Source organism: Pseudoalteromonas sp. SG44-8, from assembly GCF_014164125.1.
Classification (GTDB): Bacteria; Pseudomonadota; Gammaproteobacteria; order Enterobacterales; family Alteromonadaceae; genus Pseudoalteromonas; species Pseudoalteromonas rhizosphaerae.
Map to the genome: position 1 here is coordinate 1 of NZ_JACJEQ010000009.1, position 115,343 is coordinate 115,343.

General features: G+C 40.9%; 86 protein-coding genes and 1 riboswitch (1 of these 87 running past the window's edge). Of the genes, 41 read left to right on the forward strand and 45 right to left on the reverse strand.

Features of this window, described 5'->3' with window-relative positions; translation table 11 throughout:
• Positions 1–334: 334 nt before the first annotated feature.
• The gene (locus H5163_RS09345) at positions 335–1,606 is read right to left on the reverse strand and encodes a LysM peptidoglycan-binding domain-containing protein (RefSeq protein ID WP_182734983.1); all 1,272 of its coding nucleotides are present in this window, start codon (positions 1,604–1,606) and stop codon (positions 335–337) included.
• Between the two features lie 66 nt (positions 1,607–1,672).
• The gene (locus H5163_RS09350; protein ID WP_182730743.1) at positions 1,673–2,536 is read right to left on the reverse strand and encodes a LytTR family DNA-binding domain-containing protein; all 864 of its coding nucleotides are present in this window, start codon (positions 2,534–2,536) and stop codon (positions 1,673–1,675) included.
• A gap of 182 nt (positions 2,537–2,718) precedes the next feature.
• On the opposite strand from H5163_RS09350, the gene H5163_RS09355 reads away from it, so the two are divergent.
• Positions 2,719–3,999, forward strand: coding sequence for an acyltransferase (locus H5163_RS09355; protein ID WP_182734984.1), 1,281 nt, complete (start codon positions 2,719–2,721; stop codon positions 3,997–3,999).
• Here the strand turns inward: H5163_RS09355 and H5163_RS09360 are convergent.
• Both H5163_RS09360 and H5163_RS09365 read right to left on the reverse strand, forming a co-directional pair.
• Positions 3,996–5,312: a PAS domain-containing sensor histidine kinase gene (locus H5163_RS09360; protein ID WP_182734985.1), complete on the reverse strand. Its 1,317-nt coding sequence runs from the start codon at positions 5,310–5,312 to the stop codon at positions 3,996–3,998. The two genes, H5163_RS09355 and H5163_RS09360, sit on opposite strands and share 4 nt — an antisense overlap.
• Before the next feature lie 2 nt (positions 5,313–5,314).
• Positions 5,315–6,712: a sigma-54 dependent transcriptional regulator gene (locus H5163_RS09365; RefSeq protein WP_182734986.1), complete on the reverse strand. Its 1,398-nt coding sequence runs from the start codon at positions 6,710–6,712 to the stop codon at positions 5,315–5,317.
• Between the two features lie 225 nt (positions 6,713–6,937).
• On the opposite strand from H5163_RS09365, the gene H5163_RS09370 reads away from it, so the two are divergent.
• Genes H5163_RS09370 through H5163_RS09380 form a run of 3 tightly spaced genes read left to right on the forward strand, consistent with a single transcriptional unit; the run spans position 6,938 to position 11,311 of the window.
• Positions 6,938–8,191, forward strand: a complete 1,254-nt coding sequence (locus tag H5163_RS09370; RefSeq protein WP_182734987.1) for an efflux RND transporter periplasmic adaptor subunit — start codon at positions 6,938–6,940, stop codon at positions 8,189–8,191.
• A gap of 11 nt (positions 8,192–8,202) precedes the next feature.
• On the forward strand, positions 8,203–8,907 hold the full coding sequence (locus H5163_RS09375; protein ID WP_182730664.1) for an ABC transporter ATP-binding protein: 705 nt from the start codon (positions 8,203–8,205) through the stop codon (positions 8,905–8,907).
• A 1-nt stretch (position 8,908) separates the two neighbouring features.
• The gene (locus tag H5163_RS09380) at positions 8,909–11,311 is read left to right on the forward strand and encodes an ABC transporter permease (RefSeq protein ID WP_182730665.1); all 2,403 of its coding nucleotides are present in this window, start codon (positions 8,909–8,911) and stop codon (positions 11,309–11,311) included.
• A gap of 172 nt (positions 11,312–11,483) precedes the next feature.
• On the opposite strand, the gene H5163_RS09385 is transcribed toward H5163_RS09380, so the two are convergent.
• The 4 genes from H5163_RS09385 to H5163_RS09400 form a co-directional block, all read right to left on the reverse strand.
• Positions 11,484–12,020 (reverse strand): sugar O-acetyltransferase, encoded by a 537-nt coding sequence (locus H5163_RS09385; RefSeq protein WP_182734988.1) that lies wholly within the window; start codon positions 12,018–12,020, stop codon positions 11,484–11,486.
• A 156-nt stretch (positions 12,021–12,176) separates the two neighbouring features.
• Positions 12,177–14,570, reverse strand: a complete 2,394-nt coding sequence (locus tag H5163_RS09390) for an ABC transporter permease (protein ID WP_182734989.1) — start codon at positions 14,568–14,570, stop codon at positions 12,177–12,179.
• On the reverse strand, positions 14,564–15,298 hold the full coding sequence (locus H5163_RS09395; protein ID WP_182734990.1) for an ABC transporter ATP-binding protein: 735 nt from the start codon (positions 15,296–15,298) through the stop codon (positions 14,564–14,566). The genes H5163_RS09390 and H5163_RS09395 overlap by 7 nt, the downstream gene beginning before the upstream one ends.
• A gap of 11 nt (positions 15,299–15,309) precedes the next feature.
• A complete protein-coding gene (locus H5163_RS09400) occupies positions 15,310–16,536 on the reverse strand; it encodes an efflux RND transporter periplasmic adaptor subunit (RefSeq protein WP_182734991.1) in 1,227 nt (408 codons plus the stop codon).
• Between the two features lie 189 nt (positions 16,537–16,725).
• On the opposite strand from H5163_RS09400, the gene H5163_RS09405 reads away from it, so the two are divergent.
• The 5 genes from H5163_RS09405 to H5163_RS09425 all read left to right on the forward strand — a co-directional run bounded on the left by H5163_RS09405 (position 16,726) and on the right by H5163_RS09425 (position 24,401).
• Entirely contained in the window at positions 16,726–18,780 is a 2,055-nt protein-coding gene (locus tag H5163_RS09405) for a winged helix-turn-helix domain-containing protein (protein ID WP_182734992.1), read from the forward strand.
• Positions 18,781–18,937: 157 nt separating this feature from the next.
• Positions 18,938–19,696, forward strand: a complete 759-nt coding sequence (locus H5163_RS09410) for a DeoR/GlpR family DNA-binding transcription regulator (protein ID WP_182730667.1) — start codon at positions 18,938–18,940, stop codon at positions 19,694–19,696.
• 113 nt (positions 19,697–19,809) lie between these two features.
• Positions 19,810–21,630 carry a glutamine--fructose-6-phosphate transaminase (isomerizing) gene (gene glmS, locus H5163_RS09415; RefSeq protein WP_182734993.1) on the forward strand — a complete coding sequence of 607 codons (1,821 nt, stop codon included), beginning with the start codon at positions 19,810–19,812 and terminating at the stop codon, positions 21,628–21,630.
• A gap of 110 nt (positions 21,631–21,740) precedes the next feature.
• Entirely contained in the window at positions 21,741–22,931 is a 1,191-nt protein-coding gene (locus tag H5163_RS09420; RefSeq protein ID WP_182734994.1) for an alpha/beta hydrolase-fold protein, read from the forward strand.
• 174 nt (positions 22,932–23,105) lie between these two features.
• A complete protein-coding gene (locus H5163_RS09425; protein WP_182734995.1) occupies positions 23,106–24,401 on the forward strand; it encodes a DEAD/DEAH box helicase in 1,296 nt (431 codons plus the stop codon).
• 55 nt (positions 24,402–24,456) lie between these two features.
• Here the strand turns inward: H5163_RS09425 and H5163_RS09430 are convergent, their stop codons facing one another.
• Together H5163_RS09430 and H5163_RS09435 are read right to left on the reverse strand one after the other, a co-directional pair.
• On the reverse strand, positions 24,457–24,702 hold the full coding sequence (locus H5163_RS09430; RefSeq protein WP_149982278.1) for a DUF3297 family protein: 246 nt from the start codon (positions 24,700–24,702) through the stop codon (positions 24,457–24,459).
• Positions 24,703–24,781: 79 nt separating this feature from the next.
• Positions 24,782–25,228, reverse strand: coding sequence for an energy transducer TonB (locus tag H5163_RS09435; protein WP_182734996.1), 447 nt, complete (start codon positions 25,226–25,228; stop codon positions 24,782–24,784).
• Between the two features lie 175 nt (positions 25,229–25,403).
• Here H5163_RS09435 and H5163_RS09440 point away from each other — a divergent pair, with 175 nt between their 5' ends.
• From H5163_RS09440 to H5163_RS09460, 5 genes are all read left to right on the forward strand, one after another.
• Positions 25,404–27,476: a TonB-dependent siderophore receptor gene (locus tag H5163_RS09440; protein WP_182734997.1), complete on the forward strand. Its 2,073-nt coding sequence runs from the start codon at positions 25,404–25,406 to the stop codon at positions 27,474–27,476.
• Positions 27,466–28,611: a DUF1624 domain-containing protein gene (locus H5163_RS09445; RefSeq protein ID WP_145240173.1), complete on the forward strand. Its 1,146-nt coding sequence runs from the start codon at positions 27,466–27,468 to the stop codon at positions 28,609–28,611. Before H5163_RS09440 ends, H5163_RS09445 begins: the two co-directional genes overlap by 11 nt.
• A 357-nt stretch (positions 28,612–28,968) precedes the next feature.
• Positions 28,969–31,242, forward strand: coding sequence for a ferritin-like protein (locus tag H5163_RS09450; protein ID WP_259399799.1), 2,274 nt, complete (start codon positions 28,969–28,971; stop codon positions 31,240–31,242).
• Between the two features lie 13 nt (positions 31,243–31,255).
• Positions 31,256–32,197 carry a DUF692 domain-containing protein gene (locus tag H5163_RS09455; RefSeq protein ID WP_182734999.1) on the forward strand — a complete coding sequence of 314 codons (942 nt, stop codon included), beginning with the start codon at positions 31,256–31,258 and terminating at the stop codon, positions 32,195–32,197.
• Positions 32,194–33,072 (forward strand): DNA-binding domain-containing protein, encoded by an 879-nt coding sequence (locus tag H5163_RS09460; RefSeq protein WP_182717537.1) that lies wholly within the window; start codon positions 32,194–32,196, stop codon positions 33,070–33,072. Before H5163_RS09455 ends, H5163_RS09460 begins: the two co-directional genes overlap by 4 nt.
• Before the next feature lie 45 nt (positions 33,073–33,117).
• On the opposite strand, the gene nudB is transcribed toward H5163_RS09460, so the two are convergent.
• The 14 genes from nudB to H5163_RS09530 all read right to left on the reverse strand — a co-directional run bounded on the left by nudB (position 33,118) and on the right by H5163_RS09530 (position 47,811).
• A complete protein-coding gene (nudB, locus tag H5163_RS09465) occupies positions 33,118–33,561 on the reverse strand; it encodes a dihydroneopterin triphosphate diphosphatase (protein ID WP_182717536.1) in 444 nt (147 codons plus the stop codon).
• A 65-nt stretch (positions 33,562–33,626) separates the two neighbouring features.
• Complete coding sequence (locus H5163_RS09470) at positions 33,627–34,355, reverse strand: sulfite exporter TauE/SafE family protein (protein ID WP_182735000.1); 729 nt, start codon at positions 34,353–34,355, stop codon at positions 33,627–33,629.
• 28 nt (positions 34,356–34,383) lie between these two features.
• Complete coding sequence (locus H5163_RS09475) at positions 34,384–35,073, reverse strand: pirin family protein (RefSeq protein ID WP_182735001.1); 690 nt, start codon at positions 35,071–35,073, stop codon at positions 34,384–34,386.
• 116 nt (positions 35,074–35,189) lie between these two features.
• Complete coding sequence (locus tag H5163_RS09480; RefSeq protein ID WP_149982269.1) at positions 35,190–36,086, reverse strand: LysR family transcriptional regulator; 897 nt, start codon at positions 36,084–36,086, stop codon at positions 35,190–35,192.
• Positions 36,079–37,932 (reverse strand): monovalent cation:proton antiporter-2 (CPA2) family protein, encoded by a 1,854-nt coding sequence (locus H5163_RS09485; RefSeq protein ID WP_145240191.1) that lies wholly within the window; start codon positions 37,930–37,932, stop codon positions 36,079–36,081. Before H5163_RS09485 ends, H5163_RS09480 begins: the two co-directional genes overlap by 8 nt.
• Positions 37,933–37,984: 52 nt before the next feature.
• A complete protein-coding gene (locus H5163_RS09490; RefSeq protein ID WP_145240193.1) occupies positions 37,985–38,836 on the reverse strand; it encodes a pirin family protein in 852 nt (283 codons plus the stop codon).
• A 446-nt stretch (positions 38,837–39,282) separates the two neighbouring features.
• Positions 39,283–40,173: a DUF4097 family beta strand repeat-containing protein gene (locus H5163_RS09495; RefSeq protein WP_145240195.1), complete on the reverse strand. Its 891-nt coding sequence runs from the start codon at positions 40,171–40,173 to the stop codon at positions 39,283–39,285.
• A gap of 227 nt (positions 40,174–40,400) precedes the next feature.
• The gene (locus H5163_RS09500; protein ID WP_182735002.1) at positions 40,401–42,797 is read right to left on the reverse strand and encodes a PKD domain-containing protein; all 2,397 of its coding nucleotides are present in this window, start codon (positions 42,795–42,797) and stop codon (positions 40,401–40,403) included.
• Between the two features lie 317 nt (positions 42,798–43,114).
• Positions 43,115–43,957, reverse strand: coding sequence for a DUF4198 domain-containing protein (locus H5163_RS09505; RefSeq protein WP_182717530.1), 843 nt, complete (start codon positions 43,955–43,957; stop codon positions 43,115–43,117).
• 36 nt (positions 43,958–43,993) lie between these two features.
• Entirely contained in the window at positions 43,994–44,497 is a 504-nt protein-coding gene (locus H5163_RS09510; protein ID WP_182735003.1) for a DUF2271 domain-containing protein, read from the reverse strand.
• Positions 44,497–45,129, reverse strand: coding sequence for a PepSY-associated TM helix domain-containing protein (locus tag H5163_RS09515; RefSeq protein WP_145240203.1), 633 nt, complete (start codon positions 45,127–45,129; stop codon positions 44,497–44,499). The genes H5163_RS09510 and H5163_RS09515 overlap by 1 nt, the downstream gene beginning before the upstream one ends.
• Positions 45,130–45,205: 76 nt before the next feature.
• A complete protein-coding gene (locus H5163_RS09520; protein ID WP_145240205.1) occupies positions 45,206–45,601 on the reverse strand; it encodes a YbaN family protein in 396 nt (131 codons plus the stop codon).
• Between the two features lie 298 nt (positions 45,602–45,899).
• A complete protein-coding gene (locus tag H5163_RS09525) occupies positions 45,900–47,198 on the reverse strand; it encodes a porin (RefSeq protein WP_145240207.1) in 1,299 nt (432 codons plus the stop codon).
• A 118-nt stretch (positions 47,199–47,316) separates the two neighbouring features.
• The gene (locus H5163_RS09530; protein ID WP_145240209.1) at positions 47,317–47,811 is read right to left on the reverse strand and encodes a MarR family winged helix-turn-helix transcriptional regulator; all 495 of its coding nucleotides are present in this window, start codon (positions 47,809–47,811) and stop codon (positions 47,317–47,319) included.
• A gap of 335 nt (positions 47,812–48,146) precedes the next feature.
• Between H5163_RS09530 and H5163_RS09535 the strand changes: the two genes are divergently transcribed.
• The 4 genes from H5163_RS09535 (at position 48,147) to H5163_RS09550 (ending at position 54,153) form a co-directional block, all read left to right on the forward strand.
• Positions 48,147–48,998 carry a D-hexose-6-phosphate mutarotase gene (locus H5163_RS09535; protein ID WP_145240211.1) on the forward strand — a complete coding sequence of 284 codons (852 nt, stop codon included), beginning with the start codon at positions 48,147–48,149 and terminating at the stop codon, positions 48,996–48,998.
• A 68-nt stretch (positions 48,999–49,066) separates the two neighbouring features.
• A complete protein-coding gene (locus tag H5163_RS09540; RefSeq protein WP_182735004.1) occupies positions 49,067–49,639 on the forward strand; it encodes a PH domain-containing protein in 573 nt (190 codons plus the stop codon).
• Positions 49,632–51,167 carry a PH domain-containing protein gene (locus H5163_RS09545; protein WP_182735005.1) on the forward strand — a complete coding sequence of 512 codons (1,536 nt, stop codon included), beginning with the start codon at positions 49,632–49,634 and terminating at the stop codon, positions 51,165–51,167. The genes H5163_RS09540 and H5163_RS09545 overlap by 8 nt, the downstream gene beginning before the upstream one ends.
• 145 nt (positions 51,168–51,312) lie before the next feature.
• Complete coding sequence (locus H5163_RS09550; RefSeq protein ID WP_182735041.1) at positions 51,313–54,153, forward strand: PD40 domain-containing protein; 2,841 nt, start codon at positions 51,313–51,315, stop codon at positions 54,151–54,153.
• Between the two features lie 34 nt (positions 54,154–54,187).
• On the opposite strand, the gene H5163_RS09555 is transcribed toward H5163_RS09550, so the two are convergent.
• Both H5163_RS09555 and H5163_RS09560 read right to left on the reverse strand, forming a co-directional pair.
• A complete protein-coding gene (locus H5163_RS09555; protein ID WP_182735006.1) occupies positions 54,188–55,333 on the reverse strand; it encodes a lipopolysaccharide assembly protein LapB in 1,146 nt (381 codons plus the stop codon).
• A 46-nt stretch (positions 55,334–55,379) separates the two neighbouring features.
• Positions 55,380–56,519 carry a PepSY domain-containing protein gene (locus H5163_RS09560; protein ID WP_182735007.1) on the reverse strand — a complete coding sequence of 380 codons (1,140 nt, stop codon included), beginning with the start codon at positions 56,517–56,519 and terminating at the stop codon, positions 55,380–55,382.
• Positions 56,520–56,819: 300 nt separating this feature from the next.
• Between H5163_RS09560 and H5163_RS09565 the strand changes: the two genes are divergently transcribed.
• Both H5163_RS09565 and H5163_RS09570 read left to right on the forward strand, forming a co-directional pair.
• Positions 56,820–57,434 carry a PQ-loop repeat-containing protein gene (locus H5163_RS09565; protein WP_145240221.1) on the forward strand — a complete coding sequence of 205 codons (615 nt, stop codon included), beginning with the start codon at positions 56,820–56,822 and terminating at the stop codon, positions 57,432–57,434.
• Positions 57,435–57,515: 81 nt separating this feature from the next.
• Positions 57,516–58,304, forward strand: a complete 789-nt coding sequence (locus H5163_RS09570; protein WP_182735008.1) for a PhzF family phenazine biosynthesis protein — start codon at positions 57,516–57,518, stop codon at positions 58,302–58,304.
• 4 nt (positions 58,305–58,308) lie between these two features.
• Here H5163_RS09570 and H5163_RS09575 read toward each other — a convergent pair whose 3' ends face one another.
• The 6 genes from H5163_RS09575 to H5163_RS09600 form a co-directional block, all read right to left on the reverse strand.
• Positions 58,309–59,550, reverse strand: coding sequence for a PAS domain-containing sensor histidine kinase (locus H5163_RS09575; RefSeq protein ID WP_182735009.1), 1,242 nt, complete (start codon positions 59,548–59,550; stop codon positions 58,309–58,311).
• Positions 59,537–60,937: a sigma-54 dependent transcriptional regulator gene (locus H5163_RS09580; RefSeq protein WP_259399800.1), complete on the reverse strand. Its 1,401-nt coding sequence runs from the start codon at positions 60,935–60,937 to the stop codon at positions 59,537–59,539. The genes H5163_RS09575 and H5163_RS09580 overlap by 14 nt, the downstream gene beginning before the upstream one ends.
• On the reverse strand, positions 60,903–63,398 hold the full coding sequence (locus H5163_RS09585; protein WP_182735010.1) for an ABC transporter permease: 2,496 nt from the start codon (positions 63,396–63,398) through the stop codon (positions 60,903–60,905). The genes H5163_RS09580 and H5163_RS09585 overlap by 35 nt, the downstream gene beginning before the upstream one ends.
• On the reverse strand, positions 63,395–64,087 hold the full coding sequence (locus H5163_RS09590; protein ID WP_182735011.1) for an ABC transporter ATP-binding protein: 693 nt from the start codon (positions 64,085–64,087) through the stop codon (positions 63,395–63,397). Before H5163_RS09590 ends, H5163_RS09585 begins: the two co-directional genes overlap by 4 nt.
• A gap of 11 nt (positions 64,088–64,098) precedes the next feature.
• On the reverse strand, positions 64,099–65,355 hold the full coding sequence (locus H5163_RS09595) for an efflux RND transporter periplasmic adaptor subunit (protein WP_182730697.1): 1,257 nt from the start codon (positions 65,353–65,355) through the stop codon (positions 64,099–64,101).
• A gap of 198 nt (positions 65,356–65,553) precedes the next feature.
• On the reverse strand, positions 65,554–68,070 hold the full coding sequence (locus H5163_RS09600; RefSeq protein WP_182735012.1) for a zinc-dependent metalloprotease: 2,517 nt from the start codon (positions 68,068–68,070) through the stop codon (positions 65,554–65,556).
• A gap of 288 nt (positions 68,071–68,358) precedes the next feature.
• On the opposite strand from H5163_RS09600, the gene H5163_RS09605 reads away from it, so the two are divergent.
• From H5163_RS09605 to H5163_RS09625, 5 genes are all read left to right on the forward strand, one after another.
• Positions 68,359–69,537 carry an efflux RND transporter periplasmic adaptor subunit gene (locus tag H5163_RS09605; protein WP_145240236.1) on the forward strand — a complete coding sequence of 393 codons (1,179 nt, stop codon included), beginning with the start codon at positions 68,359–68,361 and terminating at the stop codon, positions 69,535–69,537.
• Positions 69,538–69,552: 15 nt separating this feature from the next.
• Positions 69,553–72,684: an efflux RND transporter permease subunit gene (locus tag H5163_RS09610; protein ID WP_145240238.1), complete on the forward strand. Its 3,132-nt coding sequence runs from the start codon at positions 69,553–69,555 to the stop codon at positions 72,682–72,684.
• Positions 72,685–72,993: 309 nt separating this feature from the next.
• Positions 72,994–73,084: riboswitch (cyclic di-GMP riboswitch) on the forward strand.
• Between the two features lie 118 nt (positions 73,085–73,202).
• Positions 73,203–73,769 carry a chitin-binding protein gene (locus H5163_RS09615; RefSeq protein WP_145240240.1) on the forward strand — a complete coding sequence of 189 codons (567 nt, stop codon included), beginning with the start codon at positions 73,203–73,205 and terminating at the stop codon, positions 73,767–73,769.
• A 102-nt stretch (positions 73,770–73,871) separates the two neighbouring features.
• On the forward strand, positions 73,872–75,947 hold the full coding sequence (locus H5163_RS09620) for a S9 family peptidase (protein ID WP_182735013.1): 2,076 nt from the start codon (positions 73,872–73,874) through the stop codon (positions 75,945–75,947).
• Between the two features lie 48 nt (positions 75,948–75,995).
• Positions 75,996–76,394, forward strand: a complete 399-nt coding sequence (locus H5163_RS09625; RefSeq protein ID WP_182735014.1) for a hypothetical protein — start codon at positions 75,996–75,998, stop codon at positions 76,392–76,394.
• On the opposite strand, the gene H5163_RS09630 is transcribed toward H5163_RS09625, so the two are convergent.
• Positions 76,395–76,868, reverse strand: a complete 474-nt coding sequence (locus H5163_RS09630) for a Dps family protein (RefSeq protein WP_182735015.1) — start codon at positions 76,866–76,868, stop codon at positions 76,395–76,397.
• 349 nt (positions 76,869–77,217) lie between these two features.
• Between H5163_RS09630 and H5163_RS09635 the strand changes: the two genes are divergently transcribed.
• Entirely contained in the window at positions 77,218–77,427 is a 210-nt protein-coding gene (locus H5163_RS09635) for a hypothetical protein (RefSeq protein WP_182730701.1), read from the forward strand.
• Here the strand turns inward: H5163_RS09635 and H5163_RS09640 are convergent.
• Positions 77,424–78,020: an alpha/beta hydrolase gene (locus tag H5163_RS09640; RefSeq protein WP_182735016.1), complete on the reverse strand. Its 597-nt coding sequence runs from the start codon at positions 78,018–78,020 to the stop codon at positions 77,424–77,426. The genes H5163_RS09635 and H5163_RS09640 overlap by 4 nt on opposite strands.
• A 28-nt stretch (positions 78,021–78,048) precedes the next feature.
• A complete protein-coding gene (locus H5163_RS09645) occupies positions 78,049–78,585 on the reverse strand; it encodes a YaeQ family protein (RefSeq protein WP_145240254.1) in 537 nt (178 codons plus the stop codon).
• 90 nt (positions 78,586–78,675) lie between these two features.
• On the opposite strand from H5163_RS09645, the gene ylqF reads away from it, so the two are divergent.
• Entirely contained in the window at positions 78,676–79,620 is a 945-nt protein-coding gene (ylqF, locus tag H5163_RS09650; protein ID WP_182717516.1) for a ribosome biogenesis GTPase YlqF, read from the forward strand.
• A 418-nt stretch (positions 79,621–80,038) separates the two neighbouring features.
• Here the strand turns inward: ylqF and H5163_RS09655 are convergent, their stop codons facing one another.
• From H5163_RS09655 to H5163_RS09680, 6 genes are all read right to left on the reverse strand, one after another.
• Positions 80,039–82,987 carry a DUF3857 domain-containing transglutaminase family protein gene (locus H5163_RS09655; RefSeq protein WP_182735017.1) on the reverse strand — a complete coding sequence of 983 codons (2,949 nt, stop codon included), beginning with the start codon at positions 82,985–82,987 and terminating at the stop codon, positions 80,039–80,041.
• Between the two features lie 88 nt (positions 82,988–83,075).
• A complete protein-coding gene (locus H5163_RS09660) occupies positions 83,076–84,359 on the reverse strand; it encodes a PAS domain-containing sensor histidine kinase (protein ID WP_182735018.1) in 1,284 nt (427 codons plus the stop codon).
• Positions 84,360–85,745 (reverse strand): sigma-54 dependent transcriptional regulator, encoded by a 1,386-nt coding sequence (locus tag H5163_RS09665; protein WP_182735019.1) that lies wholly within the window; start codon positions 85,743–85,745, stop codon positions 84,360–84,362.
• A 66-nt stretch (positions 85,746–85,811) separates the two neighbouring features.
• Positions 85,812–88,265: an ABC transporter permease gene (locus tag H5163_RS09670; RefSeq protein WP_182735020.1), complete on the reverse strand. Its 2,454-nt coding sequence runs from the start codon at positions 88,263–88,265 to the stop codon at positions 85,812–85,814.
• 1 nt (position 88,266) lies between these two features.
• On the reverse strand, positions 88,267–89,022 hold the full coding sequence (locus H5163_RS09675) for an ABC transporter ATP-binding protein (RefSeq protein ID WP_182735021.1): 756 nt from the start codon (positions 89,020–89,022) through the stop codon (positions 88,267–88,269).
• Positions 89,019–90,296 (reverse strand): efflux RND transporter periplasmic adaptor subunit, encoded by a 1,278-nt coding sequence (locus tag H5163_RS09680; RefSeq protein WP_145240305.1) that lies wholly within the window; start codon positions 90,294–90,296, stop codon positions 89,019–89,021. The genes H5163_RS09675 and H5163_RS09680 overlap by 4 nt, the downstream gene beginning before the upstream one ends.
• Before the next feature lie 303 nt (positions 90,297–90,599).
• Between H5163_RS09680 and H5163_RS09685 the strand changes: the two genes are divergently transcribed.
• The 7 genes from H5163_RS09685 to H5163_RS09715 all read left to right on the forward strand — a co-directional run bounded on the left by H5163_RS09685 (position 90,600) and on the right by H5163_RS09715 (position 99,238).
• Positions 90,600–92,246, forward strand: coding sequence for a methyl-accepting chemotaxis protein (locus tag H5163_RS09685; protein ID WP_182717510.1), 1,647 nt, complete (start codon positions 90,600–90,602; stop codon positions 92,244–92,246).
• A 279-nt stretch (positions 92,247–92,525) separates the two neighbouring features.
• A complete protein-coding gene (locus tag H5163_RS09690; protein WP_145240101.1) occupies positions 92,526–93,767 on the forward strand; it encodes an OprO/OprP family phosphate-selective porin in 1,242 nt (413 codons plus the stop codon).
• 12 nt (positions 93,768–93,779) lie between these two features.
• Positions 93,780–94,763, forward strand: coding sequence for a tripartite tricarboxylate transporter substrate binding protein (locus tag H5163_RS09695; protein WP_145240099.1), 984 nt, complete (start codon positions 93,780–93,782; stop codon positions 94,761–94,763).
• An 11-nt stretch (positions 94,764–94,774) separates the two neighbouring features.
• The gene (locus H5163_RS09700) at positions 94,775–95,242 is read left to right on the forward strand and encodes a tripartite tricarboxylate transporter TctB family protein (protein WP_145240097.1); all 468 of its coding nucleotides are present in this window, start codon (positions 94,775–94,777) and stop codon (positions 95,240–95,242) included.
• 3 nt (positions 95,243–95,245) lie between these two features.
• Complete coding sequence (locus tag H5163_RS09705; RefSeq protein WP_145240095.1) at positions 95,246–96,787, forward strand: tripartite tricarboxylate transporter permease; 1,542 nt, start codon at positions 95,246–95,248, stop codon at positions 96,785–96,787.
• Between the two features lie 12 nt (positions 96,788–96,799).
• Positions 96,800–98,422 (forward strand): sensor histidine kinase, encoded by a 1,623-nt coding sequence (locus H5163_RS09710; protein ID WP_182717509.1) that lies wholly within the window; start codon positions 96,800–96,802, stop codon positions 98,420–98,422.
• Positions 98,423–98,515: 93 nt separating this feature from the next.
• Positions 98,516–99,238, forward strand: coding sequence for a response regulator (locus H5163_RS09715; RefSeq protein ID WP_145240091.1), 723 nt, complete (start codon positions 98,516–98,518; stop codon positions 99,236–99,238).
• On the opposite strand, the gene H5163_RS09720 is transcribed toward H5163_RS09715, so the two are convergent.
• The 3 genes from H5163_RS09720 to H5163_RS09730 form a co-directional block, all read right to left on the reverse strand.
• Positions 99,235–100,527 carry a DUF3472 domain-containing protein gene (locus H5163_RS09720; protein ID WP_182735022.1) on the reverse strand — a complete coding sequence of 431 codons (1,293 nt, stop codon included), beginning with the start codon at positions 100,525–100,527 and terminating at the stop codon, positions 99,235–99,237. The two genes, H5163_RS09715 and H5163_RS09720, sit on opposite strands and share 4 nt — an antisense overlap.
• Positions 100,528–100,632: 105 nt before the next feature.
• Positions 100,633–103,470, reverse strand: a complete 2,838-nt coding sequence (locus H5163_RS09725; RefSeq protein ID WP_145240087.1) for a TonB-dependent receptor — start codon at positions 103,468–103,470, stop codon at positions 100,633–100,635.
• Positions 103,471–103,566: 96 nt separating this feature from the next.
• Positions 103,567–104,940: a Gfo/Idh/MocA family protein gene (locus H5163_RS09730; protein ID WP_182730721.1), complete on the reverse strand. Its 1,374-nt coding sequence runs from the start codon at positions 104,938–104,940 to the stop codon at positions 103,567–103,569.
• A gap of 263 nt (positions 104,941–105,203) precedes the next feature.
• Between H5163_RS09730 and agaR the strand changes: the two genes are divergently transcribed.
• The 7 genes from agaR to H5163_RS09765 all read left to right on the forward strand — a co-directional run bounded on the left by agaR (position 105,204) and on the right by H5163_RS09765 (position 113,603).
• Positions 105,204–105,974 carry a transcriptional repressor AgaR gene (agaR, locus tag H5163_RS09735; RefSeq protein WP_145240083.1) on the forward strand — a complete coding sequence of 257 codons (771 nt, stop codon included), beginning with the start codon at positions 105,204–105,206 and terminating at the stop codon, positions 105,972–105,974.
• 42 nt (positions 105,975–106,016) lie between these two features.
• Positions 106,017–107,300 (forward strand): D-tagatose-bisphosphate aldolase, class II, non-catalytic subunit, encoded by a 1,284-nt coding sequence (locus H5163_RS09740; protein ID WP_182735023.1) that lies wholly within the window; start codon positions 106,017–106,019, stop codon positions 107,298–107,300.
• 17 nt (positions 107,301–107,317) lie between these two features.
• Positions 107,318–108,454 carry an SIS domain-containing protein gene (locus H5163_RS09745; protein ID WP_145240078.1) on the forward strand — a complete coding sequence of 379 codons (1,137 nt, stop codon included), beginning with the start codon at positions 107,318–107,320 and terminating at the stop codon, positions 108,452–108,454.
• Positions 108,447–109,376, forward strand: a complete 930-nt coding sequence (locus H5163_RS09750) for an ROK family protein (protein ID WP_145240076.1) — start codon at positions 108,447–108,449, stop codon at positions 109,374–109,376. The genes H5163_RS09745 and H5163_RS09750 overlap by 8 nt, the downstream gene beginning before the upstream one ends.
• On the forward strand, positions 109,373–110,536 hold the full coding sequence (nagA, locus tag H5163_RS09755) for an N-acetylglucosamine-6-phosphate deacetylase (RefSeq protein ID WP_145240074.1): 1,164 nt from the start codon (positions 109,373–109,375) through the stop codon (positions 110,534–110,536). Before H5163_RS09750 ends, nagA begins: the two co-directional genes overlap by 4 nt.
• 165 nt (positions 110,537–110,701) lie before the next feature.
• Entirely contained in the window at positions 110,702–112,786 is a 2,085-nt protein-coding gene (gene fusA, locus H5163_RS09760; RefSeq protein ID WP_145240072.1) for an elongation factor G, read from the forward strand.
• A gap of 388 nt (positions 112,787–113,174) precedes the next feature.
• On the forward strand, positions 113,175–113,603 hold the full coding sequence (locus H5163_RS09765) for a hypothetical protein (RefSeq protein WP_145240070.1): 429 nt from the start codon (positions 113,175–113,177) through the stop codon (positions 113,601–113,603).
• 79 nt (positions 113,604–113,682) lie between these two features.
• On the opposite strand, the gene H5163_RS09770 is transcribed toward H5163_RS09765, so the two are convergent.
• Positions 113,683–115,343: the 3' portion of an ExeM/NucH family extracellular endonuclease gene (locus H5163_RS09770; RefSeq protein ID WP_182735024.1), read on the reverse strand. 1,078 nt of this gene lie beyond the right edge of the window; 1,661 of the gene's 2,739 nt are visible here — the last part of the coding sequence; its start codon lies beyond the right edge, outside the window — the gene reads right to left on this strand; it ends in the stop codon at positions 113,683–113,685.

Sequence of the window (115,343 nt, forward strand, 5' to 3'; positions counted from 1 at the left end):
ATATTTAACCATTCTAGCGAGCTAAATAAAGCGCTAACTGCGTTATAATTTTTTCAAGTAGAACAACTACATGTCAAAATTTACGCCTTGTTATCACTGTATTTATCTGTCGCTATAAATGGTCAATAACTTAACACGATTGGTATTTGTGGTACTGAGTTTGATTATGATGCTGACCCGCACAGTAAATTGGTACCACACTAAATCACAAGCTGATGATTAATCACTGTTTGCAAAGGGCTGCATGATTGCAGCCCTTTAATTATTCAGGCCTAACACAGTTAGCATTGCATATAGCCGCTTAAGATAGGCTTATTATCCAGCGTTCATGTTATTAACTTGCTGATAAAAATACGGTTAGCTTATCGCCTACTTTTAAGCGATCGCTTGAAAGGCTGTTCCATTGTTTTAGCTTAGTGATGCTGACTTTGTAATGGTTGGCTATTTTCCACAAGCTTTCGCCAGATTTAACCTTATGCTCTATTTGCGTATCGGCTAACTGCGGTAGCACTAATTTTTGACCAATACGTATGGTACTATTTTTCAAATTATTAAATGCTTTTAGTTGGCTTACAGTTACTTTGTAGCGCTTAGCGATCACGCTCAAACTATCGCCACGCTTAACTGTATAATGTTGCCATTGGCTGTAGTCGTTAGAATCTTGATCAGCAATCATAGTCTCAAATTGCTTTCGCTCACTAGCAGGAACGACGAGATGCGGTGCATCAATAATCGCCGGAAAGCGAATGACCCCGTAGTTTAAGGGCTCTAACTGTTGCCATTGGGCTTTATTATCTAAAATAACTGAGCCAGAAATGGCTATTTTGGCAATTGCATCTTTATTTGCTATTGCAGGGAACGCCATTTTTTGGCTTTTTAATAATTGTGCCGCAGCAAGTAGTTTAGGTACATACTGACTGGTTTGCTGAGGGAGTTTTAAACTGAAAAAGTCAGTTGGTTTACCTTGCTTTTTATTGTTGCTGATCGCTCTAAGTACACGGCCTTCACCTAAGTTATAGGCTGCTATAGCGTGATACCAATCACCATCAAAGCGTTTGTATAAGTACTCCATAAAATCCAGAGCAGCGCGGGTACTGTCGATCACATCTTGGCGGCCATCGTACCAAGGGCTAATTTTTACCTTAAAGTACTTAGCAATGGCAGGCGTTAATTGCCAAAGCCCAGATGCATGCTTGTGCGAATAGGCACTGGCATCAAAGTCACTTTCAATTAGCGGCATTAACGCTAATTCTATGGGTAAGTTCCGTTTTTCAACCTCTGTGACAATATAATAAAGGTAAGGCTCAGCACGGCGACTAATTTCATCCATATAGTTTGGGTGAGATAAATACCATGCAATGCGTTGTTGCACATCTGGGTGGCTAGAATTGGAAAATGTAAGCTGCGCTCGGATGCGTTGCCACACATCATCGAGTTCCTGAGGACTTAAGGGAGCTATTTGCTCAATATTTTCGTTTTGTTCTTTAACAACAATATTTGGGTTAGCCTTAATATCAGGTTGTGAAGATGGTTTTTCGGGTGTGGTTTCACAACCGGATAAAATAACAATCAATGGCAGAATTCGGATAAATCGATTTAAAGACACGTACTAAACTACTCCGAAAATATAAATGCGGTTAACTTAAATCAGGCTAGCTTAACATAGCGTGAGTTAAGAATGACTTGTAGTTGAATTTAACTGTCCCTTAAATTGCTCTTTATAGCGACGCGATAAGTTAAGTACTTTGCCGGTTGTAAGTTTTACTTCACTGTCTCCGCTCGGTAGTGGCGTGATTGATTCAATCGCATCTAACCGAACGCCATGGGAGCGATGAATACGGCAAAACCCTTGCGGTTCTAACTGAGTTATAAGTTGGCTCATAGTTGCACGTAACGGGTAAATTCTTGCATCAATATGTAGATTTACATAATTACCGCTAGATTCAAGCCAGTCTATTTGTGCTACGCGGACAATAAATTCTTTTCCCAGTTTTTTTACCAGTAGTCTATCGAAATTTAAATTTTCAGGCGTATCTTCGCCTTGTCTGATCGGTGCTGCTTCACCACTTAATTGGCTCACTACATATTGATAGGTTTTAATAACAGCAATTAAAAATAAGAACCCCCACAAGTCTTTGCGGTATTCATAAAGTAATTCAAACCAGACCAAACCAAAGTCATAATACATGCCTTGTACGGTGTAAATGAGCTTGCGAATGGTGACCATAATGCCAATATGCAATAACGAAAAAGCAATGCTTGCCAGCAGATATAGCAGTAATGAGCGGGGGATTTTTTGCCAATTAAAAGGCTGGGTTTTTAATAGCCTAACTAAAGCGGGAAACAACAACAAGGTGCCAATAGCGCTGGAATATTCCCATACAAACGGCTCCCAGATCATAAATGGGAGTTCGCCATCTCGCTGGGCTTCCATAATGTTTGAGCTGGCATTAATAGTATTGTTGATAAAAATATAACTAGATAAAAATAATGCCGCATACCATCTCTGGTAGCGCTGAAAATGCGTTAAGGAGATCATTATTATTGTTACTCTTTAAAAGACCATAATTAGACTAGCAAGATAGTGATAGATCACCAAACTTATCATCCCTGATATCCACCGCTTATCCCTACTGACTGTTTTATCAGCCTTTTCTGATTGCTTAACGCAGAGTGTTGTTCATATTTGTTATTAATTAGTCGTAAGCTAAAACTATCATGAAACTTAAAATAGTAATTAAAAACACAACACGTACGCTATTACAGCCATGGCTAAATGTATTTAATCAGCATGATGAACTGCCAAAGCGCCGTTATGATCTTGATTGGCTAAGGGTGATTGCGTTTGGTTTATTAATTTTTTATCACACCGGCATGTTATACAGCCAAAACTGGGGATTTCATTTTAAAAGCCAGTATTTGTCTAGCAGTGTTGAAAATGTCATGTTGTTACTGTCACCGTGGCGAATGGGACTAATCTGGTTTATTTCAGGAGTAGCGCTGCGCTTTATTATTGCGCGCTTTAGTTTAGATATGTTTTTAATTACGCGCAGTGTAAAAATATTACTGCCTTTATTGTTTGGCATTTGGTTTATAGTGCCGATTCAGCTTTATGCGCAAATGAGCCAAGAGGTTGGTTTAGCTATGAGCTTTTGGCAGTTCTACCAGCAGTTCTTTGATTTAACTAACCCTTTATTTAATCACTACCAAGCAGGTATTTGGCCACATGTTGATGTAAACCATCTTTGGTACTTGCGTTCGTTATGGCAATTTACTTTATTGCTGGTGTTAATGATACCGCTGCTTCATCACGCTACTGTGCAAGCAATAATGACGCGTTTATGTGAGCGATCGTTAGTTATTGTTTTTATTGTATTGCTATTGCCGCTGTGTATTTTAAAACTGAGCTGGCCGAGTGATACATTCCGATACCCCATGGGCGCGTTGTTTTTACTTTACGGTTACTTGCTTGCTTGGCAGCCTGCATTTTACAGCCAACTGCTACGTCACTGGCAGGCGTTATTAGTGGTATTCATTTTAGGTTATTTAGTTGTCGTGCTGGGTTATCACATGATTTGGCAAAACCCAGCTACGAGCCAATGGCAAATTACCAGCATGGATATGCTGTATACCGCGCAACGGTTAGTGGGTGTGATGTTAATGCTGGCATTAGCAAAACGCTTTTTGAATCACGATCACCCTAAATTAGCGTTATTAAACTCAGCCGTATTTCCGTTTTATTTATTACATCAAAGTGTGATTATTGGCTTAGCCTTTTATTTGTCTGAACTGCAATTAGGTGGTTTGGTGGAGCCATTATTTATACTCAGCCTCACTTTCATTATTTGTTGGCTGGTATTTATTGCTGTTCGCCGTGTCGATCTATTAAGCCCATTTATAGGGATTAAAGTCACAGGTAAATATAAAGCATGGCAAGTTAAAGCAGGCTTTGGTTGCGGGCTTATATTGGTAAGCCCACTGATCTTTAAGTTAATTTAACCAAACACACATCTAAAGCATGCGCCTTGTGGTTTTGGTACATAAATTAAATCACCGCCGTGGTTGAGCATAATTTGCCTTGATAGGCTCAAGCCAATACCTGATCCTTGTTGTTTAGTGGTAAAAAATGGTACGAAGATCATATCCACCACATGTTCGCTGATGCCTGGGCCATTATCGCTCACTTCAACATAGAGTTGTTGGCTGGCGTTTTGTGCCAAGCTGAGCTTGATGTTTGGCTGAGCGGGGCTTTGCGCGTTATATTTTTTGTTGCTGCTTAGCACTTCAAATGCGTTCTTTATAAGATTTACTAATACTTGCTCTATTTGACTACTGTCTAGCATCACTAATTGCTGGCTTTTAATTGTAAGTTCTATATTGATTTGCAGCTCACGCGACTGTTGTTGATGCAAGGTGACAATACGCGCTAGCATATCGGCTAAATTTTCAGGCGCTAAATTAGGTTTAGGTAAGCTGCTAACTTGGCGAAAACGAGCAATAAAGTCGCCTAAATGTGCCGTTCTTGATGCTAAGGTGCTTAGTGCAAGCTGTAAGTCTTGTTTATCTTCAATATCAATAAAACACAGTTCTTGTGGCAGTAAATTGCTGCACGTATCAGCTAACGATGAAAGCGGGGTAATAGAGTTGGCAATTTCGTGCGTAAGTACTTTAGTTAAGCGCTTATAAGCTTGTTGTTCTTTGAGTTGTAGTTGGTCATGAATTGATTGTAGGCTTACTACGCGACGCACTTTGCCTTGTATTTCGGCGATACTGAGTTGGATAGAAAGCGTGTCGTGCTGCTCGCCATTTTGCCAATAGGTGGTGCTTCGCATATTGTTCTTGGCGTTCAAAATTAGTTCACCAACAGCGCCTAATTCTCGTAGATGCTGGAAGCTTTTACCCAGTAGTTTGCTGACTGCTGGGTTTGATTCAATCACTTTGCCGTTGTCGTCACATACCATAACCGCTAAATCAACATGAATAAGCAGTGCTTGCAAAAACTGCGCTTGTTGTTCGGCATTAAAGCGTGCTGTTTGCATTTGCGTTTTTACTTGCTCAAATTGTTGGCGCATTGGATGTTGTTGGCCAAGACCTAAGGTGCTGTCGCCATTGGCTAAGGCGCGGATCACCATTTCTGCTTGTTTTTGTTGGCGCTTAAAGAGCGTAAAAATATGCGTTATCAAGGCCGCAGTGACTAATATAGTTAACAGCGAAGTTGCTGAAAGCCCATTACTTTGTAATAGATAACTAACGAGTGCGCTGGCGCTAATAAGTGCCACAATATTAATAGTTAATAATAAATGAGGGCGCATTGTTATAGCCCATACTTTTCAAGACGGCGATACATAGCACCACGCGTTAAACCTAAGGCTTTGGCCGCATGGCTAACATTACCTTGGTAATGTGTTAGCGCTGCACGCACAGTGCGCTGCTCGAGTATCTCAAGATCAAAGGTGTCGTATGCCTCGTTGTCATTGGTGGTTGTATGATTAGTAGTACCAGCACTACCAATCACTGAGCTAACATCAAGATTATCGCCATCACTTAAAATAACAGCCCGCTCAATAGCATGAGCAAGCTCGCGGACATTGCCTGGCCATGCATATTGACAAAGTAAGCTCATATCATGTGTTTTTATGGTTAAGTTGCGCTTGTACTTTTGTGCGAAATGATTGAGGTAATAATCTGCTAGCATTGGGATGTCATCACTGCGTTCACGTAAAGCCGGTAAGCGAATTTCAACGGTGTTTATTCGGTATAACAAATCTTGGCGAAAACGCCCCTCGGCGACAGCTTGATCAAGATTGTCGTTAGTGGCACAAATTAGGCGGATATCAATATCAACTGCTTTACTGCCGCCAACAGGTGTAATTTTGCGGTTTTGTAATGCAGCAAGCAGTTTAGCTTGATGCTCTAGGGGTAAATTACCCAGCTCATCTAAAAATAAACTACCGCCTTGGGCGAGCTCAAATTTACCAATTCGATCGCTTTTGGCATCGGTAAATGCGCCTTTTTTATGGCCGAATAGCTCACTTACAAATAGGTTTTGTGCCACAGCACCCATGTCTAAACTCATAAAGGTTTGATTATGGCGCATACTTGCTTGATGAATGGCATGCGCGGTGAGTTCTTTACCTGTGCCGCTTTCGCCGGTGATCAGTATATTGGCATCAGTTTGTGCGGCTTTTTCAATGGTGGTGAATACCTGCTGCATAGCGGCGCTTTGACCTAAAAACTCAAATGGCTGATTATTGAGTACTTGATTAAGGCCGTCCTTTTGACGGGTAAGCTTACCCACTTGCTGTTTGTCTTTAGCATGTGAAAAAGCCGCCGCCACAGCGCCAAGTAGTTGCTCGTTTTGCCAAGGTTTAGCAATAAAATCAGATGCGCCTGCTTTAATAGCATCCACCGCGAGTTGAATGTCGCCGTAGGCGGTCATTAACAAAACAACGATATTAGCGTCTTGCTCGATGATTTTTTTTAACCAATAAAAACCTTCTTTGCCGCTGATGGAGTCTTGGGTAAAGTTCATGTCGAGTAAGATCACATCAATTGGCTGATCAGCTTTGCGTTGCTCGTTAATGATGCCTGCAATTTCAAATGGGTTGTCAGTGGTTTTAACGCTTTGATAATGCTGCTTTAGTAATAACCGTGCGGCGATTAGAATATCGGGGTTGTCATCAACAATTAAAAGCGAGCCTGTGTGTTTCATGATTTTTATTTTTATAGAGTTTTATTTAGCCTAAAACAAAAAAGGAACAGTGTCCATAAATGGACGTTTATAAAATAAAAAAGTGTTCTATTAACGGACACTACAAACATAATAATAATTTCATTTAATTATAAGGTATTGAATTTTAATGTTAAATAAAGTTGGCACAGCGTTTGTAATAACTATCGGTAATTAGTTTATTAAACCTGTATCAAGGTGGCCAACATGGATAAGAAAATAGAACGCTCATTTACCCAAAAGTATTTAAAGAAATTCACCTTTGCAGCATTGGCATTGGGTGTTGCTGCCGCTGCGTATGGGTTTACACAAACAGGTAATATAGGTCGTAGCCAGAATATTGAACGCAGTAGCTTAACCGTTAGCACGGTGAAACAAGGTGCATTTAAAGATGCCTTAAGTTTACGCGGTCAAGTGGTACCAAAAACCAGTATTTACCTTGATACCATCGCCGGTGGGCAAGTTGAGGAGCGTTTAGTGGAGCAAGGCGAATATGTTGAGAAAGGCCAACCACTAGTGCGTTTGAGCAATACCAACTTACAACTAGATGTAATGAGTCGCGAAGCCCAAGTAACTGAGCAGCTAAATTTTTTACGCAATACGCAAATGACTATGGAAACCAGCCGGTTAAATTTACGCCGTGACTTATTAGAAATAGAGCTAAAAATTACGCACCTCACCCGTCGTTTACAGCAAACTAAACCTTTGGTTAAAAGTGGCGTATTAGCGCAGGAGCAACTTGCAGAGTTAGAAGAAGATTTAAATTATTACCACGCTCGTAAAGAGCTCACGCTTGAGCGCCAAAAGCAAGAAAACTCAATCCGTGAGGTGCAAGTCGCACAGTTATCAGACAGCGCTAAAATGCTTGAAAAAAACCTGCAGTTTGCGCGTCGAAATCTCGACAATTTATTAATCAAAGCGCCTGTTTCAGGCTACCTAAGCGAGCTTGATGTGGAAATTGGTGAATCTAAAAACAGTGGCGCGCGATTAGGCCAAATTGATATTCCAAATGAATATAAATTAGTGGTACGCCTTGATGAGTTTTATTTAAACCAAGTACAGCGTGACATGACCGTGATGATTGAACTTGAAAGCGGCACAGTGAACGCCAAGGTGAGCAAAATTGATAGCCGCGTACAGCAGTCGCAATTTCAAATTGAAGTGGATTTACCAAGTAATACCAAAAGCATTAAGCGCGGGCAAAGCATTGATATTGAGTTAATGCTGGGGGGTGACAAAAACAATGCTCTACTGCTTAAACGTGGCGCCTTTTTTACCAACTCGGGCGGTAACTGGGTTTATGTTATTGAGCAAGGCGGCGATAAAGCAGTGCGTCGTGATATTCGCTTAGGCAAAAAGAATCAAAACTATTTTGAAGTGCTTGAAGGGCTCAATGCTGGGGAGCAAGTGATTACCTCTAGCTACAGTAACTTTGATAAAGCACAGCAACTACAATTTTAAGGAAAATAACAATGATCAAACTAACTAATTTAAGCCGCGTATTTCGTACTCAAGATGTTGAAACAACAGCGCTAAGTAACATTAACTTAACCGTAAACGAAGGTGACTTTTTAGCGATTATGGGGCCATCTGGCTGTGGTAAATCAACTTTGCTGTCTATTTTAGGTATGTTGGATTCACCAAGTGCAGGTAGCTTTGATTTTGCTGGAACAGACATCGCAGGGTACAGCGAAAAGCAATTGTCGGAGCTACGTAAAGCATCAATCGGTTTTGTATTTCAGAGCTTTAACTTAATTGACGAGCTAACTGTATTTGAGAACGTAGAGCTACCATTACAGTATCAAAAAATATCAAAAAGTGAGCGCAAACAACGCGTTGAAGCCATTTTAAAGCGCGTAGGCATTGATCACCGAGGCGAGCATTTACCACAGCAGCTTTCGGGTGGTCAGCAGCAACGGGTAGCCGTGGCGCGTGCATTAGTGATTAATCCTAAACTAATTTTAGCCGACGAGCCAACCGGTAACCTCGATTCTAAAAATGGTGATGAAGTCATGGCTATGTTGCGCGAGCTAAACCGCGAAGGCACCACAGTAATTATGGTGACCCACTCAGAGAAAGAAGGAGCATATGCTGACCGTTTAGTACGCTTACTCGACGGCCAAGTGATGCTTGACAAAGCGAATGTTGTGCAGCAAAGCGCTGCTGAGGTTGCTTAACATGTTTATTAATTATTTAGTGACAGCCCTACGGGCATTTAAACAGCAAAAACAACATTTTTTACTTAACATCATTGGCTTAAGTGTTGGTTTAGCTGCGGCTATTTTAGTGGCCATGTTTGCCTTTAATGAAGCTTCTTATGATGAACAGCAACCTAATGCTGATCGCGTGTATCGTGTATATCAATATTTCCCATCACTTGGAATGGGAGCACCAGTTGTCAATAAAGATGTGATCGCGTCTTTTAAAGACATGGCTGAAATTGAAGACATACTCTCACTTGATTTGGTTCCGCCAGGCTCTGAGTTTGTTCGTGATGGCGTTGGTTACAAATTAGAAAATGTGCTTGCGGCGCGTAGTAACGTGACTGATTTTATCAATATCGATATTGCAGCTGGGGATCTGGCAAAAGTACTTGCAACGCCAAATATGATTGCACTCAGCGAGCAGTATGCAATACGGATTTTTGGTAGCACAGCTATTATTGGTGAAACTTTAATACAGGGAAATAAACGTTGGCAAGTCGGTGCTGTGTTTTCTGATTTACCTGATAATACGCACTTCTTTTTTCAAGCATTAATTAAAGAGCCACCTGCAAATAATAACTTTCAAAATAACAATGGCTATACATATATCCGGGTTACTCCTGACGCTGATGTTGGCAAGCTTGCTAAAGCTATTGAGCATCGCTATAGAGAAGTTGTTTATAAAGATTCTGAGTATGATTCAGCCCAGCTTACATTACACCCCTTAACTGCTTTGCATTTAACCGCAAGCTCTAATTTTGAAATGAAAATGAATGGCTCGCTTTCAACGCTGCGTATTTGTATTGGTTTGAGTATTTTATTAGTACTGCTAGCGGCTTTTAACTTTATCAATATGAGTATTGCGCAATCTGCAAAGCGCGCAAAAGAAGTCGGTGTTCGTAAGGCTCTTGGTGCGAGTAAGACACAAATTGTTTGCCAGTTTTTAGTTGAGTCATTACTTATAACCGTTATTGCAGCACTGATAGCATGCATGTTGGTTGAATTATTAACACCAGCTTTTAACCAATTAGTTGATCGTCAGCTAGCGCTTAATTACAGCTCAGCCTTAGGTGCAGCAATTGCCGTTGTTACCTTATTGGTTGGTTTGCTTGCAGGGATTTATCCTGCGATGTTTATGTCGGCGTTTAGTGCTAAGCGTGTACTTAGTGGTGACATGCAACGCGGCCGCACAGCCATTGCCGTTAGAAAAAGTTTATTAGTTTTACAGTCTGCGTTGTCGGTCGCACTGATCATTGCCGCCTTATTGTTACAACAGCAGCTGGCACATTTGCAGTCACTCCCTGTTGGTTACGCAAAAGAAGGCAAGCTGATGATCAGTGATATTGACGCAGGAGATATATTCTATAACCAAAACAATGTGCTGTTAGATCGCATTAACGCTATTAATGGTGTGAAACAAGCCAGCGTAATAGATATTTCACTAACCGGTGCTTATAACTCGTCTCGTACATTTACGGCTGATAACGGTCAGTTTACTAAACAAACTTTACCCTTTATTGGTGTGGGTAATGATGCTGTGAGTGCTTTGGATTTATCACTGGTAGCTGGGCGTGACTTTAGTGCAAAAATGGGGGCTGATTGGTTTAATAAAGTCAGTGATACTCAAGCTACCGCGTCAGCAATATTGACCGAATCTTTAGCTAAACAAGCGGGCTATGTAACTGCAGAAGATGCAATTGGTAGCATTTGGCGCACAGACACAGGTTACGGCCAAGAACTTACCATAACGATTGTTGGCGTCGTTAAAGATATAAAAGTAGGCAGCGTTAAAGATACGCAGCCCTCAACCATCTTCATTTGCGGTTACACCAGCAGTTGGGTTGGTAGAATTATCGTTAATCTGGATTTAACACAGCTCCCGCATATAAAGTCACAGCTTGCTAGCATCTTGGCCGAAACACTTGATATTTATGACCCAAAAATAGAAATGATGGCTGACAATTATCGTGCGCTTTATCGTAATGATGAACGTGCCACTGAGTTTGTCACTTTATTCTCTGGCTTAGCTGTCTTCTTAGCGTGTGTGGGGACCTTTGGTTTAGCGTCATTCTCGGTATTACGCCGCCAAAAAGAAGTCGCGGTGCGTAAAGTGCTTGGCGCATCACGCATCAGTATTATGAATCTACTGGCGAAAGAGTTTTTGATTTTAGTCGTGGTTAGTGTGGCCATAGCATATCCGCTTACTTATTGGCTGGTAGGAGATTGGTTGGCTAATTTTAATGAGCGTGTTGATCAAGCTATGTGGGTTTACTTAATTGCTGCACTAAGCGTGGCTGCTATTACTTGGCTTACAGTTGCCAGTCTTGCTTTTAAAGCCGCCAGTACAAGACCTTCGTTAACATTAAGGTATGAATGATAACTAGCACAGAACCCTACTTAAGGCCTATCAGAACATCGATAGGCCTTTTGTATATTCTTTTCGTTATAAATGACGACCAACAATTTGAGGGGGGAGGCAGTAGCGGGTTTATCCCGCGACAGGAGGTTAAGCCGAGTTTTTATATGCTCGAAAACTTGAGTCGTGCTGTTTAAATATCTTTAATTTTCACTGCGGGATTACCTGCAACAACAGTATTTGCTGCAATATCTTTGGTGACGACAGACCCTGCGCCTACTACAGCATTATCGCCAATGCTAACACCTGCAAGTACAATAACGCCTGCGCCTATCCATACGTTATTGCCAATGGTTATAGGTGCTGCAAAGTTTTCTTTATTGAGCCGCTCTATGGGATTAACTGCATGAGAGACTGTCAAAAGCTGAACGTTCGGGCCGATTAAACAATCGTCGCCAATGCTTATGGCTCCTTCATTAATTGGCGCATCTAACATAGTGCAGTTAATGTTTATAAAAGTACGATCACCAATTTGCATTTGCGAGCCATAGTCACAGTGGAAGCCAGCCTCAATGATCACTCCTTCACCACACACTGTAAACAAACTCTTAATGCGTTTTAAATTTCCTTTGCTGGGACTTTTTGCAAACAAGCGACAAGTCTCATGGGCGACTTTGCGTTGCTCAATCAGTGGTTTTTCTAGGCTATTGAATCTAGTTAGATGAGTCATCGTTTTAGGGAGTTAATGAGTATGTATTGATAATAAAACAAAATTGACTGCTAACCAAACGGGATTACCCGTTGTGATCCAATGAAACCCGACTTTAAGCAAAATAAATTAAAGTCGGGTGATGTTTATAAATACTCGGCGACTGAGTATCATTTTTTACTCATTTCGTAATGCCTTTATTGGATCTTGTCGTAACGTTTGGTTGATCGGAAAAAAGCTGGCAAGTACTGATATCGCTAATAAACCCAGCCAAATGACCGTTGTTAACCACCAGTCTATAGGCAGGTCAACCCCAGGTAATGACATACAATAGCCTATAATTAAAAATGCCAACGAAAAGGCTAACACTAAGCTCATTATTATGGGTTGCATGAGTTCTAATAAGCTTTCTTTTAGTAACCTATAATTGTCAGCCCCCATAGAAAGTTTTACGCCTAAGCTATATCTGCGCACTTTAACTAAATAGCTAACAATACCGTTTATGCCAATACACACCATCAGCAGCGATGTTGATGCCAACACAATAGCCAGCCATGCTGCATTTAAGTGACGTTGCCTTTTTTCATCAAACATACTTGTTAAAGAGGCTATGTTATTAATGTCTAATCGTTGATCTACTTCTAATACTGCTTGTTGAATATGGGCAATTGCATTATTTTCATCAGCAACAGTAATCAAATATGTAAATTGTTGCCAACCAGGGTAATCTTTAGGTGTAAAAACTTCAAAGTCTTCACTTTCAGGGCTGCCCGGTACATAGGTGTTGCTGACAATACCTATGATTGAGTAATATCTTTTATTATCAAAACTCACTTTACTGTTTAGTACTTCATTACTGTTTTTATTAAGTAAATCTGCAAGGCGTTGATTGATAATGATCGGTGGGTTTTCTAGTTGTTCATCCCCTTTGGCAAAGCCTTTACCCGTTATTGTTAAGTTAAGTTCAGTAAAGTAATTGGCAGTTACTAAGCTATTACGTGCTTGGGCAATATACTGTCCAGCTTCGTTATATATTTGATTGACATTAACCGTTTTTGGCAGCCTCATTTCGGATGATACAGCTAAGCTGCTCACATTATTAAGCGCCAGCAACCTCTGGTTAATTGCTTTGTGTAAATTAATACGTTCGCCGGATTTATCGACATTACTATAGTTTATTGTTAATGAATATTTACCTTCTGTATCCAGTCCGTTATCTCTGAGTGCTTCAGAAAGAGTTACTAAAACTACGTGGCTAGCAGTGGTTAATACTAAAAATGAAAACAAAATTTGCAGACCAACAAGTAAATGGCTGGTGGCTGAACTCATTTGCTTACCCGTTCCTTTACCGCTGCTTTGTAGGCTGCTCATTAAGTTTTGCTCTTTCACAACACTAAGTTCTATAAATGAATAAAGTGAGGCAATACTAATAATCAGAAAAGCTGAAAATAACAAAGTATTAAAGCTAAGAGAAAGCGTGTCTAAACGTTGAATGGCGTCAGCTGCTAGGTTTTGAATAACGATAAAGCCGATTTGAGTAAGTGTTAAAGCAAGTAACACTGCAATACTAATAAGTAAAATATTGTGTTTTAACGTTTCAATAATTAGTTGTTTTTTGCTTGCCCCAAATGCAAAGCTGATTGCAAGGGGTTTGATGCGCGTAATGGCTTTAGCGAGCTGCATACTAGAAAGGTTGATAAGAGCAATGAGCATTAATAAGCACACACCCAATAATAGCATTAATACAATCTTCCCGCTGTCGCCCCTAAGTGCATCATTAAATGCAGTAACACGTGCATTGACAGTAAAATCTTTTAAAATATTAGGCGCGTGTAACTGTGCACCTTTAAGTGATAAGTCAGCTAATTGTTCCGTGATCTCTTGCTCTGAGGCTGCGGGTTTAAATCTAACAACGTTCTTATATGCACCCATAAAGCCATTTGATGTTTTAGGGTTAAAAGCTTCGTCAGCATCAATGGGAAGCCATATTGCATCATTTATATTGCTGTATGAGGGTAATACGAGATCGTCAGATGCAACACCTACAACGGTAAAGCGACGTTGGTTGAGTTGTATTTTTTTACCAACAATATTCGGGTCACCATTATAGTGGGTTTGCCAAGCACGGTAGCCTAAAACGACTGACATTTGCTGAGTACCGAGCGCTTCTGATTTGTTGAATAACCGACCAAGCTTGGGTTGTACGCCGAGTAAATCAAATAAATTATGTGTGGCAAGTATTACGTCCACAGCAGGTCTTGTTGGTTTATCTAGTAGCTTGTAGTCAGTCCATCGATGGTAAGCAGCAACATCAGTAAAAACGGTATTTTCACTCTGTATGTAGCTCATTATTTTTGAGTTACTAGCGGGCCCTGAATAACCTTTAGAATTAATCGTGCCTTCAAGTAAGTATAAGTTATCACTTTGTTGATAAGGCAACGGTGAGAAAAACACTAAGTCCACTAAACTAAATGAGCTCAGCACCATAGAGAGCGTTAATGTCAGTGTAAATACAGTAGTAAAATAATATTGTTTGGCACGTTTAAAGGTATTGTAGGCAGTTTTTAACATGGCTGAGCAACCTGTTCTACATTTGCAGGCGTGCTTGACACTAGCTCATCGCTTTGGGCAACTACAGTACCGTCTTTTAACTGGATATTGCGCGAAGCCATGTCGGCATAACGCGGATCATGGGTAACTAATACAATCGTGGTGCCTTGCTGATTTAGGTCTTTTATTAATGCCATGATTGCATCGCCATTTTTTGAGTCCAAATTACCTGTGGGCTCGTCGACCAACATAATGCCAGAATCACCAGCTAGCGCGCGTGCAATCGATACGCGTTGTTGTTGACCACCAGAAATTTGATTCGGATGTAAATCAGCTTTATCAGCCAAACCTACTTTTTCTAGGCAATCTAACGCTCTTGCGTGACGTGATGATAAAGAGTCACCACGGTATTTTAGCGGTAGCGCAACGTTTTCAAGTACGGTCATTTCATCAATTAAGTTAAACGATTGAAACACAAAGCCAATGCGATTACCGCGTACTTTCGCACGTTGGTTTGAGTCCATATCAGAGACGAGTAAACCGTCAATGTAATATTCACCACTTTGAGGGGTGTCGAGCAGCCCCATAATGTTAAGGAGTGTTGACTTGCCGCAACCAGAAGGCCCAGAAATAGAAATAAACTCGCCGTCGTACACGGTAAAGCTAATCCCTTTTAAAATTTGACTGACTTGTTCGCCATTAGAAAAAGACTTGCTTAGGTTATTAACTCTTAAAATTTCAGTATTCATATTATTCTTCCTTAACCAGCAATTTTTATTGTTGTTGTTTCAGCGGGGATATCTAATGTAGAAATAATGACTTGTTCACCAGGCTCAAGCCCTGACAACACTTGGATGAGTTGGCCAGATGCTTTGCCGTATTGCACTTCAACTTTAACGGCTTTGTTATCCATTGTAAGTTTAAATAATGAGCCATAACTGCCTTCGCTTGCACCTGTTGGTTGTTTTATATAATTCACCTCTTTTTGTACATCGGCAAAAATAGTCGCATCTACTTGTTGCATGGGTTTCATGGTGTCTGATTCAGAAACCTCGAGCTCAATATCAATTTGTACAGCACCTTCGCTGATCACAGGATCTACACGCACTACTTGGCCGCGCACCTGGTCATTCAACGTGCTAATTTGGGCTGTCATACCTATTTGAATTAAATGAGCTTGAATTTGCGGTACTTTTATTTCACCAACTAGAGGGGAGAGGCTCCCTATTAGTGCCAGTTCAGAGCCTGCACTGACACTTTGCCCTAAACTTAAAGGCAAGCGTTGAATAACACCATTCATTCCCGCTTTAACTGAAAGTTGCTCTACCATTAATTTGGCGACATCAAACTCGTCTTGCGCTTGGGCTATTAAGTCATCTTGAATTGAAAGCGACTCTTTTTGCATCTGTGCTAATTTATCAAGCTTAGATTCTTCAAGGTTAATACGCTTTGATAGCTGTTTGGCTTCGAGCTCATTCTTCTTCGCGCTGATCCCCGATACAATACCTGATTTAGCCAGTGTGCGTTCTGCTTCAACTTGTAACATGGCAATTTCAGATTGTGCTTTTAGCTCTGACACGGTTGACTCGTTATTTAACAACTCACGTTGCTGTAATAACACCGTTTGGCGTTTTTGAGTTTTAGCATTTTTAAGTTTTGCTAACGCCAAGCGGAGCTTACTTTCTAGTTCGGGGTTATTTAAAGTGAGGATCACAGTGTCATGGTTAACCACAGCACCCGCTTTTAGTTTTATTTCGTCAACTACTGCATTGCTAGTTGCAGTAAGGAGCCGTTTATTGATTGATTGCAATGAACCATATCCATCCACCTTTATTGAAAAATCACCGCGCTCAACCTTCGCAATAGTGACAGAGTCTTTTGATATAACTTCGGTATTATCTGCAAAACCTAATTGCCAACCAGAGATAAGCATAACGACAGATAAACCTATCAACCCTTGATAGATTAGTTTGGATGTAAATTTCATAGTTATTCCTTTTTTAAACGAAAATACGGCAACGTATCAATTAGGCAATAATGTATTAATAATTTTACTGTAACCAAACTGTGACTATGTTTAAAATCAAGTAGTTAAGCTGTTATGGTAATGATAGGTTGCGTAGGTTATGATTGGACTAAGTAAAAGAAATTGGCCGTTAAGAGCTGTAATGGAAGTATGTTGATTCAATTAGGTGAATATTGCTTAGATACAGATGGAATGTCTTTGCAATTTGATAAGCAAGTGGTGACACTAGAGCCCCAAGTATTTGCAGTATTAATGTACTTAATTGAGCATCATGAGCGTTATATATCAATGGATGAGTTGCATGAAAACTTATGGAAAGACCGCTGTGTTTCAGATGCGGCTGTACGGCGGATTATTAGTAAAATACGCTTAGTGTTGAATGATGATCATAAAAACCCTAAATACCTACAATCACTTTCTAAGCGCGGCTATAAATTAATTTGTCCTGTCTCTAAATTTTCTACATTGTCAGTCTCAGAAGACAGTAAAAAACTGAGCTCCACAGAAAGTAACAACACAAAAAAAACGAAAACTTTTCTGCTTTTTGCAATTATAGCTTTATTGATTTCGTTAGCCTATTTTATATATGAAAATATTGATGACGAATCACATGTCGTTACAAAAGTTATAGACTCGATTATCTCTGATAAAAAAGCGCTGGTAGTTTCAAATGATGGTCGGTTTATCGCATTTACAAGTAAATTAAGACGTGGAAACAACTATCAAATTTATTTAAAAGATCAAGATAGTCAAACAGTAAAAGTGCTAGTTGATGATACAAGGTTACCTAGGGGCTTAGCTTTCTCACGTGATGGAAATTACTTATTCTTCTCTGATAATGTCGGTGATGCAGCATCATTAAAGCGGGTAGCTCTTAAAAGTAAAGAATATGAAATAGATGTTTTAGTGACACATTTTTATTTTATCTCTGATGTTTTTATCGATAAAAATGAAAGTAAGGTTATTTATTTTTCAGCTCAAAAAAGTAGAGAAAGCGCAATGCTTATCTATAAATTTAATACTGACGCTGGTTTGGTAGAAGAAGTGACCTCTGTCTCTCAAAAAGGAGAACATGATAGCCGAGCTGATATTTCACCAGATTCAGGTAAGTTGGTTGTACTTCGAGTTTATATGGATAGTAAGCGTAATTTTATTCGAGTTTTAGATTTAAAGGCGGGCAGTGTACTTTTTCAGTATGATCAAAATGAGGTTATTTATGATGTTCATTGGCTTGATGATGAACACATTGTTTTATTAGATGATAAAAAGCTAGCTAAAATAAATGTTAAAACTGGGCGTTTAGATGAAATCTCCACTACAGGCCAAGGTATTATCTCACTTGATGTGGTGATCCCAAACATGCTGATTGCTATTAGAGATACCTATGGAATCAGTACAATTACTGAGAAAAAATTGCCGTTAAGTAATTTTAAAGATATCGAATTGTTTCGCAGTGAGCAATCAGGGCAACGTCGTATTGTAGATTATCAACCATTGGGAGATAAGGTTTGGGCGATCGAGAAACTAAAAGGTATAAGCGATTTAGCTTCTTATAAAAAACAAAAGCCAAAGGAAAAGGTGGTGTTTTTAAGTACGGAAAAACCACTTGAGTTGATAGCACCCTCTCTATCGGGACAATATGTATTAATTAAACTCCAAGGTCGTATCGCCATACTCAGTACGCTTAATAATAATCTGACCTATATATCTAAAACGGATGAATTAATTGGCGATATTGCTTTCTCAGAAGATGAAAAATCTATTTTTTACACCAGAAAAAGTAATGGTGAATGGTTGGTTTTTGAATACTCTATTAAGGAAGAAACAGAATCCATTCTTTTTGAGGGATATCGTTTCGTCCGACAATTTAAAGGCGGTTATTTATTAGGTGATAATACAGGCAAGTTGTCTCGTTTTAATGTTAATTTAAAAACAATAAAACCACTGCAGATAACTGTTTCAAAAGAAAAAAATACTAACTGGGATGTTGTAAACGGTAAAATTTTATGGAGCAGCCACAACTTAATAAATACAACATTCAATGAAATCGATATAGATGATGTTGATGGCTCTAGCCTAAGCTCTAAAACGTTTGACTTTAGTGTGATCAGACCAAATTTTTATGTGGACAAAATAAATAATACGGTTGTAGTTGAACGTTTAGGTAGTAGGACTAGTGAAATAATTACAATTGAAATTCAGTGAGTGATTGTAATGCAATAGTTTTAAATGCGTTTGAAATCCATTGTTTTGGGGTTAATTAAAAGCGCATATTGCGCTTTTTTTGATCTACACCTTGCCATTTTCATAGTTTCGTTTAAAATCTCGTAACTTTCGAAACGAAACTTAAATGGTTTGCTTAATGACTAAACGAAACACCCAGCAACGTCGTCACCTTATTCTTACTCAAGTTAATGAGTTAGGTGAAGTAGCCGTAGATATTTTAGCTGAGCAGTTTCAAACCTCTGAAGTAACCATTCGTAAAGACTTAACAGCGCTTGAAAAAAGCGGACTATTACTGCGCCGCTACGGTGGCGCGATTGCATTGCCGCAAGAAATTGTAAGCGATGATATTGATTCAAAACGTAAAGTGGCGATTGCCAAAGCCGCAGCAGCACTAATCAAAGATCATAACCGCATTATTATCGACAGTGGTCGTACTACAGCAGCAATGATCCCTGAACTGGGTAATAAGCGCGGTTTAGTGGTGATGACTAATGCAATTAAAGTGGCTAATCGCTTATTAGCGCTGGAAAACGAGCCAACACTTTTAATGACCGGTGGTACGTGGGACCCGCATTCTGAGTCGTTTCAGGGGCAAGTTGCTGAGGGGGTTTTACGTTCTTATGATTTTGATCAGCTATTTATTGGTGCTGATGGCATTGATGTTGAGCGCGGTACCACTACCTTTAATGAACTTGTAGGCCTAAGCCAAGTTATGGCGGGCGCTGCTCGTGAAGTTATAGTGCTGGTGGAGTCAGAAAAAATCGGCCGAAAAATCCCTAATTTAGAATTACCTTGGCAGCAAGTGACTACGCTTATCACCGACAGCAACTTAGCACTCGATACTCGCCAAGCAATACAAGCGTGTGGTGTGCAGTTGATCTGCGCTGAGCTATAAATTTACAAATTCGTGTTTATTACAGGCCGACAACACCTGTGATGTTCATTTAAATATTAAACAACACATACAAACCCAAAGTTGACGCTTTGGCATGTGCAAAAGGAGAAATTATGTGTGGAATAGTTGGGGCAGTTGCAGAACGCCCAGTAAATAAAATTTTAGTTGAAGGCCTTAAGCGCCTTGAATACCGTGGTTACGACTCAGCTGGTGTGGCACTTTTAGATGGTAATACACTTAATACCGTAAAAGCAGTGGGTAAAGTAGTTAACCTTGAAAACGCGCTTGATGAAGCTGGCGTAAAAGGGACTACCGGTATTGCACACACTCGCTGGGCAACTCACGGCGGCGTGACGAAAGCAAACGCGCACCCGCATATTTCAAACAGCGAAATTGCCTTAGTGCACAATGGTATTATTGAAAACCACGCCAGCTTACGTGAAGCGCTGAAAGGCGATGGTTACGAGTTTTTATCAGACACAGATACCGAAGTAATGGTGCATTTAATTCATCAACTTCGCCAGCAGCACACCACTTTATTAGCCTCAGTTCAAGCAGCTGTTAAACAGTTTGAAGGTGCATTTGGTACAGTTGTATTTGATAAAGCGAATGATAACGAAATTATTGTAGCGCGCTCAGGCAGCCCGTTAGTTATTGGTTTAGGCCTTGGTGAAAACTTTATTGCTTCTGATCAACTTGCATTATTACCAGTAACTCGTACCTTTATCTACCTTGAAGAAGGTGATGTAGCGCGTATCACCCGTAACAGTGTGGAAATTTTTGATGTAGACGGCAATGCCGTTGAACGTGAAGTCATTGAATCAAACATCACACAAGATGCATCAGGTAAAGGTGAATACCGTCACTACATGCTTAAAGAGATTTACGAGCAGCCGCTTGCTGTACGTAACACCCTTGAAGGACGTTTAAACGACGACCGCGTAGCGATTGATGCCTTTGGTGAAAGCGCTCAGCAAATATTTAAAGACGTAAAACACGTACAAATTATTGCCTGTGGTACGTCTTACCACTCAGGTATGGTTGCCCGCTACTGGCTTGAGCAATTTGCAGGTGTTAGCTGTAACGTAGAAATTGCCTCTGAGTTCCGTTACCGTCAGTCGTTTGTACACGAAAATAGCCTGCTAGTAACTATTTCTCAATCGGGTGAAACGGCTGATACTTTAGCTGCGCTTCGTTTAGCTAAAGAGCAAGGCTATATGGGGTCAATGACTATTTGTAACGTACCAGGCTCATCGCTTGTACGCGAATCAGACCTTGCCTTTATGACCAAAGCCGGTGCTGAAATTGGTGTAGCCTCTACTAAAGCATTTACTACACAGCTTGTTGGTTTGTTAATGCTTACTGCGTCTATTGCGCAAGAGAAAGGCTTAGATCAAAGTACGATTGTTAACGCTATTAAATTGCTTCCAGCTAAATTAGAAGAAACGCTACTATTGGCTGATGGCATTGCAGACCTTGCAGAAGAGTTTGCTGATAAACACCACTCACTGTTTTTAGGTCGCGGGTCGCAATACCCAATCGCAATGGAAGGCGCACTTAAGCTTAAAGAGATTTCATACATTCACGCAGAAGCCTATGCAGCAGGTGAGCTTAAACATGGTCCATTAGCATTGATTGACGCAGACATGCCAATTATTGTTGTAGCACCAAACAACGAATTGCTTGAAAAGCTTAAATCAAACGTAGAAGAAGTCCGTGCTCGCGGCGGCATCATCTATGTATTCGCTGATAAAGACTCACACTTTGAGTCAGACGAAACCATGCGTGTGATCAACGTAAACCACGTAGATGACGTAATTGCTCCAGTTGTATATACAATCCCACTACAGTTACTTTCGTACTACGTAGCGGTAATTAAAGGCACTGACGTTGACCAACCACGTAACCTAGCTAAATCGGTTACTGTTGAATAAAATCAAAAGGTTATAATGTTTTTTTCATATCAAAAAAGCGCTTAATGCGCTTTTTTTGTGCCTGAAACTCTGTTAGCTTAAGTAACTCATTATTCTCTAAGGGATTAGTTATGCGTTTACTCACCACTCTGTGTTTTGTTAGCTTTTTTGTTTTTAGTTCACAAAATACCTTTGCACAATCTAACACTAAACAACAAAGTACAGATTACTCTGTGCACACGCATACATTTAAATCGGCTGTTTTAAATGAAGAGCGCACAGTTACAGTGCAATTACCAAAGAGCTATCAAGCTGAGCCAAATAAAGTGTATCCTGTTATATATCGCCTAGATGGAGCAGGTAATATACCGCTTGCCAGTGCTGTTATTGAGCGTTTACAAAATGATAATCGTGCGCCTGAGGTTATTATTGTCGCTATTGAAAACACCAATCGATTAAGAGATTTCTATCCGACGGTGAATAAAGAACCCCAAGGCCCTGTCGGTGAAGGGGGTGGGGCTGATAAGTTTTTAGCGTTCTTTGAACAAGAGCTCATTCCTTTAGTTGATAAAAACTATCGTACGCATGATTATAAAGTGATTTCTGGAGCCTCCGCTGGTGGTGTATTTGCGTTATATGCCTTGCAGGCCAAACCTGAATTATTTCAAGCACACATTGCTTATAGCCCTGCGGTTTGGTGGAACTATGGTGCTTCAGTAAAAAGTACAAAGTCGTTTATAGCTAAAAGCAAAGACCTTAATAGTTACGTTTATATCAATATCGGCGAAGAAGCCGGCATCATGCGCGAAAGGTACGATGACTTACAACAATCATTGCAATCGAATAAGTTAGCAAATTTGCGTTTCTTTAGTGATGCATTTGCAGGTGTGTCGCATAACCTGACTTCCGTTGCTGGGGCATTTAATGCCTATCACCACCTATTTTTAACTAAGCAAATGCCCATAAGTGCTTTAACTGACGATGTAGCCTCTATTGATGCTTATTATCAAAACTTATCTCAACAATGGGGTGAGCAGATATCGCCACCAGAGGCAGCGGTTAGGCAACTTGGCTACAATCTTGTAAATACAAAGCAGTTTGAGCAAGCAATTGCAGTATTCAAGCATAATATTAAACATCACCCCAAATCTGTGGATGCATTATGGGGGCTAAGTTATGGCTATGAAATGCAGGGCAATCTTAAAAAAGCGCTAGAGTATTTAAAAGCAGCATTAGAGCTTGCAGACACTACTTACCCTTATTTTGATGCGTTAAAAAATGCAAATACAAGGTTACAAGCAGAGTTTGATGAGCGTAGTTAGCTTTTTAGTTACTGTGAAATAACAATAAGTTAGAAGTTTTAAATAAAAAAGGCGCTAAAGCGTCTTTTTTATTGGCGGCAACTAAATACTATTTAAACCACTAACCCCTACTTAATACGTGCTAAATACGCTAAAATTACAGGCTACTTTTTTAGCAATAAGCCCGTAATAAATATGACCTCAGCCGCAAGCCCTAGCACGTTTACCGAACTTGGCCTTATCCCAGAGCTACTAGCTCGTTTAACCGAGCTGGAATATACCCAGCCTACGCCAATTCAAGCTAAGGCAATACCAAGTATATTAGCGGGCAGTGACCTTATTGCTGGTGCAAATACCGGCTCTGGTAAAACAGCGACCTTTGCATTACCGATATTGCAAAAAATATCACAAGGTGCACTCAAGCGAGATACCAAAGGTAACTATGTCTCGGCGCTTATTTTGGTACCTACCCGTGAGCTTGTAACGCAAGTAGCTGATAATGTTAAGTCGTATTCGGCGCATTTTAATGGTGCGATTAAAACGGTTGCCGTATTTGGTGGTGTGTCGGTTAATACCCAAATGCAGGCACTACGTGGCGGTGCCGATATCATCGTAGCAACCCCTGGGCGATTACTCGATTTAATCTCAAGCAACGCCATTAAGCTTGATAAAGTAAATACCTTAGTGCTTGATGAAGCCGACCGCTTATTAAGCTTAGGCTTTACCGAAGAGTTGGCTAACTTATTAGCGCTTATGCCTACTAAAAAGCAAACCATGTTGTTTTCAGCTACTTTCCCAGAGCAAGTAACGCTTTTAACGCAAGAGCTGTTAAATAATCCGGTTGAAATACAAGTACAAAGTAAAGAAGAGAGCACGCTTGTACAGCGCGTATTTACAGTTAATAAAGGCGAAAAAACCACGGTTTTAGCGCATTTAATTAAGCAGCACAAATGGCGCCAAGCGCTGATTTTTGTCAACGCTAAAAAAGACTGTGAGCACCTAGCCAGTAAGCTTGAAAAACGTGGCGTGAATGCGCAAGTATTCCATGGCGATAAAGGCCAAAGCGAACGTACTCGGGTAATCGAAAAATTTAAAGTGGGCGAAATTGAAGTACTGATTGCCACCGATATTGCAGCCCGTGGATTAGATATTGCCAAACTGCCTGTCGTTATTAACTTTAACTTACCACGCAGCCCAGCTGATTACATGCACCGTATTGGCCGAAGTGGTCGTGCCGGTGAAGTAGGTTTAGCGTTATCACTGATTGATTATGAAGACTTTCATCACTTTAAAATTATCGAAAAGAAAAACAAGCTACGTTTAGATCGTGAAGAAGTAACAGGCTTTGCCGTAAACCAAGCCAACCTTGATGCAGCACTTGCGCTTAAAAACGACAAGCCAATGGCCAAGCCTGAAGGTACTGGTAAGAAAAAGAACAGAAATAAAGCCGATGATATAGATGATGTATGGAGCGGCTGGCGTCGTAAGTAACAAACACAAAAAAGCCGACTTCAGTCGGCTTTTTCATTTACAGTAAACAGTTAGTTTACTTATAAAACGCTTCTACTGTGCCTTTTACTTTCATAAGTAATGGCTGGCCGCGGCGGTCTAGTGCTTTAGGTGCGGCTACTTTGATCCAACCTTCACTGATGCAGTACTCTTCAACGTCAAAACGCTCTTTGCCGTTAAGTGTAATGCCGATTTCATGCTCGAATACTTCTTCTACATAAAATTTGCTACGTGGGTTGATCGAAAGTTGATCTGGTAATTCTGGTTTATTTGTATCAGTCATAATTGTGATCTGCATTGAATATATTGTGTGCCATTGTAGGCAATACAGGCCTTAGGCTCAATATACTGATCAAAATAAATTAACTGCACAGTTGCTTTGATTGCTTAATACAGTGGCTAATTATTTCGTCACGAGTGACATCTTTGTCAAAGCAATAATCAAAGCGCATAGTGAGGTTAGTCGCTTGCTCTTGCTCAGGCCAATGCCATTTACGAACAAGTTGTCGGGTAGCCGTTTGTAGCTGGCGGCCATAGCGTTTTGGATCGGTATTATTTATTATTATATTCTTCACTGTGCCGCTTTTTGAAATGACAAAGCTGGTTTCTGCACAGCCTTTACCCTGAATATTCAATAATTCTAGCGGGTATTCATGATTAGGTATTTTTTGTAGTCGGTGCCAAACACCTTGTAGATCTAAGTATTGAGCTTGAATGTCTGCTATGGGCCTTTTATCTGAAATATCATTACTTTGCGATAAAGTATTAAACGAAAAAATTAAGCAGGCTATGTAAACGAGGGCTTTCATAATCATCCTTAAATATTGATCAGAGCTAAACCTTAACGTAATTTGCTTATAATTAACAGCTTGATTTTTAGACAGGTTTATTTATTTTTTATTAAACTAAACGTTATAATGTATCACTATTTTTTAGTATGTTATATTATATCCAAATAAACCTAGCTATTATTAAAAGTGGATCATGAAGTACTCAGCATTAACTCTTGTCTTTGCAGCACTTTCTTTTGGCTCTAATGCCACAGAATCAGATATAGAAACCATCACCATTGCACATAAGCAAGCCTTTAGAGGCGATATTCCGCTTAAAGAATTACCGCAGTCAATTACCACATTAAGTAAAGAAATGATGGTTGATAATGGCATTACCAAGTTTAGAGATGCACTGGATTTTTCTGCCAGTATTTCTCGTAAAAATAATGGCGGGGCATTGTGGGATAGCTACTCTATACGGGGGCTATCGGGTAATGAAAATATGCCATCCGGCTATTTAATTAATGGCTTTAGTGGTGGGCGAGGTTTTGCGGGCCCACGTGATGTATCTAACATTGAATATATTGAAGTGTTAAAAGGTCCTGGTTCTGCACTCTATGGTCGTTCTGAACCAGGTGGTACAATTAATATCATTACTAAAAAACCACAGTTCTATCAGCAAGGCCAGTTAAAAGCTGAACTTGGCAGTGAAGATCATAAACGTGTGCAAGGTGATTACACTAACGGCCTAACTGAAGATATTGCATTTCGAATTAATGGTGCATGGCAAGATAGTGACAGTTTTCGAGATCACGTACATCATGATAAGTTTGTGATCACGCCTTCTTTGTATTACAGCATCAATGATAAATCGTCATTAACGTATGAGTTTGAGTACGTTGACCAGCAGCAAATGTATGACCGAGGTATTGTTGTTCTTAACGATAATTTTGACACCGTACCTAGACGTCGCTTTTTAGGTAACCCTAATGATGCGCCAACTAAAGTGTACTCTCGCGGACACCAACTTAATTATGACTATGACTTTAATCGCGACTGGTCACTCTTATTGGGCGCTAACCATCGTACCGCTACGTTAACAGGTTTTTCGTCTGATGCTGAACTATCTCCTCCAAGACAGACTTTGTCTTTAGATAATCCTATGCTTACGCGTCAACACCGTTATAGAGATTATTACTCTAATGATTTGTCAGTACGCGCAGAATTAAGTGGTCATTTTGATCTTGCTGATATCACTAACCATGTTTTGATTGGTGTTGATGGGTATGACTATGAGCTTCGCACTGGGCTTTATCGTTATCGTGGTGGTAAAGATACGTACACATTAAATATTTATCAGCCAAACTACAGTGAAGGGCAAGGCCCCGATGTTGCGCAACTGTATGAAAACAATGAAAAGCAAAAGGCATACGGTATTTATGTACAAGATCAGTTAGACCTTACCGAGCGTTTTAAATTAATGCTGGGATTGCGGTTTGATGAAATTGAGCAGAATATTTTCGAGACTAAGTCAGGCGTTGCCTCAGATAGCACGATGAACCGACTTAGCCCACGGCTAGGGATGGTATATGAGCTAAATGATGCGATTAACCTTTATACCAGCTATTCCGAAGGGTTTATACCTTTAAGTGGTACTGATGCTAAGGGTAAATCGTTTGGTTTTGAAGAAAGTGATTCCTTTGAAGTGGGTGTGAAGTTTGGCTTTGACAACGTAAGCGGTACCATCGCTTTATTTGATGCTAGCAAAGGCAACATGTTGGTGGCTGACGATAAGGGTTATTCAAAACCTATTGGTAAAGTAACCAGTAAAGGTATTGAGGTTGATCTGACTGGTAGTTTAGGTGAAAACACTCAGTACACACTTTCGTATGCTTACGTAAAGGCTGAAACGGCCAAAGACATGATTAATGTTGAGTGGTTAGAGCCTATTCCTAAAGGTAGCCCGTTAGTTAACGTACCAAAAAATAATTTTTCGCTTTCTTTAAATCACAATACCCGTGTACTTGAGCAAGACATTAAATTTGGTGGTCATTATCAATATATTTCAGAGCGACTGGGCGACCCAATAAGCTTATCTTTTAACTTACCAAGTTATCAGCTGGTGGGTTTATTTGCTCAATGGCAGGCGACTGAACGGACAAATGTTTCACTTAATGTTGATAATGTATTTGATGAAAGCTACATAGCCAGTAGCTACAACGCATTATGGGCCTACCCTGGTGCACCAACACAGTTTAAATTGGGTATAACATATGACTTCTGAACAAGTTAAAAACCGTATTCACAGTATCGATATCATGCGTGGCGTGGTTATCTTACTCATGCTACTTGATCATGTGCGAGAGCGTTTTTTCTCGCAAATGCCGGTATTAGACCCAATGGATGTTGACGTTACCTCTCCAGGGCTGTTTTGGAGCCGTTTTGCAGCGCACTTTTGCGCGCCAACCTTTATCTTTTTAACAGGGCTTTCGGCGTGGCTTTATAGCCACCCAAGCTCAGGTAAAGTACGCTCTGCACGTAGTTTTTTAGTTAAGCGGGGGTTGTTTTTAATTGCCCTTGAAGTTACGGTTATTTGCTTTTTGTGGATTTGGTTTATCCCGACTATTTTTCTACAAGTGATATGGGCTATTGGCCTGTGTATGCTGGCTCTGGCATTACTAATTAACTTACCGCAACGACTATTGTTAGCATTGGGTTTATTGATCGTTTTTGGCCATAACTTACTCACACCAATTACCTTCAGTCCTGATGAGTGGGGTTATACCTTATGGACTATTCTGCACGATCGCGGCTTTATCTCTGAAGGTGGTTTAGTTAATGTCAAAATCAGTTACCCAGTATTACCTTGGATTGGGGTTATATTACTTGGTTACTGCGCAGGCCCACTGTACGCACATAATCGAGACAGTGAAGATCGTAAACAGTGGCTGATTGGTTTGGGCTTAGCGTGTATAGCGTTATTTGCTATTTTACGCGGCTTAAATATCTATGGCGAAACGCTACCTTGGCAGCAGTTTTCAACAGCAGTGCAAACGGCTATGTCGATATTTAACGTTACCAAATATCCACCTTCACTGAGCTTTTTATTAATCACTTTAGCGCTGATGTTTTTTGGCTTATGGTTTTTTGAGCGTCCGTTAAATCGCTTTAGTAATGCTTTAAGAGTGTATGGCTCGGTGCCGATGTTCTTTTATATTTTTCATCTTTACGTTTTATTGATTTTATACACAATTTGCAGTGCTATTTTTGGTGCTAATCATGGTGCATATTTTGCCGTAAATGATATTACATGGATTTGGTTAATTACGGTTGTGTTAGCCGTTACTTTATATTGGCCAACTAAGGCATTTAGTCACTATAAGCGCAAAGCAAATAAACCTTGGTTAAAGTATTTATAGTAACAAACAGCGGTTATAGCGCCGGCTATTTATCCACTTGTTATACCTAGCTTTTGGGGCTGGGTATAACAAGGGTATTCAGTATTAAATCTTACTTGCAAATCTACAATGATGCCGATAGAGGTAAATATTCGCAGTAAAATGATTGCTACTAGCGGGTAAACGGACGCCACTTTAATGTGCTTATCAACGCGCTTTTTACTGTTTTTGAATAAAGTATTAGTTTTACTTCTGTACCAAATATCTACTTTTGTAATGTATTGTAATACTGCATCGCTGATGAAACCTTCTACACTCATTTGACTTACGCGACAAGTTTCTTGGTCGCATATAACTGTCATCATGGAGCAATTGAAAATGCAGAGTGCACAAAAGGCGGTAAGGATTAACCTCGATCTTGATCTTAAAGTCAGCATCAAACAATACAAAAAAATTAAAGAGCGTCCCGTAAGTTACAAAGACGCTGATATTGCGTGTATAAAAGCCATCGCACAAGCTGCGATTAACGTTGAGTTATTTACCATCCCGTTATATATGACAGGTCTGTATTCAATACAAGGCATGCATGCAATAGGTGGGGATGAAGGCTTGTATCCCGAGCGTTTATGGCCTGGGTTAGGGGCAACAGCAGGCTTTATTCCTAATGAACGAATAGCAAAATTAGATATTACTCCAACGCCAAAACCCAGCAAGCCACTGAGCGTAAATGAACAGGCGTTTAATGCTGTTTATAGTGTGTTTATAGAAGAAATGCTGCATTTACAGTTGGCTTCTAATATCGCCAGTAAACTAAATCTAACTCCTTCATTTACCAGTAATGCACTGCAAACAGAAAAGTTTGGTTGGCATTGTTATGACGATACAACGCAAATCCCGCATATCTTAGATTTTAAAGACTGCAGCCGTGATTTATCAAAACTTAGTCCTAAAGTGAAAGAATACTTTACAACTCACTTTCAGGGTCAAACACTACAAGATATGCGAGTCAATGCAGCTGCATTGACAAAAGAGCAGGCTTTACTGTTTTTATTGATTGAAGAAACCGAGGAAAGTGCAAAAAAATTAATAATTAATAAAGATTTAGATGGAGTTCGCCCTAAATACTTTGAAACAGCTCCTTTTGATTGGTTTAAAGCAACAGATACAGAAGTTGATTTACCTATGTTTGGTTCTATCGGGCATATGTATTGCTGTTATTGGGACTATCTTGAAATTGTGTATGAGGATGGTAGTAGCTTAATTGATATTTTGGTGAATCCAGCTAAACCTGATTCCGTGCAACGTGATTACTTTAATACTCGTGACTCAGGCGAATATAAACCGCAATACCCGGGGATTAATGGTTCAATCAATGAAAGTAATGATCTAGATAAGTTAAAAATTGAGATTGTTAATAATATCAATGCAATAACGGATCAAGGTGAAGGTAAAGGTGTTGTTTCTGAAATCTGCAGCCGCTGGGCGGCAGAGAGTTGGGTAATAACGTATTTGCAGCAACAAACGGTAGCATTGAAAAGCACACCGATTGAGGCAGATGATCATCAGGTCGCTGCTAAGTTTCAACCTAATGCTGATAACCTAAAAGAAGATTACCCAGCGGATAGCGCTGGGCAAAAGCCACTTCCAGTATCAGGTATTGCATGCGCACGTATTACAAATACTAAAAAAGATCATTTTATTACCTTTGCTGATGTACTTGATTTGATTATTCAATATGAATACCAAGAGGGTCAATCTTACAGTGATAACAACGCGGCCCAAGTGTATATGACCTGGCAAACGTGGCATAACTTGTGCGGTAAATTTACAGTAGCAATGCTTAACCCGCAAGGTGGCGATAAGGCTAAGCATAAGCACCCAGATTTACCTGCTGTAGTTGATGTAGAAAAAGCATTGAATAATTTGTTTTCTAGCCCTGAACGTCGTGCACAAACACATCAAATTTTTAGTGAATCAGCGGTTGGCACTTTAAAAGGACTTACCACAGCATTGGATCGCTATTGGGGTGGTAAAACGACTGAGTTTCCAGGTCCTGCAATGGGTGGTTCGGGCGATCGAGTATCTATTTGTTGGGCTACAACAGGGCAGGCTCCAGATCTGGTTGCGGGTATTGCGGATATGTCTAAGGATGTTTTATACCATGCATGCCAAGGTATGGATTATACAAAAGAAAATTCAAATAATTTGCCTCCCGCAACAGTGTTCCACAGCTGTAAAGGTTCGAACAATTGCAAAGCACAAGGTGGGTGTGGGTTTGTGCATAGCACAACACCGGGAGGAAGCTGTGGTGGTAGCGCCCCTGCTGATGGTCCATTTAGCGCTCCTGCAAATAACAAATGTAATAATTTAGGTGGCTGTGCTGTGCCGATTTCTGCCTCGCAGCTATTCCCAAAAGAGCCATCAGCAAAACCCCAGATGCAATTATTTGAATTTGGTGATGGACCAGGCTATGCATCTACCGCTAAACCATATACCGACCCAGAAACAGGTAAAGTTCTAGAGCAAATGCCATTTAAAGAAGGTGATGCGGTTTACAGTATCGCGTGGCAGGCCTATTGTAATGCAAAAGGAGTGCAAACTACGCCGCCACCTGCAGATGATATTCGCTTAGCGCTTCCGCCTTCAACTTAATTGGATTGAATACATGACATCATACATACAGAAGCAGCCTTTTGCTGCTTCTGCTATTGAGCAAATAAACCCGCTAGGCTTTGGTTTGGGGTTGCGCAGTGAGCATTATCCGTACTTAATGCAAAAACCAGTAACAGGGGTTGATTGGTTTGAGATCATTAGTGAAAATTACATCGATAATTATGGCTATGGCCGTCATGTATTAGAACAATTGATGGCTGATTTCCCTATTGTTATGCATGGTGTGTCTATGAATATAGGCAGTAGCTCTGCGCTTGATTTTGACTATTTAGAAAAGTTAAAAGCATTGGCGGATTTTGTAAAACCAGCGTGGATATCAGATCATCTATGTTGGACAGGCTTTGCAGGAGTAAATAGCCACGATTTACTACCTATGCCGCTTACTGAGGAAAGCTTAAAGCATGTTATTAACCGGGTTAATCAGGTACAAGACTTTTTACAGCGGCCATTAGTGCTGGAGAACCCCTCTACTTATTTAGAGTTTCAAAACTCGTCGCTCACGGAGCCGGAGTTTTTTACGCAGCTGGTCGAACAAACACAGTGTGCTATGCTGCTAGACGTTAATAATGTTTATGTGTCGGCGTATAATCACGGTTTTTGCCCAAGGAAATATATAAAAAACTTACCGCTTAAAAGTATTGTGCAAATGCATTTGGCGGGGCCAACACTCAGCGGGCATTGTTTGATAGATACCCATGATAAACCAGTTCCTGAATCTGTATGGGAATTGTATCAACTCGCGCAATCTTTATGTGGGCCTGTCTCGACTTTACTGGAATGGGATGCAAATATTCCTGCGTTTCCTAAATTAGTCGCTGAGTTAAACAAAGCTAAAACTGTATTAGCGGGTCAAATTCCTCATTCTCCAGTACAAAATAGCCACCAACAAGGTTGTATTTCTACACCGCTGGTTTTAGCTAAAGAGAAATTATGAGTGAACATTCATTGAGGCAAGTGCAACATTGGTTGCAAACAGTATTAATTGTTCGTGGTGATTTGGATGATAAACTCTTACAGGCATATGCGCATGATGGCGTTATGCTTGATACGCTAATTAAAAGTACAGATAAAATTTCAGCCCAGCAGCGAGTAGATATTTACGCTGCAGGTTATGTGCTAAGGCTTGTGGATTGTTTACGTTGTGAGTTTTCATTGTTGGCGCAATATATGGGAGATTCGTTATTTTCCACATTTGCTAAAGCATTTATTGTGACGGTGCCTTCTAAAAGTTGGAGTCTATATTATTTAGGTGAGCAATTCGCCGAATTTTTAGCACAAACTAAACCACAAGGTATAATCGATGTTGCTCAACAAACTATGGTCGATTTACCTGCTCAAATAGCCTTATTTGAACGCACCAAGTCTGAGGTGTTAGTAGCCCAAGGTCTTGAAAAAAATGTAACGGCAACCGAGCTTTCTATCGAACAGCAAATGCTCACGTGTTTAGTAAATAATACTGATATTCAAGCGGCGCCTTGTTTGCGGGTAATAACATTAGATTACCCTATTTTAGAGCTCATTTCACAAATTGAAGCCTGCATAGCAAAATTAGAAGTAATGCCTGATGAGTTGATTTTACCTATTCAGCAACCATGTTACCTTGCTTTAACACGTATACATTATAGATTTAGAGTCTGGTCTTTAGCTCATTGGCAGTATTTGCTACTCGGTTTTTGTATACAAGGAAGTAGCTTTAATATGGCGATTAAGCAAACAGCATTACAGCTAGAGGTTTCTAGCGATGAGTTAACCTCAGACGCAATGATGTGGTTGCCACAAGCAATCAATATGGGCTTATTGTTTCAATAAGTGCTACAAGTAAGCAGTTAACCTAATTGATAACAATTAAATAAACTATAGCGCCAAGATTTCATCGCGATTACTTGGCGACCAGGCTTTGTCAGCCGCTTGTTGTTGCGTTAGCCAAATAAAATCGGTGTGCTCATTCGGATCTAAAGTAATGGCGATATCATCGGGTACGCAAATACTAAAAACATACTCAGTATTAATTAACGCATTGGCTTGATAGCGGTGTCGCCATGACTCTCTAATGGTATATTGATTGGTTTTTTGGTGATCACGTATTGTTAAACCCAGTGCGCGGGCATCTATCCCTGTTTCTTCTAATAGCTCACGGTAAGCTGTCACAATAGGCGTTTCGCCTTCATCAATCCCGCCGGTGACTGATTGCCAAAAGTTAGCATCATCGGTACGTTGGATCAGTAAACAGTCTTTATTTTTTTTATAAATAACAACCAGTACAGAGAAGGGTTTACGAAGTGGTTGGTTATTTAACAAAATAGAGCCTTAAATAGCGTTTGTTGAATCAGTTTACCTAACTACGAAATGTTTAACTAGCCAGATCACATCACTAACAACCAAATACCCAGCAACAAGAGTAGTACATTCATTATTTTCAGAAACTGCGCAGTATTGAGTTTGCCCTGCAACCAGATCCCTAAACGATTACCACAAAAAGCAATCGGCAAGCTGGCAAGTGCAATTAATGCCCACTTTATTTCGATTAAACCCAGACTAATAAAGCCAATAAGCTTGACGGCATTCATCATCGCAAAAATAATCGCCACAGTTGCGACAAATCGTTTCGGTGGTAACTTAATGGTACTGAAATACATTATTAAAGGTGGGCCGCCAGCATGTACTAAGGTACTTGCAATACCGGCTAAACCGCCCATAGAGAAGGCACCTAAACGGCTATTTAAGGCACTAAAAGTAAACTTGCTAAAGGCTAAACTGCGAATAGCAAACACTATACATAAAATAGCAATCGCTGTTTTTATAAACGCCGCATCTAACCAGCCAATTAACGCATGTGCAATAACTACGCCTACCAATAAACCCGGTAGTAAGCGTTTAAGTTGCTGTATATCCCATTGTTGCCAGTAACTTTTTAAACTAAAGACATCGGCAACAATAAGTACCGGTAGCATCAAACCGATTGCGGCAACAGGGGGCATCACTAGCATTAGTAAAGGGACACTAAACACTCCAAGCGCTCCTGCAAAGCCTGATTTTGACACGCCGGTGAGCAATACGACAAATGCGATGATAGAGAGGGTTGTTACTGTCATTGGTTTTTCTACTTACTGATTATTTACTTTATGCTGGTAGATCAAACCACAGCGCTTCTAAGCTGCTGGTGGCTGTTAATGTTACCCGTTCATTGCGATTTAGTGCAAAGGCATCGCCGTTACTAAAATTTTGCTTGTTTGCGTCTATATGCCCGCAGATAATATGCAAATAACCTTTTCTATTCGCTGTTTGCAATGTATGCGATTGACCCTCATCAAGTTTTAAACGATAGATACTGGCATCTTGGTTGATGCTCACGCTGCCGTGTTCGCCATTTGGTGTAACAAGTGGTGTAAGCTGAGTTGTTTGCGGAATACTTTTTTGCTCATAACTAGGGGCTATACCACGCAATTTGGGTTGTATCCAAATTTGTAAAAAGTGCGCTGTTGCTGAATTTGAAGCATTATATTCACTGTGCATAATACCACTACCGGCACTCATCCGTTGCACGTCACCAGCAGGAACAATGTATTCATTACCAGTGCTGTCTTGGTGTTTTAATGCGCCGGAAATGACATAAGAAATTATTTCCATATCCCGGTGTCCGTGAGTGCCAAAGCCTTGGCCTGCAAGTACTTTATCTTCGTTGATCACTCTAAGTACCGACACCCCCATGTGTTTTAGATCATGGTAATGGCCAAATGAAAAACTATGCTGACTTTGTAACCAACCAAGATCAACTTGGCCGCGCTCGCTGGCTTTGCGTATGTAGTGCATAACTTAACTCCTGATTAAACACTAATTTGAATAGCAGCAGTATAAGTTTTATAAGGAAGATTAAAATCGCTTTTAAAAGGACTATTCGTTCTAATTAATAGAATGAAAGCCCTTGGTTAGCAATCAAGATCAGCCTGCATTACTTGATATCGTAACTCGCCAATGAATGTGCGCGCTGCCGGGCCAAGGCGATCACCGTCTTTAAATAGTAAATGTAGCATGGCACTGCGCTTACTATTGTGGCTAAGATTAAGGGGCTTGAGCCGATTTTGTGCTAACTGATTGGTAATCGCTGTGCTAGGTAGCCAAGCAAAGCCTAAGCCGTTGCTGATCATATCAATGGAAGTCCGCATATGGCTTACTGTCCAGCGCTGGTCGGCACCTAACCAGCCACCGTCTTGTTTATTGTGTAAGGCAGAATCGCGTACCACAATTTGTCGATGCGATTTTAAATCTTCAAGGGTGATAGGTCGAGTGATGCTATGTAACGCATGATCTGGGTGCGCAACAGCAGTAAACTCGATATTGCACAACTCTTCACTAAACCCGGCTTTGCCAGTGAATCCCGATATTGCAATATCGGCACTGGTGTTCTCTAGTAATTCATTCGCGCCAGTCAGTACTGATTCGTATAATTCAATACGTAATAATGGATACATTGCCGAGGTATTGTTGAGTACTTTATAAAGCAGTGCTTGCGGAAAAACTTCATCAACAGCAATGCGTAATTTGCTTTCAATCCCCTCACTGAGAGTCTGCCCAATTGCTTCTATTTTGGCGGCTTCATCGAGTAGGTAATTAGCGCGGCGCATCATCATCTCACCAGCTTCGGTGATCACGGTTTTACGTCCTTCAATAGTAAATAACTTAACACCTAAAGCGGTCTCAATTTTACCAACAGCATTGTGAATACTTGATTGGCTTTTATAAATTTTTAGTGATGCTTGATTAAAACCGCCATGTTCAACCACAGCCCTAAACATACGCCATTGCTCTAAAGTTATTTTAAGCATCTTTATGGTTGTCCTCGCAGTCACCTTGGTCACAGGTATTGAGTGATTCTCTGGCACGTTTATCTTGATTGAGTACTTGTTTTAGATCTTCAGTGCGTTGACGTACCGCTACACCATAACTGTGATCATCGCCCCACAGTTTTGCTAGTTGCAGTACTGAAGCACGATCGTGCTCTCTAAATAAGTGTCCTGCGCGCTGCGAGTCTTCCTTTGAATTACCTAATAGTTCTAGGGTTTCAACGGCAAGGTTGATGGCGGAGTCAACGGTTTCTCGGTTAAACGCATCAACGTGCAAATTAAGTAATTGGTAAGCATGGCGACGATCTTTAGCGCGCGCCACAATCTTTAAGTGCGGAAAGTGTTTGCGGACAAGTTTAACTATTTCGAGAGTTTTGTCGGCATTATCAATAGCAATAACCAGTAATTGTGCGGTATCAGCTCCAGCGGCTTCGAGTAGTTCTTTACGTGCTGCATCACCATAATGCACCGTATTACCAAAGCGGCGCAGCAGATCAATTTGGCTAGGACTGTGATCAAGGACACTGATATCATACCCTTGGGTGCTCAGTAAGCGCCCCATAATTTGTCCAAAACGGCCGTACCCAGCAATGATTACGTGTTTGGCTGGGCTTATCTGCTCTGGTTTATCAAACTCAGGTTTTGTTGTTGTGTTGCTACGTTTTTGTAATGTGTCGTAAAGCATTAATAGTAAAGGGGCTATTAACATTGAGATGGCCACGACTAAGGTGGTTAAGTTGCTTTGTTCTGGGGTTAAAATTTGCAATGTATTAGTCATCGTCAGGAGCACAAAAGCAAACTCACCACCTTGTGCTAGGGCTAAAGTGAATAACAGTTGCTGGGTATGATGAATTTTAAAAGTTCGTGCTAAGGCATACAAAACAGCGGCCTTTACAACAATTAAAGCTGCAACCAATGTAACCACTAAAGTAAATTGATTAAATAACAATGCAAAGTCGATAGAGGCACCGACAGCGACAAAAAACAATCCTAATAACAGTCCTTTAAAGGGTTCTATATCGGCCTCTAACTCATGACGAAATTCACTTTCTGCCAGTACCACACCAGCTAAAAAAGTCCCTAACGCTGGAGATAAGCCAACATTTTGCATAATCAGCGCAATCGCTACCACTAAAAATAACGCAAATACAGTGAATATTTCCCGCATTCTGGTTTCAGCAATGTACCTAAATAGCGGCGCAGAAATATACTTACCAGCTAAAATAATTGCCGCGATCACTGTTACTGAGGCGGTTACTTGCCCCCAAACTGGCCAATCGGCAGTTAGCGAATTATGCGTGCTGGTGGCATTTAACATTGGCTCAAACGCCAATAGTGGTAGTAATGCTAAAATAGGAATAACGGCAATATCTTGAAATAGCAGTACCGAAAACGCATTTTGGCCGGCTTCATTTTTCAGCCAACCTTTTTCTTCCAGGCTTTGTAGCACAATTGCTGTTGAAGAAAGCGCGAGCATTAAACCAATTGCTAGTGCTGTTTGCCAATGCATGGCCATAAACCAATAACAAATTGCAAAAATTACCGCCGCTGTTAGGGTTACTTGCAACCCCCCAAGCCCTAAAATAGAGTGGCGTAACTTCCAAAGCCTAGCAGGTTGTAGTTCAAGGCCGACTAAAAACAGCATCATTACTACACCAAATTCAGCAAAATGCATAACAGACGTTTGATCGCCCACTAACCCCAGCAAATACGGGCCAATTAAAATACCTGCCAGCAAATAGCCGAGCACGGAGCCTAACCCAAGGCGTTTTGCGATAGGCACCGCAACAATGGCTGCGGCTAAATAAATTAATGCGATCTCTAACATAGTTGTCCTTTGCTAATACTGGCTAACTTATTATGCCTTAAAATACTGTTTACTATAGCGGAATAAATTCTTTATCGTCACCAGGGATTTTTGGGAAACGTTGAGTTTGCCAGTCTTGTTTTGCCTGCTCTAAGCGTTCTTTGCTATAAGCAACAAAGTTCCAATGCAAGTATGGGACTTTTTCAAATTTATCGCCACCGAGCAAAATAAAGCGTGCATCACTGGCAAAGTGAATATCAGTATCGAGGTTATCAAGTAGGATAAAATCACCCGCTTGATAATCCTGTTGACCCACGGTAACGCTTCCATAAATAACATATAACGCGGTTTCTTGCTGTGGGTTAGGCGACTTAATTTGACTATTGGCGCTGCCAACCACATCAATATAAAACATGGGGGAGTAGGTTTTAACTGGGGAGCTTAATCCGTAAGCTTCACCAACAATTAAGCGCATCATGATACCTTCATGAATTATGTGTGGTAGTTGCTGTTTTTTTATATGGGTGAATGAAGGCTCAATCTCAGTCATATTTTCTGGTAGCGCAATCCAGCATTGTAAGCCGTCAATATGATGCGGGTTAGCGCGCACTTCAAAGCTTTCTCGTTCTGAGTGAACAATGCCTTTACCTGCCGTCATCCAGTTCACATCGCCTGGGTGGATTTCTAAATTATTACCTAGCGAGTCGCGATGTAAAATGCTGCCGCGAAATAAATAAGTGAGTGTTGATAAGCCTATGTGCGGGTGAGGGCGAACATTGATCCCTTGGCCAACAGGAAAATCGTTTGGTCCCATGTGATCAAAAAAGATAAATGGTCCCACCATTTTTTTATCAAAATTAGGCAGTACGCGCTTTACGTTTAAGCCACCAATATCATGTTCAGTTGGGTTGAGTATTTTAGCCATGTTTTGCTCCTTAAAGGTGACCAAGCAGAGTCACGTTGATTCGATTAATTGAATACATAAGTTATAGCCCTAACAATAGATGATCACTTAATTTCGAGTGTCACTATTGATGCTTGATTAATAATATACTCAGGTTAAAAGAACGAAAATTAGTAAAAATAGGCATTAACATTCTTTTTTAAAGAATTTTAATGGTGTGTTGTATGGCACTAAAAGGAGCTTTATGCGTAGTAAACAGTGCTTACTATTACTTGTTGATGTTTTTAATGCAAAATACCGAAGGTAGGGAAACTAGCGACGACACATTTACGCTCATCAAGCATTGCGATAAGACGCTGAGGGTATTTGCGATTAGCAAAATATAGCAGTTGTTGTGATCACACGACCGACAACACAAAATTAGACAGTAAAAAACGGCCAATTACTTGGCCGTTTTACATCAAGAGTTAGTTAAGTTTTACTGGGCCGTTGATATTATCGATGCTCAAATCACCAGAGCCAGCGTCAATGATGGTGAGACCTTTACTGTCGTTAACACGAATACTGCCTGAGCCATCCTCAATGGTGACTAGGCCATTTACATGTTCAACATAAATATCACCCGATTCATCTTCAATGGTGATGTAACTGCCTAGAGTTTTGGCATTGATGCTGCCAGAGTTATCGTCAATATCTACGCTGCCAGTGATATTAGTAAGGGTTATATCACCCGAATCATCTTCAATAGTCATATTGCCAGCAACGTTACGTGCAGTAATACTGCCAGAGTCATCACTGATCTCTACATTACCAGTAATATTTTGCAGATCGATATCCCCTGAATCATCGTCAATTGTGACGTGATGACCTTGATCAATACGAATGCTCCCTGAGTCGTCATCTATAATGATATTACCTAGTACACCAGCAATATCTATATCGCCAGAGTCATCGTCAATCTCAAGGTTAAATGAGCTTGGCACAGTAATAACTAAATCAATACTGGGTGAATTACCTTGATATACCACTATTCCTGATGAACTATAATTTTTTGCTATAAGTACGGCTTTATCGCCTTTTTGTTCCAGAGTAAGTATGTAAGGGTCATCACTTTTTGCTGTATAAATAGTGGCATCTACGCTGATGTTAGTTGCTGTGGTTGAGCCGATCACTTTAAGTGAACCCGCCTCAGCATTAATACTTAGTTGCTGTAATTGTGACGCTGATATTGAGCGTTGCTGCTGTTGTTGTATATTGGCTGACGAGGTTGAAACATGCACAATACAGCCACTGAGAAACAATAGGCTAGTGGCAATAGGAAGGGCTTTGGCTAGCAAAGAAAGAGGTTTGTTGATCATTATTTATTTTCTCATTGTTAATTATATTTTACGATTTGCTAATTTATAGCAAAAACAAAGCCAAAATTTAATGATTTGTTTTTATTGGTTTTTATTTTTATTATCAGATAAGTATAGCGAATAAGTGGTCAAAAATACCAAATTTAGGGTTGTTCTTAATATTCTTTAGATTGGATCTGGAAGGTACGCTAAGCCACTTCAACACGCGTGAAGTGGCTTAGTTTTTTCTAATTATTACAAATGGTGATTATCGCTAAGTTTGGGGGCGACTGAGAGTAGTAAATAGCAGTACTTGAATAAGATGTATTGCGCACATTGTCTTCAACCACGGTTATTTCATATGTTGCAGTTACAGGGAGTGCAATATTTAGTGTGCTATCTAGATATGTGTTATTACTTTTTTGTAATATCAAAGGCTTGGTTTCATCATACTGAGCCTGAAAACTATTCGACGTTAAAATAGTATCGATCATTTTAAAGCGCAGATTTACGGTGTCGGGTCCAGTAAAATCAGGACAGACGAATACAGAGACTTCTACATCTTGAAAAACCGGTAGGCTTGTTTGATTAATATTAATGATAAAATCATTTTGTGTTATCGCTGCTGAACTATACTCGCTAGTTGCCAGTCTTTCATCTGCTGTAGAAATACTAACAGTTGCGCCCTGTTCAACACTAACTATTGCCTCAAAGAAGCCGCTGCTATTTGTAGTATGCTGCTTACCATTTATCATCAGTATAGCGTTATTGATACCAACTTTAGCTACGTTGGTAATTTGTCCTTTAACTATGCCTGTTAGTAAAGCGGAATCGGTAGCAGAGATCGCAAACTCCATTACAGCTGCATTGCCCTCAGCATCAGTAACAGTAACAGTGACATTATAGCTACCTATAATATCAGGGGTAAATTCAGCGACGCCATCTTTTATGTTTACCAGTGCTGCATTTGACTCATTAGGCTTGGTAAGCCCCCAAGTATAATTAAGATTGGTCTCTTCTGGGTCGTAACTTTGGCTAACATCAAATGTTACTATATTACCAACAAAAGCCTGACGTAATTGTTCGCCTTTAGAAATAATGACTGGCTTTGCATTGTCTCTAACTATGATAGTAATTGTTTGCGTATCGGAGTCCTTATTACCATCATTGGTACGTAACGAAATAACAAAACTTCCTGCACCTGATGCTTTAAAGTAAGGTTTAGCAACGTCTGTGTTAGAAAGCGTAGCACGTCCTAATGGCGATAAAATTTCCCACTGGTAGGTAAGCTCTTTGCCTTCAGGATCTGTGCTTTGTGAGCCATCAAGTTGAATTTCTTCATCGACTAAAATAGGTGCTACATCAGCAATAATCGCTGTTGGTTTTGCATTGGCTTGAGCGTGAAGAACGCTTGTTGCTTGCTCAGAATTAAGCTGTCCGTCTGATACGATTAATGTGATCACATAATCACCTTCAATATCAGCACTGATAGAAGGGGTTGCTGTCGTACCTTGGATTAGCTGCGCTATACTATTCTCAGGTCTGCTTTTTATCTGCCAAAGGTAGCTCAAGGGTTGCCCTTCAGGATCGTTGCATTGTTCGCATTGCAGAGTAATAGTTTCAGCTAAGTTAATGTTTCTCTCAGCTACAAGTTGTGCAATAGGAGCTTGATTTGCTATCTCTACAGTTAAAGTAACTGTGGCGGTATCAGTTTCACCGTATTGATCTTTAACTGTTAGTGAGAGCGTGTACTCACCGAGGTCTAAAGAAGAGAAGCCTGCGGTATGGCTTAAGTTATCAGTGAGTGTCGGGTTGCTATCGGCAGGTTGTGCGGTAATAGTCCACAGATAACTTAGTGTATCACCTTGATCAGGGTCACTGCTTTGCTTGCCATCTAATGTGACTATGCTGCGAGGAGCGACGGTTTTATTTTGTACTTTAATAACCGCTTGAGGAGCTGAATTTTCGTATAAAGACTCACTTTTTATCATTACCTCGTTGCTTGCTGTTTCGCCCAGTGAATTAGTAATGGTTAGCTTTATTGCGTAAGCACCTGTTTTATCTGCAATGAATTTGCTGGTAACGCTATTATTATTTTCTATGATTGCATTGCTGGTAAGAGGCTTTGCCGTAAACTGCCATAAGTATTTATTTATTACACCGTTAGATGTACTACTTAGCGCACCATTTAATGCAACCACATCACCTTGTTTTACTGTTTGAGTAAGTCCTGCATGAGCAATTAATTGCGTTGGCTCGGCTTTAATTTCAATTAATTTTTCAACTGGGGCGCTCGAAAGTTTGCCATCGCTCACAACTAAAATTAGTTTATAACTCTTTGCTTCAGCAAGTGATACTTCAACTTTATTTTCATTATCAACAGCAAGAGCGAGCTCATTTTGTCCGTCTGCAGTGGTTAAGCGCCATTTATAAACTAATGAATCGCCGTCGGGATCGCTGCTTTTTGTACCGCTAAATGTTAGCGCGGTATTTACCCGCATTTCACCGGTTGGTGCACTGATCATGGCAATGGGTTTATTGTTAGTGACTTTATTGGTTGGTTTTTTTTCTGAGTCACCACCTCCTGAGCCACAGGCTGTGAGAGTTAGGATCAAAGCTAGCTGGATTAAAAAACTCCATTTCATATTACTTTCCTTGTTGTTGGTTTTGTTGTGTTTAGTGGTACTGTAAAGCTAAGCCTGTAGTGCTTGCTATTAAATTTAAATGAGGATTATTTCTGGTTTGAATTAGGTTGGTATAAAGTCCATTTTTCATAATATTTATTTCCGTTAAATATTTTATAGTTATGTTAATTTAATTGTTTATAATATGAACCCAAAAGAGGGAAAATAAAAGAATTAAATTCAAATTTTAGAAAAATTTTGGCGCTAAGTTGTTTATGTGTTTATTTAGAGTTGTAGGCCAAGCTAAGTTACTTGGCCTTTATTTTTAATGAGGGATTTTATTCAGGTGCTACATCTAAGGTAGTAAATAATGAATAACGTACGCTATCGATACCTTTTTCAGTTGAACCTTCGCTCACACTTGCTTCAATCAGGTATAGTCCAGGGTGTTGCCATGTGTTAGTGAAAAAGCCGTTTTTATCTGTGGTTACTTTAACTTCGCCACGTTCGTTACGATAACGTGTATCACCTTTTAAGATGGCAAGTTCTATGTTGGCAGCAGGTTTACCGTCTTTTAATAACTGAAAACGCGCCTCTTCACCAACAAATAAATCATTAGGATGAGTCGGGCCGCTGATCTCTAAGCCTTGACCAAGTAGCGCAGGTTTTGAGGTGCCGTTGCGGCTTACAAATGTATCTACCGTTGCAATCGATTTTGTGGTTTTAATATCGGTTGCATCAGCTGGGATATCTTTACTGTCTTTAGGGCCAAATACACGGCCACGTTCGCCTTTGGCATCTTTATAAAAAGTCATTAGTCGTGGTTCTTGGCTCATCGTTATATGATAAGTACCTTCCCCAGCTAGTTTTACCGCCGCTGAATTTTTACGTTGCAGATAATATGCACGAATTTTATCGCTAACTGGTTTGCCATCAGGGCCGATTGCCATAATCAGATTATCATCATATTCCGCGCCTTTTTGTGCTGGACGATATGCTTTATCTGGTGCGAAAATTTCATTCGAAATACTGGCATCGATCATCACATAATGTGCTTTGTCGCCTGAAAGAGATGTGTGCGAAGGCACTAACCAGCGAGCATGTGCATTGGCATAGCTAGATGCTAGGGCAGTGAAAGTAAGTGCGCCGATAAATGCGCTTTTAAGTAAATTGATTTTCATAGTCTTTCCTTATTTAAATTGTTTTAGCAGCTACATTTACTGACTTTTAATGGTGACGAAGCTTTGTGAAAATTCATTGGTGCCATCGATGGTGATCTTGCCGTCTTTATTTAGATCAAGTTCTACACGGGTGTAATCACGGCCACCTTCTTCGCGAACGACTTCTAAATTAAGTAAATACTTGCCTGCAGTTACGGCTTTGCCATCTAGATCTGTGCCATTCCAGTTAATGGTGTAAGTACCTGGGCGCTTTGTTGCACCTGTTACACCATCAAAGTTAGCGTCACTTTTTCCGGCTTTACGCCACCACTGGCGTAAGTCTTTAAACCATTCTGCTTTTTCAACCCATAAGGCAACCGTGGTTACATGCTTACGCTCTGGGGTTTCTAGCCAAACCGCGACATAAGGTCGATGGTAAGGTTGTACGTCTAGATCAGGTAGGGTTAGTTCTATTTCAAGTTCAGCGGCATTCGCATGAGGTTGAAACAAAGCTGCTGTAAATAAAACAACAGCGCTTATTAAGGTATTAAGTTTTAGCATTAAGACACTCCTTTTAGTTGCGGAACCCAGCATAAATAAATGACTGCTGGTGTTGCGACCCCAAGCACTGTTAGCCATATTCCTACTAAGCGTTTTTTTCTATTTTGAAATAAAATAATCATCCCGGTGATAGCAAAAAAAATCATTAACACGGCTGATATATCAATCACCCAGCTCCATGCTTCGCCGCTATGACGGCCTTTATGTAAATCGCCAATTAAGCTTAAAAAGCCGCCAGTTTGATATTCGAGATTCAGTTCGCCACTGATGAAATTAAGTTCTGCGAAGGCAAAACCTGCAGGCAGTGGGTAGTCGAGCATCACGAGTGCATCTTCTTTTTCCCAGTCGATACTTTTTACTTTAGTTAAGCCATATTGGTTGGCTAAGTAAGCTTCTATTTCAGGGTATAAAATGGGTAAGGTTGCTAGGTTTTCTTGGCCCTGCTCAAGTAATGCACTTGGGAGTGATGTGGTTAGTTGCCCATCACTTTTATCGCCTTCTAGCCAATCAACATGATTAAGTACAATCCCACTGACAGAAAATAAAATAAGCAAAAACAGCAGTGCTGTTGATAGATAAATATGCAACGCACGACTGGTACTATATAAAGTTCGTTTATTTATTAACGGCATAAATAATTTAGTAGTTAAGCAATGTTATCTACATGGTAATGATTTGCATTAGTTATCACAACATTATTTACGAAATTTACATTGGTAGGTATTTTGAAGGGCGAGAGAGTAAATAAATCATAACCGCTATTTCGATGCAGGCTACCAGCAGTAAAACCCACCACGGCGGTGCACAAAGCAGCAATACAATAAAGCCAAGTGACATACCAATACCCGCAAACCACTTCGCCTTTACGGGTACTACTTTGTACTTTTGCCAATGGCGTAAGGTTACGCCATAACGAGGATGATTGAGTAACCAAGCAGCGAGTTTTGGGGACGAGCGAGTAAAGCACGCTAATGCCAAAATGAAAAAAATAGTGGTGGGCATCACAGGTAAAACAATACCTATAATTCCCAGCCCAACCAAGGCTAGTCCTAATAGTTGATAGCCAATACTTTTATAAGTGGCTAAAATTACTTTTAAATTCATGAATAGACTTGTGCCTGATAAAGTTGAAAACGGCTAAATGCTTGGCAAGCAACGTTAAACAATATGCTGCTAGTTTACTCAGCATTGTCAGTTAATTGTACTCGATGACGTTATACTCTGCCACGTTCAGCGCCTCAGCTTGCGATTCAACCTGATGCCGCTGTTCTTTTTATATCCTATTATGAGTTGATGGGAATGTAATTGCTTGCAGTCATTGCTTACAGCGTTATGAAGGATGAGTTTATGAGGGGGTAACCTCTTAAGACTAACCCCCCTAATTACAGGCTGACTTTAAAGATTAAAAGTAATAGCCAATATTAATATTAAAGCGACGCTCGGTTTCATTACTATCACCGGCAACAGAGCCACCTACAAATGCTTGATTGCGGGCATGAACTAAATCAAAGTAAGTGAACAAGCCGCCAGCCGCGACGGATACCCCGGTAACATTCATCCAAGTATCGGCAGTGTCATCAGACTTGTTATAGATCGCGCTGTAATCATTATAAAATTGCAGGTTGCTTACTGGACCCCATTCAACCGGTACGCTGTAAGCGACATTAAAGCTACTGGTGGTTGCATCGGTCGCAATAGAGTCATAAAACCCATATGCGCCAACCGCGATACGATTAGTGTCATCGATATTGTAGTCATATTCGCCATGCTGTAGCTGAATATTCCAATTATTGATAACGCTGTTTACATGCAGTGCCCATGCGTTGTAACTTCCTGCGCGGTCTTGGCCGTCATGTAAGCCACCGGCTAAGCCTGATATTCCGACTTCTGTGGTCATGCCTTTGCCGTGTTCAAAGTAATAGGCGTAGCGGCCGGCAAAGGTATTATACTCACCAAGCCCTTTGCTCGGTTCGGCATAAATACCCTCGTCGACGGTGCGACTACCAACAATATCGTACGAATAGCGATGGCTGCGATCTTCAACATAACCATCGACACCACCGAGTTCGTCATTTTTGAAAAAACCTAAATCGAGCTGCCAGTTATCAGCTACTTTACGTTTAAACATCACGCCTAAATCATGATCGTCTTCTAAACCGACGTAGTAGTTGGCACTAAAGAAATAGTTATGGGAGTTATAAGGATCATTACCAAACGGCACTTTTGTGATACCTACTTGCACTTGCCAGTCGTCAGTAAATTGATAGCCTGCCCATGCTGATTTTATTGCGGTCATGTAATCAAAAAAGCGGATCTCTCCGCCGATCAGCACTCCACCAATATCGCCAGAAACATTTAAACGGAAAATATCAAAATCAAAATCGCCACCACGGTTTTTATTGCCGTCATCATATGAGGTGTGACTGTAGTTAGTACGAATTGCACCACCAAATTTAACTCCGGATAGGGCTGTTTCGGTATTATCTTGAGTTTGCTTTGCGATGGTCTTGGTCTGTTCTTCAAGCTGTTGATTAACTTTAGCTTGTTTTGCTTTTTCAGCCGCAAGCTGCTGTTGCAGTTGCTGCATCTGTTGTTGGAGTTGAGAAAGTTGAGCTTGCATAGCATCAATGTCTGAAGCATATGAGGCGCTGCTTGTTGCGCCTAGCATAGTCGCGAAAGCTAACTTTGATAGTTTAAGCATGATAAATCGCTATTCTTGATATAGGTCTGTATAGAATAGACTAATTGTACCTTTAACCCAAGTTAACTAACCATGTGTTCTAGGGTAATCATTTGTTTAATATGATTTTATAAACTATTTATTCGGTGGGTTTGCCTTCAGCGGCGCGGGTCAGCACACCAACTTCTAATAAAGGAGCTGCATCTATACTTTGAGCATCCATCATAGTAGCAATACGCTGCATTGATGATAGTAGCTGGCTTTGTTCCCACTCGTCTAAGGCTGAGAACTTTTCAATAAAGTGTTCTTGTAACGGTTGTGGTGCTGCTTGCAGAATCGTTTGACCATTTGCAGTGAGGTAAAGACTCACTCGACGTTTGTCTAATTGGCTGCGAACACGCGTCACTAAATCGCGGTTTTCTAAGCGATCCAAAATATTAGTTACAGTTGCAGGACTCAGGTTTACATTTTGGGCAATGCGACTGGCTGTAATACCATCAGTTTGTGCTACTTCAGTCATAATTAATAGCTGCGGACCGGTGAGGCCGGAGATTTTATTTAACTGCTTAGAATGGAGGTCGATCGCGCGGATCACTTTACGTAAAGAAACCAATAATTCGTCATATTTTTTCATTTTTATCTCATTCGCAGATGGTTTACGGTCAAGGCGCTCGCGCAATCAATAAATATTACACATCTAATAAATAGAGTTCAAATAGATAAGGTCGATTTATACTGTATTATTGGCTTTACACAAAGCTGTAGCTGTTTTTTATTTGTTTTGAGTTGAAATTAAATTTAGTTCATTTACATATTATTTAATTAAACGTTTTTGGTGCTGAGCTTACCTATAAGTCATGACAGAGTGAAAAATTGTAAATTTGACATAAAAACTCACTAAATAATATTTACTAATTGGTTGGGGATTGGGTAAGGTGAGATAGGTTTTTCATTTTTATGGGACGTATAATGAAGTTATCTCCATCTGTAAGCATCGAACAAACTGACACTGGTTTAGAATATATCAATGTTGCAAGCGAGCTTTGTAGCGCTAAAATTTTTCTACAAGGTGCACAACTCACTGAATTCACGCCAAGTGGCAAAAAGCCATTAATTTGGGTATCAAGCGAAGAAGATTACCAAGAAGGTAAAAGTATACGTGGTGGCATTCCTATTTGTTGGCCATGGTTTGGTGTCAATCCAAATCCTGAGTGGCCAATTCACGGTGTAGCACGTACGAGCTTATGGCGAGCAGATGAAGTTGCAGAGCAAGACGATGAAATTCGAGTTAGCTTAACCTTGCCAATGGCACAAGTTGATGAAACCTACTGGCCACACAAATCAAAGCTAAAGGTTGAATTTATACTAACTAATCAGCTTGAAGTGCGTTTAACAACCACTAATTTAAGTAACCAAACTATTACTTTCACGCAAGCGCTGCACACTTATTTTCCAACCCCTGCTATTGAAGAAACTCAAGTGGATGGGCTGCAAGGTTCCAAATATATTGAGTTTAGCGAAGGCCCGTTTGATCAAGATGGACTGGTTGGTTTTGCTCGTGAAACAGATATGGTTTATACCCAAGCCGCAACTATCCAGCGTATTATTACTCCGGATGGAATTATTGAAGTCGGCCGTGAAAACTCCAGCTCTTGTGTGCTGTGGAACCCGTGGATTGATAAGTCTAAGCGTTTATCTAATTTTGCTGATGATGAATACCATACAATGTTGTGCCTTGAAGCGGCAAATGTAATGGATGATAGTGCGATTGTAGCGCCAGGCGAAAGTCATACCTTAGCGACGACCATTCGCTGGGTGTAATATAGGGCCGCAACTTTGCTATAAATCAAAGCCAACGTATCAAATCGTTGGCTTGTTAAGGAAAAAAAGTGTTCGAAAACCACCAACTGGACGTCTTACCCCGACATCAACAAATAGTATATAAGCCACTGGCAGATAAAGCGTTGCTGCACGCTCAGCTTAACTGGCTGCTGTTTTATCTACCATTAACTGCAATATTAGGCGCTGTTTGCTTTTTTAATCAGGAGTTTGCAGCACTGGCACAAACGAGCTTACTGATTGGTTTACCAATTATTTTAGTTTTATCGCTAGCTTATAACGTTGTCAGTATGCGACTTAAAGGAATTGCTATGCGTGAGCATGATATAGCTTATCGCAAAGGCGTTATTTGGCAGCAGGTGACGATTTTACCTTTCTCACGAGTGCAGCACACAGAAATACATCGTGGCCCTTTGGAGCGAAAACTGGGCTTGGCTAGCTTGCGTTTGTACAGTGCTGGCGGAATGAGCGCCGATCTCAACATTAGTGGCTTAAGTCATGATGATTGTAAAAATATCCGTCAGTATATTCAAAAGTACACTGAAGCAAGACAAGTATCTAACAATACCAGCAATCAAGCCGGTGATAGTGTATTAGCTACTGATGAGTCGTTAAATGGATAATTTGAAATGGCAGCGTGTTTCGTCTTGGTCACTGGTTTATTTTATCGTGCATTTTGCTTTCCGATTTGTCAAAGACGGTGTATTTAACTTACTACCTATTATGGTTGTGTTTGTTACGCAAGTTGAAAATAAGTGGTTTTGGGGGCAAGTTGCATTAGCGGTAGCGATTATTAGCTTGTTAATTTATTCATTTTTTTACTATATTAATTTTCGCTTTTGCATTACTGATGAGCATGAAATATTACTCAATAAAGGGGTGTTTAAAAAAGAGCGTTTAACCTTGAACTTTTTGCGAGTGCAGAATGTTAATATTGCCGAACCGTTTTATTTTAAGCCTCTGGGTTTGGTTAACTGTATTTTTGATGCCGCTGGCAGCACTAGCCAAGAGGCTGTATTACCCGGGGTTACATCGCTATATGCAGAGCAAATGCGCGAGCGAGTATTGGCTTATAAAGAAACCCAACAACAAACTGCAGCTAAGCAGCAACCTGAAGATACATATACCAACGAACCACAACAATGTTTGGTGCTGAGCAATAAAGAAGTTGCAAAATTTGGCTTGATGTCGAATATGGCTATTTTGGCATTAGCAGCGCTTGCGCCTTTTATGAATGTTGTGCTGGAGTTTTTAGAAAAAGCGGTGATTAATCGACTAGAATCATTCTATCAGCAAGAAGTGGGCGTGTTGGTTGATGCTGCAGCACTCGCTGTGTTTTCAATACTTGTGCTTGTTGTGTTGGTTGCCGTTTTATTATCGGTATTAATGTCATTAATCCGCTTTTATAATTTTCAGCTTTACTTTCAGGCCGGAAAATTTAAACGCATTGCTGGATTATTAGAGCGTCATCAGTTGTCGGTGAGTCTTGATAAAGTACAATCGCTGCTGATTAAGCAAAACCTAATTGCACGACTACTTAAACGTTATACCGTGCAGTGCTTGCAAGCAACCAGCGGCGGCTTTAGCGCGGGCGCAAAGAGCAAACAAAGCTTAGTGATGCCAGTGCTTTCACTTGAGCAAGTAAAACAAGTTTGTCAGTGGGTACATCCTTGGCTTAATTTAACCAGTGATGATTTTAAAGCACTCAACTTTAAAGGTGTCGAAAAAGCGTTACTGATCAAAAATCTATGCTTTTATGCTTTGTTACCGAGCGCTTTAATTGCATTTATGGGCTATGCAGGACAAGGTTACAGCCCTGTATATGGCCTGCTTTGTGCTGTATTACTAAGTTCCTTGGTGTACTTATCATATCGACGATACGGTTATTATTTTTATCAATATCAAGGGCGATATTACGCAGTGTTTCGCAGTGGCATGATAAGTGTGCATTATCGAATGTTTGAACTATATAAAGCGCAAAGCACGCGCGCAGTAAGCACTTATTTTATGCGAAAAAGTGGTTTGAAGAGCTTGTCTATACAACTCGCTGCGGGCACAGCGACTATGCCTTATATCAAAGCAGAGCAAGCCGATGAAATTATCGACTTTATTCTTTGCCAAGCCGAATCGGATCAACGAAGTTGGATGTAATTCACCGCTTTCAAGTTCTTAGGATGGTATTTTATTAGGCTATAAAGCGTAATAGCGGTAACTCACGTTTTCTTACATTTTTATGCTCTCTTTTTAGACTAAGTTATGACAATAATGGGTTTAAAATAAGAGATCAGGGAACATGATGAAAAAAACGTTACTCGCTACTTCGTTATTATTAGCCACACATACACAGGCCGCCGTGCAATGGCAAACAATTCATACCGAACACTTTAATGTTCATTACAGTCAAGAAAATGCAGATTGGGCACGCTCTGCGGCCAATGAATTAGAAATCGTCCGCAGCAAAGTGCTTGAGCAACAAAACCGTGCTTTAGATGAAGCGGTTGATGTGGTGGTGTTTGATCCACTCAATGCCGCTAATGGTTTTGCATTACCGGTTTCAAATAAGCCATTGATGGCGCTTTTTACTACACCACCGCAGTCAGATACAGTGATCTCAAATAATAGTGGTTGGCAGCAATTACTGGTACTGCACGAATATATTCATCTAGTGCATTTAGCACAACCTACCCGCAGTAAATGGCGTCAAGAGCTCAGGAATATTTGGGATTTATACGATATAACACACAGCGAGATGCCTCGCTGGGTGGCAGAGGGTTACGCAACATTACTTGAATCGAAAATGACGGGGCGTGGTCGGTTATTTGATAACTACAGCGAGGCGATTTTAATCGAATTTGCTCAGCAAGGTGCATTGCCCCGCTATGATCAGTTGAATAGTACAGATGGTGGCTTTATGGCTGGCTCTATGGCGTATTTAATGGGCGCCCGATTTTTAGCTTGGCTAGAGAAAAACTATTCAGAGCAAACCCTTGATGCTGTTTGGACGCGTATGCAAGGGGTTAAGCAACGCGAATTTGATGACGCATTCGAAGGGGTCTTTGGTGACTCTGCGAGTAAGTTGTATCGACGTTTTATTGCTGAGTATACCTATCAAGCAATGAGTAAAGAAAGAAGTGAACAGTCACTTACTAGTGAGCTTTGGTTGGCGTTAGATCACTATGCTAGTGGTCCTGCTTTATCACCAAATAGCGAGCAACTTGCAGTGGTGGAGCGTGATCAAGACGGCAAGACTCAGTTAAAACTCTACAGTACTGAGGATAACCTCAAAGCTGCAGAAGAGTTTAACCAAGAGCAACAAGAGCTACTCGCTGATGATCCTAAAGATGTTGCTGATGAACCACCCAAGGTGTTTCAACGTAAGCAAAAGCAAGTCTTGAATCAAATCAACCGTGCGGGTATTCAAAACCCACAATGGCTAAATGACGACGTGTTGTATTTTTCAGCCTACAGCAACGTAGATAATATTGATAATCAGCGTATATCAGATATATTTAGCTGGGATACGCAAACCGGTGAAGTTACCAAACTAACTGATTTAGCTGGCCTGCGGCGCTTTAGTATTGCAGATAATGGGCAAACACTTTATGGAGAACAGGTTAAAGGAGGTTACTCAGAGTTAGTGCGAGTTGATTTACAAACCGGTCAAGCTCAACCATTATTCGAAAAAAGTCTAGCAACGGTTTACGATTATCCTGTAGTTAGCCCCAATCAACAGCAACTCGCCTTTCTTAAAACTGAGTTTAATCATAATTGGCAGTTGTATATACAAGATATTGATGGACAAAAATCAATTGCTGTACCAATGCCTAAGGGATATCAATACTTATCACAACCAAGTTGGAGTGCGGATGGCAAGCAGCTTTATTTTGTTGCAGGATTAGCTCAGGCAACGGATATCTATCGTTATGATTTAACTACACAACGTTTGTTCAAGCTGACTCAAGGTCAACAAGCGGTTGCTAATCCACTCGCATTATCTGACGGGGATTTACTGTATTTTTCAATCAGTAGTGATGGCCCTGACATTATGCAGCTACAGGTAAATAATAACGAAGAAGAAATCACCGATTTTGCAACTAACAGTATTGCGCCTTTGTTGCTTGTGAATGAGCACACCTTGCCAAAAGCTCAAGTATATCAACAACCCATTGGTGAGCAAACGCACTACGATATTTGGCAGCAAAAAGCCACTTTTGCGTTAGGTGAACAATATCATTCAGCCTCTGCGGCATTATTTTCAGCGAGTATTAAAGGCAGCGATTTACTCAAGCAATTAGATTGGCAGCTGGGCTACAGTGTTGATTTACATGACACTGCACTGCAAGGCATTTATGCCCAAGCACGTTACAGTGCGCTTGCAATCAAGTTTGACAGCCAGTTATTTTCTTATGATTTGAATGCTAGCAAGCAATATCAGCATGGCCTGTTGGCTGATCAGTCAGTGCAAGGCGGCTATATTGCTGCCAGCCTGCCACTGAGCTTTGGAGAGTTTAAAGTACAGCCAGAACTGGCTTATAACTACTCAGAGATAGATGATGCAAATATCAAGCAAGAGCAGAGTTCACAGTGGCTTAGAGTCGGCTTGAAGCAATCTTGGAGCTATGACAGACAAGATTATGCCATTGGCCAAGCGATTGATGCGCGTTGGTATAGTGGCGATAGCGACACGCAGAATTGGCAGGGCTATGATGTTGCTGCGCAGCTATTTGGTAAAGCGCTGGCAATCCCTATGTATGCTAATTATAGCCAGCAATATAGAGATGATAGTGAGTTGCGATTAGGTGGTTTTAGCTCTTCGTTGTTATCAAAAAATATTCGCAGTGACTTTGTTTTTGCACCTGAACTGCCCTTTTACAGCGCTATTGGCAAACGCTATCAAGGTTATGGTGGAGGTATTAGCTGGGCAGAAGGCATGCCATGGTTGTACTATCAACAGCATCAGATTGACCAACAGGTATACGGGCAAAGCTATGGTGTGAAATGGCAAGGCCCCTTTAGTTTTGGCTTAGGCCCTGCAGGCCTCAATGATGTGAAGCTTGATTTTGGCCTAGTCAGAGTCGAAGGCGACAGCTTTGATGATGAGCTTAGAGGCTGGCTCGGGTTTTATTATTCGTTGTAAACGCTTACGCCTTGAGTCTTTTCACTCAAGGCGGTTATTGGTGACTTCTTATAGCGGCAAGCTTTGCGGCATAAATACTACGTTGTTGATGATCTCTTTCGAGATCCATAGCTTGTTTAAGTAATTTATGAGCGTCATTTAAATTACCTTGCTGATAGCGGATTTTTGCAAGAGCTACATAGGGATCAGCCAAATAAGGTGCCTTGTTTATTGCTTCATCTATGTGTTTTTTAGCGCTCATTAAGCGTCCACTCAATGCTTCTGTTTCACCAAGAGCAATTAATTCATAAGGATCTTTTTCTTGAGCACCTAACAATGAATTAATTTGTTCAACTAACATTTCATTGCCAATATCTTCTGCGAGTACTTTGTAATTGCTTAGTAAGTTTAAACTTTGTAATTGCTGATCAAGCGCTGTTTGGTAAATTAATTGACTGGTTGTTTTATCGTTAATTCGACGATGTAATATAGCCGCAAGATTGAATAACTCAGCATCATTTGGGGCGTACTGATTAGCCTTAATTAACAAGCTATACACTTGATTATAATCATTTTCCAGTAAAGCATCAGCCGCTAAATTACTATAATATTTGGCAATGAGATCCTCATAACTAGCACTGCCAACATAAAAACTTCCTCGCGAAGGAAAATAGTCAATAAGTACTCCTGGTCGAATAAAAGTAATTTGATCTTCATCTTCAGTGAAAGGGCTATATAACTTAGTACGAAAATGGTTAGCAATAAATACCAGATTGCCTTCTTTGGCGTAAACAGGCTGGCTTGTCATTTCTTGAAAACCAGTTTCCAGATCAATTAAGTTTGCATAGGCTTGGGTTAATATTGCCAGACTTATACAGTTACCATGAGATAACTCGAGGGTTTGCTCTGCTGTGAGGGTATCGCCATGATAGCTAAAATTACTAAAGCTGCGTTCAATGTAGTTATAAAGAATAATATCGTCAGTTAAACCTTCTTGGCGTTGATTCTCGACATAAGATAGAAAGATCTTAGCTTCATCGTTGGGCAGTTGAAAAATAACTTGTTCTGAAGGGACTTGCTGTAACTCAAAGAGAGTGTGATTTAGTAAACTAGTTAGTGTTGGCGCAACCGTACTCTGCTGTTCTGTGCTTTTACAAGCTGTTAATAAACATATTAATAATAAAGAAAAGTAAAGTTTCATAGTCACCTCAGCGTTTAGATAAAGGTACGCTGAGGTAAAAATTTAATCAAGTATTAAATGCTGTCGCTGTTCGCCTTTGCTCGCGATTTCTTTGTGATTGTTTTTTACGATTACGGCGGCTAAGCCACAAGTAAAAACCAGTGCCTGCAAGCCATACTGGGCTTAGGCCAATCACGCACCATAAGATTTTACTGAGTAAACCAGCAAAATAACCAAAGTGTAATTTTCTAAAGCTATCAATTACTTGCCAACCAATGCCGACTTCGCGAATATCCCAGTTAGCTATATGTTCACCGGTTTGTTTATCATAAGTAACGGTGTTAGCGTATTCGCTTGCCAGTGGATTATTGTTATCAACTTCACCAAATAGCGTAATGTTTTCGTCAGGCTCCAGTGGCATAACTAAAAAAGTACCATTAAATGTCGGGATTTGTTTTTTGCTGTCATCTAGAATGGCTTGAAAGTTAATAGTATCGCTATGTAAGTTTTTAGTGAGTATAAAATGCTGTTCTTCTGCGTGTTCGACTACTTCGTGATACCACACAGCCCAATTAAAGTAGCCGCCAGTGATCGCCAAAATTAAAATAATGGGTGAGCCAAGTACCCCTGTCATTTTATGAATATCGCTTAGTACAATTTGCAGCGTCGCCTTGAAGCGTACTGAAAATAAACGTTGCCAAAATTTACGATAAATTATTAAGCCTGTAACGCCGAGGATAAATAGAAAGATTGCAAAAAAGAACCCAAGGACGGTGCCTGTTTGACCTGGTAGAGTTTTTAAATCGTTTAGCAAAAATGTGTAATGCAGTTCTAAAAACCAATCTGTGAAGTAGTGACTGGTGCTAACTGGCTGCGAGAGTATTTCGCCAGAATATTGATTGATATGAAATTTATACCAAGTGTCGGTACCGCGTTCGATTAAATAAACCCGATCAGCAGTATCATCATTAAATATTTCCCAACTACCTACTATATAGCTAGGAAATTCATGCTCAGCAACCGCTATTAATTTATCAATGGGTTTGCGTTCTGCGTGACTATCAACGACAAAGTGACTATCTGGCATGAGTAAGCCATCAATTTCACTTTTAAACACTAATACGCTGCCAGTAATACTGATCACAATAAGTGGAACTAAAGCACAAAGCGCAATCCAACTGTGTATTTTAAAAAGTGTTTTTCTCATAAGGCAAAGAGCTATCAAAATTAATTTGTTGCATGATAACAATTATCAATGTTATTTCAATTCTATGCGATGAGATGTTTACTTGCTAACTGCAAAGTGTCAGTCGAAAAACGGAAACTGTAAGGTTAACTTGCCGCATTAGCAATGAGTTTATTTTGTACAAATGGTTGCTTGTTTTTATAGGACCTTTACAATGCCGCGCCTTACATAAAGCATATAAAAACAGTAATTTACACTGATTTATTGTTTTGTTTATAAGTTGCTAACTTATTAATCAACTACTAACGAGCGAGGTCTACTTTGGCGCATTACCTGCCTATTTTATCATCATTTATTTTAGTGTTTAGCTTTTTACCGTTACTCAATAAAATTCGTAAAAATCGCAGTGTATCGGGTTTATCATTACTAATGATGGCCTTTGGTGTTGCCCAAAGTGTCTACTTTATTACATATAACTTGTACTTTGAGCGCTTTTATATGGTGCTGCCTTTTGTGGTGACTGGATGCTTAAGTGGCTTAATTTTGTATTATTTTGCCCGTTATAATGCAAAGACAAGAGAGCGAATTCAATTAACTGCCATGCTAGGCTTTTCGTTCTTACCATTTTTATTGTTGCTTAATCCACAGTTAGAAACTGCACAGGTACTCACATGGCTTACTTTTGTGGGTTTGATCATGAGCTCTGTACGAGTGATGCCGCAAACCTATAAAACGCTGCGCAGTGGTGATATTAGCAACCTAAGTGCACGTTATTTTAGTTTACAGTTTATAGCGGGTGTGTGTGGTTTATTTGCAGAATTAGCGATGGCGGCACCAAGTACTTCGCATGTTTTAACGTTTGTGATGATCTTACTGACTAATGCCGCGCAACTTGGTTGTATTCAATATTATAAAATGCGCCCTGTCGCAGCTTAATATTAGCTAGATAAATTTAATACTCTTTTAGCTCAATTTGTGGCAAGTTATTAGAAACTTAGCCTGATAAATTGAGCAAAAATGCAACTCACAATCCATCAAATAGACGCTTTCACTAACGAGCTGTTTAAAGGTAACTATGCCGCAGTTATTGATTTAGATAATTGGCTTGATAATGAGCTAATGCTAAAAATTGGCGCAGAAAATAACGTCTCCGAAACCGCGTTTACTTGTCGTCAAACTGACGGTAGTTTTGCTATCCGTTGGTTTTCGCCGTTAATGGAAATCGATTTTTGCGGGCATGCTACACTCGCTGCGGCATTTGTGTTGTGCGAACAGCACAATTTATCGCAAGTTCGTTTTCAAGCTGCTGCAGTCGGTGAGTTAGTTATTAATAAAAATAGCGATGGCAGCTTTGCCATGACTTTTCCAAAACAAGCTCCTTTTGTTACAACAGAAATACCCTCTGAGCTATTTGCTGGCTTGTCTATACAACCAGTTAAGGTGTTGAAAAACAAACAAGCTTACTTTGCGATTTATGAAAGTGAGCAGGATATATTAAACCTTAAAACAGATTCAAACTTGCTAAAAACACTAGCTCCACTTGATGTGGTTGCAACCGCACCAAGCGCAAAATACGACTTTATTTCACGTTATTTTTGGCCTGCTAATGGCGGTGATGAAGATTACGTTACCGGCTCAATTCATACCGGTCTTGCGCCTTATTGGGCGCAGCAATTAGTTAAAAAAACCTTAAGTGCTTATCAAGCCTCTAGTCGTGGCGGCCATATGCAATGCGAAGTCAGTGAACATAGTGTTACTCTCACAGGATACGCAGTGCGGTATATGCAAGGCACAATTTATTTGTAAGTTTTTAACAGCTATTTTGCGGTAGTTTAATGGTGATTTGCGCGCCATGTGCTGTGTTAGCTAACTGCAATTGGCCGTTGTGCTTTTGCACGATATCATTACACAAGGCAAGGCCTAAGCCGTTGCCTTGTTTTTTGGTGGTGTATAAAGGTTGCATGGCATTATCAATATTGGCAAAACCAGGACCGTTATCAGTCAGCTGTAATATTTGCATGTCGCTTTGTGCAAAACAGCGCAATGTAATGCAAGCTTGCTCTGCGCAGGCTTCATAGCTGTTTTTAAATACATTAATTAATAATTGTTCTATCAGTAGTTTATCGGCAAAAAAGGATGGGGAACCTGCGAAGTTAAGTTGAACGCTTTGTTCTTTGGCGTTGAGTATTGCGAGCGCTTGTAAATCAAAGGTTTGCGGTTTTGCGCTCGGTAAACGACTTAACTCTGAATAGGCTTTAATAAAAAGCAGCAGTGACTCACTGCGCGATTTAATCCGTGTTAGCACTTGTCTCGTTTGTATTTCGTCTAATTCATCTGCCGCCATTAGTGTATCTGTCATTGAGGCCATGGGCGTCAGTGAGTTGTTTAATTCATGCGATAAAATACGAATTAGATCAGCTTGAGATTGGCGCTTTGCATCTTGTAACTGATGGCCTATATAGCTGGCGGTAATAAGTGTTTGTTTAGCATCGCTCAGAGCAATGCGTTGTATTTGCCAATCCTGGTTTAATTTTGCATGGCTGCATTGGTTATTATCAAGGCTAAAACCACATTCTGTAAAAGTCATTCCTCGTAGTAATGGCGTTTTCAGCTGAGCATACATTGGGTGGTTAAAAAATATCAGTTGGCTTTGCTCGTTAAATACTGCAATAGGGTGTGGCCAATGCTGAAATAACCCATCAATTAAGTGCTCAGACTGCGGTTGTTGTGTTGTAAATAATGTTTCTATTTGTGCGCCGAGTATTGCCCATGGGGAGCTTGGATCACTGTAGCCTAAGCTAAGGTTACTTTGCCCTTGCTGTTTTGCATCAATATAAGCTTGTAATTGTGCCACGGGTGAAAAATGACTATGGAATAACCGATAGGCGCAAACAATCAATGCATAACTTAAGCAAACCCCTAAAGTGACGGTGAGTAGAGTGTCTTGGCTTAGTTGGTACACTAAAGCAGCAGTAGGAATAAGAATTGCGGCAAATATGGCGCTTAAAATGGCAATCATCTTGGCTTTATGGCTCATTTTAAAATGATTCATCCAAACCCTCTAATTGATATTTTTCCATACGCCGATAAAGCGCATTACGAGAAATACCTAAGCTTTTAGCTGCCGCTGTGATCTGCTGATTATGTTGTTGTAGTACTTCGACTATGCGTTGTTTTTCTAGCTCCTCTAAAGTCAGCGCAGGGATAGATTGACTTTGTGTTGTTTGATAGTCGAGCATGATATGATTTATTTCAATTGCTTCACCGTTACAGATCAGCACCGCACGTTCGATTACATGACTTAATTCTCGAATATTGCCAGGCCAAGGGTGGTTTTTTAGCAACTCGCGAGCACTGGCGGATAATGGCAATATGGGCTTGTTGTACTTAGCCGCAAACTGATTGATAAAATGTTCGCACAGCGCAGAGATATCGTCTTTACGTTCGCGTAGCGCAGGCAGACGAATGACAAAGGTATTTAAGCGATAATATAAATCTTGGCGAAATTGGCCGTTTGTAATTGCGCTGGCTAAGTCTTGATTGGTAGCTGCGATTAGTCGCACGTTTATATTTTCGCTGGCGTTTGCGCCAAGCGGAGTGAACTCACCAGTTTCTAAAACCTGTAATAATTTAGGCTGTAAATGAAACGGTAAAGTGCCGATTTCATCCATAAACAAGGTGCCATTTTTAGCACGGCTAAATGCGCCTAAGCGGTCTTGCTTGGCATCGGTAAAAGCCCCTTTATGATGACCGAATAGTTCACTTTCAAATAACGACTCTGCTAATGCCCCCATATTGAGACTTATCAGCGGCGCTTCGCAGCGGCCACTGAGCAGATGAATTCGCTTTGCTAATTGCGATTTCCCGGTACCGTTTTCACCTAAAATTAATAAATTCGCATCGGTCGGCGCCAGTTGCTTGATGAGTGTCTCGAGAGACTGCATCGCGCTGGATTGAGCAATCCAACTAGTGTCCACAGGCTTTACCGTTACGGACTTAATATGATTAGCAATTTGGCTTAGCAATTTTTCTTTACGCCATGGTTTTTCAATGAAATCTTTTGCGCCATTTTGTAAGCCAGTGACTGCCAGCTCAATGTTAGCCCAAGCGGTCATTAAAATGACGGGAATATTTAATGGGTTAATTTGTGCAAGTAACGCGAGCCCTTCTTTTCCTGAGGTGGTATCACGAGTAAAGTTCATATCCAATAACACCAGTGCAGGCGTTAATCGGCTAAGCAATTGCATGCATTGCACCGGTCCATCAGCTTCAACCACGCGATAACCGGCTTGCTCTAACAGTAATGTGAGTGCAAAGCGGATATCGTCATCGTCATCCACAACCAAAATAGTGGGTTGGTTCATAATGGTCGTATTGGCAGCGTTTGCTGCCAACTCCTTAAATTTATTGCTCTCTAAGCGCACGCATAGGGTCAGCATTTATAATACGCCATACTACCAAAACAATGGCAATAAAGACGATAGCAATCAATAAACTAGTAAATATTGTAAGTGCCTGCCAGGAAAATGCCGGCAACAAAGGTATTTGCAATTGCAATAGTAAGTAAATACCACATGCAAGTGTAATCGCAATGACAAGTGCGCTCAGCAGTAAACCATTAAAGCTTTTAATGGTGCGTTTCATCAGATTACTACGACTTGCTCCTGTTGCCATACGGATGGCAAGCTCAAAGCGTTTTAGTTCTGTAAAGCTCATTGCCATACCATTACTGCCCACCGCGGCTAACAATAGCGTTAATACCGATAATGCACTGATAAAGTAAAACTGTACGCGAGCTGGCATTGTTTGCTCATCCCAGCGTTCAGTCAGTGTACGAGCTTTAACTTCGTTGACTTGTGGATGAGCACTTTTAATTGCTTGAATAATGGCATTCTTATCAAACTCTTGCCCTTCTGGCAGTTGCATCACCAAGTTTATTGTTGAGGTGTTGCTCTTGTCAGTATAAAGCATCGCTGGGTAGCCTTGGTTTTTAGCCATGATAGTATAGGTATCGGCAACCACTCCAATGATACGTCGGCTAGCAATATTTTTTCCTACCACAGATTCAAGCGAACCGTCAGTCGAGATTTGTTTGGCAAAGGTCTCGTTAATAAGTGCCACATCATCTAAATCTTGGTATTGTGCTTGGCTAATATTTTGCCCAGCTAGTAATGTTAAACCAAAGCTATCCACATAATCAGCCGCTATGTTTATATTCATAAAGGTGAACCTTTTTTGGGTTTCATCATCCTGATTCATGCTAATTGTGGTATTAAAATTAAACGGTTCACCTTGGCTTTGTAATATGGTTATATTTGGTTGAATCTTTTGAACAGCCAGACTTAATTGGCGCTTTATATCGAGGGTGCCCAAAAAGCGTTGCTTCGCTTTTTGCTCGCTATCTTGGTCATTATCTAGCGCTACTTTTTGTGCTTCCAACTCGGCATTCGTTAAAAGAGCTTTTTCGTTATTGTGTAGGTTTACCTGAGCAACAAGTGTATTACCAGGGGTGAAACCTAAATCGACATTTAAGCTGTTATAAGCCGCATTTGCTAGCATAGCGGTACCTGTTAATATCACGGCGGCAGAGCTTAATTGTGCAATAAACAGTATGCGACTAAGCATGGTTATTTTCCCTGCATTAATGCCTTTATTGCCGTTATTTAAATTGCTAATCAGCTGCGTTTGATCAAATTGCTGGGTTGATAGAAACGCAAAAAACAAGTTGATAGTTAAAACGGCCACTAGTGCAACCAATATAGTTACGGCGTCAATTTTTACCAGTTCGAGCATCTCTATATTACCGCCACTGATTATGGGTAATATGCGGATCAACCACGCAGCACCTAATAAACCTAACACTGCGGCAAGTAAAAAGGTGCTGAGATTTTCTAAGAAACTCATCACCAGTAGCTTGTTGCGGGTGGCACCCATGCATAGGTGAGTTGCAAATTCTTGTTCACGCTGCTGATAGTGAGCAATAAATAAATTGAGTAGGTTTAGGCTTGCCATTATGAGTAGAATGGTGACAGCGGCGAGTAAAAACCAGATCATAGTTTGTTGCTCAGCCATTAAACTATCTCGATAGAGAACCGCAGTACTTTCTGGATTCATGCTTTCAAACATTTGCTTCATCGGGCCAAGTTGTTCACTTTCTTGTTGGTAATATTGCAGCCAGAAATCTTCGATGTCGCTTGTTGTAATTGCTTGCTGAGTTTTTCTAAACAGAGGTTGCAGGCTGCCATCAATCGTCATTTGTGTTGGCTTTGAAACTTGCTCTGCTAAATTGTAGTAAAGCCATATTTGCTGGGCGTACTTTTCGTCAGTTTCCGATAAAAAAGATGAAAAATCAGTAACAACGCCACGAACTTGCAGTGATTGGCCTTCAAGTTGTAAGGTTTGACCGATTACATTAGCATTATTTTGAAATGCACTGCGCCATAAACTTTGAGAAATCCACACTGCATTTTGGCTATTTTCTTGACTTGGTCGTTCGCCAACTAATAACTCGCCGCCGACTACCGTCATAAAGTTATCACTGGCATCAAAGCGCGATACAGGATAAGCAACCTCATCCACTTTTATAGCACTTTCATCTGCTTGAAAGCCTGCAAATTTGCCATACTGTTTATATTGTTCAGCTAACAGTGCAAGGCGTTTAGTGGTAAATATTGATACTCGCATATCGTCTGAGACAGCCATAGTCCGGTTAATTGTATAGAGACTTTGTTCGTCTTTAATATCGGGTAGCGGTTTAAAAATTAGGTTGCTACTCATTGCGACCACAACCAACACGGCTGCCAGCGTAAAGCTGAGTGTAATTAAAATGGGCAAAGATAGGCGCGGCAAAGTAAATAGCCTCAAAACGCCATGGCGCAGAGCGCGAAGGTAAAAACTCATGCTACCGCTTCCTTATGTTCAACAAGTACTTTGCCGTCAAATAAGCGAATTTGACGCTGCGCCATTTGGCTATACCGTTCGTCATGGGTCACCATGACGACAGTGGCACCTTGTTTGTTCAGCTCTAGCAAGAGTCGCATTACAGCATCGCCATTTTGGCTATCTAGATTACCAGTTGGTTCATCCACAAGTAGTAAGTCGGGGTTGCCAACTAGCGCGCGAGCAATCGCAACGCGCTGTTGCTGTCCGCCAGAGAGTTGGCTTGGTTTATGATGTAAACGGGCGCTCATGTTAACTGCCGCTAGTTGTTGCTCTACGGCGGCCTTAATATCTTTACTTGGCGTACCTCGGTGCTCCAGCGGCAAAGCCACGTTTTCAAATACGGTTAGGCTATCAATCAAGTTAAATGACTGAAATACATAGCCAATATGCTTATTCCTAACACTTGAGCGTTGATCAACATTGAGGTTGTGAGTGTCAATATTCGCCAGTTGATAGTCGCCATCGGTTGGCGTATCCAGCAATCCTAAAATACTCAGTAAGGTTGATTTTCCGCAGCCAGATGAGCCAGATATAGCGATAAACTCGCCTTTGTTTATTGTTAAAGAAACATCCTGTAGCGCATGAGTTTTAACTTGGCCTTTGCTATACACTTTATTGATGTTGTTAATGGTAACGAGTGCTGTCATGGTGTTTTTCCTTAAAGTTTTGCAGTATCTAGCGCCAAGTGGCTGTAAGTATGCCATTGGCTTAAATCATTTGTGATAATTTTTTCACCAGCGTTTGCACCTGCGGTGATGAGTAAATCTTTGCCCGTTAGCTCGCCAAAGGTGATCTCTTGTTGCTGTAATTGCGCTTGATTCGCTGAGTGTTTATAGAGCAGTTGCGCACCGAGAGGTTTTAATCCTGGTTGCTGGCTCACATAGAGGGCATTTTCTTTACGCTCAACAAATACTAAAGCATTGACAGGCTGCGCAGGACGCAGATTGGTCGGTAATGGTTCACTCAGGTGTACTTCGGCAATAATAAAGCCGTTTTCGACTACGGATGTTAGTTGCTTAACTGTGCCTTTTAACATGCCTGATGGATGTTTTAGTTCGACTCGAGCACCAAGTGTTATGCGCTCAGCAATGCGTTGCGGAATATTTAATTTAGCCATTAGTTGGCTTTTTGAGCCCACTCGCGCCATAGCTTGTCCTTGGCTTACTCGCTGACCAAGTTCAATATCTAAGCGCTGTAATGTACCTGCAATCCCTGCGATGATTGTTAATGCCGTCACTTTATTACTGACTAAATCTACTTGTTTTTGTTGCTGTGTTAATAAAATTTGTTGCTGCTGCAGTTCTAACTTGTGCATTTCTTTTTGTTTTTCAAAACGGTAGATTGCAAACTCAAGACGCTTTTTAAGTTGTTGGTATTTCAACGTAGCTCGTTCTAAATCAATTTTGGCGGCGATACCTTGCTCTGATAAGCGCTGATTGACATCAACATCTAATTTAGCGCTTTGTATTTGGCTATCAATATCAGCAAGCTCAGCTTGAAAGGTCAGTTGCTCATTTTGTTTTTGAAATTTAAATGCAGCAAATTCAGAGTGCATACGTTCTAGCTTGGCTTGAGCTTCAAAAAATTGCTGTTCTAGATCTGGGTTGGTGAGTTTGGCAATCACAGTGTCAGCTTCAACATCTGCGCCAGCACGTAGATAAATTTCACTAACTTGACCAACTGCAGGGGCACTAATTAGGCGCTCATAGCGTGATGCATATTGACCATACACCGGCGTCATAATATCAATATCACCTTGTTGGACGGTCACCACATTGAGCGTACTCGCATTTAGCTGCGGCACAGCAGGTTGCACAGCAAAATAGCTGATGCTTGCAAGCAGTATGAGTGCGGCAACAATGAGGGCTATTTTAACTTTGTTTAGTTTTGTGGTTTTCTCAATATTAATATTCATAATCTACAAATCTACGTGGTTGATAGTGTAGTTAATGAAAGTTTGATGCCAGAAATAAATACTGTTTATTTTCAGTTGGTTAAATTTTTATATGGTGATTATAAAGTGATAGCTGTTCGATATCGAACACGCAGGTGTTCGGTTTTAAAAATAAAAAAGGCCACACTTGAAGGTGCGGCCTTATTATTGCGTGGTTAGTTATGCTTCGAGCGCTTTATTGATTAGGCGATCGATATACTTTTTATGTGCTTTTGTCGCTGTATCTGCACCCCATGGCGTGCTGCTGTCTGCAATTTGAGTTAATTGATAAAGCGCTGCAGTTTTTGCTAAGTTATCGTGCTTGCTTGGTTTACCTAGTCCCGCGATAGCAATTAGCTGATTGACATATTCAATTTGCAAGTTATGACTGATTGAATTAGCTGCTTTACTGTCAATAAAAATACTCGCCGTTAAATCGTTCATAAACTGACTTAAGCTATATTCATTACCGTATAGTGCCGTGTCTGAGATGCGTTGCATAACAGCGGGGTGGAGTAATTGGGCTAATACTGATTTTTGCATCCCCAAAATCATTTTATGTGGTTTTGGATCTTCATTTTTGCCGTAATGATTAAAGCCGCGACGTTGTTGTTGCATGTAGTTATATAGAGGCTGCATGCTGGTAAGTACATCTGGGGCAAATACATTTTTCGCTAAAATTTGCATGGCTTGTTGTTGGCGCTCTAGTGGCACAGGGGTAAATGGTGCAACAGCATCATTACCACCCACAACAGCGCGCTCTACGTAGACTCCGCCAATTTGGCGAGAAATTATATTCGCTTGGGTGCGATATTGACCAAATAAGCTGTTTGCTGAGATCAGTAATTGTTGGTGTGACTCACCAGCAACACGCGCTTTATCTTTGAGCTCAGTAAACAGTTTGTTGATTAGCGCCATGCGATCAGCACCATACGCTGCTGGGTTTGATGACATATCGCCAATCATCACGCGAGGATCAATATGCCTACCGGGTGCGCGCATATCATCGGCATCGTTACCAAACGCAAGTTTGTGTTCGATTGAACGGGCTAAAATCTTTTCAAGGCGTTGCTGTTCAGCTGCTTCATCCGCTAATGCTTGGCTGTAACCAAACTCAATTGCCCAATCATCATAAGGACCAGGCTTGGTTTGGAAAATATCACCCTGAGCCATACCAATAGGAGCAATATTAGCAGGGGCATAATCCATCACTGAACCTGTTACGATCCCTTGTGTTTTATTTTTGTCGTGAACGTCTTTTTCATTCCACAAAATGGATGATTTCATATTGTGGTTTAAACCTAGTGTGTGGCCAACTTCATGTAGCACTAGTTGGGTTAAACCTTGACGTAAAATTTCTTTGTCTTCAATGCTTGCACCGGTTGAAAGGCTGTTTGCTAGCATCATATTTTGTTGTATTTCATGTCCTAGCGAGCAGTTTAGTTCACCGGTATTAGCAGCACCATTGCTGTGGCTAATAGTGCCTTGTGTAAATAGCGTATCGTAAATCCAGCGATTTTTCATAAATACAAACTCAAGCATGATGTCTGAGCCTAAAATTTCACCGGTTAATGGGTTTGCTAGGGCTGGACCGTAGCCGCCAAATGGTGGCTTTGGTGATGAAGTCCAACGTAGCACGTTGTAGTTGATGTCGCCTGCGTCCCACTTTGCATCATCCGGCTGGATTTTTACTTCTATAGCATTTTTAAAACCAGCCTTTTCAAATGAGCTATTCCATGCCAGGGTTGCTTTTGCAATGGTGTCGCGCCACTCAATTGGGGTGGTGTTTTCAATCCACCAAGTAATTGGTTTTACAGGTTCGGATAACGCAGCGCTTGGATCTTTCTTTTGTAAGTCCCAACGCTTGATCACATCATTATATGGTGCCCAGTCTGGGGAGGTCATTTGATCAAACTGATTTGTGAAATAACCAATGCGAGCATCGTCAATACGAGATTGGTAATCATTCTTTGGCAGTGCTACGAATGAATGCTGTACCTTTAAGGATACGTTGCGAGGATCACTTACTGCACTTGAGCCGCGCACGCTTGGGTTAGCATTTTCAAATACGTAGTCAACAACAATATCGAGGTTATTAGGGTAAGGGCGCTGTTTGATAATACGTGACTTTTTGTCGCTCAATTTACCAAGATTAAAGCGTTTTTTGGCATTTTTATCATCTGGGTTTGGCCAAGGAGAAACTTTATGTAGTGCTTCACTTAAAAATAGTTTGTTTACATTAAAAGCAATTTTGCCTTGCTCTTGTTTTTCAATCTTAATACTAGCTAGTACCGCTTCACTGATGTTTGCATTAGCAGCTTTTGCAATAGCACTACTTTCATCAAACTGGTAACGAGGTGTTTTACTGATAATGTCTATGCGATCAAAATACTTTCTAAATTCAATAAGCTTTGTTTCACGATAAGCCCCACGGAAGTGACCAGCATCAGTAACGCCATCGACAGTATGGGCAAAGTACACAAATGGGGTATCAAGCTGTGATTCATCAATTACCATTAAGTGATCACCGGTTTTTTCATCTTGATAGAGGCTAAATATCCCCGCAAACTCGGTTTTATCTTTGATCAGCTCGGCAATGGTTTTGTCTTTTTTTTCGTCTTTTTTATCTGCGGCCAAAGCGTGGCCGTTGGTCGCTAAAGCTAAACTTAATGCTAGCGTAATGGTTGTTAACTTCATTTTATACTCTTTATTTTACTTGTTAAAATCTTATTCAGTGTACCCAAACTGACTCGGGAAGAAACAAATCTAGGATGAAATTCCTAAGCTTGTTTTTATCATTTTGATTTATATGGTTTATTTTTTATATCAAAATATAACAAAAAATATTAAATAATAGATTAACAATGGTTTTTTAAAGCTTTTTAAAGATATCAATTTTTTTGTAACAGTTGCTTACAAATGTCACGTTAATGTTTCATTCAGCTCTGTTATTATGGCTTTAGTAAAATATTAAGGGGACTGATTATGCGAACAACGATATTAAAATGGGGACTTCCTTTTGTCGCGCTTGGCATAGGGATTGTTGGCTTTGTGGGAATTAATGCGATTGCCCAAGAACCAGAAAAAAAAGAAATAGTCGACACTCGGCCGGTTGTAAAAGTTGAGGCTGTGGCTGCCAACGATCACCAAGTAATGATTAACAGTTATGGTGAAGTAAAACCGTTGGAAAACACACAGCTTTCAGCACAAGTGTCAGGTGAAGTTGTTAGTTGGCATCCTAATTTTGTCGCCGGTGGTATTGTTGGACGTGGAGAAGTTCTATTTACTATTGAAAAAGATAATTACGAAGCGGCTGTACTGCAAGCTGAAGCTGAACTAGCTCGCGCGCAGGCGATGTTAATTGAAGAGCAAGCGCAAGCCAAAGTAGCAGAAGACGAAGCTAAGCGATTCCCTAGCAAAGCACGCACCGATTTATTTTTACGTAAGCCACAAGTGCTAAGTGCACAAGCGTCAGTTAAGTCAGCGCAAGCAGGATTAAAACGTGCACAGCGTGATTTAGACAACTGTGAAGTAACCGCTCCATACGATGCATTAGTTATTAATCGTAATGTTGGTGTGGGTCAATTTGTTTCTATGGGCGCACAAGTTGCTGAATTAAATAATATTGAAACCGCTGAAGTCATCATACCTATAGCTGGGTTTGATAGTGTTTTTTTACCTGAGCGCGTCAAAGGCGTCACTGCAACAGTGATTAAAACGGGCTTAAATGGTTTTACTCGCCAAGCGGTAATAGATCGTGATTTAGGTATTGTTGATAATGCTACGCGTATGAGTAGTTTGGTTGTTCGAATTGACGATCCGTATGGTTTAGTGAATAAACAACCAGCGATTAAGTTTGGCACTTATGTACAAGTTAATTTTGCCGGCACCATGCTTAATAATATCTATCGTTTACCGCAAGAACTGGTGAATAACCAAATGGTATGGATAGTTAATGATGAACAGCAACTTGAACCACGTAAAGTGAAAGTGATCCGCGAAGAAGGAGAGTTCTTTTATATTAGTGATGGTTTAGAGGCTGATGATCAATTAGTTGTTACCTTACCGGAGTATCCACAAAAAGGCATGGCAGTAAAAATTGCAGGCCTTCAAGATGCTAAAGAAATAGAGGCACCGAAAAGTGCATCTACTGAACAACTATAAAAGGTAGATTGAGTTATGAATAACACCGAACTACCCAACAAGGCTAAACAAACAGGGGTAATTGCTTACTTTGCTAATAACTCTGTTGCTGCTAATTTAATGATGTTTTTTATCATTGTAATGGGGTTGATAAGTTACTTTACGATTCAGCGACAAATGTTCCCTAATATAGAAATTAACTATATTAATGTGTCGGCGAACTATCCTGGGGCCTCGCCACAAGAAATTGAAGAAAGTATTCTAATAAAAATTGAAGAATCATTAAAAGATATAACAGAGATAAAAAAAGGGGTGTATCGCGCATTTCGAAATGGCGGCACGGCCAGCCTTGAAATAAACACTGATGCCGAACTTACCGACGTGCTTGATAAGGTAAAACTACGCGTTGATGGTATTGCCACTTTCCCTGCTGGAATGGAACCGGTCACCATAAGTCAAGTGGAGTTTCGCCAAGACGTAATAGGTATGACGCTGGTGGCCGACTTACCCTTAATTGAATTAAAACCTATAGCCAATCAAATTGAGAATGAGCTGTTACAGCTATCTAATGTGTCATTGGTGGTTAATGACGTTCCTCTGGATGAGATCGCAATAGAAATTGAACCAGATACATTACGCCAATATAATTTAACTTTGTCGGACGTGGTAAATGCTGTACGTCGTTATTCGGCTAACTTTTCAGCTGGGCAATTAAAAACAGATGCAGGAGTTATTTCGGTTCGTGTAGAGAATCAGTTTTACTCGGGTGAAGAGTTTAGACAAATTCCGGTTAAAATTGGCGCTAATGGCGCAAAAGTATTACTACAAGATATTGCTGTTATTAAAGACCAGTTCACTGAAGGGGAGCGTTACTTTAAGTTTAACGGTGAAAATGCGGTTTACTTATCGGTAAAAGCAACCGAAGATCAAAATATTATTCCGGTGGCTGACTCGGTAAAAGCGTATATTGATCAAAAAAATAAAGAGTTACCGCTCGGTGTGCGTTTAGAGCCATTAATGGACTTTACCTACTACCTAAATGCGCGCTTAGATATGATGAAAGCTAACTTATTTCAAGGCGCTATTTTGGTAGCAATCATGCTTTCGTTATTTTTACGCTTTAAATTAGCGCTATGGGTAATGATTGGCTTACCTGTGTGTTTTTTAGGGGCGATGATGTTGATGCCGCTGTTTGGTGTCACTATTAATATTGTGTCCCTGTTTGCCTTTATTATGGTGCTGGGGATTGTGGTGGATGACGCCATAGTCATAGGCGAAAGTGCCTACACCGAAATAGAGAAAAAAGGCGGCGGTGTTGTTAATGTGGTCAATGGCGCTAAGCGAGTGGCAACCCCTGCAACCTTTGGTGTACTAACAACTATTGCCGTGTTTGCTCCGTTTACGCTTTCGAGTGGTCCTGAAAGTGCCTTCTTTTATGGTATTTCAGTGGTGGTTATTTTATGTTTAGTTTTCAGCCTCATTGAATCTAAATTAATTTTACCAGCACATATTGCGCATACGCATTTCTCACCTATTAATCCTGATGGTTGGCGAGCACGTTTTAATAACCGTTTTTTTGGCTTTGTTAATGGCCCTTATAAACAATTTATAGTGAACTGCATAAAATGGCGCTGGACGGTGATGTTTGGTTTTATTGCGCTGTTAATTTTAACCTTTGGTTTAATTTCATCTAATCAAGTGCGTATGATCCCTTCACCTAAGGTACCTCATGACTTCCCGCAAATTAATGTAGAAATGAACGACAATGTATCCGACATTCAAACCATTAATGCGATACGTGAAATTGAAGCTATGGTGCTAGAGGTTGATAGACAAACAGAGCGTGAAGAAGGCCAGAAGATGGTGCGTGATGTGCTAGTGTTCAATCAAGGTCGTACTGAAGCGCAATTACTCGCACCATTAGTTGACGAAGAACTGCGTCCATATAATGCATTTGAGCTATCTCGACGTTGGCGTGAAGCGATGCCGGTTATCGCTGGTGTCAAATCATTAACTATTCAAGATGATGTTGGCGGCGGAGGCGGCGGTAGTGGTGGCGAGTTTGGCTATTTACTATATGGCTCTGATATCGATACGCTTAATGATGCGGGTCGTCGTTTTATACAGCTATTACAACAGCAAGAAGGTTTGTTTGATATTAGCTCAACTATCGATCCTGCCAGTAAAGAAGTGCAAATGAGCTTAAAACCAGTTGCCTATGACTTAGGCTTAGATCTGGCGGCAATTGCGAACCAAGTAGGTGCAAGCTTTTATGGTGGTGAAGCGCAGCGCGTTATTCGCCGTGGTGAAGAGGTTCGGGTGATGGTGCGTTATCCTAAGCTCACTCGTGAGGCATTTTCATCACTTAAGCATGCGGTTGTTACAACGCCACAAGGCCGAGAAGTTTTATTAGGTGATGTGGTTGAGCTAACAGAAACACCGGGCATTAGTTATATTCGCCGTGAAGGTGGTTATCGTACTGTTTACGTTTATGGCAACATTGACGAGGAAGCAATTGAACCGAGTGAGGTAGTCAAACAAGTTAAAGAAAACTTACTACCACAGCTTCAAGAAGAATACCCAAGTGTTAAGTCTGAATTAGGCGGTGCAATAGAAGAGCAGCAAGCGCAAGCAAATGAGCAGCAACTGTTTTTTGCAGGCGGGATGATTTTAGTTTATATATTATTGGCCGTACCGCTTAAAAGTTATTCACAACCTTTAATTGTAATGTCGGTTATTCCATTTAGTCTGACAGGAGCAATTTGGGGTCACTTTTGGTTTGGCTTAGACATTAGTCTAATGTCGGGTTTTGGATTAATTGCCGCAGCAGGGGTGGTTATTAATGACTCCTTGGTAATGACTGATTTTATTAATCAAGCACGCCGTGCAGGAATAGATATTAAAGATGCGGTTATAGAGGCCGGTTGTGCTCGTTTTAGACCTATATTGCTGACATCTATTACTACATTTGCAGGCGTATTGCCGATTATGTTTGAAACCAGCTTACAGGCTAAATTTGTAATACCTATGGCAGTTGCACTTGGTTTTGCTGTGATGTTTGCAACCTTAATTACACTTATTTTAGTGCCATGTCTGTATATTATTTTAACGGATATTGGGGGGTTGTTTAAACGTCCATTTACTAGCCAAAAGGTTAAAGTAAGCTAACTTTGAGTGTTAAGGTTTTGCTTACACCATAATAAAAAGCCAACCAGCTTAAGGTTGGCTTTTTTATTTTATGTCGACACAAATAAGTATAAGCTTCTGAATTATATGTAATAAATCATGTTTTAGCAGCTGTTCATAATGCTGGCAGCTTTGAGTTTAATTACAAGAGGCCAGCTATTGAGACGTAAATTAACCTTGTTTTTACAGAAAATCTCTTAACCAGAGTGCAGGTTAATTAAACTTAATTGCCAGCTTTAACTTTTGATTACATTCTTTAGTTTGATCTTCGAGCTATGTCACACTATACTCACGCTGTTTTGGCAAACTAACCGAAAGGTTAGGACGCAAAGTTTCCGGTCTAAGGTTTTAGCATTAAAACTAAGATAGCGGGGCCGTCGCACAGGGTAATACCAACCTCACTGTGTGTCATCAGCCCTACAATGTAGTTAAAAGTATTTCTTTTATCCAATAAATGCTGGATAGTACCTATTAGATATTCTTAAGGTGTTGCTTTGTTTATGCATACGTCATTGGCCTGTGGAAATTGGATGCCAATAGGTTGTCTAAATCATCATACCCAATTGTTTGTAGGTGATATGGTGACGGTGACTTTTTATGACACGCAAGGAGAGCTAGTCGATTTATCATTTCAATATGAAATTATCACCGAAGAACAAGGTGAGCCACATAATTGGCCACGCTTTGTCGCGGAATATATTAATACTCATATACCCTTAGTCGAAGCAGGAAGAATGACTGAGCAAGGTTTAGTGGTAGCTTATCGTTCAAACCAGATTTATGCACTCGAAGGTTGCGGGATTACTCGTGCGGAATTAACTTTTCAATGTATTGCTAAATGTGATGATTACCAGGTTGTTAAGCCCGCATATGATTATATCTATCCTGAAAAGTGTGGTGTATATAATGCGGGTGTAAAAGTATTACAGCCAAAAACAGGCTTAATTTATAAATGTAAACCTTGGCCTTTCAGCCAGTTTTGCAATGTGAAAGAAGAAAATAATCCACTTTACGAGCCCGGTGTTGGACAAAGTTGGCACCTTGCTTGGCAGCAAGTTTCCCCTTAATGCTATTTAGCATTTTTCGGCCCACTCATTGAGTGGGCTTTTTTATGCACTTTTGAAAATTATGTTAAACTCCAGCCATCGAAATTTTTTATTGGTTTTTCTGTGGCTCTATCAAACTTATCGTTGTCTTCACTTCCTAATGCTCCTGTTGCGCGTAAACAGCCGCACACGTTAACAACACACAAAAAAATACGCATTGATGATTATTATTGGATGCGTGATGACGAACGTACAGATCCAGCGATGCTGGCACATTTAGCTGCTGAAAATGACTATTGTGAACAGCAACTAGCGCCTATTCAGTCTTTTCAGAAGCAACTGTTCGAAGAACTAAAAGGGCGTATTGTTAAAGACGATAATACTTTTCCCGTTAAAGATGGCCAGTATTGGTATCACTCTGAAGTACGTGGCGATGATGAATATTCTCGCCATTACCGTAGTCGTCAGATGGATGCCGCAGATAAGCAGCTACTGTTAGATGTAAATATACTTGCAGAAGGTTTTGAATTTTATGAATTAGGCGAGGTGGCAATTAGTCCTAATGAACAATTGTTGGCTTACTCTGAAGATACCGATGGCCGTCGTATCTATACCGTAAAGTTTAAAGTTATTGATAACGATGATTTACTTGAAGATGTATTAGAAAACACCGAAGGGCAAATCGTTTGGGCAAACGACAATAAAACGGTTTTTTACGTAAAGAAAGACCTTAAAACGTTATTAGGTTATCAAGTTTATCGCCATGTATTAGGTACTAAGCAAGCGCACGATGTATTGGTATATGAAGAGCAAGATCGAAGCTTTTTTATGGGGCTTGGTAAAAGCCGTGATGAGGGGCTGATCATTATTGATTTAGCCACTACAGAAACGAACGATACTTGGGTGCTAGATGCTGATCAGCCGCAAGGAGTGTTTACTCAGTTACTGCCACGCGAAGAAGGGCATGAGTTTGATGTTGATAAACTCGGCGATACGTTTTATATCGTGACCAATTGGCAAGCTAAAAACTTTCGTTTAATGACGGCTAATACAAGTACCATTGCAGATAAAACACAGTGGCTTGAGCATACCCCTCATCGTGATAGCGTTTTATTAGAAGGCGTAGAGCTGTTTGACGATTTCTTGGTGCTTACTGAGCGCGAGCAAGGACAAACACGCTTTGTGGTCATTAATAAGCAACAGCAGCGTATGACCTTAGAATTTGATGATCCTTGTTATTATGCTGCCATTGCAATGAATCCTGAGCATGATACGCACGTAGCTCGTATTTATTACTCAAGCCTCACCACGCCAGGTTCATTATTTGAAGTAGACTTAAATAATGGTGATAAAACTTTATTAAAACAACAGCAAGTATTAGGCAGTTTTGATCCGCAAAACTATGCCTCTGAAAGATTAATGGTAACAGCGCGTGATGGTATTAAAGTGCCCGTGTCGCTGGTTTATCGTAAAGATAGTTTTGCTAAAAATGGCACTAATCCACTGTTTCAATATGGTTATGGGGCGTATGGCATAACCATCGATCCGAGCTTTTCGAGTACCTCATTAAGCTTACTCGATCGTGGTTTTGTGTATGCCATAGCACATGTTCGTGGTAGTGAGATGTTGGGTCGTGATTGGTACGAGCAAGGCAAAAAACAACATAAGCAAAATAGCTTTAACGACTTTATTGATGTAACCAAAGCATTGGTTGAGCAAGGTTATGGTGCGCAAGATAAAGTGTTTGCTTCAGGCGGTAGTGCCGGTGGCTTACTAATGGGAGCGGTTGTTAACCAAGCGCCAGCGCTTTATTTAGGAATTGGCTGCCATGTGCCATTTTTAGATGTGCTAACCACCATGCTGGATGAGTCAATACCTCTAACTACCAATGAATACGATGAATGGGGTAATCCAAATGACCCTGCCTATTATGATGTGATTGCTCAGTATTCACCGTATGACAATATTACCGCACAGGCATACCCACATATTTTAGTGACTACCGGTTTGCATGATTCACAAGTGCAATATTGGGAGCCGATGAAGTGGGTGGCTAAAATGCGTGAATATAAAACTGACGATAATATTTTGGTGTTTAAAACCGATATGGATGCCGGTCACGGCGGAGCATCAGGGCGTTTTAAAAGCTTGGAAGAAAAAGCATTAGAGATGGCTTTCTTTATCAGTTTGGCTGATTAAGTGTGATTTTCTATTCAATTGAGTTTCACTATGTTTGGAGGTACTTATATGTTTAATGTGCATGGGCGCTGGGAATACTCAATTGAATCACCAACGATATATATCAAAGTGATTGGTTGTTTTAATCGAGAAGGTATACAGGCTTTTACCAAGGATGTATTTGCTGATTTAGCAAAGTTGCCGCCTCAATCTATTGAATATGCGGTGATTAATTTAGTTGAGTTTGAATTAGCGACCGCAGATAGCTTGGCGGTTGCAACTGAATACTTTCATGGTGTTAAAGCGCGCGGTTATAAACGTGTTGTTTATATTCAAGCAAGTGCTGTAGCCAAAAGTTTGCTGGAACATATCTGGCGGGGTAGCGATATGGATATACAATTTTACGATGATATTCCAGGTTACTTAGCTAAGCACCCGGAACATCTATATATTAAAACCTGGTTATGATTAATTTAAATATGCTTTAAGCATCCACACTAGCTTCTCTTGCTCAGTTATATAATCACTCATTAATGAAGCCGTACCTTCATCTTGTGCATCACTTGCTTGCTCTAAAATATCGCGCTGCATTTTAATTAGCGTGCTGTAACCAGCGAGTAAGTTTTCGACTGCTGCGACACCATCACTGATATTTTTTGCTTCTTTAATTTTGCTGATCTCTAAGTAATTAGAAAATGCATGCAGTGGTGCGCCATCAAGCGTTAAAATACGCTCAGCGACTTCATCTACTTTTAAAAGTAATAGGTTATAAATTTCTTCAAACTTGATGTGTAGTTCAAAAAAGTTGCGACCTTTAATATTCCAATGAAAACCGCGGGCATTCATATATTGAATTTGATAACTACTTAGCAGGGTATTGAGTGACTTGACGATATCTTCACTTTTCGCGCTGTTAAGACCAATTGCGTTTACCTGTGACATAACTTCTCCTTAATAAACTGATAAGATGTTTTCTAAACAATGAAGCAAGTATCAGCCATTTTTAGTAATCTGTAAAATGGTTAAAATCGATAACCTCAATAGATTTTACCTATTAGCCAACCTGCTGTAGTAATTAACTTGTTCGTACAATAGAGATGGGCTCCAATCTTTAAAAAACCACCCTAAAAATCAAAATAACCGCAAATCGCTTAATAAAAGCACAATAAGATGATCTAAAACAAGCTTTTATAGCAAGCTATTACATGGCGAGTGGTTATTTGATTTAGGTCAAAATTAACGTTTTTAGTCGGCGCATAATCAACACAGATAAATTTGATGGAGAGATAACATGCAGGCTAAAACACAAAAAGAAAGTAAAATGGAATTAGTTGTTATTGGTATAGCGTTGTTGGCATTTGTAGTTGGCTTAGTCGGCCATTTAGCAGGAGCAAGCTTTGCTAACTTTGATACCTTTGGTTATATCGCAGCGCCAACACCACTGATCTTAGCAATCATCGCATTTGTTGCCTATAAAGTGGCTGCTAGTGCAGAAGATTAAACCAGCAACTCAACAATATAATTCATCACTTGGCGTGAGTAGATCATACTGGTGTGACTTAAATGAAACACTTTATGTTCTGCCATGCCTTTGAGTTTGGTTTCATCAATTAATACCGTGCCATCTGATTGACTACCTTTGGCAATTAGCGGCATGAGGCCGATCGGTAAATCGCCAGCAATACTATAAAGCTTGGCATTAAATGGCCAATCACCATTTTCGGTCAGTAAAAATTCCACACTGTTTTTTAAAAATACATCAAAGCCTTTTTGCTGCATTCTGCGGGCTATATGGCTGCCTTTATGCGGTGTGCCTAAAGTAATAACTTTTGTTACGTTTTGGCTTTGTTGAGAATTTGCAGCAAGGTATGCGCGCGCCACCAGTCCGCCCATTGAATGACAAACAAGGGCCGTATTTTTATCATTAATAAAATTATCAATCTGTTTAAAAATAGCGGCGCGATCGGGAGACAATGTATTGTAAGAGAGGTTGAGAATATCCAACCCAGACTTTTCAAGCTGCGAGCATAAAGGGCGCATTACAAAGCCAGACATATACAATCCGTGTAATACCACAACGCGTTTAACAGTCATACACCCTCTTAATCTATTGAACCTACAATTACATTAATTGTACTGGTTTTATTTCAATGTTAACTGAATCAGAGCTCACCCATACATCACCATCTTGAATGGTAATAGTCAGCGATATATTGCGATCAACCAGCGCTGCCAGCGCTTGAGTTGTAGCAAAATCTAAACTAAAAATACTTAAATTTTTAAACTCATACAATTTAGGTTGATGCTTTTGCCACCAAATTGCTTGGTTGTTTTCACCATAAGTGTATAGCACCACTTTTTTAGCTTTATTACAGGCTTTTTTAACACGCTTTTCATCAGGTAAACCAAGCTCAACCCACAGCTCGATCTCATCGCTATAGCTTTTATGCCACAGCTCTGGTTCATCATCAGCCGATAAACCTTTAGTAAATTCTAAACCATCACAGGCATTAAGTGCATAGGCAAGCAAGCGGATCATCAAGCGTTGCTCGGTTTCTGAAGGGTGTTGTGCCAAGGTTAAATTAAAGTCTTGGTATACGTTGCGGTCCATATCGCTTAGCGATAACTGCGCTTTAATAATCGTCGATTTAAGAGCCATAACAGTTTATTTAAAAAAATTTGCGCCAGTATAGCGCAATTAAGGGCTGAGCCAGTTAAAATAGCCCGAAATTATCTGTAGGAGTTAAAAATGGCTATCCAGTGGTTCCCTGGGCATATGAATAAAGCCCGTAATGAAATTAAAGAAATAATGCCACAAATGGATGTGATCATTGAAGTGCTTGATGCGCGCATTCCTTACAGTAGTGAAAACCCGATGGTGGCGACGTTGCGTGAAGGTAAGCCGGTCATCAAAATTTTGAATAAAGCTGATTTAGCCGATCCTAAAATGACGCAAACGTGGAAGGATTACTTTGAGCAAGAAAATGGCGTAAAAGCGATTGCGTTTGGTAATGATAAAGCGGCTGAAGTTCATCGTATTAATGAACTGTGTAAAAAATTAGTGCCGCATAAAGTTGGTGCTGATAAACAAATTAAAGCCATGATCATGGGTATTCCTAACGTGGGTAAATCTACGTTAATTAATGTGTTAGCGGGTCGTATTGTTGCGAAAACAGGCAACGAACCGGCGGTTACTAAAGCGCAGCAACGTATTAAGCTTGAAGACGGCATCATGCTTTACGACACACCGGGTATGTTGTGGCCAAAAGTTGAAAATGAAAACTCAGGCTACCGTTTAGGTGCTACAGGTGCGATACGTGATACCGCACTTGAATATGAAGAAGTCGCTAGTTACACCGCTGAATATCTATTGCGGGCGTATCCTGAACTTTTAAAAGCGCGTTATAAAATTGATGAATTACCTGAAAATGATTGGGAATTTGTTGAAATGGCGGGTAAAAAGCGTGGTTGTATTCGTGGTGGTAACCAAATTGATACTTATAAAATGTCAGAAATTCTAATTAATGAATTACGCGATGGCATAATTGGTCGTATCACTATGGAAACTCCAGCTATGCGTGAAGAAGAAGAAGTGATGGTTGCAGGGCTTCGTGCTGCGGCTGAGGCTAAAAAAGCCGCTAAAGAAGAAGAGAAAAAACAACGTCGAGCACGAGCACGTAAAAACCGCCGGTAATTGTTTTTCCACTGGTTAGCTCACTAAATTACAGACATAAAAAAAGCCCGTAAGGGCTTTTTTAGTTTCATATCTACCGTCACCGATATGAGCAATGTAGCAAGTAAAATAGTAGGGCGGTTACCTGTCACCAACATCAAGGGGCGTTGCGGTTAGTAACAGGTAACCTTAGCTGTTTACGTGCGCCACACGTGTTTCAGGGTCGAGAAACAAATCAGTTTATTCCGTACAAGTCGTTGTGCTTTGCGTCTTGTTGATATTGATTATCAGTTAGATCTTATGATCTGTCAACACTCATTTGCAAATAATTCTCATTTATTTTATTTGCTGATAAAAACAACAAATAAAGCACTTTGTTGGCATTAATATTACACAGCCCGACTTCTTGCTGATATTAGATTATTTTGCTTGCTAATGCTTATGGCGTCTTATTACTTGCAATGCGGTTATTTATTTGTTCTACCAATTCTTTATCTTTGCTTCCTTCGCTATTAACTATAAGTAAAAAGTGCTCGCCTTGTTTGTCGATAACTTTAATCACTGTATTATCAAGTTGTGTTCTGCCATAAGTGACTTCGACGCTAGTAACATCCTTAAAGTGTTTTAAGTTTGATTCAAGTTGGCCTTGTTCATTTTGCCAATAGCTAAAAATGTAGTTGTCGCTTATACCATTGCCGTCGTTACGAAAATCTACCCACGCATCGCTGTAAAAATATAAAACATCTTCATCAATAGGTACTAATTGATGGCGTTTTAAGAATTGCATTTGAAATGACCACAATTTATCGCCTTTTACGATAGCAGTACTCGGTAATAAATAGACTTCTTCCAGTAAGCTTAAAAATAAAATAGGTACCCAGATTATGGCGATAACTATATTTCTTACTCGCCATTTAGAATTGTATGCAAGTGCGTCAGATGATTGGTTTAGGTGTTGAATGTAATTAACTAATGGCAGCCATAAAAATGGCAGGATACAAATAGCTATAGTAGTTGCTTCGTCAATACGGGTCATGAGACTTGCCAAAATAACCAGTAACCACGCAATAATTGCCAAGACGTTTGGCATGATTTTATTTTTATTGTGCTGCGTTTGGCTGTGTGCAACTAGCTCTAAATATAAAGAGTAATAAAAAAATATCGCGAAAATCCCGCGAGCAATCGGCATGATATGACTATTTTGCTGTATTTTAATTGCTTTCCAGTTGCGATAACTCCAGTAGTTAATAAAAAGTCCTAAAGTAAAAATACTATAAAGAATAAACTTTGCATTAGTAACTGGGTAAAACTGCGCATCACTAAATGTTGGGCGCTTTGCTGACTCGATACGCCATGCCACAATAAAAAATATCAGTGCGAGCAGGTAAGCAAGTAATACTACAATGATCCAATTATCGTTTAAATCAAAACTGCTAGTGGTATCTGCAGTTACATATTTAACAATGCCAAACTGCGCATTGTCGATTAGCTTGTCTCGTTCGCTCAGGTACAGTTTAATCTGATCAGCTGGAATATGATCTTGTTTGGCGCTAAATGAAAAATCGAGTGTTAATATATTGTCCGTAAAGTGGATATTCTTTTTGAAATTAAAGAACGCATTATCAATTTCACTTTGCTTATTATCAAAGTGCCAATTTGGTTCTTCAAATTTTATTTTAATAGTTGTTTCAATATTATTTGGGTACTTAAAATACAGCGGCGTTGTGCGATTAATTTGATCGGGTTCGTAAACGCTATTTTGTATCTCTGAGGCATAAAAGTCAGCTCTGAGTCCTTCGTCGTCAGGTTGCCAAAAATCATTAATAAGGTAAAACTCGTCACTTAACAGCTCGCCGTTATTTGTATTCTCAGTTACCGTCATCGGCTTATCAATGGCTATGCCTTGAAAATAGCCTTGGTAATATTCTAGGTAATCTTTCGCTATTTTATCGAGTCCATTGCGGGCTAATGAACTGCGTCTATTTACAGCATCAAACTGGCTATATATGTAACTAGTTTGAAATGTTGTTGGCTGTTCAGGTTTAAGAGCTATGGTGTAGTTATCATGTGTTTTAATTGTAATACCATCTACAGGGGGACTCATTTTTGTAAGCTGTTGCTCAAAAGGTTTAACAATCAAGGCATAACCATAATTTGGTTGTGCTAAATGCGCTAAAGTTCCGGTTTGATAGTTTATTGTTGGATCTAGCCAATAACGTTGACCTGCATGCTCAAGCGTGACAATGACATGATCAAATATTTGTGCTGAGGCTGGTAGTTCAATTAACCGTTTACCTTCGTCAGTGTTCACTAATGCAGGATAGGCTTTGATCCCCATTGCTTTAAGTAATGAAATTAGCAGTACGGTTTTGTCTTTACAATCACCATAACGAAGTGCCAGAGTTTCAGATGCCGACGTTGGTTGGTGGGAGTTAGTACCCATCTCCAAGCCTAAATAACGAACCTCGTCTTGACTGAATTTTAATGCAGCGGCGATACGATCGGAGGCTTGTGGATTACTCATGGCTATTTCATCGGCAATGAGTGTTACAGGATCTGTTACTTCTATTGCGGATTGATATAAAGGGGCTGCCCAGTTAGCAACTTCCTGCCATGATTTTAATTCAGAGAAAAAAACCTGTTTATACGGGTTATACCAATATGGTGTTTGGCTTGAAGATGTGATTGTTGCTTGATTGTGTAAGCTGATTTGATAGTCATGACCAACAGCGAGCGGGGTGTCTTTTATGTCAACCTCGCCGTTAATTGTATTGATATAAAGTGGTGTGGGTTTTTGCCATAACACACGCATAAATTGTTGCGCCACCGGTACCGACCAGTTTAATGTGCGAGACGCGCTAAAATGTTGGTAAATAGGGTTGCGGCCAGTAATCGTAAAGCTGTAATCGAGCTGGTCGTTAATGCGCATATCATCAACAATAATATTTAAACTTAGGCTGCCGTTGTAAATTCCATTGGCTAATTCGGTTTCTCGTTGTAAGACCTTAAATTGTGCGCTAGCGAGTTTATTTATGTATTGCCCATCTCGGATAAGGCCAAGACTATTGAGTGTGAGGGTTTGATAACTGGGATCAAAGTCTAAATTAAGTTGGCTAATGTAATCGATGCCAGTTTGGTTCACCGCCTGCATCACAGTACGCGTGAAGCGCTGCTGAGGATGTTGAGCAGATACTTTTATTTGGGTATCAAGTAATCGGTAATAAGTACCATCGACGATTTGGTTGACTGGGATTTCCGTTTTAATCAGTGGCTGTTGTTTCACCCAATCATCTGCAGCTTGGATTTGGTATTCTTGGCTGGTGCTATAAAAACTTATAACTAAAAAACACACACTGAGTGTGAGGCTCGTTAATTGAGTCCATTTCATTATTGTTCTTCTTTTTGGCTGGTTTTAAGTGTCCCTATTGTTGTTAGATTACCAAGCTATGGCTTATAAGCCAATAAAATACAGGGCATTATCTTGGTAAGGTAACTAATACACGAGTACCTTGACCTTCAGGATTGGCTAATAATTGTAACTGACCACCTTGATTACGAATGAGTTCGCGGCTGATCACTAAACCGATCCCCGCGCCTTGCGCTTTTGTTGAATAAAAAGGCACAAATAGGTTTTCAGGATTTGTAATACCAGTGCCGCTATCGAGCAGCTTAATAACAACTTTATCTTTATGTTGTTGCCAGCTAAGAGTAGGTGCGCTACAACCTCCGGCTTCAAAGGCATTTTTAATTAGGTTGATCAGTGCTTGTTCTAACTGGCCTAAATCTACATTGAAGTGCTGAGGTTCAGTTGCTTGAATAACTAACTGTGGAAATAAGGCATGTAATCTCAGATTGATTTGTTTTGTGGTTACGGCTTGCTTATTAGCGGCAGGCAGCTGTGAAAAGGCACTGTAACTGGCTACAAAGTCGAGCAAATGCTGGGCGCGTTTTTCAATCACTTGTAGCATGTCGCTGGCTAAATCAGGTGCATTACTGATCTGTCCTTGCTGCTTCATGATCTGAAGAGACTGACTCATTGAGTAAATCGGTGTGAGGGAGTTTCTAACTTCATGATTAAGTACGCGTATTAATCGCTGCCATACTTGTTGCTCGTTGCTACGTAGTTGTTGCTCAATCGAAAATAATGTCAGTAATTCGTAGCTTCGCCCTGCACGCCAAAATGTTTGTGATGAGATATGAAAACGCTGCTCAAAACATGAATCATCATGTTGTTGCCACATGCCTTGGTTATATATGAGGCCGAGATTATTTGCTGTTAAACCTGCAACGTTAGGAGTGGTTAAACTATTTAAGAATGCTTGATTAGTGAAATAGACTAATCCGTGCGGGTCTAAAATAACAATGGGTAAATCAAGCATGCCAACAAACTCAAATACAAACTCTTCGGTTTGTATGTAATGACGTTTATTTTTAGCAATTTTGTTACTGAGTTTATTAAAGTCGGCTTTTAAGCTTGTAATGCGCCCACCTTGGTATTTGGCTAAGTGCCAGCTATTGCTTTCGTTATTCGCAAGGGCATCAAGTTGTAAGCCAAACCGATCGAGTACATCAGTAACTAGCCGATAACTTTTTAGCGCCGCAAGTACCGTTAGGGTGATCAACGGCAATAATATACTGATACTGGCAAACCAATCTAAATCCCAGCTGATCGTAAGCAAAATACATAACGTCAGCAGGATAAAAACCATCAAATAAAGGTAGCGTTTAAGGTGCTGTTCAAGTGACTGGTTGGTTGGCATTTAACTGTCTGCTTCTTTTAAATCAAGCTGATGCTTATCGATGCGCCTGTAAATAGCTGATTTACTTAATCCTAAAAATTCCCCAGCAGCAATAACATTGCCATTAAATTCAGCCAGTGCTTTTTGGATCATTTGTTTTTCTAGCTCCTCCAGCGGTAATAGCGGTAATGATTGATTGGCTGCTGCGCTATGGCTGATGCTTGCTTCACTACTGGGTTGTGCAAGAATTAAATCACAGGCGCCAATATTGTCGTTGTCGCTCATAATCACGGCTCGCTCAACACAATGGCTAAGCTCTCTTACATTACCAGGCCAATGGTACTGGGTAAGCGCCAGCGTCGCTTCGCCAGTCAGTGTCATGCCGCTGCGCTGATATTTTTTACTGTGTGTTGCCAACAAGTGATTAGCCAGCTCAACGATATCTTCCGGGCGTTCGCGCAGGGGCGGAATGTGTAGTTCAATGGTGTTGAGTCGAAACAGCAAATCGCGGCGAAATTCGCCCTCTTCAATCGCTTTGGCAAGCTCTGCATTGGTTGCAGCAATAATACGAACGTCGGCAATTTTGGTTTGACTGGAGCCGAGCACTTCAAATTCTTGGCTTTCGAGTACGCGCAGCATTTTACTTTGCAACTCCAGCGGCAAAGTGGCTATTTCATCTAAAAATAAGGTACCGCTATTGGCTATTTCAAAGCGGCCTAAGCGGTCTTCTTTGGCATCAGTAAAAGCGCCTTTTTTATGACCAAATAATTCACTTTCAAATAATGATGGGGCAATAGCACCAATGTTTACGCTAACGAAGCGTTGCTCACTGCGGTTTGAATGTTGATGTATGTAATGTGCTAAGAGGCTCTTGCCAGTGCCATTTTCGCCAGTAATTAAAATGCTGGCATTGGTTTGGGCTGCGCGTTTAGCTCGGGCTAATAACTGTTGCATAGTGGCTGACAGGGCAATGTAATTAGCATCGCTGGTGCTATGCAATGCTTTTAAACAAGCATTGTCGTGGTTGGTTTTTTGTTGTTTCAGCTGCTGTTGTACCACCGCAGTTAAGCGCAGGTTGTTCCATGGCTTTTCAACAAAATCGACCGCACCCAACTGCATGGCTTTTACAGCAACATCAACGCTTGCCCATGCGGTCATGACTACCACCGGGATATTAGCGCTCAGGGTATGCAGTTGTTGTAAAAATCGCAGTCCTTCAGCGCCGGATGTGGTGTCGAGTTTAAAGTTCATATCAAGCAAAATAAGGCTTATAGCTGTGCTGCTGATTATTTCCAGCGCCTGCTCTGGGCCTTGTGCTTCAATGCACTGATAGCCAATTTGATTTAATGCCACGATGGCCGCCATGCGTACATCGGCTTGGTCGTCGATAACTAAAATTGTGTCCATTTTGTTCTTCTTGTTTCAAGCAAAAGCAAATTGCTTTACTTTTGCTTGGTTATCACATCATATTGCTTAGTCGTTACGAAGCGCAGCCATGGGTTTTGCTTTAATTAACAGTAATAATGGCCTAAAACACGCGAACATGGCAATAATTAAGGTAATTGTCCATGCCATTAATTGCAGCCGGACATCCATGATTAGCCATGACATTAGCTGTTCTTGAAGTATAAAATAACCAGCTAACACGGTTATTATTGCAAGGGCAAAGCCAACCAGCACAGGGATCACCGCTTCTTTGCTCATTAATTTAAATAAGCGTATCTTTTTAGCGCCGAGCGCCATGCGAATACCAAACTCATAACGGCGCAGACCTAGGTTATAGCTCAGCACGCCAAAGATACCTATTGCTGCTAATAATAGAGTAAATAATGCCAAGGTACTACACAGTGCTACTGTTAGGTGGCTCATATACAATAAATCATCGTACTCTTGTTGTAAGTCTCTAAATTGCCATAAAGTTAAGTGACTATTGGCTTTTCTTAATAAACTTAAAACTTGCTTGCTGGTCAGCTCAACACCTTGCTCTGTTTCAATAACAAACATATAGCTCCAAGGCTGTGCGGGCCACCACATGTGCCGACCAAATGATTCGTCGTAGTATTTAGGGTGGTTAAAGTCCTCCGTTATACCGACAATTTCAAACATTTTATCTTCAAGGCCTTTGTAGCTTTTACCGATAACATTTGTGTACTCCTGGTCGGGTAATAGCCATTTAGCGACACTGATAGATACCAATAACTCGTTAGTTTCACCGCGCATAGCTTGCTCACTAAAAGTACGCCCAGCGAGTATTTTTGTGCCCACTAAATCAAAGTAATCAGGCCCGACCCACTGGCTTGGAAAGAAGATTGAGCTTTTACCTGCAACATCGGTTAGGGTATTGGCATTTTGCCTTGCTGACACTGGGCTTTGCCCAAGAGCAACACCTTTAATGCCTTCGCTATTTTGTAATACTTTTTGATACTGCTTAATTTGCTCGTAGCGCTCAGCCAGTGTTGCATTGTTATTGGTTTGAAATAACTGTGCAAAGTACAGGTTTTCAGTGTCGCTACCCAGTGGGCGATTAATGGTGTCGAGTGCTTTGCTAACAATCATAATTGAAAAGCTAACTAATAAGGCTGCCACAAACATTTGTGTGCCAATTAGTATACGCACAGTACGACCAGATACTTGCGACACGCCGCCTTTGCCACTGTTTTGCATTTGGCTATTTAAGGTTTTGTAGTTAACTAAACGTGCAGTGATCACTGAGAATATGTACGCTAAAGCAATACACATAACTACCGCTATCAGCACCAAATTAAGGTCAACAGCCAAGCTGTTCACCAGTGGCAAGCGTCCTTCTGCAAGTACTTTGAATAATCGAATGCCCCAAATAGATAAAAACAGTGCAATGCTGACCGATATACTCATTAAAATGAGTGATTGCAGTAAAATGCTGCTAAATAAAGTTTTACGTTTTGCGCCCAGTACAGCTTGCAGCGCTAAGGTTTTATGCTGTGCTAATGCGCGTGAAAAAAACAAGGTGCTGACGTTTAGTACAGCGATGACCAATAGCCCCACCGCGCCTGCAAGCATCATTAAACTAAGTTGATCGTTATTGCCAAGCTCAACTTCACGATACGGTGTTACAACGGGCTTTACATCAGTAATGCCGCCATTATTGAGCCACTCAGATTTAATGTTATCAATTTGGGCTTTTAAGTCGGTTTTTACTTGCTCGTTAGTGACGCCAGGCTTTAATACTGCAATCAGTTTTAAGTTTCTAAACGTGTTGGTCCACGGGCTTTGCCAGTCATCATTATGGAAAAATCGACGGTCAGAACTGGTTGGATACCACACATCAACAGAGCCCGCTTTAATCATGTAAGGTGGGCTGAAATTAGCCGCTACAACCCCCGTTATTATATGCCCATCACCTTCAATCTCACTGGCTGTTTTTAAGGGCTTACCAATTACATCAGGGTCACTATTAAAATGTTCTTTCCAGAACTTCTCTGAAATGACCGCGCTATTATCAGCTTCTTCTAAAGTTCCGCCCTTTTTAAAGCCATGTCCGAGTAAAAAAGGAGTATGTAGGAGCTCAAAATATTCACCACCGACATACAGCACATCCTTTTTTGGTTGGCCGTCTAAGTATAAAAAAACATTTTCAGCGGCATTCATCATAAAAGCTTGCTCAAAGCTTTGATTGTTTTTAAGCCAGTGCACCATCGATTGATAACTTTGAAAGCCAACCGCATCGTAGTCGTCATAGGTTAGGCTTTGCTCAACCACCACCATGCGGGTTTCGTCAAATACATCAAGGGGTTTTAAAAAGTAACTATTTACTAGGCTTAGCACTACAAATAAGGTCGCGAGAGTGAGCGCCAAGGTGGCTACAACGGCGGTAACAAACCCCGGTGCGTTCATCAGTGATGCCCACGCCAAGCGCAGTTGACTACGTGTTTTAGTTAAACGGCTCATGTTAAATCACCTCGGCAGTATCAGCGGATACAGCGCTGGTATTTTCAGTGTGCGTATCTTGGCGTGCTTGCGAATACGAGATAATTTCGCCATCGAGTAGTTTTAGCTGAGTTTTTGCGCGTCCTGCGTAACGTAAATCATGGGTTACCATACAAATGGTAGTGCCTTTTTGATTCAGTGCGTCGAGCAAGTCCATCACTGCATCACCATTTTTAGAGTCAAGGTTACCGGTTGGCTCATCAACCAATAAAATACTGGGTTTACCGGCAAGGGCGCGGGCAATAGCAATACGTTGTTGTTGCCCACCAGAGAGCTGATTAGGTTTATGTTGGGCGCGGTGCCCCATTTCAACCTCATCAAGAGCATGCTTTACTGCGCTCTGAATATCAGCTTGGCTCATAGCAGGCTCACGATAGGTCAGCGGCAATGCTACGTTATCAAACACCGAAAGTTCATCTATTAAATTAAATGACTGAAAAATAAAGCCAATATGTAAATTACGCAGCTCTGCCTGTTGGTCCATGTCGAGGGTGTTGGTATCGACGTTTTTAATAAAATATTGCCCCTCGGTAGGGCTGTCTAGCAAGCCAAGTAAAGATAACAGCGTTGATTTACCACAACCTGATGGGCCACTAATGCAAATATAATCGCTTTGATTTATTTCAAGGTCGATATTTTTGAGGGCGTAGGTTTCAACATTTTGGCTGCGATAAACCTTGGCGATATTTTTTAATGAGATAAGTGTATTGGTGTTCATAAACTTTCCTGTTCTATTTTTATAGTTGCCAAATGCTGCCATTTAGAGAGATCTGAAATGATCAGCTGTTCACCCACTTTAGCGCCGCTCAGCAGTTGAATTTTGTTATCACTGAGTGTACCAAATTCAATTTGCGTGGGGTGTGCTAAATGGGTAGTCGGGTTAAGTTTAAAAAGCGTAGCGTCAGTATCGGCTTGCACTTTGGTGGGTAAGTTAACGGTGAGTGCATTGGGTATGACGTGGCTTATTACATACCCTTCAATACTTAAATCTGGGCGTGCGTTAGCTGGCAACGAACCTGTTAAATCAAGTTCAATCATCACGCGGCCATCACTGACGATAGGGTCAATACGGGTGACAGTTGCGATTACTTCGCCACTATTACCCGTGCTAAACGTGTTTACTCTTGCTGGCATATTTAAAGCTATTTTTTCTGCATCGCTTTGTTGCACACTAAGCTCAGCCTTGAGAGCGGTATCTGAGCCTACTATGGCGAGGCGTGTACCTGGTGTAAGGTTTTGACCAAGCTCTACATTAAGCTCTTGCAGCATGCCGTCAATGCCGGCGGTGACCTGTAAGTCATCAAAGGCTTGCTGTTGTACTTGATAGTTCAATTCAAATTGGCTTAATAGCTCTTGTTGAATTTTACTGCGCTGATGGTGCATATCGGCTAATTGGACTAAGCGTTGCTTTTCAATATCAACACGTTGCTCTAGTTGCTTCACGGTTAATAAACTGCGCTTGTAATCAAGGCTTGAAACAATGCCTTGCTCGATTAATTTACTTTCGGCCTGTGCACGCAGTTGGGCACTTTCAAGCTCGCTTTTTAAAATAGTCAGGCTTGCTTGGCGCTCTAATAGCTGACTCTTTTGATTGATTATTTGTTCGTTAGCGCTGGCTTTTTGTCTTGCCAATTCGAGCCGTGCGACTGATAAACGTTGCGCTTGTAGTGGATTTACCAGGGTTAAAATAACGGTGTCTTTATTGACGCGGGTGCCGGGGTATACATGAATAGCTTCGACCATGGCGCTATCGGTATTGGTTAAATAACGCTGATACTTTGATTTTAAACGGCCAAAGCCACGTATTTTTATTACAAAATCAGCTTGAGTTACGGTGGCTATTTGCAGTTGATTAGCCGCCAATGTGGTAGGTGCTAGCCATGAGTAAATCAGCCAAATAATAAGCGCTATGCTAATAAGTAAGGTGCCAAATATGAGTTTTTTACGCTGACTCGGTTTGGTGCTGCGTTTTAAGGTGCTATCTATATCCATGGCATTGGTAATTTGTTGTTAAGGCAATTGAATAGCCTAAAGCGAATAACATGCCAAACTATAAGTGATTGAAATTGCTTGGTTTGCTTTTTTATTGTTAGAAGCAGTTTCCCAGCTTTGGGAAAATAAAATTAAAAGTGGGAGTGTGGCTTATAGGGCTTAATAAATATACTTGGAATGGTCGTGGCTATTAGGTTTTTTAATTCTTTTTGTTCATTTAGTTTATTTGTTTTTTCAGGTACATAGCGCTATTTTTCTTTTAAACACACCCTCCCATTGCCCGCAAACTGATAAGTGATAAAAATGAGCCAATTTATAAATAACCTTAGCTTTCGAGTTAAATTTGCTATTCCTGTCGTCGTCGCCTTAGTTATTTTTTCGGTGTTGTCGGGTTACGTGTTGTATACGTTTAAAGAGCAAGCTCGACTTAACAGTTTTATAAGCTTAGAGGTGCGAACGGTGCTGGACGATCTTGAAGACGGCTATCGTGATCTCTTTCAGGTGAAAACGGCAGGTTTGAGCATGGTGCTAGGACAAGGCGACAAACAAAACTATATAGTACAGCTTGCAGAGTACCGAGATAATATAGTCCGTATCGACGCGCGCCTTTCTAGCCCATTAAAGCTGGTGAAGTCTGGCTACATTGATGCGATCAATGCACAGCGGGTTACGAATATCAAAGCCGATGTCGCTATTTGGTCTCGTTACTACCAAGCACTTTTTAGTGATCACCAGCTTGCGGCTAGTTACTTAGCTGAGCATAAACAAGATATGGAAGCAGTGTTAGCGCGTATTCGCAAAAATGTTACTAGCATGCGTGATGAAATAGATGCCAAACTTACAAATTCTTTAATTGAAGTAACCGCTAACCAAGAGTCTGCTAGCTTTGCTTTGCAGTTTGGTATTGTATTGAGCTTTGTTTTATCAATAGCTGCAACTTGGCTGCTGTCTACCGTTATTTTGGCGCCGTTAAAGAAAATGCAGTTAGCATTAGAAAACATAGCTAGTGGCCAAGGCGATCTCACGCAACGGTTAAACAGTGAGTCAAACGATGAAATGGGTGCGCTTGCGCGTTCGTTTAATACCTTTATCAGTAAAATTCATAACACAGTATTGGCGGTTGTCGGCTCGGCTGAACAGGTGCGCAATGAAACTGAAAGTTTGCGCATTATTACTGCAAGTGTATTAAGTGAAGCCAGTAATCAGCAAATAGAAAGTGAGCAAGTGGCAGCTGCGGTAAATGAAATGAGCACGACCAGTGATAACGTAAGCCAAAACGCTAATGATGCGGCCAGTGCCACAAGTACTGCTAATAATGATGCCAATGTAGCAAAAGCCACAATTGAAGAAACCATTTCGTTAATTAATCAACTGGTGACCGACATTTCGGCATCGAGCGACGTAATAAACACCTTAGAGCAAGATGTAATGAATATCGCCACTGTGCTTGATGTTATCCGTGGTATTGCTGATCAAACAAACTTGTTAGCGTTAAATGCGGCCATTGAAGCCGCGCGCGCGGGTGAGCAGGGGCGAGGCTTTGCTGTCGTTGCTGACGAGGTGCGTTCATTAGCGAGTCGCACGCAAGATAGTACCGGAGAGATCAACGCCATGATTGAAAAGCTCCAACAAGGCACCAATCAAGCGGTTGGTGCAATGCAAGCCAGTACCAAAAGCGGTCAACAAACGATTGAGCACTCTCGCGGTGCCGCGCAATCGGTGCAGCGTATTAATGACGCAGTTACCATTATTAACGATATGAACATGCAAATTGCCACCGCTGCCACGCAGCAAAGCCAAGTGAGTGAAGATGTGAATATCAATGTGCAACGTATCGCTACATCAAGTGGCAATATGCTAGACAAAGTGGATCAGGCTGAGCGTGCATGCCAAGCATTGGCACAGCAGTGTCAACAGTTAGACAACCTAGTAAGCAACTTTAAAGTATAAGTATTATCAAGGGGGGGAATTATTTATCACCCCTTAATATGCCTCTTTTAGCTAAACCTCAATAAATAATCAATTACTATCAACGAGTTATGAAACTGTAGTTTTGTGCATATTGTGCGTGATTTTTATGCGCTAAATGCATTTTAAGCAGATCAATGCAGCTTAAATTCTAAACATTTCGTTAATCTGACGTTAACACTATGCTCGAAGACAGATAGCAGTGTGTAGTCGCTCATCTAACGACAACAAAATCATCAACAGGTGTGGAGAGAACAACCAATGAAAGCAAGTAACACACAATTGGCTTTAGCCATTGCAGCAGCGCTAGCAAGTACCTCAGCATTCGCTGCCAATGACACTGAAAAATTACAGCAGCAACTAGATGAACTACAAAAAGAAGTCGCTGCGCTGAAGAAGTCTAGCGGCTTTAATTTGGAATTTGGTGGTCGAGTGCAACTTGATTACAACTATTTTGATGGTGCATATAACGCGAATAATGACGGTGATGCGGGCGGTGATTTTTTTGCGCGTCGTATCCGTACTTATGTTGAAAGTGAGCATGGTAACTGGGATCACAAGTTACTGCTTGAATTTGCCGAAGGTACAGCAGAAATCGTGATGGCGCGAGTTCGTTATAATTTCGATAATGGTCTAAAAATTAAAGCGGGTAAAATCCGTGAAGACATCACTTTAAATGGCTTAACGAGCTCTAAGCATACCAATACTATAGAGCGCAGTACGCTAGCCAATACTTTTTCGCCGTTCTTCCGTTGGGGAGCGTCAGCGTCTCAATACTTTAAAGACAGTGGTTTTCGTTATGCCGTTGGTGTTTATAAAAATGATGCCTTTGGTGCGACGGGTCATGACGAAGATGATCAACTAACACTCGCTGCAACGGGACGTGTTACTTGGTCAAGCGCAGCCCCAGGCGATGTGATTCATTTAGGTGCGTGGCATTCATACCGTGATATGGGTGGTAACGAGTTAGGTGCGCGCTTTGCCCGTGGCGAAATACGTGAAGCCAATGTACGTCTTGTTGATTATGCGGTGGGTGGTAATGCCGTGGCATTGGATAGTTTGTCGCAAAGTGGTCTTGAGTTTGCGTATCAAGCTGATGCATTAACGCTAGAGGCTGAATACGCAAGCCGCACACTCGATGCTGTTAATGGCGCCGACCCGCTTGATGGCGAGCGTTATGATGGTTTTCATGTATCAGCGAGCTACTTCTTAGGTGGTGAGCAACGCAGGTACAAAGCCGGTTCAGCATTATTTGTACAACCTAAAGGCATTAAAGATGCGTGGGAGCTTGTCGCCCGAGTATCACAAATGGATGCAACAAGTAGCACGCAAGGTACTGAAGTAACTACTTATACCCTAGGCACATCCTATTATATCAGCAGCGATATCAAATTTATGGGCAACTTGATCTACAGCGATGTAGAGGGTCCAGGCGCAACTGCGTTAGTGGGTGATGAAGACTCAGGTATGGGCTTTAGTGCGCGCATGCAGTATTTATTTTAGGAGTAAATTGAGATGAACTTACTTAAAAAATCATTTAAATCATTTAAAACTACGGTACTTGCGGCATCGTTAGTACTAAGCAGTCCGTTTGCTATGGCTGACATTCACTTTTTAGTACCGGGCGGCCCTGGTGGCGGCTGGGATACCACAGCACGCGGTGTGGGTGAAGGTTTAGTGAAAGCGGGTATTGAAGATAATGCGTCTTTTCAAAATATGTCGGGCGGCGGCGGTGGCCGTGCAATCGCTTATCTGATTGAGTCTGGTACTAAAAAAGGCGATATCTTAATGGTTAACTCAACACCTATCGTGTTGCGGGCACTAACCGGTAAAATTCCTTACAGCTACCGTGATTTAACTCCCGTTGCCAGTATGATTGCCGACTACGGTGCATTTGTAGTACGTAACGATTCGCCATTTAAAACCTGGCAGGATGTGATCGCAGCAATGAAAGAAGATTCAGGCTCTGTAAAAGTAGCTGGTGGCTCTGCACGTGGCAGCATGGATCACTTAGTTGCAGCGCAAGCAGTTAAAGCGGCAGGCCTTGACGGACGTCGTTTGCGTTATATCCCTTATGACGCGGGTGGTAAAGCCAAAGCAGGGTTGTTATCTGGCGAGGTTAACTTACTTTCTACCGGACTTAGCGAAGCGTTAGAAGTCGCTAATGGCGGTCAAGCACGCATTCTAGCTGTGACCTCTGGTGAGGCACTACCAGATTATCCACAAATTCCAACCTTAAAATCACTTGGTTATGATATGGAGTTTGTTAATTGGCGTGGTTTCTTTGCGGCACCTAATTTACCGGCTGATAAACTTGCAGAATACACCGAGAAGTTACGTAAATTACAAACCACTCCAGAGTGGGAAGTAGTCCGTGCACGTAACGGTTGGTTAAACCTATTCCAAGAAAAAGATCAATTTATAAAGTCACTTGAACAGCAAGAAGCACAGCTTAAAGTTGTTATGGAAGAACTCGGCTTTATTCGTACGTCACGTTAATCGAGGCTTTTATGTTGAATCGCGAACTACTAGGGCCAAGTTTATTCTTGGCGCTATTTACCCTCTACGCCATTGTTGCATGGCAAATTCCGTTACTCCCATTTGAAGAGTATGAAACGGTTACTTCTGCCACCTTACCTAAAGTATATGCGGCATTTGGTATTATCGTTTGTCTGCTTTCTATCGGGGCTACTTTACTTAAACCAACTGCAGCCGTTGATGAAGATAATGCGCTCGAAAAGTCACATGTATTGCGAACAATCGGGTTGCTTATATTGATGGTGATATATAGCGCAGCGCTTGAGCCTATTGGCTTTTTAATCTCAACCAGTGCGTTTTTATTAGTTGGCTTTTTTGTTATGGGTGAGCGCCGCAAGGCTATTCTCTTATTGGCCTCTATCCCTGTTGCTGTAGTGTTTTGGTTTTTAATGACCCAAGTGCTCGGTATTTATTTGGTTCCTGGCAACCTGTGGAGTTAAGTTATGTTTGATGGAATTATGCTGGGCTTGTCGACCGTACTCGACTGGAACAATTTATTGTATGTAATAGTGGGTTGTTTTGTTGGTACCTTTATCGGCATGCTTCCGGGGCTTGGGCCAATTACTGCTATTGCGTTAATGATCCCAATTACTTATAGCATTGGTGCCGATTCAGGGATGATTCTGATGGCGGGGGTGTATTACGGTGCAATTTTTGGCGGTTCAACATCATCTATTTTAATTAATGCCCCTGGGGTGGCGGGTACAGTTGCGTCCTCCTTTGATGGCTATCCGCTGGCTAAACAAGGTCATGCTGGCAAAGCATTGGCGATAGCCGCTTACTCCTCCTTTATCGGCGGAACCATAGGCGCAATTTTATTGATGGTTGCAGCCCCCTTGTTGGCAAAAGTATCGCTGAGTTTTCAATCTCCAGATTACGTTGTACTGATGTTTTTAGGTTTAACAGCGATCGCGGCGTTTTCTAATAAAGGGCAATTTTTAAAAGCCATGATGATGACAGTATTTGGCTTAATGCTCGCGACTGTGGGGATTGATCCATCATCTGGTACTGAGCGTTTTACGTTAGGCCAAGCTGACTTACTTGATGGCATTAGCTTTTTATTAGTGGCAATGGCTACTTTTGCACTGGCTGAGGCGCTTATTAATGTAGTGCGTCCAGAGAAAAAAGAAACTAAAAGTATTAATGATTCAGACACACCGCAAATCGGTTCAACTAAATTGACCAAAGAAGAGATCAAAGACATTGCGCCAGTTATTGGCCGCTCGTCTATACTTGGTTTTATTGTTGGCGTATTGCCGGGTGCAGGTGCCACTATCGCTAGCTTTATGGCGTATGCGACGGAACGTAACTTAGCGCCTAAAGGCTTAAAAGAAAAGTTTGGTAAAGGTTCATTACGAGGCTTGGCAGCACCGGAGTCAGCGAACAATGCTGCGTGTACCGGTTCATTTGTACCATTACTTACATTAGGTATTCCAGGCTCGGGTACGACTGCTATTATGTTAGGTGCCTTAATTGCTTACGGTATTCAGCCAGGTCCAATGCTGATGCAAGAAAACCCAAGTGTATTTTGGGCGGTTATCGTTAGCATGTATTTTGGTAACATCGTATTGCTGATTTTGAATCTTCCTTTGATACCATATTTTGCAAAAGTATTAGCGATGCCAAAATCAGTATTAACGATAATGATTTTGTTCTTCAGCTTAATTGGCGTGTATTTAGTTTCCTTTAATACCTTTGATTTATTTATGATGGTTGGCTTTGCTGTGGTGGCGTTGGTATTACGATTACTGGCTTTCCCAATGGCACCATTACTATTAGGCTTTATTTTAGGCGACATGATTGAGCGTAACTTCCGTCGTTCAATGATGATCTCGGATGGTTCATTAAGCTTCTTATGGGAACGCCCACTAACATTGAGCATTTTTATTATCTCAATATTAGTGTTGTTATTTCCATTAAAAGACTTTATAACCCAACGCCGGGCAGATAAAGCGGCGCTTAAAGTGAAGCAAGAGCATGCATAATTGAGGTAAAAAATGAGCTACACCAAGACGCAAAATCCGCTGCAAAACATAGTTAAAAAGCCTAAGCGTTTAGAAACGCGGTTAATAATTTGGGTTACAGGGCTGTGTGTATTACAAGCGGTGTTATTTGGCGGTTTGGTGTATCGAATTACCGCACAAAGTTTGCATGATCACATTGGTGACAAAGCACTCGCTGTGGCGACGAGTATTGCATCAAGCGATGATGTCGTTAAAGCTTTAAAGAACCCTAGTAACTTGGTGGCAATCAACCAAGAAATAGAAAATCTGCGCCAGCTAACTGGCGCAGATTTTATTGTTATTGGTGATAAAAATGCGCATCGAATCGTCCATCCAGATAGCAATAAACTCGGTAAAAAAATGGTTGGCGGTGATAGCCAAGACGCGTTACACGGCGAGCGTTATATTTCAGTGGCGCAGGGCAGCTTAGGTGAATCCATTCGCGGTAAAGTGCCGGTATACGATGAGCAACAAAATATTATTGGTTTGGTCTCGGTCGGTTTTTTAGTGCAATCGGTTGAGCCGTTGATCCGTGAGCGGATTGTTGAAATTATGATTTGGGGTTTGTTGTTAGTTGCTTTGAGTATTATTGCCGCTATCTTTATTGGTCAGCGAGTAAGAAATGCCATCTTTGGTTTGCAACCAGATGAAATAGCGAGGTTGTTTTCAGAGCAGGACGCTATTTTAAATACCATGCGTAGCGGTGTTGTTGCACTTGATCCCGACGGACGAGTACGCAAACTGACTCAGCGTGCTTGCGAAATTTTAGATAAACCAGTTGCCTGTATTAATCAGTCATTAACTCTGAAAGATTTACTGCCAGAGCATGCTGAGTTTTTATTACGAAATCAGCGTCGTAAAATGGTTGGCTTTGAGTTGTTTGCTGCGGATAAACGTTTGGTGTTGTCGCGTTTTTCATTGCAAGTGCAAGGGCAGGCGGATGGTATTTTACTCACTCTGCGCCCAGCTGATGAGCTTGAATACTTGAGCCAGCAACTTACTAAAGTACAAGCATTTGCCGAGTTATTAAGGGTGCAAACCCATGATTATTCGAATAAGCTAAATCTAATTGGGGCGCTTATTCAAATGGGTAAAAATGAGCAAGCAATCGAATTGATCGGCCAAGAAAGCCAAGGTTCACAAGCACAGATCCACCATTTATTAGAACGTATTCAAGATCCTGTGTTAGCCGGTTTGCTGGTGGGTAAATACCATAAAGCCCGCGAGTTAAACGTAGTATTGGAATTAAACCCAGAAAGTTTACTTGGTGCCATCGCACGTACTGAAATGTTAGAACGAGTAGTATCAATCTTGGGCAACTTAATTGATAACGCCATTGATGCGGCGATCAGAGCCAGTAAAGATCGAGAACCTCATGTACGAGTCACGGTTGATGAAACGAGTAAGACATTATTGTTTGATGTCGAAGACAGTGGTTTTGGCTTGGGTAACGACCATGAAGTGATATTTACCCCACAATACAGTTCAAAAGCAGGGGCAGAGCATGGCATTGGTTTATATTTAGTGAAAACTAATTTAGATTCGTGTGGTGGTAGTTTAGAAATTGGTGAGTCAGATTTAAAAGGCGCGCGATTAAGCGTCTATATTCCTAAATAACCCTAAGGTAATTTAGGCTAATAAGCAGTGGCCAAGCAAACAACAATAAAAGTAAATGGGCTAACATTGCAACGCTAAAATGAGTAATAAAAAATGACATATTCAGTAGTTATCATCGAAGATGAGCTCGAAGTTGCACAACTTCTTGCTCAATACCTGCTTTTACCGAATGGGGTTGCGGGGAACCAAACTGCCCGACAAAGCTTGCGTCAAGATCAGTATCAAGTAGTTGGTATTGCAGCAAACTTAAGTACAGCTACCGCGCTATTACAGGCGATAGAGCCCGATTTGATCTTGCTTGACATCCATCTACCAGATGGCAATGGCCTTGAGTTATTAACAGACTTGCGTCGGCGCTCAATTAAAAGCGAAGTGATGCTACTGACTGCCGCCAAAGAAGTCGAAACTCTTGAAAAGGCAATGCAGTTAGGGGCCTGTGATTTTTTGGTTAAACCTTTGATGCTTAATCGACTTGATCAGGCGTTAGCGCGATTTGAGTCACGCCAGCAGTGTTTGTCTGATGCTAACGAGGTGACCCAATCTATGGTCGACACTTTATTTGGCTCAAGCGAACAAAGTAAAGCACCGGTTAGACTGCCTAAAGGGGTTGATCAGCTTACTTTAAAAAAGATTATTGATGCATTTAAAGAGCACAAAAAAACGCCTTTTACAGCACAGCAAATGGGCGATCTTGTAGGAGTAAGTCGCTCAACTGCACGCCGTTACTTAGAATATTTACTAGAGGCAGAGCAAGTCAGTGCCGACCAAAGCTACGGCAGCATAGGTCGGCCAGAGCGCTGTTATAAAATGGCTTAGTTATCTGGCAAAGCGCTTAAGTCTACCTCAGGCGCTTGACCAACTGGGCGTTCAAATTCACTGTGTAATTTAGTTGGGCCTGTAAAAAAGCCAGTGTTGCGTAAGTAAAAACCTGCGTTTTCAGTGCCTCCTTGATAATCCATTCTCGATTGCTTGGCAGCCGTTGCATCATAAGTAAATTGTGCTTTATCAAGCGAGTGCCATTGGCCTTGAGTATCTCTGAGCCACTGATTACTGTATAGCGCTTTGCGCTCGAATTGCCCTGCATCAGGGATGAAGTTTTCTAAGAAGCTGTGTGGCCTTGCCACATATGTATCTGTACTAGGGCGTCTAAATGAAGCAATGAACAGCCACTTTGCGGCGATAGGATCATAAAAATATGCGCTGTAGTCGGTATGATTAGCAAGGTTTTCAGTCGGATTTACTTTCAATAAAAAGCGGTAGGTTTGTTCTGCTTGCCAAGGGAATACTAAATAGCTTTGCCCGCCAGAACCTTCATTACCAAACTTACCGGTATACACATCATGCCCTTTAGCTAATTGCTGAATACGCATTTCCACAGGAATAGCAGCTGGATCATCGGTCTGAAAAGGACTCCATACTGAAAATAATACTCGGCGTTCAGTGTCAGAGTTTACTTGCATACCAAAGTAACCCTCAGCAAAACCATTGGCCATAAAATACGAGCCTTGATGATCATACCCTTGTGGTACGCTCAGCTCTGAATAGAACCATTGATAGTTTTTAGTCTTGTCAGGTATGGGATAGTTTAAATGCACGGAAGGCCCGCGACGACCCCAATAAATATCATCTTTTACATATAAAGGCGCCGCCGACTCTTTATCTAGCGTGACAATAAGACCTTGAATATCAGCAAAGGTGTCAGCTGTTTTAGCGATACCGGTAAGTTGCAATTGTTGGTATCCGATTTGATCTGGCAGAAACTCGCCAAGATCGATATCTTGAAATTGCTGATTAGTGAGCGTAATTAACTGACTCTGTTGATTAAAGTCGACTTTAAGCTGGCTGCGATCGCCTGCAACTTTTACGCGCAACTTTAAATTAAAAGCCGCTTTTGTTGGCAGGTAAAAGTAGTGATTAACTGGTATTGCAGAGTCTTGCCAGTGCGTGATCCCCACATCACTAATCAGTTTTTTATTTGCTGCGATACTATGGCTAGTAGCACTATTGCCATAACTGGGAATAAAGTAATCCGTGGTTTGGTTTGCCACTGCAAATGGCGAAAATGAAGTCCATAATAATGAACCAATAAATAGTAAAACTCTCATAGTGAGCTCCATAAAAAGCGCCGACAAACGGCGCTAATATAAGAGGGTATACCCAAGCCTCCTCAAGATGTGAATTCTGCATCTTGAGGTGGTTTGGGTATAAGCTTAAAATGATGCTGAAAAGCCAAGGCTAATCGAGCGACCATAGCGCGCTAAGCGACGAATTTGTTCTTCTGTTTTTACGTATGACCACTGTCTTTCATTGGTTAAGTTGGTTACGCTTAAATCAACTCGCACTTTCTCAGTGATATTGTAACTGGCACTGAAATCGTATTGGCCGTAGTCTGCCGCCCATTCTGGTCCGCCCCATGCATCAGGATAGACTAAGTAGTCGTCGCGCCAGTTATAAGCAATACGGGTTTGATAATCACCTTTTTCATAATAAATAACCGCGTTATACGAGTGCTCAGACATCCCCACAAATGGCAGATCATTTAGCTCTTCGTCGTCATAGCTGCTGTCTGTGAAAGTATAGTTTATTTGTACACCCAGGCCATCGAATGGTGCTGGAAGTATTTCGTCAAAAGACTGCTGATAAGCTGTTTCAAAGCCTAAAATTGTTGCGCCTTTTTCCGATGTAGGTGAGATTTTTGTAAAAACTGGGCCTTCTACAGCCACTCCATCTTTAAAATAATTACCCACTTGCGCAGTGCCTACTCGGCCGCGGGCAATCACTGATTCGATGTCTTTATAGTAGGCTGCAAAGGTTAGTGCACCATAGTCAGAGAAATACCATTCAATCGTCGTATCTATTTGATTGGCTCTTAGTGGCTTAATACCCGGGTTTGAGGCATGGTATTCGGCATTATTAAAATCTAAGTAGCTATAAGGCGATAGATAATCTAAGTTTGGCCGTGTGATTACTTTAGCCGCACTAAAACGATAGAGTAAGTCATCACGTAGATGCAATTTAAAGTTTAAGCTCGGTAGTACGTCGGTGTAGCTTTCTTCAGTGGTAGAGCGGGTGTAATAATCTTCAATTTCACCCTCAACGCGATAGCTTAATGCGCCATCTTTTTCGGTTATATTGTAACGAACATTATCAACATCAAAGATGTAACCATCTGATGTGACATCGGTTTGTATTACACGGACGCCCATGTTTAGTGCAAAAGGCAGTTTAGCAATATCGCCTTGTAGATTTGCTTCAACAAAAGCCGCTAAGGTCTGCTCAGTAAGGGCGAATGAATCCTTTGGGCTGTTCTTTGCGACAATTTTATCTTGCGCCGCTTGTGGATTAATTGATTCATAAAAAGCATACAGTTTGTCGTAATTAAAGCTTGCCCATGGATCCGGATGTTTACCAGGCTCACCATCTAAGAAGTTATCAAAGTTAGCTGGCACGAGTACATCTGCTGGTAAACGAAATAGGTTTAAGCCGCCTAGCTCTTCAACACTTGAGTCGTCAAAACTGTCGTATTCTGAGTTTTTAAAATAAGCGCCACCATTACTGAACATTGATGCATTTTTTGATTTATAAACACTGCGTTCTTTGGTTTGTTTGCCGTAATGAACGCCAAATTGAATATCTTTCACTAGTTCAAAAGAGGGAATATAGGTTGCTGCTAAGCGCACCTCTTCTATTTGGTCTTTCACATCGGTGCCTGAATTGTAGCTGTAATGCGCACCAAAAGGTTGTTCTGCACTCAGTGCTGGGGTCATGGTCACATCTGGCAGCATATTACTACCGGTTTGGTCGATAGTGATACCATCAACAAAACCACGTGCAACAATAAAACGATTGTTACCATTGCTGACATTTTTAGCTTGTGACTGTGAAATATCTAAATCAACCGTTAAGCTCTCAGTGGCATACCAAACCGTATTAAAACCCCATTGCCAAGTATCTGTATTACGTGGCACAGACACATTTAACAGCTCAGCCATTGCGCCATCAACTAGTTCTACATAATTAGCATTACCATCTTCATTGAACTTTACTTCACCGATAGCGGGGATCCCCGGTGTCCAAGATTCATCATAGGTTACAAATGAAATTTGATATTGCTCACCATTGGTTTCGTATTGTGAGTACATGCTGTCAAAGTTAACATCTATACTATCTGACGGGCGCCATTGCAGCGCTAAGCTTGCACCCAGTCGCTCACGCGTATCCTGCCAATTTGAATAACGTACGTAGCCTGGAATAATCGATGGGTATGATTGCTCATTATCTTCAAGCTTGCCGTTACCGTTACTATCGATTGGGATACGTACATCAACATTCTCGTCTGGATCATAAAAACCTTCACCTTCATAAGAGTCTTCACGCTGTGTACGTTCAGAATATACCGCTGTAAACAGCGCTCCAAAGGTATTATCAAAAAAGGTATCACTAATTAAAAACGAAGCTTGTGGATTGGTGTCGCCAGTACGTTCTTCATAAATGCCTTTGGCACTGCCTGATAAAGTGAAACCATCTAAATCCAAAGGTTTGCGGGTTTTGATATTGATAACTGAGCCAATGCCGCCTTCTTGTGTTTTACTTTGTGGGGATTTGTATACTTCGAGGGATTGGACTATTTCGGGGGCGATTAAATCAAAATTAAAGTTACGGCTAGAATGCTCTGATGCCATGCGTCGGCCATTAACGGTGGTAACGTTGTAGTCACCACCTAAACCTCGCACGGTAACATTTTGGCCCTCGCCGCCGTTACGCGTAATTGCAATCCCCGTCATCCGTTGCAATGCCTCGGCAATGTTTTGGTCGGGAAACTTACCGATATCTTCAGCAACGATAGCATCCATAACCCCCACAGCTTGTTGTTTTAAATACAGGGATTCTTTAATACTCGAGCGAACACCTCTAACTTCAATTACTTCGACTTGCTCTGCTTCGGCTTCTTTTTCTTTTTTTTTGTCTTCATCAGCTGCCAGCGAGGTGCCACTGAAGATGGCGCTCATAGACAAAAACAGTGTGGACAGTTTTAGTTGTGCTTTCATAATAGTTACCTGTATTTTACTTGTTGATGGTTGTTTTTTTATTGAGTTATTGCCACGCGTGTTGAGTGTATTTTTCTCCAACACGCGTGAGGTTAATTACGAAATAATGCCAAGTGGTTTTGCTTGCTGCCAAAGACCACGGGTGAAATCTGGGAAGTCTTTGCTGTTACTTCTATCGGCTACAGAATCAACAGATAGCGGGAAAACAGCTGACCATGCAGCTGCGTCATACACATCTTGATCAAGTGGTTCGCCATTGCGTAGGCAAAAAATAATCCGCCAAAACATCAAGAAGTCCATGCCACCATGGCCGCCGTTGCGTTCAGCCTCAGCGCCCATTTTTTGCCAGAGCGGATGATCGTATTTGTTATACCAATCAGCCATGTCGTAATCCCACTCGTGATAGCTTTTACTGCCACCTTGCTCAAGTGCGATCCTATTTGGAAAGCCAGCAAACACACCGTTAGTGCCTTGAATTAAGTTATGACGAGAATAAGGACGTGGGGTGGTGGTATCGTGTTGCACCATAATGCTGCGACCTTTAACCGTTTTAATAATGCTGGTATTCATATCACCCGCAATATAGTTAAGTTTGTTGCGGCTATGATCTGCGGGGAATTCTTTTTTAGCGTAGGCTGCACGGCCTAATGATGGCGAGCTCATCGAGCTTATATAGTCAAAACGATCGCCACGATTGATATTCATGTATTGTGAAACAGGGCCTAAGCCATGAGTTGGGTATAAATTACCATTAACCGCTGCATGCCATGGTGTACGCCAAGAACCTGTTTTATGGTCAATTTCTTTCATTTGCCAGCGTAGCTCATGGATATATGCTGCTTCACCATGCAACAATTCACCAAAAACGCCTTGGCGAACCATATTAAGAACCATTAATTCGTCGCGTCCGTAGCAAACATTTTCCAACATCATGCAGTTTTTTTGAGTTCGCTCAGAGGTGTTTACTAGTTGCCATGCCTCTTCTACAGTCACTGCTGCTGGTACTTCAACAAAAGCATGCTTGCCGCTTTCCATGGTATCGACAGCCATCGGCGTATGCCACTGCCATGGTGTTGAAATAATAACAATATCAATATCTTGGCGTTCTAGCATGCGACGGTAATCGTGATCGTTTTTGCCATAGGTATCTGGTTTTTTAAAACCTTTATCAACGACAATCTTCACGGCCCTGTCTACAACGGCCTGATGGGTATCGCAAATTGCTTTAATTTCAACGCCATCGAGATGACAAAAATGCTTAACAGCACCAACACCACGTTCACCCACGCCAATAAAGCCAACCCTTACTACGTCCATTTTTGGCACTGTTAAGCCAAGGGTTGAACGTCCTTGTTGTGCGGTTCTTAATATTGATTTGGAATTGGTGGTAGAGGTACAACCCAAAGCCGCGCTGGTTGCTGCAATTGCGGCCATTGATTGTAAAAATCGTCTACGGTTGAGATCGCCCATAACATTGCCCTTATTGTTTATTATTTGTAAATTTGTTTTCGCAGGCTTTTATTTGTACACACAATGAAATGTCAATGCAAGATAAAAATCTTTCATTTACTTTCGTTTTGGTGGTGTTGTTTTTTATTTTTTATTTTAAAGTCTTTATTTACAATGGTTTAATTTCACTTTTTAATGTTTAAAGATAAATGTAAAAAAATTGAATTGAAAGTAAACGAAAGCTGCGTACAATGAATGAAAGTTAACAATGAAAGAGAGCGGGCATGCTTAACACTATCGAAAGGCGTCATGAGATTGTGCAATTGGTCTACAAACAAGAGCGGGTGCAGGTTCCTGAGTTAGCTCAGTTGTTTGGTGTTTCAACGGTAACTATCCGTAACGACTTAAATGAGTTGGATGAAAAAGGATTGTTGGTACGGTCCCGTGGTGGTGCAGTTGCCAGTAATCGCTTAACTCAAGAATTATCATTAAAAGAAAAACACGATGCAAATCGCGGTATTAAAGAGCGCTTAGGTAAATTTGCAGCGAGTCTAATTAAGGATGGTGAATCGATTATTTTAGACTCAGGGACAACAACTGAAGAGGTCGCTAAAAATCTAACCAGCCACCACGGCGTAGTTGTGATGACCAATGGCTTAAATGTGGCGCACTCACTACTTAATGCGCCATCGGTTGAAGTGTTAATGACTGGTGGCACGCTACGTAAAAAATCACTGTCATTTTATGGCCGCCAAGCTGAACAGCACTTACAACAATATCACTTTGATAAGTTAATTTTGGGTGTTGATGGCTTTGAAAAAGATATTGGTATTACAACGCACTTTGAGCTTGAAGCTCTGCTAAATCGGGTGATGTGTGAAGTATCGCGAGAGATCATAGTAGTAACAGATTCTAGTAAATTTAATCGTAAAGGCGTGCATAAGATTATTGCCGCCAGTGAAATAAACGTACTGGTTACAGACAGTGGAATTCCAGCAGAGATAAAAACCGCGCTCGAAGATGCAGGTGTGCGGTTACATATTCTCGATCTTTAACTTTCATAACTAAACAAAGATTATCTAACGAAGAGGCTTGCAATGACGATATTACAGCAATTAATCGCAGCGAATAAACGCGGCGAAAAACAGGGTATTTATGCCGTTTGTTCCGCTCATCCATTGGTGCTAGAAGCTGCCATATTGCAAGCCAAACAAGATAATAGTTATTTATTAATCGAAGCAACCGCTAATCAGGTCAATCAGTTTGGTGGTTATACGGGTATGTTACCTGCTGATTTTATGGCATTTATTGAGCAGCTTGCGACAAAGCAAGAGTTTGCAATTGATAAGCTGATCCTTGGCGGTGACCATTTAGGCCCTGTGTGTTGGTGTGATGAAAGCGCTGAATCGGCGATGCAAAAAGCTGAGCAGTTGATCGCCAGTTATGTTGGTGCAGGATTCAAAAAAATTCACTTAGACACCAGTATGCGCTGCGCCGATGATGAATTAATTTTAGCAGATGAAACAGTTGCAACACGTGCGGCGCAGTTGTGTGCAGTGGCTGAAAAAACAGCATTAGATACCTTTGGCCGCAGTGACTTAGTCTATGTTATTGGTACTGAGGTGCCGCCGCCCGGTGGTGCCGATGAGCAAATAGATACGCTTGCAGTCACAGAAACTGACCATGTTGCTAGTACATTGGCATTGCATCACGATGCATTTTTACAGCAGGGGTTATCATCGGCATGGCAGCGAGTAGTTGGCTTGGTTGTACAGCCAGGTGTGGAATTCGATAACACGCAAGTATTTGATTATGATAGTGCTAAAGCGCAACGGCTAAAGCAATATATAAAGGCCGTAGATGGCATTGCCTTTGAAGCACATTCAACTGATTATCAAACGCCCATCGCGTATCAACAATTAGTAAATGATCATTTTGCGATTTTAAAAGTGGGCCCAGAGCTTACCTTTGCTTTGCGTGAGGCATTATTTGCATTAAGCCATATTGAAGATGCGCTAATAGACACCGAGCAATGTTCACATATACGCACTGTTATTGATGCCGATATGCAGCAGTTTCCGAAAAATTGGCAGCGTTTTTATCAAGTTGATAAATCAGTGCAGCAGCTTTATCGTCGCTTTAGTTTTAGTGATCGAATCCGTTATTACTGGGGACAACAAGGCAATCAAGCTGCCGTTGATAAGCTATTTTGTAATTTACAAAAACAACCGATACCACTGCCGTTACTAAGCCAATATATGCCATTGCAGTATCTTGCAGTGCGAAATAACACCCTGCAAAACAGCCCTAAATCTTTGGTACTTCATCACATAATGCAAGTAACCAGTCGCTACGCAGATGCGTGTTTTAAACAACAATAGACGTAAGTGAGGTAGTAATGTCTAGTTATTTAGCAATTGATGAAACCCTTTTAGAAGCTAAAAATAGTTTATGGACTGCAAAAGAAATTATGCAGCAGCCCGATTGTTGGCGAGCAACGCTCAGTATTGTAAAAGCTGCGCGAGCGCAGCTAGATAGTTGGCTTGCGGGCGTATTAGATAAGCCAAATGCGCAAATAATTTTTACCGGTGCCGGTACCTCAGCTTATGTTGGTGAGGCGGTTGTTGGTTATTTGAATCAACAATTGGATATTGCTTGTCGAAGTGTTAGTAGCACAGAGCTTGTTGCCTGCCCAGAGCAGTATTTACAGCCAAATAAGTCAACTTTATTAGTGTCATTTGCACGCTCGGGCAATAGTCCTGAAAGTGTTGCCGCTGTTGATGTAGTGAATAACTATGTAAAACACTGCGCGCATCTATTTATTACTTGTAACCCTGATGGAGCACTGCATAAACAAGTAGCGCAAGATGAAAACTATTTCTCGTTATTGATGCCTACGCAAACACTTGATCACAGCTTCGCTATGACCAGTAGTTTTACCTCAATGTTGGTGGCAAGTGTGGCAATATTTAGTGATGCAGATAACGCTGTTTTAACTATTGCAGAAGCGGTTGAAAAAAATATTGCTGGTAAATTAGCTGAACTAAAAACATTGGCTGAACTGCCTATGCATCGCTTAGTGTATTTAGGCGCAGGATCCTTAAAAGGCTATGCGCAAGAATCAGCATTAAAATTATTAGAATTAAGTGCGGGTCAAGTTATGGGGTATTTTGAATCCCCGCTTGGTTTTCGTCACGGCCCAAAATCATTGGTTGATGATAAAACTTTAATTGTTTTATTTGGCTCAACTAATACCTATACCAAGCAGTACGATATTGATTTGTTGAATGAGTTACGTCGCGATAATAAAGCTATTGATGTTCACGCCTTGACGCTGCCAGATGACGCGGTGATGCAGCAATTAGACGATGTATTTAATGGCTTATATTATATGGTCTGCGCGCAAATAATGTCGTTCTATAAAGCGTGGCAACTAGGCATTACAGTAGATAACCCATGCCCAACTGGTGAAGTAAACAGAGTGGTGCAAGGGGTGACGATTTACCCGCTAAAACAAGGTGATATTAATGACTAAGCAGTATATTTATGGCATTGATATTGGCGGTAGTAAAATTGAACTTGCTGTATTTGACGCTTCATTAAAGCAACTTGAATCATGGCGCATTGCGACTCCGCAAAATAGTTATCAAGACTTTCTAAATGCGTTAGTAGGTATGATTTTAAGTGCCGATCATAAATATCAATGTCACGGTGCGGTCGGTATTGGTATGCCTGGCATTGTTAATGCGAACCAACAAGTACTGTCGGCTAACGTGCCTCATGCGACCGGTAAAAATGCCGCGCAAGATTTAGCTCAGTTAATAAATCGCCCGGTTGCGATCGAAAACGATTGCCGCTGTTTTGCACTCTCAGAAGCGCGCAGCAGCGTTGGTTTGCAACATACCCGGGTGTTCGGTGCAATTCTTGGTACTGGTGCGGGTGGTGGGCTGTGTATTGATGGTCAATTGTATAAAAGCGCCCAGGGAATTGCAGGTGAATACGGTCATTACGCACTTTCTGCAGTGTTACAGCAGAAGTACCAGTTACCTATTTTAAAATGTGGCTGTGGTTTAACAGGGTGCATTGAAAGTTATATTGCAGGCCCTGGCTTGGCGAGAATTTACCAGCACTTTTCTGGCGAAGTATTAACTACTTTTGAAATTGTTGAAGGGTTGAGAAAAGGCGACGTATTTTGCCAACAAAGCTTTGCCTGTTATTTGGATTTAATTGGCAGTACTTTTGCGGCAATTATTATGGCCTATGACCCTGAGGTGATTGTAGTTGGTGGCGGTATGTCTTTAGTTGATGAACTAATGAGCAAGCTTGAAGAGGCAATCGTACCGTATGTATTTGCTGATATTCGGGTGCCAAAAATAGTGCTTGCTGAATTTGGCGATGCCAGTGGCGCTCGCGGTGCCGCTATTTTGGCCAAAGAACAAGTGGGAGCGCTGGCATGATTGGATCCGTGTTTTACGTCAAAGCTGATGTAATTTATTGTCAAGAACGAGTACTTAAAAATCACTTCATGTTAGTTGAAAATGGCATTATTAGTCATTTTACGCAAAACCCTACAGCCGGTGTGCCTATTGATGATTATGGTAATGCTGCAATTATTCCAGGCTTAATTGATTTACACATTCATGGTCGCGAAGGTTGTGATGTGATTGATTGTAAAATGAGTAGTATTGAAACGATTTCATGCTCACTTGCAGAGCATGGAGTAACAGGCTTTTTAGCAACGACAGTGACCACCGATTGGCAACAAACACTTAATGCTATGAGTGTAATTGGTCAGGCATACACGCAGCAACCTAGCGGTGCACAGGTGCTAGGTGGCTATAGTGAGGGCCTGTTTTTCAGTGAAGTTCATAAAGGCGCGCACAATCAAGATTACTTTTTAGAGCTATCGCAGTCGCATCTAGAAGCGATGATTAATGCAGCCACGGGTAGCTTAAAAGTGGTTGCGTTGGCGCCAGAAAAGCCAGGCGCAAATGTATTAATTGAATACCTGACAGCGCAAGGAATTAGGGTAATGCTTGGTCACTGTGATGCCAATTATGAACAAACTCAAAGCGCGCTTGAGCATGGCGCATGCGGTGGGGTGCATGTTTTTAATGGGATGCGTGGCATTCATCATCGTGATCCAGGTTGTGCCGGCGCGGTATTGATGAATGATGACGCACTTGTTGAAGTGATTGCAGATGGTGTACATCTTCATCCTACAATTTTAAAGCTGATCTATAAGCTAAAAGGTCCACAAAAAATCGCTTTGATCAGTGATTGTATCAATGCCGGTGGACTAAATGATGGTGAGTATAAATTGGGTAAAATGGATGTTGTTGTGCAACAAGGTGTGGCGAGAACTGCCTCCGGCTCGTTAGCTGGCAGCACTTTAACGCTTGAGCAAGCAGTTAAAAATATGCATCAATTAGGCAGTGTTGAGCTACGTGAGGCGATAAATATGGCCAGCATTGTGCCCGCGCAATTTCTTAATATTGCCAGCCAAGTTGGTTCTTTAGCGGAAGGTAAGCATGCGAATTTTGCTATTTTAAACAGCGATTTTAGTATTCAGGCGACCTATGTGAAGGGTCAGCGGTGCTTTTTTAAAAGTGCATAAAATGGCTAAAGCGCTCGGCTTTAGTGTGGCTATGCGCTTCAAAACCCATAGAAAGTAAAATATTATAAAATTGATTGCATTTTAAGCGACATGTATGGTGATGTTCGCTATAAGTAATGCTATACTCCCGCCGAATAATTTTTCGACTTTATTAAGAGTAAAATAATGGCAGATTTATCGAAGTACAGAAACATTGGTATTTTCGCGCACGTTGATGCGGGTAAAACCACGACTACTGAGCGTATCCTAAAGCTTACTGGTCAAATCCATAAAACTGGTGAGGTTCATGATGGTGAATCAACAACTGACTTCATGGAACAAGAAGCTGAGCGCGGTATTACTATCCAGTCTGCGGCTGTAAGCTGTTTCTGGAAAGATCACCGTTTTAACGTTATCGATACTCCTGGACACGTTGACTTCACAGTTGAAGTATACCGTTCATTAAAAGTACTTGATGGCGGCATCGGTGTATTCTGTGGTTCTGGTGGTGTTGAGCCACAATCAGAAACTAACTGGCGTTATGCTAACGAATCAGAAGTTGCACGTGTTATTTTCGTAAATAAATTAGACCGTATGGGTGCTGATTTTTACCGTGTAACAGAGCAAGTACGTAAAGTACTTGGCGCAAACCCACTAATCATGACGTTACCAATCGGTATCGAAGATGAGTTCTGTGGTGTTGTTGATGTTTTAACTAAAAAAGCATACATCTGGGACGAAACTGGTCTTCCAGAGAACTACACGATCGAAGACGTTCCAGCTGACATGGTAGACAAAACTGAAGAATACTATGAAATGCTTGTTGAAACTGCTCTAGAGCAAGACGACGAACTTCTTGAAGCGTATATGGAAGGTGAAGCGCCTTCTTTAGAAGATATCAAGCGTTGTATCCGTAAAGGTACTCGTGACCTTGCTTTCTTCCCTACATACTGTGGTTCTGCTTTCAAGAACAAAGGTATGCAATTAGTACTTGACGCTGTTGTTGACTACTTACCATCTCCTACAGAAGTTGATCCTCAACCTCTTATGGATGAAGAAGGTAACGAAAATGGTCAATTCGCAATCGTATCTACTGACGAACCATTCAAAGCGTTAGCGTTTAAGATCATGGATGACCGTTTTGGTGCATTAACTTTCGTACGTATTTACTCAGGTAAACTTAATAAGGGTGACACTATCCTTAACGCGTTTACTGGTAAAACTGAGCGTGTTGGCCGTATGGTTGAGATGCAAGCAGACGACCGTAACGAATTAACTAGCGCACAAGCTGGTGACATCATTGCAATCGTAGGTATGAAAAACGTGCAAACTGGTCACACTCTTTGTGATCCTAAGCACCCAGTAACACTTGAGCCAATGGTATTCCCAACTCCAGTAATCTCGATTGCTGTACAGCCTAAAGATAAAGGCGGTAATGAGAAAATGGGTGTTGCTATCGGTAAAATGGTTGCAGAAGATCCATCTTTCCAAGTTGAGACTGATGAAGATTCAGGCGAAACTATCCTTAAAGGTATGGGTGAGCTTCACTTAGATATCAAAGTTGATATCCTTAAGCGTACTTACGGCGTAGATCTTATCGTTGGTCAACCACAGGTTGCTTACCGTGAAACTATCACTCGTGAAATCGAAGATAGCTACACGCATAAGAAACAATCAGGTGGTTCTGGTCAGTTCGGTAAAATCGACTACCGCATCAAGCCAGGCGAAGTTGCTTCAGGCTTCACGTTTAAATCATCAGTTGTTGGTGGTAACGTACCTAAAGAATTCTGGCCTGCAGTTGAGAAAGGCTTCAAGTCAATGATGAGCGAAGGTGTGCTAGCTGGCTTCCCAGTGCTTGACGTTGAAGTTGAACTTTTCGACGGTGGCTTCCATGCCGTGGATTCATCTGCAATCGCATTCGAAATCGCTGCTAAAGGCGCTTTCCGTCAATCGATCCCTAAAGCGGGCGCACAACTTCTTGAGCCAATCATGAAAGTTGACGTGTTCACTCCAGAAGATCACGTTGGTGATGTAATCGGTGACCTTAACCGTCGTCGTGGTATGATGAAAGACCAAGAAGCTGGTTTAACAGGCGTTCGTATTAAAGCTGACGTTCCGTTATCAGAAATGTTCGGTTACATCGGTTCATTACGTACAATGACATCAGGTCGTGGTCAGTTCTCTATGGAGTTCTCACACTATGCACCATGTCCACAAAACGTAGCTGAAACTGTAATCGCTGCAGAAAAAGAGAAAAAAGCTGCTAAGTAATTAGCCTTTAAACTCTTAAAAAAACCCGCACTTGTTGCGGGTTTTTTATTGCCAGAAATATTATCCCTCCAACAATCGAATACTTTTTTGTTGTTATGCTAGCAATGAGTCGTTAGCACTCTTAGTCGCTATTGAAGCAAAGAGTCAAATAATCAACTATTTATTACTGCAGCTTAAACGTTATTCCACTCATAAGTTGTAGTTTAAAAGCTGGCTGTCTTACTAATTAAACTAGTTATTTATAACTAGGTAAAAAGTAGTGCAATTACTTGAATCTTAGTTACTAATACAGGTAGAATACCCGCTTATGCCACCCATATACGCATATTAGAGAAATGGAAGTCTCTCGAATAAAGAGACATATATGTGTACTTTTTAGGACGTTTATATGAATTCAATTAAATTGAGCCCAAACTGGCTGTTGCAGTTAGTTATGATACTAACCCTTTGTGCTGTTGCTTTTTTGCTAACAATCATCTTTGCTGTAAATCAGACTTTTTTAGCCCTAATTATTGTTCCTGTTATATTTATTATCTCAATTTTGAGCATCATCAATTTACGCTTTTTGCATTGTTATAAAGCGGGCATTTATTACTCTCAGGGGTTAGGTAAAAAATATATTAATGCAGATGAAATTATTGATATTCAATTTAACTCATTAAAATTACTGACTGTATTATCGGTTTCTTTAGAAGATAGCAAAGTAATCCACTTTTATAATTGGCAGTTTGATGATCAAGCTCAGCAGTCAATTATGTATTGGTATAGTAAGAAGAATAGCTGTAATAATTCACAGCATACCCAATGTAATGCATAAAAAAGGCCGCAGTTTAGCGGCCTTTTTACTAATCTGAACTCTGCTGAATAAACTTATTACAAGCAGAGTTTAGTTTATGCTACGCTTTTTTACGGCGTAGGAATGTTAGTGGTAACGCCAGTAACGTTAACCAAAATAATGAACCTGAGTCATCGTCTTCGTCATCAGTCTCATCATTAGCGATATTAATGTAAACAAGCTGCGCATTTGATAAATTACCAGCACTGTCTTTTGCTTGTACCATTAATGTGATTTTTCTTTCAAACTCATAGTCTAAATCACCAGCAACGATTAGTTGCCCTTGCTCATTTATAGTTACTGCATCGTGGCCAGATACAATGAAGCCAATAACGGGTGTGTACTGTGCATCGGCATCACTAAAACTCAATTGACCAATGACAGTGCCAATTGGACTATTTTCACTGATGCTAAAACTCTGCTCAGGCTCTAGAACTGGAGCTTGTGGCTCAGGAATTGGCTCTACAGCAGGGGCAGATTGAATATCAATAATTACAGGATCATGATCAGAGGCACGATAAGCACTCTCTGAATACAAGCTAGCAACTTGAGAATCAGATTTAAACTCTACGTTATAATCCAGACTGATCGGCTCATCAGCATTGATATGCCAATCTGTCGCTGCAACAACCTTCGCGAGTAAGCTTGGGCTGGCAACTGCATGATCTAGGCTGCCCATACGTCCAGAAAAACTATATGAATAGCCAAGAGTGTTACCATCTAATTCTGCAACGACATTTTTAAATCCTTTGTCTGCAAATGCACGTATTGGATCTTCCATCGCATAGGCATTCATATCACCTACTAATATGATGTCCTCATCGTCTATGCCTGTTGGCTTGCTATCAAGCCAGTCTGCAAAGCCATTAGCACCAGCAACGCGGATCTCATTCCAACATGCTTGCCCATCACCTAAATCGGCATTGTTGCCATCGGCACTGCCACAGCTACCTTTGGATTTTAAATGTGCTACAGCAACAGTAAATACTTCTTCTGATTCAAGTGATTTGAAGCTTTGTGCGATAGGTGTACGGTTACTATAGTCAAATGGATATTGGGTTGTGATAGCTGCGGTGCCAACTTGTGCGACTTTATTTGCACGGTAGATAAGTGCGGTGGTAATTTCATCAGTACCAATTTTATCTACGTTAAAATTAACAAAGGCGTATTCATTATTGCTATCTTCATCGTTTAACGCATTAACTAGACTAGCAATAGCGCTATTTGCACCGAAACCATCGTTTTCGATTTCCATTAAGCCGATAACATCAGCTTCTATAGCAACAAGTGCACTGACAATTTTCGCTTGTTGGCGAATAAATTCAACTTCACTATCAGCGCCACGACTGGTTGGGAAACCAGCACCTTGACCATCACCATTAAAGTAGTTAAGGACATTAAAACTTGCAATTCGAATATCTGCATCAGCGTGCAGTTCTGGCGCATTTGTACGTGGGTTAGTTGCAACAAAAGTTGGTTGTACTGTTGGGTGAATACGATAGCGATCAAAGCTGTAACCCATTACACCAGTGATTGCGTTTACAGAATCACCTAAACGTAATGTGTTATAAGCGTCTAAGCCAGTACCAGGGTAAGAAACTGGGTCAAGGTTTTGCTTCGTTGAACCATCATCAAGTAAGATTTGTTTTTTTATGTTTTCGGCTTCAACAGCGTTAGCAGCATCACCAGGAAGGGCTATTTGTGTACCTTGATATAAGCGTT

Bases quoted from the DNA above. Each gene is read 5' to 3' on its own strand.
- H5163_RS09355 (WP_182734984.1), top strand. From the start codon at position 2,719: ATGAAACTTAAAATAGTAATTAAAAACACAACACGTACGCTATTACAG.
- H5163_RS09360 (WP_182734985.1), bottom strand. From the start codon at position 5,312: ATGCGCCCTCATTTATTATTAACTATTAATATTGTGGCACTTATTAGC.
- H5163_RS09365 (WP_182734986.1), bottom strand. From the start codon at position 6,712: ATGAAACACACAGGCTCGCTTTTAATTGTTGATGACAACCCCGATATT.
- H5163_RS09370 (WP_182734987.1), top strand. From the start codon at position 6,938: ATGGATAAGAAAATAGAACGCTCATTTACCCAAAAGTATTTAAAGAAA.
- H5163_RS09375 (WP_182730664.1), top strand. From the start codon at position 8,203: ATGATCAAACTAACTAATTTAAGCCGCGTATTTCGTACTCAAGATGTT.
- H5163_RS09380 (WP_182730665.1), top strand. From the start codon at position 8,909: ATGTTTATTAATTATTTAGTGACAGCCCTACGGGCATTTAAACAGCAA.
- H5163_RS09385 (WP_182734988.1), bottom strand. From the start codon at position 12,020: ATGACTCATCTAACTAGATTCAATAGCCTAGAAAAACCACTGATTGAG.
- H5163_RS09390 (WP_182734989.1), bottom strand. From the start codon at position 14,570: ATGTTAAAAACTGCCTACAATACCTTTAAACGTGCCAAACAATATTAT.
- H5163_RS09395 (WP_182734990.1), bottom strand. From the start codon at position 15,298: ATGAATACTGAAATTTTAAGAGTTAATAACCTAAGCAAGTCTTTTTCT.
- H5163_RS09400 (WP_182734991.1), bottom strand. From the start codon at position 16,536: ATGAAATTTACATCCAAACTAATCTATCAAGGGTTGATAGGTTTATCT.
- H5163_RS09405 (WP_182734992.1), top strand. From the start codon at position 16,726: ATGTTGATTCAATTAGGTGAATATTGCTTAGATACAGATGGAATGTCT.
- H5163_RS09410 (WP_182730667.1), top strand. From the start codon at position 18,938: ATGACTAAACGAAACACCCAGCAACGTCGTCACCTTATTCTTACTCAA.
- glmS (WP_182734993.1), top strand. From the start codon at position 19,810: ATGTGTGGAATAGTTGGGGCAGTTGCAGAACGCCCAGTAAATAAAATT.
- H5163_RS09420 (WP_182734994.1), top strand. From the start codon at position 21,741: ATGCGTTTACTCACCACTCTGTGTTTTGTTAGCTTTTTTGTTTTTAGT.
- H5163_RS09425 (WP_182734995.1), top strand. From the start codon at position 23,106: ATGACCTCAGCCGCAAGCCCTAGCACGTTTACCGAACTTGGCCTTATC.
- H5163_RS09430 (WP_149982278.1), bottom strand. From the start codon at position 24,702: ATGACTGATACAAATAAACCAGAATTACCAGATCAACTTTCGATCAAC.
- H5163_RS09435 (WP_182734996.1), bottom strand. From the start codon at position 25,228: ATGAAAGCCCTCGTTTACATAGCCTGCTTAATTTTTTCGTTTAATACT.
- H5163_RS09440 (WP_182734997.1), top strand. From the start codon at position 25,404: ATGAAGTACTCAGCATTAACTCTTGTCTTTGCAGCACTTTCTTTTGGC.
- H5163_RS09445 (WP_145240173.1), top strand. From the start codon at position 27,466: ATGACTTCTGAACAAGTTAAAAACCGTATTCACAGTATCGATATCATG.
- H5163_RS09450 (WP_259399799.1), top strand. From the start codon at position 28,969: ATGCAGAGTGCACAAAAGGCGGTAAGGATTAACCTCGATCTTGATCTT.
- H5163_RS09455 (WP_182734999.1), top strand. From the start codon at position 31,256: ATGACATCATACATACAGAAGCAGCCTTTTGCTGCTTCTGCTATTGAG.
- H5163_RS09460 (WP_182717537.1), top strand. From the start codon at position 32,194: ATGAGTGAACATTCATTGAGGCAAGTGCAACATTGGTTGCAAACAGTA.
- H5163_RS09470 (WP_182735000.1), bottom strand. From the start codon at position 34,355: ATGACAGTAACAACCCTCTCTATCATCGCATTTGTCGTATTGCTCACC.
- H5163_RS09475 (WP_182735001.1), bottom strand. From the start codon at position 35,073: ATGCACTACATACGCAAAGCCAGCGAGCGCGGCCAAGTTGATCTTGGT.
- H5163_RS09480 (WP_149982269.1), bottom strand. From the start codon at position 36,086: ATGCTTAAAATAACTTTAGAGCAATGGCGTATGTTTAGGGCTGTGGTT.
- H5163_RS09485 (WP_145240191.1), bottom strand. From the start codon at position 37,932: ATGTTAGAGATCGCATTAATTTATTTAGCCGCAGCCATTGTTGCGGTG.
- H5163_RS09490 (WP_145240193.1), bottom strand. From the start codon at position 38,836: ATGGCTAAAATACTCAACCCAACTGAACATGATATTGGTGGCTTAAAC.
- H5163_RS09495 (WP_145240195.1), bottom strand. From the start codon at position 40,173: ATGATCAACAAACCTCTTTCTTTGCTAGCCAAAGCCCTTCCTATTGCC.
- H5163_RS09500 (WP_182735002.1), bottom strand. From the start codon at position 42,797: ATGAAATGGAGTTTTTTAATCCAGCTAGCTTTGATCCTAACTCTCACA.
- H5163_RS09505 (WP_182717530.1), bottom strand. From the start codon at position 43,957: ATGAAAATCAATTTACTTAAAAGCGCATTTATCGGCGCACTTACTTTC.
- H5163_RS09510 (WP_182735003.1), bottom strand. From the start codon at position 44,497: ATGCTAAAACTTAATACCTTAATAAGCGCTGTTGTTTTATTTACAGCA.
- H5163_RS09515 (WP_145240203.1), bottom strand. From the start codon at position 45,129: ATGCCGTTAATAAATAAACGAACTTTATATAGTACCAGTCGTGCGTTG.
- H5163_RS09520 (WP_145240205.1), bottom strand. From the start codon at position 45,601: ATGAATTTAAAAGTAATTTTAGCCACTTATAAAAGTATTGGCTATCAA.
- H5163_RS09525 (WP_145240207.1), bottom strand. From the start codon at position 47,198: ATGCTTAAACTATCAAAGTTAGCTTTCGCGACTATGCTAGGCGCAACA.
- H5163_RS09530 (WP_145240209.1), bottom strand. From the start codon at position 47,811: ATGAAAAAATATGACGAATTATTGGTTTCTTTACGTAAAGTGATCCGC.
- H5163_RS09535 (WP_145240211.1), top strand. From the start codon at position 48,147: ATGAAGTTATCTCCATCTGTAAGCATCGAACAAACTGACACTGGTTTA.
- H5163_RS09545 (WP_182735005.1), top strand. From the start codon at position 49,632: ATGGATAATTTGAAATGGCAGCGTGTTTCGTCTTGGTCACTGGTTTAT.
- H5163_RS09550 (WP_182735041.1), top strand. From the start codon at position 51,313: ATGAAAAAAACGTTACTCGCTACTTCGTTATTATTAGCCACACATACA.
- H5163_RS09555 (WP_182735006.1), bottom strand. From the start codon at position 55,333: ATGAAACTTTACTTTTCTTTATTATTAATATGTTTATTAACAGCTTGT.
- H5163_RS09560 (WP_182735007.1), bottom strand. From the start codon at position 56,519: ATGAGAAAAACACTTTTTAAAATACACAGTTGGATTGCGCTTTGTGCT.
- H5163_RS09570 (WP_182735008.1), top strand. From the start codon at position 57,516: ATGCAACTCACAATCCATCAAATAGACGCTTTCACTAACGAGCTGTTT.
- H5163_RS09575 (WP_182735009.1), bottom strand. From the start codon at position 59,550: ATGAATCATTTTAAAATGAGCCATAAAGCCAAGATGATTGCCATTTTA.
- H5163_RS09580 (WP_259399800.1), bottom strand. From the start codon at position 60,937: ATGCTGACCCTATGCGTGCGCTTAGAGAGCAATAAATTTAAGGAGTTG.
- H5163_RS09585 (WP_182735010.1), bottom strand. From the start codon at position 63,398: ATGAGTTTTTACCTTCGCGCTCTGCGCCATGGCGTTTTGAGGCTATTT.
- H5163_RS09590 (WP_182735011.1), bottom strand. From the start codon at position 64,087: ATGACAGCACTCGTTACCATTAACAACATCAATAAAGTGTATAGCAAA.
- H5163_RS09595 (WP_182730697.1), bottom strand. From the start codon at position 65,355: ATGAATATTAATATTGAGAAAACCACAAAACTAAACAAAGTTAAAATA.
- H5163_RS09600 (WP_182735012.1), bottom strand. From the start codon at position 68,070: ATGAAGTTAACAACCATTACGCTAGCATTAAGTTTAGCTTTAGCGACC.
- H5163_RS09605 (WP_145240236.1), top strand. From the start codon at position 68,359: ATGCGAACAACGATATTAAAATGGGGACTTCCTTTTGTCGCGCTTGGC.
- H5163_RS09610 (WP_145240238.1), top strand. From the start codon at position 69,553: ATGAATAACACCGAACTACCCAACAAGGCTAAACAAACAGGGGTAATT.
- H5163_RS09615 (WP_145240240.1), top strand. From the start codon at position 73,203: ATGCATACGTCATTGGCCTGTGGAAATTGGATGCCAATAGGTTGTCTA.
- H5163_RS09625 (WP_182735014.1), top strand. From the start codon at position 75,996: ATGTTTAATGTGCATGGGCGCTGGGAATACTCAATTGAATCACCAACG.
- H5163_RS09630 (WP_182735015.1), bottom strand. From the start codon at position 76,868: ATGTCACAGGTAAACGCAATTGGTCTTAACAGCGCGAAAAGTGAAGAT.
- H5163_RS09635 (WP_182730701.1), top strand. From the start codon at position 77,218: ATGCAGGCTAAAACACAAAAAGAAAGTAAAATGGAATTAGTTGTTATT.
- H5163_RS09640 (WP_182735016.1), bottom strand. From the start codon at position 78,020: ATGACTGTTAAACGCGTTGTGGTATTACACGGATTGTATATGTCTGGC.
- H5163_RS09645 (WP_145240254.1), bottom strand. From the start codon at position 78,585: ATGGCTCTTAAATCGACGATTATTAAAGCGCAGTTATCGCTAAGCGAT.
- ylqF (WP_182717516.1), top strand. From the start codon at position 78,676: ATGGCTATCCAGTGGTTCCCTGGGCATATGAATAAAGCCCGTAATGAA.
- H5163_RS09655 (WP_182735017.1), bottom strand. From the start codon at position 82,987: ATGAAATGGACTCAATTAACGAGCCTCACACTCAGTGTGTGTTTTTTA.
- H5163_RS09660 (WP_182735018.1), bottom strand. From the start codon at position 84,359: ATGCCAACCAACCAGTCACTTGAACAGCACCTTAAACGCTACCTTTAT.
- H5163_RS09665 (WP_182735019.1), bottom strand. From the start codon at position 85,745: ATGGACACAATTTTAGTTATCGACGACCAAGCCGATGTACGCATGGCG.
- H5163_RS09670 (WP_182735020.1), bottom strand. From the start codon at position 88,265: ATGAGCCGTTTAACTAAAACACGTAGTCAACTGCGCTTGGCGTGGGCA.
- H5163_RS09675 (WP_182735021.1), bottom strand. From the start codon at position 89,022: ATGAACACCAATACACTTATCTCATTAAAAAATATCGCCAAGGTTTAT.
- H5163_RS09680 (WP_145240305.1), bottom strand. From the start codon at position 90,296: ATGGATATAGATAGCACCTTAAAACGCAGCACCAAACCGAGTCAGCGT.
- H5163_RS09685 (WP_182717510.1), top strand. From the start codon at position 90,600: ATGAGCCAATTTATAAATAACCTTAGCTTTCGAGTTAAATTTGCTATT.
- H5163_RS09690 (WP_145240101.1), top strand. From the start codon at position 92,526: ATGAAAGCAAGTAACACACAATTGGCTTTAGCCATTGCAGCAGCGCTA.
- H5163_RS09695 (WP_145240099.1), top strand. From the start codon at position 93,780: ATGAACTTACTTAAAAAATCATTTAAATCATTTAAAACTACGGTACTT.
- H5163_RS09700 (WP_145240097.1), top strand. From the start codon at position 94,775: ATGTTGAATCGCGAACTACTAGGGCCAAGTTTATTCTTGGCGCTATTT.
- H5163_RS09705 (WP_145240095.1), top strand. From the start codon at position 95,246: ATGTTTGATGGAATTATGCTGGGCTTGTCGACCGTACTCGACTGGAAC.
- H5163_RS09710 (WP_182717509.1), top strand. From the start codon at position 96,800: ATGAGCTACACCAAGACGCAAAATCCGCTGCAAAACATAGTTAAAAAG.
- H5163_RS09715 (WP_145240091.1), top strand. From the start codon at position 98,516: ATGACATATTCAGTAGTTATCATCGAAGATGAGCTCGAAGTTGCACAA.
- H5163_RS09720 (WP_182735022.1), bottom strand. From the start codon at position 100,527: ATGAGAGTTTTACTATTTATTGGTTCATTATTATGGACTTCATTTTCG.
- H5163_RS09725 (WP_145240087.1), bottom strand. From the start codon at position 103,470: ATGAAAGCACAACTAAAACTGTCCACACTGTTTTTGTCTATGAGCGCC.
- H5163_RS09730 (WP_182730721.1), bottom strand. From the start codon at position 104,940: ATGGGCGATCTCAACCGTAGACGATTTTTACAATCAATGGCCGCAATT.
- agaR (WP_145240083.1), top strand. From the start codon at position 105,204: ATGCTTAACACTATCGAAAGGCGTCATGAGATTGTGCAATTGGTCTAC.
- H5163_RS09740 (WP_182735023.1), top strand. From the start codon at position 106,017: ATGACGATATTACAGCAATTAATCGCAGCGAATAAACGCGGCGAAAAA.
- H5163_RS09745 (WP_145240078.1), top strand. From the start codon at position 107,318: ATGTCTAGTTATTTAGCAATTGATGAAACCCTTTTAGAAGCTAAAAAT.
- H5163_RS09750 (WP_145240076.1), top strand. From the start codon at position 108,447: ATGACTAAGCAGTATATTTATGGCATTGATATTGGCGGTAGTAAAATT.
- nagA (WP_145240074.1), top strand. From the start codon at position 109,373: ATGATTGGATCCGTGTTTTACGTCAAAGCTGATGTAATTTATTGTCAA.
- fusA (WP_145240072.1), top strand. From the start codon at position 110,702: ATGGCAGATTTATCGAAGTACAGAAACATTGGTATTTTCGCGCACGTT.
- H5163_RS09765 (WP_145240070.1), top strand. From the start codon at position 113,175: ATGAATTCAATTAAATTGAGCCCAAACTGGCTGTTGCAGTTAGTTATG.